Source organism: Sphingobacterium sp. UBA865, from assembly GCF_002295765.1.
Classification (GTDB): domain Bacteria; phylum Bacteroidota; class Bacteroidia; order Sphingobacteriales; family Sphingobacteriaceae; genus Sphingobacterium; species Sphingobacterium multivorum.
This window is the reverse complement of record NZ_DBGB01000041.1, coordinates 57,214-172,556: the sequence shown is the minus strand read 5'-3', so window position 1 is coordinate 172,556 and position 115,343 is coordinate 57,214. Positions and strand designations below refer to the sequence as shown.

The window sequence follows — 115,343 nt, the reverse complement described above, 5'->3', positions numbered from 1 at the left end:
GGTACTGGCATGAATGCCGATCCAGCGAGTCTTGATGTATCTTCGGTATCCCATTATATTTCAGAATCCAAAGAACCACATAGTTTTATGGATTTTATCATCGGGATCATTCCAGGTAATGTGATTGCTGCGGTAGCGTCTGACAATATGTTGCAGGTACTCGTTTTTGCAGTGCTATTTGGGATTGGTATGACAAAAATAGGGCAGAAAGCTTCCGAGCCTGTGCTCAATGTATTGCAATCTTTTCTGAAGGTTCTCTTCTCCATTATCAAAATGATCATGTACCTGGCTCCAATCGGGGCAATGGGAGCAATGGGTTTTACGATCGGTAAGTTTGGAATCCAGGCCTTATCTAAACTCGGTATGCTGATGTTGAGCTTCTACCTGACCTGTTTTATCTTCGTGATCATCGTGATTGGGGCCGTATTGTATTTTTATCTCAAGGTGAATGTTTTTAAGTTTTTAAAATATATCAAAGAAGAGATTTTAATCGTTTTGGGGACTTCCTCTTCTGAGTCGGCTTTGCCGGGGATTATGCAGAAGATGGAAGATGCGGGCTGTGCCAAGCCTGTTGTGGGCTTAGTTATCCCCACGGGTTATTCTTTCAATCTGGATGGGACAAGTATCTATCTGACTATGGCAGCGGTCTTTATTTCGCAGGCACTCAATATGCATCTCAGCCTGGAGCAGGAAATTACCTTATTGTTGGTATTGCTATTGACCTCCAAAGGTGCTGCAGGCGTAACAGGAAGCGGTTTCGTTACCCTTGCTGCGACTTTGCCTGTAGTAGGCCATGTACCGGTAGAATCTGTCGCTTTGATCTTTGGTGTGGATCGTTTTATGAGTGAAGCAAGGGCGATAACCAATTTGATCGGAAATTCAGCGGCAACGCTGGTGATTTCAAAATATGAAGATAGTTTGGACGAGGAGCTCCTACATGAAAAGTTAGGTTCTAAACGATGATTTCTGCAATCAAAAGCTATGATAAAAGAAGCTTGGCTCCAACAAAGAATTGTTTGAAAAGTCAGCTCAAACCGTTTAAGAATAGCTGATAAGGTTTTGTGAGCGAAATAGAAGATTATATCTCCTATTACAATAATCAACGGATAAAACTAAATTTAAATGGAATGAGCCCGACAGAATATCGAGCTCATTATTACAAATCTAATTAACTAAATTTGTCCAATCTTTTGGGGGCAGTCCAAATTTTGAATAGCCCCTTTCTATTCAAAACCTTTCAGGTATCTGTTAATTCTCTTTTTTGGTATTTTCTATATCTTGAGCCAGATCGATGGCACCAGTTACTTTTTCTTCCAATAGCGCGAGTTTGATCACCTGCGACATTTCAGTCACATAGTGGAATTGCATGTCTTTGATATAATCTTCCTTGATTTCCAAGATGTCTTTTTCATTGGATTTACAAAGGATAATATCTTTGATGTTCGCACGTTTTGCGGCAAGGATTTTCTCCTTAATACCACCAACAGGCAATACTTTTCCACGTAATGTAATTTCACCTGTCATGGCTAATTTTTCCTTCACTTTACGTTGGGTAAATAGCGATGTCAGTGCTGTGAGCATGGTTATACCAGCTGAAGGGCCATCTTTTGGAATGGCACCCGCAGGAACGTGGATATGGATATCCCAATGGTCGAAAACGCGGTAGTTAATGCCGAAATCCGAAGCGTGGGCTTTCAGGTAGGCTAGTGCTATCGACGCAGATTCTTTCATGACATCACCCAAATTACCTGTCAGGCTCAAACGTCCTTTTCCTGGGCTCAGCGAAGATTCTATAAATAGGATATCGCCACCTACGGAAGTCCAGGCCAAACCCGTTACGACACCGGCAACATTGTTATTTTCATAAATGTCCTTATCAAATATTGGAGCACCTAGGATATCAAGCAGATCCTGTTCGTTAATACTCGGACTGTAATCCTTTTCCATGACAATGCGTGTTGCAATACCACGTACGACAGAGCCGATCTTTTTTTCTAATCCACGCACACCAGATTCACGTGTGTAATCCTCGATAATCTGTTCGATGATCTTAGCTTTTAACGAGACATCTTTGGCCGCCATTCCATGCATTTCGCGTTGTTTTGGCAAAAGGTGTTTTTTCGCGATTTCGATTTTCTCCTCGATGGTATAACCATTCACTTCGATAATTTCCATCCGATCCAATAACGCAGGTTGAATAGCGCTCAAGGAATTGGCCGTCGCAATAAACATCACTTTGGAAAGGTCAAACTCCATTTCGACATAGTGATCATAGAAATGTGTGTTTTGTTCCGGATCTAATACCTCCAATAAGGCCGACGAAGGATCTCCTTTGAAGTCCGCACTCATTTTATCGATTTCGTCCAAAATAAAAACCGGATTTGCTGCTCCTGCTTTTTTCAGGGACTGGATGATACGGCCCGGCATTGCGCCGATATAGGTTTTGCGGTGTCCTCTGATTTCTGCTTCATCGCGTACACCACCCAAGGCCATACGGGTATATTTACGCCCCAATGCTTTGGCAATAGATCTTCCCAAAGAGGTTTTACCGACTCCAGGAGGGCCTACTAAACAAAGAATAGGTGCTTTCATATCATTTTTTAATTTCAATACCGCAAGGTATTCAATGATACGTTTTTTTACTTTCTCAAGCCCATAATGATCTTTATCGAGCACTTTTTGTGCTTTGTTTAAATCAAAATTGTCTTTTGTTGTTTCATTCCAGGGTAGATCAAGTAGTAGCTCAAGGTAATTGAGCTGTACCGAATAATCTGCAGCCGCAGGATTGATACGCGATAGCTTTTCGAGTTCTTTTGTGAAATGTTTTTCTACATCAACATTCCATTTCTTTTTCTTACCCCGTTTTTTAAGCTCTTCCAGCTCAAGATCGGGCGTGTTTCCACCCAGCTCTTCCTGGATTGTTTTGAGCTGTTGGTTCAAGAAATAATCACGTTGTTGCTTGTCAAGGTCGACGCGTACTTTATTCTGGATCTGGTGTTTTAGTTCCAGCATCTGGATTTCTGTCGTCAGCAGTTCCAATAAAAGTTTGGCACGGTTCTCCACTTTGGGTATCTGAAGCAGTTCCTGTTTTCTGATCATTTCGACATTGATATTCGACGAAATGAAGTTGATCAGAAACGAGGGACTTTCAATATTTTTGATGGCTATACCAGCTTCACTAGGTAAGTTTGGCGAAAGTTGGATGATCTGCAGCGCCATTTCTTTTAAAGTAGAAATTGTCGCTTTAAAGTGCTTGGTCATCTTCGGTTTCGCTTCGTTGAATTTCTCCACACGCGCCTTTAAATAAGGTTCGGTTTCGACAATTTCCAACAAGTTGAACCGTTGTTTTCCCTGGATAATGACGGTGGTATTACCATCAGGCATTTGGAGTACTTTAATGATATGAGCTACAGTGCCCACTTTATTTAGTTCTTCAAATCCTGGGTCCTCTACAGTCATATCCTTCTGAGAAACAACACCAATAGTTTTGCTGCCTTTATAAGCTTCTTTGACTAATTTGATGGATTTATCTCGACCTACGGTAATCGGAATGACAACACCGGGAAATAATACGGTATTACGTAAAGGCAAAATAGACAATGCTTCTGGAATTTCAGCATTCGCCATATTATCTTCATCCTCTTGTGTAAGTAAAGGGAAGAATTCGGTATCCTCTGCAACGATTGGAATTGCTTGACTGAAATCAAAAGTTTCGAATTTGCTCATAGTATTTATTTTGTGTATTTGGCAGTCGCTGACATGTTGACGGCTGACTTTCAAATTTTAAGCTTCTATTATTGTTTCCCCTATATTGCAAGGGAAGTGCCAATTGCTAAAAGTGAGCAAAATTACAAATCTATTTTCTAGAATAGGAAAAAAAGGCAGGTTAAATAAAATTTATCTGCCATTTGTTGGAGAAATAGGCATAATAATTGTAATATTGGAATGTGAAAGGGCACCGATGGCAGTTCTTGCGTTTAAAGAAATCAACCGGCGGTTTTTTCAAAAATGTAGAAACGATCACACGTGATCATTAAAGAGTGAATATAAAAACGTAACTATTTAGATATGAATTTAAAATCATTTAAATTGGGTTTGTTTACTGGGGTTTTTGCCTTAGTTGCTTTTAGCGCGAATGCGCAACAACCAAAACAGGCTGAGCATAGCAACGCTAATGTGAGAATGGGGCAGAAAGCTCTTTTGGATGGTGATTTCAAGAATGCCGAGTCATACTTGACTAAAGCCCTCCCTCAAGAAGGGAAAGATCCGGACGTATTATATATGTTGGGATATTCTCAATTTCAAAATGGTGACTATAAAAAATCAGCTGAAACTTTTGGAAAAGTAGTTGCATTGAACGGTAAAAATGCAAATGCTTTATACTTCAAAGCGAAAGCAACAAACAATCTTGCTACTCAATCCACAAATAAGACATCTGTTGCTAACAAAGAGCAGTTGTTGAAAGTTGCTATTGAGGATTATTCAAAAGCAATTGCTATTACACCGACTGATTCGAAATTCTATCAAAATAGAGCGATAGCAAATCGTGATTTAGGTATCTTGATCGGAACGGAGGGTACGCCTAACTACAATAAGGCAATGGCAACTGACGCTTATAACAATGCAATCAAGGATTACGAAAAAGTGTTGAGCTTTGATGCATCGAAGAAAGATATTCAAACTGAAATCAAAAAAGCGAAAGTATATAGAGATAACTTGAAATAGTATCGCTATAAAAGTATACAAAAGGGAATGCCAACAGGCGTTCCCTTTTTTTTGTGCCTGTTGGAATCGCTGTGTTAGCAATGAGCTGCTTTTCATTTAAACGGGCTGATTTTAGCCGTTTTTGTTTTGATAAATTTCAAACGAAATCAGCGCTGAGACTGTTCTTTTCCTAAATCAAAATGAATATTATGGAAACGAATCGATTGTCAAAGGAAATGCAGCAAATTTTAATCAGTCAGATGACTAAAGAAGCTGAGGCTGCACAGATTTATTTGGCGTTGGGCATATGGGCAGATGATCAGGGTTATGGCGGGATCGCCAATTTCCTTTATAGACATGCGCAGGAAGAGCGTAATCACATGACTAAGATTATGGGGTATATACTTGAACGGGGTGGTCGTCCTAGGATACAAGCTATCGCAGAGCCGCCAGCTGACCCACAATCATTGACCGAATGCTTTAATCGCGTTTTTAAACACGAAGTAGATAATACTGAAGCGATCTATAACATCGTCAATTTGGCGATGGCGGAAAAGGACTGGGCAACATGGAACTTTGCGCAGTGGTTTGTTAAGGAGCAGATCGAGGAAGAGAAGTTAGCATTGGAATTAATTGATAAATTGAAAATCGCCGGTGGTGACCGGGCATCAGATGAATCCTTGTTTGCGTTGGATTCCTCCTTGGAAGCCATGCCCGACGAAGTGGCCTTGGCAAGGGAAGCAACAGCAGATGACCCCAAATAAGTATAAAATAGAAAAGCGGGATCTTCAAGATCCCGCTTTTCTATTTTTATTATGGACTAATTCTTACTCCGTTTCACGATCATTTATTATCACGATTAATTTACTTTATACGCAATGGCAGATATACACCGAAGGTGATGTTTCTACCCATATTGTAGACACCAAAGCTCGTGTCTTCCTGTGAAAGACGTCCTGGGCGCAATCGGCTCAACGCATCGTAATAACGTTTGTTGGTCAAGTTTGAAGCTGCTGCAAATACTTTCAGTTGCTGCGATCCGAGATGTAATGTCGTACCGATTCCTGCGTTTAATAAAGTATACGAGTTTGCTGGCGTTTCGAAGGTTTCATCAATGCGGCTCTGTTTGAAATAATTGTCCAGACCCACAGAAACGTAGAAAGCATTCAAACCGCTAATCTTGGGCTCAAGACGCAATGTATTGTGTACAACACCAGCTGGAATCAATGCCAAGGGTCTGTTAAAGGTATTGTTCTGTGCATGGGTATAGCTAAATGTATTATCCAGGTGTATCCAGTTTAACAAATGAAAATTCAGGCTTCCTTCGACACCGTAAAGATTGGCGTTTACCTGGCCATAGCGATATACGTCGTAGGTATGAGAATCGCCATCTTCACCCACAACGGTTTTCGTGTCGCCTTTTGTTGTTGAGGCATAGATAAAATTGTGGATATAGTTTTCATAGATTCCGATACTTCCTGTAACGATGCTATGGCCAAATTCGAGGGTTGCATCCGCTTGGTAGCTTCGTTCAGGTTTTAGGTTTTCATTTCCCACTTCATAGCGGTACGTTCCTTCGTGTACCCCGTTGGAACCTAATTCTGCCGGATTAGGCGCTCTAAAAGCCGAACCGGCATTCGCTTTGAAATTGAGGTCTTCGCTGAAAATATGGGTATATCCAAGCGCTCCGCTAACATTGCTGAAACTATTTTTAAAACCAGCGAACTGCTCTTCGTCTTCAATAAAGAGCTGCTTGCCTTTGTTATTGACGTAGTCATAGCGTAATCCAACGTTAAAGGTATTTTCGCCCCAGGTTTTCTTTGCATAGCCAAAAGCGCCCAATTCCAACTGATCATAGGCCGGAATTAAGAATTCAACGCCTTTATTTAAACTGTGTTCCTGTCTAGCACTAATGCCAAATACATGTTGCCAGCCATTTTTTTCACTTAAAGAATATTTTGCGTCAAGTGAATACGTATTCAGGTCAAAGAATAAGGAAGGTGTTGCTTCTTCAAGCTCCCGACGTTGATTTTTTTGATAGCCCAGATCAAGTTTTAAACTACCAGAACCGATGATAAAGTTATTGTTGAGAGCCAGTTTGTAATGGCGGATGTCCTGCTTGGGGAAGTCTAAGGTACGGCTTTTTGAGTTGATGTAAAGCGGGTCACCAGGTTCGGCATCGTAAAAGCCGATATTATTTTTTAGGTACGAAAAATTCAGATGAGAATAGCCCCATTGCTTGTTCAGCCCGAGCATACCACTGAAATTACTGTTGTTAAAACCACTATTGCCATATCGGCCTGCTGGCGTATTGTACGAATAGGCATTTTGATAAGAACCACGACCACGCCATACAAAGCCATTTTCATTGCCGGTAAGCATAACCGAACTATTGGTTAATCCGTTGTTGGTGGAGTAGCTGCTCAGTACTTCACCTTTAATTTGCCCTGCTGTAGGAACATTTGGTTCAAGCACATTGATTACACCGCCGATAGCATCAGATCCGTACATCAAAGAGGCTGCACCACGTAGGACCTCCACACGATCCGGTTGATTTTGGTCGATCTCTATACCATGTTCGTCACCCCATTGCTGTCCCATCTGTTTAACACCATCACTCACGGTGACGACTCGATTATAACCGAGTCCCCGTATAACAGGTTTTGAAATACCTTGTCCTGTTGTGATCTGGCTTAGCCCGGGAACTTGTCGTGCTAGTGCATCAATCAGGTTCGTTGCATTTCCCTGCAGTTCATCTTTGGAAATGACAGCTAATGAAGTACTATTGCGACGGCTCTGTGAGGTGACCAATGTACCCGTTACGACGACTTCATTGGTTTCAATAATACTTTCTGTTAGGGCGAAATCAAGGGAAAGATTTTCCGAAGTAAGATCAACGGCCTTGACAACGGACTGATATCCCAAGAAACGGACTTCAACCAAATAGCGTCCACTTGAAGGAAGTGATTTGAAGCTGTAGTGACCTTGCTGGTCTGATGCGGTGCTCGAACGAAGCTGCTGCAGCGCTATTGTAGCGCCAGCAATGGGAAGATTCGTTTTCGCATCCGTTATTTTACCGCTGATTGTTGCGGCGAGAGCTGGAAATATGGAGAAATAAGTGGCAAGCATAAAAATGCAGCCTATAATTTTAAGTTTCATCTGTACGAATAATTTTTACGTATATAACATCAAGCAAGACAGCAGCTCAATAACTCATCGTATGAATTCTTGAGACTGTCGAGTTCTAAAAACTTGTATGAAGTCGTTTGTCGCAATAATGAGAAGAGTATATGAATGACATTATTGGACTTATGTAAAAATTAAGCGATGGGGGGACCACGATTGCCAGAAAGCAGTGATCGAATAACTTGATCTCCGGTGATAAACAGTCCATATTCAATCTGCTGGGTCGGAAGTATTAATTCATGCAGCGTAAAATGGAAAAGAATTTGTGGGTGTGAGTTTTGATCACAAATGGAGCACTTGGGATGATCCGTGTGGTGTTTTTTTGCAGGACTGTCTACGATACTGAGTGTAGTTTGCGTATGCGCATGGGTATACACAATGAACTGACCAATTAAGAAGGTCAATAAGAGCATTAATGCTGCGAATTTGTTCAATGAGATACCTTTCACGCTAAAACCACTACGTTTAAACCCACGTTTTCTCTTGAGTTATTTTGTTAATCAGATCAAAGGTAAGGAAAATATAATACAAAGCAATTGTGTTGCATTTATTATTTTGAACCGATTATCGAAAAGATGTGATAGGGGATACCCGTCGGAACAAAAAAAAAAGTGTCTATCCAAAGATTAGATAGACACTTTGCATATGATCGATAAGGTTGTTTATTTTTTGGAAGGAATAAACTTGCCTTCAATTTCATATTGATTGGCATCCAAGCCTTGGACATCTTGAAATTTGACAATGCGATAAAGCGAGTCCGTATAATAGTCTAATTTTTCTTGACTATCGTATAAGGTATTTGTTATCTTTTTATCGATATGGATGTGTTTTACCTTTTCGTTGTTATCAAACTCGATGCGTAACTTTTGTATTTGTAGTTCTTTCTTTTTAGCTGTAAATTCTGTTACACAGTCTACAGCTTTAACTTCATACAGTGATGGATCGAAGTTTTTGCTGATGTCGGCAGCTTGAAAGGCGGAAAGTTCATTTTTCCAGTTGCTAATTTTCAGTTCCTTTTGTTCTTTTTCTCCATCTTTGTTGACAGATTTTAGAACCGAGGGGTTGAGTTGCTGCAGGCGATTGACCTCGGCAGTAAAGAATGAATCAACAGAAAATATGTCTGAAGATTTTTGAGGACCTTTTGTCGCGGATGGAGATCCACAGCTCCAAAAAAGCAGCGCACTGCCCATAACAAGGGAAAGTGCTCTGCCACTATTTATAAGTAAATTATTATTCTGATACCAATACATTTCCTGTCATTTCAACGGGGATATTGACGCCTAAAAGCTGTAAGACGGTTGGGGCAATATCACCTAATTTACCATCTGCTATTTTCTTATACTGATCGTCAATCAAGATACATGGAACCAAATTGGTTGTATGTGCCGTATTTGGCGATCCATCTTCATTGACCATAAACTCGGAGTTACCGTGGTCGGCCAAAATAATAAAGGAGTAACCATTTTTAAGGCCTGTCTCAACAACCGTTTTTGTACATTGATCAACAGTTTCCACTGCTTTTATAACAGCCTCAAAAACACCCGTGTGACCTACCATGTCAGGATTCGCAAAATTCAGGCAGATAAAATCAGGTTGAAGTGTTTCCATATCGTTGACGATAGCTTCAGTAATTCCTTGAGCAGACATCTCCGGTTGAAGATCGTAGGTCGCTACTTTTGGAGATGGAACCAACAGGCGGTTTTCACCTTCAAATTGCTGTTCACGACCTCCTGAAAAGAAAAATGTCACGTGCGGATATTTCTCTGTTTCGGCGATGCGCGTTTGCGTTTTATGATTTGCTTCCAACACTTCACCCAGGGTATTGGTCAAGTTATCTTTTTGGAAGACCACCCTGACATTTTGGAATGTTTCATCGTAAGATGTCATAGTCACATAATATAGATCCAAGGGTTGTAGATCATATTCTGGAAAAGCCTTTTGTGTTAAAGCGATGGTAATCTCGCGGCCACGATCTGTTCTGAAGTTATAACAGAAGACCACATCACCTTCTTGGATTGTTGCTACCGGAGTACCGTTGGCGTCAACCAATGCGATTGGTTTCACAAACTCATCGGTTACACCTTCGTCGTATGATTTTTGGATCGATGCAACAAGGTCATTGGATTTTTCACCTTCCGCTTTTACTAAAAGATCGTATGCTAATTTCACACGTTCCCATCTGTTGTCGCGGTCCATGGCATAATATCGGCCTATTGCAGAGGCAAAAGTGCCCGTTGTCGTTTTTAAATAGTCTTGTAGATCCCTGACATAGCCAATACCAGAGTTTGGATCTGTATCACGGCCATCTAAAAATGCATGTACAAATACCTGGTCACTTGTCAAGCCAGCATGTTTTGCAGCATCACATAAGCCTTTTAAGTGCTTTGTATGTGCGTGTACACCACCATCGGAAAGTAATCCGATTAAATGTACCTTTTTGTTATTTTCCAATGCATATTTAAATGCGTCTTGAATAATAGGATCCGTATTGAATACGCCATCGTTGACAGCTTTGTGAATACGACCCAATTCTTGATAGACGATTCTTCCGGCGCCAAGATTCATGTGACCAACCTCCGAGTTACCCATCTGTCCTGCAGGCAGTCCAACAGCTTCACCAGAAGCCTCTAAGCTCGAGTTTGGATAAGCTTCTAATAAATGATCTAAAAATGGGGTGTTTGCAGCTTCAACTGCATTTGATTTATCATGTTTTCCATATCCTAGTCCGTCTAGGATCATGAGTGCAACTTTTTTCTTATTCATCGTATAACAAAGATAATCTTAATTTTAGAATCTATCAACGCATCTTAAAAAGTTCCCTTGTTAATCCCTAATAATTTTATAGGTTTGTGGCATAGTTTATGTTCGGTTAAAAAACGGAGCTACCTAATGATTGATATGGATGATAGAAGCTGTTCTATAATATGTTGAGCTATATGAAATTTTTAAGCTATTGCGTATTTATACTTATTAATAGTCTTTTTGTACACACTGCGGCCTTCGGGCATTATTTAAGAGAAGTAAATACAGTGGTAAAGGTAGCTTTGCCAGGTGATGATGATTCTTTAGGAAGTATTTCAGAGGAACTGAAATCGTATTTGAAAGAAGGTAATGCAAAAAATATGGCCAAGTATTTCGGCTCAAACTTAACCTTATCTATTTTGGGGGAGAATGGCGTATACACAAAGTATCAGTCAGAAATCATGTTGGCGGCATTTTTTAATCAGCATAAACCCAAGACTGTTAAATTGACGCAAGCCAGCAATGCGAACAATGGCTATCAATATTTTACATTTACATTAGCTACAGAACAAACAAACTATCGTGTCTTTATTAAGATCGGCATAGGAAATAATAACCATTCGATTGAAGAGCTAAGAATCGGCAAAAATTAAAGCTAGCGATGCTTTTTTTATAAATCTATTTTTCGATTAAAAAATTATTCCACATCTTAGCCCAATAAATAGTATTTATGGAGAAGGAAATCAAGGACTATCTGGCCCATTTTGTAAAACAGGCTGTCGCGGAGGATTTGGGCGATGGAGATCATACCTCACTTTCTACGATTGAAACTGGCGCACAAGGTGAAGCCAAATTGATTGTTAAGGATAACGGTATTTTAGCAGGGGTCGAAGTGGCGCAGGCGATTATTGCCTATATTGACGATACGTTGACCTGCGAGGTGTTTATCCACGATGGAAGTCAGGTTAAAGTAGGTGATATTGCTTTTTATGTGAGGGGAAATATCCAAAGTATTTTGCTGGCAGAGCGTTTGGTGCTGAATGTCATGCAGCGTATGAGTGGCATTGCGACAACTACCCGAAAATACGTAGACCTTCTCAAAGGTACAGGTACGAAAGTTTTGGATACCCGGAAAACCACACCCTTATTGCGTGTATTGGAGAAAGAAGCCGTCCGCATAGGAGGTGGGACCAATCATCGTTTTGGTCTTTTTGATATGATTTTAATTAAGGACAATCATGTGGACTATAGTGGCGGTATTGTACCGGCTCTAAAGCGCGCAAATGATTACAGAAAGAACCTAAATAAACCAATAGAAATAGAAATTGAAGTCCGAAATTTTGCGGAGCTTGATGAAGTTCTTAACTTTGGCGAAGTGGACCGAATCATGTTAGATAATTTTTCGCCGCAGGATGTAGCCAAAGCTGTTCAGCTAATTGACCATCGATTCAAGACAGAGGCCTCTGGGGGAATAACTTTCGACACGATCCGATCGTATGCGGAGGCTGGGGTAGATTATATTTCAGTAGGTGCTTTGACACACAGTGTAAGGAGCCTGGATCTTAGTCTGAAGGCCAAATTAATATAAGAACTGATTTAATTAATGATATCGATTTATTTAGTAACTGCAGTATTACTAGCTTATTTGTTTGGTTCCATACCTACAGCAGTTTGGTTGGGACAGGCATTTTATGGGGTAGATGTTCGTGAGTACGGTAGCGGTAATGCTGGGGCGACTAACACCTTTCGCGTCTTGGGCCCTAAAGCGGGATCGATCGTGATGTTTGTAGATATATTTAAAGGCTGGACAGCAACAAACCTGGCTTATTTAATAGAACTGGGGCAAAATACCAGCGATGTCCAATTTGTCAACTTTCAGTTGGCACTTGGCGTTATTGCGGTATTAGGACATTTGTTTCCTGTATTTGCAGGGTTTAGAGGTGGAAAAGGGGTGGCAACCCTGTGTGGTATGATCCTCGCTATACATACACCTGCCGCTTTGGTCTGTGTTTCAGTGTTTATCATCATCCTGCTGACAACTCATTATGTTTCGCTCGGTTCCATTTCTGCAGGTTTTGCATTTCCTTTTAGTTTGGCCTTTATTTTTAAAACAACGATACCTTCTGTGCTGCTTTACGGAATAGCCATCTGTATTCTGTTGTTAATTACCCACCAAAAGAATATAGAGCGTTTGTTAAAGGGGCATGAATCCAAGATTTACCTCTTTAAGAAAAAGCCGAAGGAAAAAGAATAGGCACAATAATTGCATTCGCTACGATGGATTAATAAATTATTGTAAAATATCCATGTTGGATGCGCTGAAAAGCGATTATCTTTCGCTTCGAAACTCCATATGGCCCTTGAAATAAAATTTAAACTATGAACGGAATGTTTAAGTATTCAGCTATGGTATTAGCATGTGTAACACTGGCATCGGGGTTGTCGGGTTGTGCAACTTCTGCTGTTACCGGGAAAAAATATTTGAAATTGGTCAGTGCTGATCAAGTGAACCAACAAGCTGCATTGGCTTATAAAGATTTTTTATCGAAAAATAGCGCGAAAGTAGTAACCGGAACTGCAGATGCGGCGATGGTAAAACGTGTTGGTAACAAGCTTGCAACGGCGGTAAATCAGTATTTGCAGAGTACAGGTCGCGCAAATCAATTTAACTTCAATTGGGAGTTTAATCTGGTGAAGAGTGATGACGTGAATGCATGGTGTATGCCTGGGGGTAAAGTTGCGGTATATACCGGAATATTACCAGTAACACGTACAGAAGCGGGATTGGCAACAGTAATGGGACACGAGATAGCACACGCTATTGAAGAACACTCTGTGGCTCAGGCTTCGAATCAGATCGCTTTACAGCTGGGTGGACAAATTTTAGGTTCAGCTGCAGGCGTATCTGGAAACAGTACGCTTGGTGTTTTTAACAATCTTTATGGATTAGGAGGCAACTTGGCGCAACTGAAATTTTCGAGAAGCGACGAATCGGATGCGGATGCAGCGGGTTTGATTATTATGGCTTTGGCGGGTTACAATCCCAATGAAGCTGTAGATTTCTGGAAGCGTATGGCATCGGGTAGTCAAAAAGGGCAGCCTGAGTTTTTGAGTACCCACCCGAGTGATGAGCGACGGATTGCGGATATTCAGAAATTGATTCCAAACGCAATGAAATATTATAAAAAATAAACGATTGATAGGATACGAAAAGAGGAATTTGCGTGAGCAGATCCCTCTTTTTTTTGCATTATATTTTGATCAAGTTACACCCCGGCTAGCGCATCGCTAACGCCGAGCACTACACCGATAACCAATCCCATAAAATTAAAGGCTATGGTAATGATGACCATGATGCCAATAAATTTGTAATGTTTTTTTAACGCATCCAAGCAGAGCTCCAGCTGAATGGTGTCGCGGTTTTCAATAGCTTTTTTCGCTTTGGATCCGAAATTATAAAGGAAATAAATTGGAAGGCAGAAAAAAGCAAGAAATAAAAGATAAAGTACACCGAATGTGGATAAGGCCCCTGCTGTGACATATTCGTCGGCCCCGAGTGATAATGCACTGGCTCCGAAGATTAGGCTGACCATGGTTATGGCAGAAATGCCGATGAAAATAAAACAGACAATGGCCAAAAAATTGGCCCATTTGGCCGCTGAAGCCAAGAAGGAGAGTCCTGCCGGAGACAATTTAATGTCTGCAGGTTCTTGAAAAGAAGAATTTTGAATACCGTCTTCCATGAAGCATAAATTATTAGGTGTGCGAATTTCTGAAAAGTTCTTGGCTTTTGAAACATTTTTTATATAAACCATCAGGCCTATAGAATCGTTTAGATTTTTTTGGTCAGAATAAGTTACAGTGGCTCAAATTCGACAAGAAACTGAGTTGTTTAATAAAAGTCTCGATTGACAGGAAATTAGTTAAAAATTTTCAAAAAGTTAAATTCCGATTGGAAGAATGTTGTTACAAAAAAAAAATCCAGAATTGATGTGGAAAACTATTTTTGATCCGATAATTAGAATGTAAATGCTGGTTTAAAACATCTTACAACGTTTTTTGTCGTGATAAATTATAGGTTGATGTCTGATTTTTGGTGTGAATTTCATGAAATGGGTGTGGTTTAGTGTGTTAAGTTTATATTAAGTCCTTTGTAATTTGAAATCTCTTAGTAATTTTGCTTAACATTTTTTAACAAATCACATTATATGAAAAGATCTTTACTCTTTTTCGCTCTTGTTATGGCTAGTTATGGTGCTGTACAAGCTCAGGTTACGACAAGTAGCGTTACAGGTATTGTAAAAGAGTCAAACGGACAGTTCACATCGGGAGCAACAATTAAAGCTACGCATGTCCCATCAGGAACAGTTTATTCAAGCTCGGCTAATGCTGCAGGCAGGTTTAACCTTGCCAATATGCGTGTTGGTGGACCTTACAGAATTGAAGTAACCTATGTAGGACAACAACCTATCGTGTATGAAGATGTTTATTTGCAATTAGGTGAACCATTCGTAGTAAATCCTGTTTTCGGCGATTCAGCGACTAATCTTGAAGAAGTAGTTGTTACAAGAGCTGGAGTTTTAAAAGGAGAGCGAAATGGAGCATCTACCATTGTTGGGCGTCGTCAGATCGAAAATTTGCCTACAATTACTAGAAGTGTAAATGATTTAACCCGTTTAACTCCCCAATCTAACGGTACTGCTATTGGTGGGGGAAATTACCGTGCCAATAATTTCACTGTTGACGGAGCGAATTTCAATAACCAATTTGGTATTGGCCAAAATATTCCAGCAAATGGATCTCCAATTTCTATTGACGCGATAGAGCAGATCTCAGTGAATGTAACTCCTTTTGATGTTCGCCAATCAGGTTTTACAGGAGCGTCTATTAATGCTGTAACACGTTCTGGTCGTAACGATTTCTTTGGCTCAGCTTTTTATAGTGGTCGTTCTGATAAACAACAAGGAACTCGTGTAAATGATGTGGTGTTTACACCTAATGATCTAAGTGTAAAACAGTATGGTGTAAGTTTAGGTGGTCCAATTATTAAAAACAAGTTATTCTTCTTTGTGAATGTTGAACAATTGAAGCAAACTGAACCAGGGCCGACCAAAGTTGCTTCTGTAAAAGAATCTGACTATGGAACTACAAGTTATTTTGCAAGACCTACAGTTGCTTTTATGGATGAAGTGAGCAATTATTTGAAAAATACTTACGGTTATGATCCTGGTGCTTACCAAGGATATTCTTCGAAAAGTAATAATGATAAGATTTTTGCTCGTATCGACTGGAACATTGCTGATAATCACAAAATCAATTTTAGATACAACCAAGTTAAAGGGAAATCTCCTTCTAATTTGAGTTCTTCATTTAGTGGTTCTAATATTGATACAAAAGTGTATCCAATGAGTAGAACTGGAAATAATGCTTTAAGTTTTCAAAACTCGAATTATTTTCAAGAAACAAACTTATATTCCGCGACAGCCGAATATAATGGAAAGATTGGTAATTTGAATCATTCTGCCCGTCTATCTTATGTAAATCAAGATGAGCCGCGAAGTGTCTCTGGAGATATATTTCCTTTAGTTGACATACGTGATGGTATTGCTGGTACAGGTGGTAACGTACTTACCTCTTTTGGAACAGATCCGTTTACGTACGGAAACCTTCGCTCGGTCAAAACTTGGACTGCAAATTATGACGCTAACTATACCTTGAACGATCATTATTTTACTGGAGGTCTTCAGTTTGAGACATCTCGGACAGTAAATGGGTTTCAACGTTTCGGAGCAGGGTATTATATGTATAATTCTTGGCAAGACTTTATTGGGGGTAAACCTGCTGTAAATTATGCGTTGACTTATCCATTAACTGCAGATGGTTCGCAAGCTATGCCAAGCTTCAAGTTTAACCAGTGGTCACTTTATCTGCAAGATCAGTTTACCGTAAATGAAAAACTGAAATTAACGGGGGGAGTGCGTTTAGAACTTCCAACGTATCCAGATGTTTCAGAAATGAAAACTCACCCACTGTTGCAGAGCTTAGAATTTGCTAACGGACTTCATCTAAATACAGGTGCGATGCCTAAAACAAGAGTAATGGTATCTCCGCGTTTTGGATTTAATTATGATGTTAATGGTGATCGTTCATTTATTGTTCGTGGAGGTACAGGAGTATTTACTGGTCGAATTCCTTTTGTTTGGATCGTTGCTCAATCAGGAGATTCCGGTATGCTTCAATATACAAAGACTTATGCTGCTGGCGATGCAAATATGCCATCATTTAGCCCAGATATTAAAGCAAACTACCCTGCCACGCCTGATGCAGCAGGAACTTCATTGCCCGGAAATATGTCAGCGATGGATGTTAACCTTAAATTTCCTTCAACTTGGAAATCAAGTGTAGCTGTTGATTACAAGTTACCTTGGGGAGTAGTGGGTACAGTAGAGGCTATCTATAATAAAGATATTAATGCTGTAGTTGCAAAAAATGTAAACTTGGTTGATCCGACGGCAATGAATATCGCTGGATATGGAGATACTAGATTTATTTTCCCGAATGCAAACGCAGATAAATACCTATATACAATTGACTCAAAAGGACAACCTGTTAAAGGATCTACAGGACAATTTATTCCAACGTACATGACCAATGCGAAAGGTGGACATTATTATTCGGTAACTGCTCAATTGCAAAAAGGCTTCGATAAAGGATTTTCCGGAATGGTTGCATACACTTATAGTGGAGCTAAAAATTACGGTGATGGAGCTGGAGATCAAATTCAAAACCTATGGTCTATTCCTCTTCAAGCAAACGGTAACTCCAATAATCCCGAACTGGGATATACTACCAATATTGTTCCTCATCGTTTAATGGGATCTGTGACTTACACCAACAATTGGATTGGTAAATTGAACACTTCGATGACATTATTCTATAGTGGAAGCTCAATGGGTAGATTCTCTTACTATTATGGTTCTGATTTTAATCGTGATGGTCAAAATAATGACTTAATCTACATCCCGAAAGATGCTTCAGAATTGAAATTTATTGATATAGCGGCTGGTAACAGTAACTATGGTAAGAAAGCCTACACTGCGCAGGAGCAATCCGACATATTTTGGAGCTTAGTGGATGGCGATAAGTACCTTAGCGAGCACAAAGGAAAGTATGTTGAACGTAATGGCGCTGTTGCACCATGGAGACACCAGTTTGACTTCCATTTGTCACAAGAAGTATTTAGAGGAATTGGCGGCGGAAATAATTCGTTAGAATTCTTTTGGGATGTGATGAATATTGGTAACTTGTTTAATTCTTCTTGGGGTACTTATAAAATTAATAACAATATTTTATTGACTCCAAAAAATATTGATAAAGTAGCAGCAAATGGCACTACAGTTCCAACATTTAACTTGGGCTATGCAAATGGCGATGTCATAAAAGAGTTGAATCGACCGAACGAATCGATCTCTTCAACTTATTATATGCAGTTTGGTGTTAAATTTAAATTTAACTAAGAATAATATATAGTAAATTAATCGACGACACCCCAAAAGCTTGATGATAGCTTTTGGGGTGTTTTTTTTCGATTGCAAAAAGTGCTCGAATTAGGGGGGTATTGCAAATTAAAACTTAAACAAATATTATCAGTCCATTAGAACTAAAAAGTTCTTTGACAATGTTTAGAAATTGCTTATACTATAATTTACAACGGAGGTTTTGATTTATATTATCAAGAGCAACTTTAACAAAGTTTTGTTTTGTCGCAAATAAAGTTCTTTTACGATCACTCTAATTTTCGATCTTTCCGATTATTTGATCAAATGTGTTATAGCAAGGTTCAGTTCGCTGATACTTTTAAAAGTCTCATTTCGAAGTGGCGCATATATCCGTTGATAAGTTATTTTAACAGCACCTTCCACTGATGCCTTATCCCGGGGTTTTGCAGGACGTGTGGCAAGGAGTGCGATGTTATTATGATTGGCCCATTGCTCCAGCATATCGGCGAACTTTGGTTCGTAACGATTACTGCGCACGACCCATTGTTTCATGTTGTCCGACTTTACCGATAAGGGTACGCCTCCAAAATACCCAAGTGCATTGTTAAGCGCCCGCAATACCTATGGCAAAGACGCATTAATGAGCGCCTCCACATAACTATAACCACTAAAAGGCAATACGGCGACAAGAACTGGACAGGCTATCAGCTCACCACTGTCGGTATCCAAATAATGCAGCATATCACCGGCAAAGTCCACCTGCAGCAGCCTCCCAGGCTCATGTCCAAAACGCATGGTGGCTCCCTGTTTGCGGATATGTTCCTGAAGAAGCTCACAGAATCTGGAATAACCAAACCCATCGGGGTATTCATTAATATATTCCTGCCATAACAGCTGACGCGTAACTCCCACACGACGGAGTTCAGAAAATAAATAGGAAAACTGTGATTCAAGATGTATCCGACGGGGGTCTTTTTCTATCTGTTCCGCTTTGCCCGCATTAAGATAAGCCTCCAGCTCGACATCGGAAAAAAAGAGCAGTTCCGCAATACTGAATCCGCTGTCGGCGAACCGCTGCAAATAACTTGCGATGGTACGTCTATTGATACCGGTCTCCCTTTCGATGGAACGCTGGGAAAAGCCACGTTCCAAAAACAGCAATATCTGTCTTATCTTCTGCATATTTAGAGGTCTGTTTGCCATATCGTTAGGTCAAATACAGGCCTAACTTAGCAATCTTTTTTTTCTTAAATATCTAGTGGTGTAGTTTGCCGCGGAANNGTAGTATGGTGCGGAATATGCACCCTAGCGAAGAATGTGGACTTACAGTATTATACATCTATGCCGAGGCACTAGCGTATTTTCTGATCGCAGTTAGGTTTTAAAACATGTAACTGTCCAATACATCCTGTCTGAAAGTTCTATTGAATCTTTCGATAAGACTATTTTTAGTCGTTTTCCCTGGTTGGATGAAGTGCCATTCAATGCCATTTTGAGAACACCAACCCTGTAATACCTCCGCTAGAAATTCAGGGCCGTTCTCCGATCGTATGCATTCCGGTTTTCCTCGCCATTCTACAAGTTTTTCTAGTGTTATAATTTTGCAATTTAAATATAGCAATGTCTCTATATCAAAGCACCGCCATTTTTAATCGTTTAGCACGCAAGTGATAGTCAATATAAATAAGTGGATGCATTCTATTTTATAAGTGTTCGATAGAAGTTGTGATTTGTAGTTTAACGATAGTATTTAATTTTTTAGATAAAAAGTTGTATAAAAACTTCATTCCAATTAACATAATTCCATTCAATTGATGACTTTACATTATTTATACACCATTTTTTTAATTCATCTAAATCTACTTCCCCCGGATCTCTTTTCCATTTACAAATTGTTGATTCTAAGAAATGAAGTTGATGCCCATTAACGATCAACCATTCTATTATTTTTTCTGTTTCATCTTTGTTAAGCTGTAGATCGATACTCTTTGCAAGATGTTTATAGTTAGAGAAGTCTGAGAAATTAAATTTTGTAGAGTAAAGTATTTCAGTAAGTGTTTTGATGTCGGATATGAAGATTTGCCCCGAAGTGTAATCGAAGTATTCTTTATTTAACCAAGGATGAAGTTCGAAAAATCTCTTACTACCATTGTTATACAGTTCTTTATCATCTATTATTATTTTATTCGGATTAAATACCCAATCCTTTTTTAGATCCAAAGAGAGGAACAGGGATTTAGTTGAACTTCGCCTTTTTGAAGTTAGTAAGATATCCTTCCATATTAGAACATCGCCATATTTGTTAGAAGTTTTATTATTATCCTCAAATCCTGGAGGGATAAGATTTCTAATTCGAAATTCGAAATCGGATATATTAGCCATTAATTCATCTAATTTTGTATCACTTTTACTTTTGTTAATGAGTCTTTCTATATACTTTTGTCTATCCTCAAGCTTGAAGTTACTTTTTTCTGTGAGGACTTTTATTTTTGATCCTAATGAGTTGATCTCATTCATCATTTGATCAATGAAATCTTTCTTGTTTACATAACCATTTTTCTTTGAAGTTTGATTATCAATTACCAATCTTGCTGTATCAACTAAGAATTTTAGGTTGTTTTCTAGTTCTTTTAAACGCTTTTTATAGGGAGAAAAAACTAACTCTGAATTTGTACTTATTAGGCTATTATATTCTTGGATCACCCAGATAGGAGTTACTAAAGAATTACAAGAGATTAAAGAATTGAACCATTTAGTCAATTCAAGGAACGAATCTTGATCTAGGCGAAGTGTCCAAATGAGAATATTTGTGTCAATGAAGACTAATTCATGACCAGTGTTGCGCTCAATAATTATATCAGCTAAATTACGAAAGTATTGATCTACGTCTGAAACTTGTGAAATCACTTTCATTCCAAGATATTGTTTGCGTATTGTTTCGATTTTAAATAGATGTCAACATTTTTAGGTAATGAACCTGATAGTTTTAAACCTATTTCTCCATAAGTAGCTTCTTCTACATCGAGGCCATCCAATTGTATTGAGATAATTTTATGTTGGTAGAATTTTTCATTCTTCAAGGTGACTATATAATCCCCTTTTTTAACTGTCGTATTATCTTGTAATTCGATTATACCAATTGTGTTTTCTTTATAGTATTCTTTAGGTTTATTAAGTTGGATCCAGGAATCTGGAATAAAGTCAATGTATCCTGTTTTTTCAAATTCAAGTCTTGCCTCTTCTTTGGAAATGATTCCATCTTCAATCGCAAAGTATAGATTGAAGAGTTGCCATGTTGTTATTAAACCTCTAGCGTCGTATTCTGCGTCGCTTATTTGATGCGAGGTAAAAGGTGGGTTTTGTCTTTTTCCAGCAGGAAGGTGCCTTTGATGATTAACAATGTAATGTGCCATAACATCAAATTTTTTTCTTTGTAATTGACGTCTTGCTTTTATTTTGCCAATTTGGGAGCATTCATCATCTTTAGACGTTCCACCTATGCCTTTAGTTTCTATTATAATTATCCCATTCTCATTTTCAATTAACACATCTTCTTCTTTTAGTTTGCGTCCTTCTATGGTATCTGCGTCCGTGACATTAGAGAAACCTAACCATTTTAAAAATACGACTAAAGCATGAACTAACTTATCATCAGTTCCAGTAATGAGGTCTTGTAAGAAGGTGTATTTCGACTGATTATTAAGGATCTCATGATCCTTGTCATCAAGAGCTTTTTCAAACTTTTCCTTTAGTAATTTCCTTTCTTTTAGTAGTCTTTCTTGATTAGGCAAAGAGTATCTACTTTCATTCAGCCAGTTGTTTTTTACAATTCCCGGAAATAAGTTAGGAAGATAGCTTGGGGCTATTTGTGTAATAAACTCTTCTAAAAAGGCCCCTTTATTCTCTATATCAGGAAAAATAAATACTCCAGAATCACCTTGAATATGATAATAACTTACTAATTCCCCCTTGGTAGTATGTACAAGAGGTACATAGGCGGGATCAAGTATATATTGGTCTTCAACATATATTTTTGGAGATTTAAATGTAGCATGATAGGTAATTGTGTCATTATATTTAGAAAGAAATCTATGCATAACTTTATCGGAAGTGGAGATTTGAACTCTTCTCCCTGTCTGGCTTTTAATCTCAGGGATATCATCTATAAAGCTGTATAGATCATGTTGTACTTTCGGCAGATTGTTAAAGTGATAAGTGATGTTTTTAGGCTCTCCACAGAAGCATATAATTAAAAAACCGTTATTTAAGTTGTTTTTAAGTTTAGTTGCTAGCATCATTAACGAAAATGCACGAGGATCAAAAATGTTTTGAGGATAATGACAAACTATATGAAGATCAGACGTGGAATCAATTACCTTTCTTTGATGGTCTGAAAAATTGTAAGCGACAGTCTCAGTGTTAATCAAATCTAATATTGCAATTTCATATTCATGGAAATTGCTTGGGTATTTTAAATTAGGAAGACATTGTACAGTATTGTTATACATGCCGTATTCTAAATTAGTAATTTGCCCAAGACTACCATTAAAAATATCTATATTTTTATTCTTCAGGAAATCTATGGTATCCTTATCTAAACTGAAACCACAAATTTGTGTTTCGCTTAATTGATCTAGGCTCATCTTTTTATAACTGTTTTAACGTTTGTTTACCTATGGGATGTTCTATTTACTACTCACAAACCGTAGCTCATCTGAAGATATCTCCAAATGTCGACCATGCTGCTGTGTCCGCATTGATGTTCGCTTTGGTATTGTTATAATAATCTTGAATATCCTCTGAGTATGTGGCTAAGGCTCCCCTTGGGTTCAGAGTGTGGAGTTGCCCCTTGCTATCTAAGGGCTAACCACTCATTTCCGAGAAAGCTTCGTTCTACATAAACTTAAAGAATTATAAGAAGAACGATTTTAAACCCTAGTACCACTACCCAAAGCCACCTTAAAAAGGGGCCTCTTTACTATTAACGCAAACTTTTATATAAGAACGTCGTCGCTGCGCCCGAATAAATAATGCCATTATAGATAGCAAAGGTTGATAGGCAATGCACGTTTGCAAACGCAAATGACTCCTAAATCGCCCGTCCATCCCCAAAGGACGATTTTCACCCTTATGTTTTCTGCTTTACCTATCTCCCAAAACAAAATATGCGTATTCGATTGTCTAATTGTATGGTTCAGTAAAGGCATTTTAATTCGGCGCACAGCAAAAATATCAAAATTATATACCTTACAGTTTTGCTCAAAAATTATTTCTATAAAGCTAATAAACTAGTTTATTAAAAACAATATGGTGAGACATTATTGAGAAATTATCTGTAAAATGGTTGTAAATGCTGAGACGAATTTCTTTTTTAGATTTCCTGCCGCTTTCTCCGCATTAATAAGTACTTGAAGTGAATGTAAATCCTAAATGCTTTGGATTGTGTTCGGATCTTCTCCGGGAGGTTAGCGCAACAGATCAACAATTACGCTGGTAATGACCAGGCCTTGACCAGATAATTCTTGATCGGAGTCTGGCAAAGGTCAGGTCAGCATCTGGCTCTTATCTGTTAGTAGTCCGAACATGGGGCGAATTTGGTACGAACATATCATCTTGTTTTATGGTTTAAAAATAATAAACGAGCATCAAGAATAAAAAAAATGCTTGAAAGACTTTGTTAAAAAAAGCAATGGCTTTTTCGGCATTCTGACAATTGCATCTTCTTAAGATTGTGGAAAGATTATGTGAGTAAAACTTTAAGTGTTTAAACATCTTCCTTATACAACAACCACTTCTCAGCTGTTTTGGGAAGCTTCCTATGTGGTAGTAATTTAGGCTTCTTGCGTTTATTGCATAGCTTCGTAATAGCGCGCGAGACCAAGATAGGTCGAAAAGAGTTAGGAAGTTGTATTTCTCCGGATCCTGCTTTGGCTAATAAATCTTGGTAAAGTTTATAACCAGTAACGCCCTCTTTAAAATACCCATCCTTTAGGTAATCTTCTAGTATGCTTAATACCAAAGCCTGATCCTCTGCAAAGACATCATAATCTGGATCTACTGGAATGGAATAGGGCTCGATCACGGTTGACTTTTTGTTAAAGCTACCCGTTCCTTTAAATTTAATGTTTTTCTTACCGGTATTCTTCTTTTCTATTTCTGTTTTCGTGGCATATATCTTAATGGTAGCCTCCTCAAATGAGTCCTTGAAAAACATTTCCTTAGGTACTTTTTCCAAAACCCTTGCATAGAAATTAGTGTGATTGATATCATAAGCAGAATCAGTCGTGAGATCCTCATTATCTTCTACCTCCTTGACGTCCTTGCCAATCAAAAATGCAAATTCCTCCTGTGTGTAGCCTTTGGCTTCACGATTCATTCGAACTGTGGTGTTGAGCTCGTACGAAAGTGTGGGTATGGTAATGGGCATATAACGAGTGATACAAATTCAAATTTAGGAAATAAAGGGTAAAAGACTTAATCTTCTTTCAATTCCATGTTGCGGACAAAGCGGATCAGTTTGCCTTTCTTGTCGTCAGAGCCATTCGATTGAATTTTTAGTATTTTTCCCTCTATGTATAAATTTTCTAAAGATGACGAAATATCTGAATCTGCTTTTTTGTCTTCTTCGGATAAAAAAGAGTTATAATAAGAGGTGATTTCAGCACGTAGACGCGGGGTATCAAAATAGCCATCCTGTATAAGTGAATTAAGTGCAGCTTTAATGCTCATCTTTTTCAGAATGGGCATTCTAGTTTTTTCTATTAGTTGGTCATCATCTAGCAATTCATCAGGTAAAATATCCTGCATAGTTAATCCGAAATGGTTTAAAGCTTTTTTCGTAAGCTCAGGAGAGTATTTCTCATTATTGTATTCACTTTCAATACCGCCAACTCTTGTAGAGTTTGTTTCGTCTGTAATAATCCGAGAAAACTCTCTTCCTGAAATTTCTTCTTCAAGGTAGAGAACTCTAAATGTGTCTATAATGTGTTGAGCAAACGCTGTAATTTTCCCTTTTGGTTTCATTACAGCTAATACCGTTAAAATTTATAAAATCAAATGTTATGTTAAATTTGCATTTTATTAAAAAAGTACTTATATTTGTTTAATTATTAGAAGATTGAAAATCTTCAATGGTGTTTAAATCAAAGAGTCTTGTGCCTGTATTTTCTGACGCCACACCGCAAGACAGCAGATTAAACACCCATGTCTATACTTTTATGTTATATTTGCATAACAGATAGATGTGGGTACTGCTGTAAAGCCGTGGTGTGTAAGGCGTCAGAAACTTTATTTCAGGTACGGTGTGCAGTCCCACATTTATCATTAGGTGACTAACCGACAAGACTCGTTACCAATAACGAGTTATGAACAAAAAACAAAGATCAAAAAACATCATCACTGCCCCCGAGTAGCTCGGCTGGTTTGGCCAAATTAGATTTGGCTTCTCTTGCCATGGACCGCGTATCGCCAATATTATACACCTGTGTGACCCCTCATTCAAACGCGATCTGGCTCCCAGAATGAAATAATTATTACTAATGTGAACTGAGTAACATCAGGCTCCCAATAAAAAGCTGATTTCGATCGGAGAGGGGATGCTATGTACTTTCGGTTACGAAGATTTTCTGAAAAATGAACGGGATTTTAGCGCTACAACTTGCTTTTGATTTGATAATTTTTGATGTCCATAAGGATGACTATGACCCTATTAAGGAGATTGAATCTTTTTGGAATCACTATGCGCTAGAGACTGTTTCTGCTAATATACTGCAACTATTGAGCACGTATCTTGATGGTGGCGTAGGAGAGAATAGGCTCCTGAAAGATGAGAAAATGCAGGAATTTGCAACTGCATTGTATCGCGTATTGATCGCCTACAATGTCGCCAATTATCGCCATATAGACCTGCGTAAAATGCAACTTTCAGCAGAAGCTGAAGAGCGCATCGGAAAAGAGCTAGAATTGAGCAAAAAGGTCGCGGAGTTTTTCAGTAGGTTATCAAAGTAACCACTAACAAAAAAATAATGAATATCCTGAAATTTTTAGCCTTTTTAAGGGGCTATATAACCTATATATTTCAAGTACCTGTGAAGCACTACTTAAGCACAGATATAGTACTAATTACGCAAAATTTGCGTAACAAAATTAGACAAGGAAAAACGTACTTTAAAGGTACCTCGATCCTGCTAAAAAAGCGCTGTAAGATTAGCGCTCAGAAACTTCTAGAAAAAGCAGATTCTTCGGGCAGCCTTCGGGTTTTGTTTGAGGATCGTTCGACACTGCGTCGTACCAGCGTCGACTCTTCTTCGGGAACGCTTCGACTGTTGTTCGACTGCGCTTCGGGTAGGAGTCGAAGCGTATTCGAAGTCCTGCCGAAGCCGAGCCGAAGAAGTGCCAAGCCTATCTCGAACATGTCCCGAAGAAGTCTTGAAGCCGAGCCGAAGGTCAGCCGAAGAGAGGAAAAGGTATCACCTTCTTCGGACTTTCGCCTGACCAACTTCGCCCCAACTTCTGCCTTTCATGCTATTGGTATTGAGTTTTCATCGGGATCTCATCGGGCCACACCGATCAAAACCCGATGCGGACTCGATGAAAATCCGATGAAATGTAAAAATTCGACAGGAATTGCTCAAAAGATGGTCGACTATAGCTTGGCACAAGGAACACACAGGCTTGACTATAGCGCGACCCTAGGTTCACCCTTGCTAAGCCCTTGTTATACACAAGGACAACTAAACGATTGCACAAGACCCACACAACAAAAGCAAGCTTTTCAGCAGGTGGGAAATGCTAGATTGACTTATGAAGTAGAATCTGAACGATCTGTTTTAAGGCTCTTTAAGTCGATCTGCAAGGCTTTGGTGTTGCGAGCCAATACTTTGCTTGGATCAATAGGTTTAGTTGTTCAGCAGGCTTTAAAATGCTTTTTATTTGTTGCAGATTATAAGCGTGCGCATCGCATGGTTTTGTCATGCTTGTTTTTATGTTTAGTTTCTATGTTTAGTTTATCGGCTCAGACGCCCCGCAAGGACAGCGGGGCCGATGGGCTCTCCAATCTTGTTGCGCTAAAGCCGGGCGATAAGGTTCCAGATGCGGTATGGAACCAGTCGCTTGAACTCCATTATTTTAATGGGAAAAAGAAAACAATCAAGTTCGCTGATCTGAAAGGGAAGCTGATCTTTTTAGACTTCTGGTCAACAGGTTGTCCGAGCTGCATTGAAGGTATTCCTAAAATGGAATGGATACAGCAGCGTTTTCCGGCTAACATACAGGTTATAATGGTCAATAGTAAGCGGAATAAAGATACAGCAAAACGGATAAAGACAAGATTTGAGAAATTTAAAGCTGATTTTAATTTTACGCCCTCTCTACCCACAGTATTAGATGATACCGTGTTTACCGCATTGTTTGCGCATAATACCCTGCCTGCATTGGCGGTAGTTGATACAAATGGTGTCTTTATTGCCATGACCAGCTCGCATTCGCTGACGGACAAAAATATTCAGGCTTTGGTGGATGGAAATGCCGTGTTAAAGAGCGAAGGCATTTATAAAAACCTCACTCGGAGTGCTGCTGAACCGCTACTGGATACTGTGGGGGTGCATTACATTTCTGCATTTGGGGGATATAGAGACAATTACCTACCTGTTTACCCGAATCTGAATCATAAGAAAGGGACAACCTTCCTTCAAATGGGCAATCAGAGTCTACAGTTTATGCTCTTTCAAGCCTATGGGCAGGTGCTCAAAGGGTTCCGACAAAATGATCTGGTCATAGATGCTCGTCTCGGTAGACAATTCAAAGAAAAGTTGTTGAACGGAAATAGCACCCAAAATAAGTATTGGTATCAGTTTTATACCGATGACTCGGTATCCCGCTCACAATTTGCGGATATTTTTTGTCGAGAATTTCAGAACTATTTTAAAATTGCTGTTGCGCGTAAAAGCGACAGCATTGAACTGTATAAAATACGATTCTCCGATAAGATCAAAACCATTCTTACCAGTGGAAAGGCTTCAATTGCACGCTTTCAAGGGATAGGCGAAGAGGCTTTCTATCAGAATATTCCTATCGGTCTATTTCTGCAGAATCTCTTTTATGCTTTTGATCTTCCGACTGAACTGCAAGAGAAGGAAAATTTTAATATCGATATCACCATACCTGCTGGCTTTGTCCGGTGGACAGAACAAGAAAAGTTAACTTTTCTGAACGAAAGAGGGATAATGTTTAGTGCTGTGAAAGAATACAGAACTTATCCTTTAGTTTATCCAATCTACTAGCCCGAAGTAATGAAAGTTGGATTATTAACGCTGCTATGCAGCGTAAACATCTTGCTGGGCAAGGCTCAGCAAGTGCAACGGATGGAGATTAAAGGACGCGTACTAAATAGTACGGATAGATCTCCTGTGCCGAATGCGAACATTCGCGTGATGAATAAACAGCTGGTAACGCGTACTGATGACAAGGGGCAGTTTGCTTTAATTGGTGTTGTCGATAGGGACTCGTTGACAGTCAGTTTGGTGGGATATCACGGCCGCACTGTGGCCGGAGGTTATTTTAGAGATAATGCAGTGATAATGCTTCAAAAGGAAGAAAACTATTTGCAGGAGGTACAGGTGAATACCGGCTATCAGACACTTCGGGCAAACGAAGTCACGGGGGCTATAAATGTAATTTCCCGAAAAATGTTGGATCAGCAGGTAGGGACCAATATCCTTCAGCGTCTTAACAATGTTGTACCCGCTATTCGCTTTGACAATCAGCCGATCAAAAATGCTATGCAGCAGAAGCTAAATGTTTCTGTTCGGGGACTAAGTACCATTAACGGTAATCTTGATCCTTTAATTGTGCTGGACGGGTTTATCTATGAAGGTGATATCACCAACATAGACCCTGCGATGATTGAATCGGCTACGGTTTTGAAAGATGCTGCGGCGAGTGCTATATGGGGCGCCCGGGCAGGAAATGGTGTAATTGTACTGACCACCAAGAAAGGTATGATAGGGACAAATACCCGCAATAAAATTACGTTTGGAAGTACGATGATCTTTAAAGATCGCCCAAATCTGTCGCAGCTGTATCAGGTTCCAAATGCTGATTTTATAGCTATTGAAAAGATGCTGTTCGATGGAGGACATTATGATGTTTTTCTACAATCATTTCCTTATGTAGCAATGACCCCCGTAATTGATATTTTGGACCGTACAAAAAATGGAAAGATTTCGTCATTGGACTCCGCAGAGGCAATCAATAACCTCTTGGCGCAGGACGGTTTGAAGAATTATTCAGACGCTTTTTATAGATCACCGATGTCGATGCAGTATAACTTGCATATCGCCGGTGGCAATGCAAAAAACAGTTATGGGCTAGGATTAGGCTACACGAAAACAACAACTGAATTAGATAGCCGAAATAGAAAATGGAATCTGCTATTTTCAAATAGTTATCGTCCGATTGCAAACTTGCAGGTAGATCTGAATGTGAACTATACCGATCATAGGGATCAATCGGGGAGACCTGATTATTCCAGCCTGAGCTATGGTAGCAAATCGGTTCCCTATATGCAGTTCTTTGATAATGACGGTAAGGAAATATCGTTTGACGGGGATTTTAGAAGGTCGTATCTCGACCAGAATTTTGGTGCTAATTATTTAGACTGGTCTTACTATCCGCTATCGGAATATAACTATTCGAAGACTACCAAAAACTTGACTGAGCTCTTTGCATCGGCCGGTATTTCTTATCAGATCTTGCCCTACCTCAAGTTAACCGCTTCAGGACAATATCAAAAGCAGGCTTCCAAGAGTGAGTTTTTAAGTGAAATGGAAAGTTATAGTGCTCGTCTGTTGATCAATAAATTTACACAGGTGGATCCGGTGACTGGAAAAGTAAGCTATCCGGTGCCGCGTGCGGGAATTAATAAAATTGGTGAAAGTGAGGGGCAGTCGTACACCGTGCGTAGTCAGCTCAATTTAGATCAACGATTGAGTGCGCACCACTTAATTGGCATCGTTGGTGCGGAGATGCGGCAGAATACGCAGCGTGGAGGAGCCTATACTGTGTATGGATACAACAGTATCCCCCTGACTTCGCAGGCTGTTGACTTTATAAACCTTTACCGCACGAGTCCCGACGCACTATTACAGACAATAGTGGGAAGTCCGGATTTCACAAAAACGGTCAATAGGTTTGTTTCAACATACATCAATTTTTCTGATATATGGAAGGAGAAATATGGCATTTCTTTCAGTTTTAGGCAGGATGGAGCCAATATATTTGGAGCCAATACAAATGATAAATGGTCACCACTATGGTCTGTGGGTGGTTTTTGGGATCTCGGCAAAGAGCAGTTTATGGAGCTGCCTTGGTTGGATAATCTCAAGCTCAGAGCCACATTTGGTTACAGTGGTAACGTTGATCTGACCAGGACGCCCGAACCCATTGCAAATATCGAGACAGCACGATATACGAATTACCCCATGTTGAGTATCCGAAACCTAAATGATCCTTCACTCCGATGGGAGAAGGTCGGAACTTTCAATCTAGGAGTGGATTATGCGTTACTTAAAAACCGGATCTCAGGCAGTGTTGACTATTATGTGAAAAATGGAAAAGACCTGTATGGTACCACAGATTATGATTATACAACATGGGGAGCACAGGCAACAGTGGTTAAAAATGTCGGCGCCATGCGTGGTCATGGACTCGATCTGGCTCTGAATAGTATCAATACAATAAATAGGCTCAAATGGAGTACGAGTCTGGTAGTAGGCCTGAATAAGAACAAAACGACCGCATATTATAGAAGTGTGAACCAAGGGCTCGGCAATTTTCTCGGTAATGGCAATGGTATCACGCCGATAGTAGGACGACCTTTAAATGCAATAGCGGCTTATCGATGGGCTGGACTGAATGAAAAGGGGCAGCCACAGGGATACCTGAACGGTGAAGTCAGCACAGAATATCTCAAGATCAGAAATGCGTCCCTACAAAACGCTTCGGATTCAGAAAGTATTGTCTTTATTGGTTCCTCCAAACCCCAGCTGTTTGGCAATCTCATCAATACTTTTGCGTGGAAAGCATTTTCGATGTCTTTTAACATGAGCTTTAAAGCTGATTATTATTTTCAAAAGCCGTCCACGTCTTACTACTCACTCTTCGAGCAGGGTGTGGCTTATCCCGATTTTGAAAATCGCTGGATGAAGCCTGGCGATGAAAAGCAGACCAGCATGCCTAAAATGGAGTATCCGATAAATGATAATCTCAGTGCTTTTTATACCCAATCAGAAATCCAGATACTTAAAGGAGACCATATCCGCTTGGAATATATTAATGCCGCCTGGGAACATAGGGTACCTGGCAAGAACGAAATGAAATTTAGGCTGTATGGAAATATTGCTAACCTAGGTGTAATCTGGAAAGCTAATAGGCAACATATTGATCCTGAATTTGCATATCGTCTAACCCCTCCAAAAACATTTTCATTGGGAATTCAAATAGATTATTAAGAGATGAAAACAATAATTATAAGTATAACCCTGGGCTTTGCTACACTAATTTTCGGGGCTTGTGATAAATATTTGGATGTACAATCCAATAATAAATTGGTTGTACCCAAAGAACTGGATGACTTACAGAAACTACTGGACAATGTACGTGTAATGAACAATAATTTTTGTTCACGTGGTGAAAAGGCCTGTGACGATTATTTTATTCCTGAGAGCAATTACAAAGCATTGAATGATGTGGAGAAGCTGGATTATATTTGGGAAGATTCCCAATATAATTTTTCCAACGATTGGTCGAGCATGTACAATGTTGTATATATAGCTAATCTCGTACTGGAGCGTCTTGATAAAATTGATAGAAATGAACAGAATGCTGCAAAATGGGACGGTATTAAAGGCGCTGCCCTATTTTTTCGTGCCAACAGTTATCTCAGTTTGTTATGGACCTATGCCAAGGCCTATCAAAAAAATGCCGCTGAGACGGATCTAGGTATTGTTCTTCGGGAAACATCGGATTTTAATGTGAAATCCGTACGGGCCTCCGTGGAAGATAGCTATAGAAAGGTGATCACAGATCTAGAAGCTTCGATTTCGCTTCTGCCATTGGAACCGGATTATGTGGTACAGCCAAGTAAGCCTGCTGTATATGGGGTTTTGGCAAGAGCTTATCTGTCGATGCGTCAATATGATCTGGCATTAAAATATGTTGAGCTGTATTTGCAACGGCGAAACGAGCTACTTGATTATAATAACAGCAATGAAGTGAAGTTGACGGCCTCTTTTCCCTTTAGTTTATTCAATAAAGAGACTACATTTTATATGGAACTGAAGGCAACAATACTGAGTAATGCGTATTCAAATATCGATTCTGTACTCTATCGCTCTTATGATCCCAATGACCTGCGGAAGCAAGCGTATTTTAAAGTGTTAAATAATGTAATCAATTTTAAAGGGCAGTACTCAGGAAGTACGCTTTTATTTGGCGGGGTGGCTACAGATGAAATATACCTGATCCGGGCGGAATGTCTGGCGCGAGCGGGCAAGTTGGTGGAAGCGCAAGCAGATCTTAATAAACTTTTGGCGACGCGATATAAATCAGGAACCTATAAACCTTATCTTTTGACGGAGGCGGGGGAGGTGCTGAAAGTGATATTAAGCGAAAGACGGAAAGAGCTGGTCTATCGAGGGCTGAGGTGGATGGATATCAAACGATTAAATCTGGAAGGGCAGGAGATCGTCTTAAAAAGAGTAGTCGATGGGAAAGAATACAGGCTTTTGCCCAACGAAAACCGGTATGCATTACCTCTGCCGGCAGATATTGTGAGGATAGCAGGAATTCCTCAAAATCCACGTTAATTTACGATAATAGTGGCCCTGTATAGGGCCACTATTAATTGATGCAAGTCGAATCTCTAATTTCGATTAATCGGATTAAACTGCATAGGGCTATACCCAGGTTCCAACGAAGGAATGTATCCAGAGCTGGTAGAAGTTGCTTCGATTGCTATTTTGCTCGAGTCGAAAGATGTTCCAGAACTGTTAAGGTCTGTTGGATCAACTTGAACTGCACAAGCGAGCTCATCTTGGTTATTACAACTTTTGCCATTAGGAGATGTATCCCATTTCGACAAATTCTCTACCTCATTGGGAATTGTTGGATTCCCATGAAAATACACTGTCACAGGATCTAAACTTTTTCCTGCATAAGCTTCAGCACCTTTAAATGCTGAGAATCCGATAATCATGGCTCCGCCTAATATCATGTAGCCATAATTGTTTAAAAATTTGGTTAGCATGTAGCTACCCTCCTTTCTGTATTGCAAACCGGTAATTGATTAGTAAAGCTGCCAGTTTGCAAACTTTTGGTAAATAATTGTCGGTACGGTCCTGTGTACCGATCGTATGTAGATACCAGCAGACCTTTTACATTGCTGCTGGCAGTATTGGGTTGTTGATAGTCGTAAATGCTATCTGGTGCGTACCAAATATCCTTTGACTTCGTATAGTGGATATTACAGTTACTGATGGCTCCCGTTGCCATAAAGCCTATCAGTAATAATGCGATATTTGTTCGGCCTGTTAGTGCACGCTCGCCGTAGTTGATCGTCTTACGGTGCAATCGCCATCCGGTTATCGATAGGCCAAGAATAATGAGATTAAAGATCAAATGTGCTGTCCAGGAAATATTGCTCAAAAAACTGGTACACATGCAAGGTTTCTTGTCATATACATTGAGGATGCCAAGACCGATATAGATACTAAAAGCTATAATAAGTATGGTCGAAACTTTCCATCCCCGGGAGCACAACCTCGCTGATGGTATCGCTAGCAATACGCCAACACCAATTTCCATAAGCGGAAGTAGCCAAAAGAGTATTGGAGCCAGAGAACTGATCACTGGCTGCTGCTCCAGGGCAATCTTGAATGCCCCAAGCTGCCAGAGTTTCTCCATCCCCACATATACCCAAAAAAGTATCATTGCTGCCCGGATGATCTTGTATATCATGTTGCTTTTTTTATTCCTGTCCATAACTTTAATTATTTAGATCATGGTATTTATTATTGCCTATCCCTGTTTTACTATTTTTCGTCGTTTCAAAAACAGGGCGCCGTACCTGCCCATACAATTGGATACAGCGGCCTGCCTGAGCGTCAGCTTCTACTTTCTCGTACGCTGTAAAACAAAGGTAGTATGGAAAATAGGCCGGAGCAGGTGTAGCGAAATGGTTAAGTTGGAAAGTGCACCTGCCTCTATTGGATTTAAATAACGACTGGGATGTAATGAAGATGTATTATGCGATAAAAAGATCCGCAGAGGATTCTTGGTAAAACCGTTGATTTTTGGCGTCTTAAGGCTTGTTTTGATAGATAGAACGAATATGATGAGGGGGGGTAGCGATGGCATACCCCCTGTTTTTTAAATTTTTATGTTTTATTTATTTAAGTCAGGAAACTGTCTATTCAGTTCGTCAAGCATCGTATTCAATACCTTGCGGATACGGAGCGCTGTATGAAACTCGGCGCTTTTGTCCATCCGGATCAGGCTATGCGCAGAAAGTAAGGTGCCTTCCCTCGTTTTGACGAGCCTGGAAAACACCTCGGCAACTTCTTTTTTCTCTGACGACCACATAATGTTGGCTTTTACAGATATATGCATCCAAAGTTTGAGCTCTTTGCCATTAAAATTGCTTTGAATAAATTGTTGGGGATAATCCTGCATTGTTGCTGATGGAGAGATTTTTTCATCCTCCATGTACCCGCGCATCAACTTGAGCAAGCTCCTACGGTTGCTATCATATGCAAAGTCCGGGATACAGGAGAAGTGTTTGGGGAAGCGTAACAAGGCATCCATAAAGGATGGGTCTGAATTGTAAAGTTCTTTCCAGCGATTGAAGAAGCCCATGTGGTTAAAATTGAAATTGACCATCAGAATCAAAAAGCGGTAATGCCAGTTTTTACTCTGGCGCTTGTCTTCAGCCAATTGGCAAAGTGATTCGATCATTTTGGTTAGGTAGTTCTGATGTCGGTATTGAATATAGGGAATCTTGCCATTTTCAAATAGGCTGTCCATACCCGAAAGGATCTCGGTGAGATAGGCTTTAGGTATGCTTTTCTGAGCCAACTTATCCAGAATATAGGGCATATGTTCGTATACATATTCATGCAGCTTCAGATGATAATGCTCCGGCAGCGGCGTATAGGGATCAATATCTTTTTTAAAGAGCTGTTCGATTCGCTCAAGTAATTCTTCTAGGGCAAATAGCGCTGCAGAACTCACAATTTTACGTACGTTACAGAAGCTATACAACAAAGAGTGTAGCCGCAACAATTGAGTATGGTAGATTTGGATAGCCTGACGTGCATTATTTACCTGAATAATCTCCCGATGGGCTTGTAGTGCCAATGCAAAATTAGTATTGCAGGCCTCGGCGATCTCACCCAAACGGTTTGGAATATCTTTGTTATCAAGATAAACCAAAGCTTCTATGAGCGTTGTCAGCTTCTGTAAACTTACGATCATCTGTACCTCCTTTTGATATCTTTATGGTACCACGGCCAGCCAAATCTCCCGGGATGCATCTGAAGTATGAGTGAATCTCCTTCGTTGGTCTGTTCATGTAGTTGGGGATTGACATTAATCGAAACTTTTTCTTCCTGACCTTCATAATTGAACGAAAACCATAGTTCGTATAAGTCACAGCAAGCAGGGCATTTCTGGATAACAATGGCGGGTATCCGTACAGCTTTTGCATTTGGGATATGCTGGCAATTAACCATGATCAGCAGCATACGGATATACCAGGCACATGCAATGATCATGATGGGAAATTGGATCCCATAAAGTTTGAAAATGTCTGTCTTTCTCCAGAAAAACAGATTTGCCATCGTGCAGATGATAAAGGCTGTCGGTATGCCCTTTTTTACAGCTGTCCAAAAGGGTTGTGAGCTGATCAGCAGCTGGTAGGGAAGGCGGTCAAATAGTGCTATGCTGCTGACCTGAATACAGACAAAAAAGATAACGAAAAGCTGCATGACGCGTTCTTGGCCACGCATTTCCAGAAATGGGATAAGAATGATCATTGCCCCGATGCTATAGACGCGTTCGCTATGTGTCCGGGCCCAGAAAATCCCATATAAGGTAATCAGTACAGCAATTGCAATAAATACATAATTGCGGCTAAATGGCAGTCTAAATTTCTTTATTGTCCTCATGATTTATGGTTTAATAATCAGTGAAGTTTTACGCTTTAAATTTACCCACTATAGCATGAAATTTCAGTGAATATCCCAATCATTTCAATGAAGGCCAATTTTTTACAATGAGTGCTGATTTCCTGACAGCGAAGGAGGATTTTCTGGCAACAAAGAATTAAATTTTTCATCCAGCAGGGGAATTATTTGAACCGTAAAACGATGCAAAAGCATTGATTTAAGTTAGTTGGACATCGTTTAATAAATAATTGGCTAAATTTATATAACAAAAATAAGTATGTAAATTTTAATAGCGTTATTAAAATGTCGTCTGTACATGAAAAGTTTTAGCAAAAATAGATATCAGGATAATAGAACATTGACGGTGCAGTATCCCGATGGGATCTGGCAGTTGATTGCATCTTTCATTTTTGGAGGATTCTGTTGGTATCTGGGCTATCGGGGCGCCTTGGCGGAATGGCTTTTAGACTGGCCGGTAACCTATAGCTATCTATTTTTTGTATTGATGGTAGCGATTATTTTCTTTTATATACGATTGGTTATCGTAATATTAGACAAAAAGCAGAACTGGCTGGTTAACCCCGAAAAACGCGCCGGTATGCAATTATTTTTTTGCTGCATACTTCCGACGCTTTTATTGTTCTGGATCATTGGCCCCGATCCACAGGCGAAGGATGAATGGCTGCTGTTTCCTTTAATGGTCATATTTAGCGGTATTCTGGTCCTGAACATGTCCTATACAGTTTATTTCTACGTCGCTGTTTACCACAGGCAAAAAATATTGATTTTAGAACAGAAAGAAACTATCCTGCAGCAGGAATCAAGAACTAGAGATCTCCAGGAGCAGATTGAGCTGCTTTCTCCGGGCATCGAAGAGCTGAAAGAGATCCTGGAAACAGCAGGGGAAGATAGAGATGTGGATTCAATGGATGAAATAGACTTAGCTCTGTTAAGATCCATGGATCTGGAACAGGAAGTATTCCTGCTCAATAATAAAATCTTGTCCCAAAAGATATCCTATAAGGATATCGGGATTTTTACTTATAAAAATGGTATAGTCAGCCTTTATTTAAGAACTGCGATGGACGAAAATCTGACTTGTGGCGAGCAGCGCAGCTTAAAGGAAGTTGTCAATAGCACGAAGGGATTTGTACAAAAGATAGACCGGGATAAGGCTATACCTTTGGATATGATCCAAGCTTGCCAGCAACTGAAACGGGGCCGATTGCGTATCGTGCTCAAAATACCTTTTGAGGGACGGTACTATTTTGAGGTGTCCGACAAGATTGCAAAGCATATCAGGGAATGGGTCATGCTGCAGGTGCCAATAGAAAAAGAGCAATAAAATATATTAAGTAAACTTTAATAGATAGATTATGGAAAAAGTAAGGGACAATACCTGGAAATGCCGAGCTACTGGTAAAGTTGGATTTCCTTCTTTAATTGAGGCGCAATGGGCAATGCTTCACTTTAAGTTCAGATCCCGGATGAGAAACAAACTGGATGGTAAACGTATCAAACACAGGATGGGTAAAGATGCCTGCAAAAGGGCTTATTATTGTAAGTTCTGTAAAGGTTACCATATTACCACTTGGGAAAAAGGTCACTTTAATAATTATAAGGCCAAAGCTGAATCCTGGGAGATACCGAAAGTATTAGGAAATTGGAATTTTTCGATAGAATAATCCCGTCGTCTATTTTCAATTATCCAATTTTTTACCTTTATAAAACTTGCTCCATGCATCTCCCGCATAGCCGTTATCCAAATATTCAAAGGTGGAAGCACTCGCCCCTTTCAACTCTTGGCCGCGATAGAAAACCGTCCAGGAGTCTTTTGCATACCCTCCTCCAAGTGCTTTAAAGGTGGATGCCGAAGCGCCGGTAACTTTTATTCCCTGATAGTAAACTGCCCAAGCGTCTTTGGCATAGCCATCACCCATGTATTCAAAGGTTGAAGCAGAAGCCCCTTCCACTTTCTTATTTTTATAAAACACAGACCAGCTGTCTTTGGCGTATTGACCGCCAAGAGGCTGTGTGGTAGGATCAGCAAATCTATCGTTCTTTTCGCCCCTATAATAGCTGTTCCAATTATCTTTCGCATACCCCCGACCGAGATTTTCAAAGCTCGAAGCGTTTGCCCCATTAATTTCCTTGCCTAAATAGTAGACTTTCCACGCGTCTTTGCTGTAACCACTTCCCAGTGTCTTGAAGGTAGAAATTGTTACGTTTGACAATGGCTTGCCATAAAAGTAAACTTTCCAGGCATCGCTAGCATAACCGTCTCCAAGAAATTGGAAAGTAGATGGGCTGCCATCAGTTAGTATTGACCCCCGAAAATATACCTTCCAGCTATCCTTGGCGTAACCCGAACCTAAAAATTGAAACGAACTAGCATTGGCGTTTGGAATTTCTTTGCCACGATAATAAATGCGTGATCCGATTTTGCTGTAACCATCACCCAGATGTTCCTGAAAGAAAAAAGTAGCAGGATTAGCATGCGCTAATTTAGCGCACATCGCAGGTGTGGCAGTAGCTAATATAAAAAGAACTAGGATGGTTTTAAACGTAAATTTTGACATTATATAGGGCATCGGGTTAAATTTGAAAACAAATAATCATGTTTTCTCTTTTTAATGAGACCCCGTAATCATAATAAAGTTTAGTCATCAATTAATTATTTATTTCTTGGAACTATTGCGGTTGAAAATAGAAGGGTCATTGTATCGCATGCTATTTCTTCAACTAAATTACAACTTTTTAAGCGCTCAGGCTGCAGTGGATAGAGATAACAGTTTTCATGAAATTGGCGACCGCGAGGAAAGGAGATTGTCCTGTCAGATCTTTGTCAATACGCACTGTAAAAGTCTAAAAATTTGGTCAAGTCGTATTTTTTTTGTATATTGCTGGTTATGAGTTTTAAAGAAAAATTAGAGAACTGGCGCACGTCAATCAATCGCGCCGGTAGTGGTGAGGAATTGTATATTTTGCTTTTGAACTACAAAAAGTTTATCAACAAAAATTGGATGGACGATTTTGGCGACCCGGGCAACTGGAAATCGGAATTAAATCAGGTCATCAGCAAAGTAAGAAAGAAAGTGAATGTGGCAGAAATTCAAAATTGCGGCGATCTCTCGTCCTACAAAGACGACGCTCGACAAACAGCCCATTCGCTCAATCATACATTAAGATATCACCACTCATTGACGAAAGAGTAGGCTAGGCCTACTCTTTTTGCGTTTATAGGGCTTTACTGTAAAGGAATCAGGACATTCTGTTCCAAGCGTACAGGAACATGCTTCACCGAGGTAAAACCGTCTTCCTTGGAAATGATGTTGGAAAGATCCAGTCCTCTTTTGGAGAACGTACTGATCAAAGCTGTTCTAAAGGTTGCCTTGGCTGAACCCCAGCCTTGTCCCAAAATGGTGTCATTGTTGAGCTGGATCAGTTCATCTGTTGAATAATAACTGAATTTTTCCAGTAAGTGTTGGTAAAGATTTGTTGTAGTAGCCATACAATTTAAAAATTTAAAGGATAAAACCATAAACTGTATCCAGATCTTGTTGGGGAAAATAATCGTTCAGCGACGTTTATTTTGGTCGAAACCCGTATTAATTTACCACCGCGGTGCCTGCACTCGGTTGGTATTGCATCATGCAATTCTGAATACTCTACAAATATAGTAGATTATTTTTTATAATAAAAAATATTTTTGTTTTTAAGGGTAAATGAACGTTAGCAACAGGAATAAGGCGATCAAAAGCGAGGCGCGTTGTTGGCTGTGATTTGGTTATGAAGCGGATAGCTGGAGAATTAAATTATCATGCTACTGTAATCTCATCGAAAACACTTTTAAAAACAGAGATAAGACAATACTTTTGCGCCATGAATAGAATTGCGGAAATTAACGAATACATTGCTGCCGAACGCGAGGTATTATTACAACACCCTTTGTATCGTAAGATCAAAACGATCAAGAATCTACGTTCTTTTACAGAAGGGCATGTGTACGCTGTATGGGATTTTATGTCTTTACTAAAAGCTTTACAGATTAAATTGACCTGTACGACTTTACCTTGGTTTGCGAGTGAGCATCCATCAACACGCTATCTAATCAACGAAATTGTCTTGGCTGAGGAGTCGGATGAATACATTGATGGCCGCCGTTTGAGCCACTTTGAGATGTATCTGGACGCCATGGATGCCATGGGTGCCGACCTTCATCTGGTCAACAAATTTATTGCTCAAGCCAAAAAATCGAGCAACATATTCGATGTCATTGCAACGACCACATTGGATAAGCGGATCAAAGACTTTTTGAATTTTACATTCGAAGTGATTGCTGAGGGCGAGGTGCATAAAATTGCCGCAGCATTTACATTTGGACGCGAAGATCTTATCCCGGGAATGTTTACCTCTATTTTGGAAGAAATTAAAACAAACTTTCCTACAGCCAATCTGGACAGCTTTATTTATTATTTTCAACGCCATATTGATCTTGACGGCGACGAGCATGGACCGTTGGCGATGCAGATGATCGCAGATCTCGCGAAGGACGATGAGGTTAAATGGACAGAAATGAAAGAGATCAGTAAAATAGCGCTACAAAAAAGAATCCAGTTGTGGAATGCAATAGAAGATTCCTTATACGGATAATTTATTATTATACCGTCGAGAAAGGCCTTTCAAATCACGATTTGAAAGGCCTTTTTTATGTGTTGTAAAAAAGGATATTGTAAGGGCTTCTTGGCAGATATTGGTCTTTTTGTTTGAATTGATGAAAAAATGTCTTTTTTCCATAACATATTGGCGTTTGTGAAGAAATCCAAGTTCCAATAAGTGTCTAAGTTTGCTACGCAAAAAAATAATAGAGCACACGTGAACTTTTTTCCTCCCTATTGGGCAAAAGGAATACTAACCATGGGATTGTTAGTATTCGCTATTTCGGACACCTTCGCCCTCGATTCTTTGCGCATGTCCCTGAAAGACATGATCGACAAAGCACTACAGAACAGTAAATACATCGAGCAGTCTTATTTGCAGCTCAAAGAAACTGAGGTGGCGGTACAGCAGCAACGCATGGAGTTGCTGCCCAAGATTTCCGCCCGAGCTTCTGCCAGTTATGCGAGTAATATGCCTGTTTATGATCAAGGCCTTTTAAATAAACCCTCCCAGCATGATATCATTCACTACTTGTACGATAGCGGTTTGGATTTTTATCTGAATCTCTACAATGGGCATCGGGACCTGATGAAAATTGAGTCCAAAAAATTGGAAAATGAGCTGGCTAGAATCGATTGGAAGAATGCCGCGGCGCAGACGAAATTGGAGGTTTGCAATCTTTTTTTGGATTTGGAACTGTCGTATAGTAACCGATCTTTAATCGAGCAGGATATTGCTGATCAACGGGCACAGCTCAAGGAGATTGAGCATCTGTATAAGGCGGGTGTTGTATTGCACAGTGACGTCTTGCGTATTTCGTTGGAGCTTTCGAAGCGGGAACTGTTGCTCGTGCAGATCGGTCATGATATTCAGGCTGCAAATCAGAAGCTGCAGCTAATTGGTGGTATTACTGCGGAGATTGTGCCCCTGCCCGAGCAGTTTCAGGTGGAAAACCCCAGCTATGAAGCGCTTGTTGCCGAAGCGCGAAGCCATGCTTTTTCCCTCCTAAAATCCGAACAGGAAGTGGTTTTGAAGAAGTTGTCGGTCAAACAGGCGCGATCAAATTATCTTCCTGAGTTGGGTTTGACCAGTACATTCACCTTTGCCAATCCACAGGTTTTCTTGTATCCCTATAACCCCAGCTGGTATAATCTGAGTATCACAGGGCTCAAATTAACCATACCGATCTCGGCAATTTATCTCAATAAAAACGTGGTGCGCGGAGCACAGATCGCCTTGGATCGACAAGAGGTAAAACACCATCATGAAGAGGAGATTCTGGAAAATCAGCTGTTACAGGCCCTGTTGGATTATCAATTGGCTATTAAGCAGCAGGACGTCTGTCAAAACAATAAGGCGTTGGCGCAGGAAAATGCACGGATTATAAAAAACAGGTATTTTAAATCATCGGCTTTGATTACAGATCTCTTGGATGCTGATATGCAATACCTAAAAACACTTTTTGATCTTGAAACCGCACATATTGCGCTACAGAAACATTATTATTTTATCGAATTTTTGAAGGGTACTATCTAATGAAACCTAAATCACGAAGAACAGTTGTGGAGGCACAACTCACTCGAATCACCAACTGGTTGGCTGCAATTGTCTTGTTGGCCTTGTTGTTATGGGGCGCTAACACCTTATGGATGCGCTTGCGGTATACCTATACAAATGATGCACAGGTAACACAGTACATCAATCCCATTGTTTCCCGCGTAGGAGGTTATGTGGTTTCTGTGCATTATCACGATCACCAATTGGTTAAACGAGGTGATACCCTATTGCTTATTGATAATAAGGAATATAAATATGAGGCGGATCAGGTAGCTGCATCCGTCAATAAGGAAGCAGCAGAGATCAATGTTCTTCATAGTCAAAAAGAAATCCTCCAGGCAGAGCATGAATCTTTGCGGACATCCATTGCTGCTGGCGAGGCACGTGTAACGAAACAACAATTGGAGTATGATCGATACAATTACCTGTTTCAAGAAAAGTCTGCAACAGCACAGCAGCTGGAGGATGTAAAAGCGACGTTGGATGTCTACAAGAGTGAACTGGCTTCGTTAAAACATAAATTGCAGGCTTCACAGGAAAGGGTGCACGATGTGGACATGAAAAAAGGTGTCGTTGATGCCGAGCGCGTTCGTTTGACTGCAGCTGTTGGCCGCAAGCGGCTTGATGTTGGGTATACCGTTATTCGCGCACCCTACGATGGGCAGATTGGCAAACGCACAATTGAAAAAGGTCAAATGATAAGTGCAGGCGAAGTTTTGGGCTTTATCGTCAATAGAGAAACCCCAACCTGGGTAACGGCTAATTTTAAGGAAACACAACTACGTTATTTGCATCTTGGTAATAGGGTTGAGGTGGTGGCGGATGCGTATCCGGATCAAAAATTCTATGGAAAAATTATTTCCATCTCCCCAGCTACAGGTTCTGCATTCTCCCTTTTACCGCCAGATAATGCAACGGGCAACTTTGTGAAGATTGTACAACGCGTACCTGTTCGCATTGAGCTGGATAAGCAAAGGGGATCCCAACAGCTTCTTTCGGGAATGAATGTAAATGTCTCGGTATCAAAAAAGCAGAACTAGTGAAGGGAATTTTTAAAGAATGGGTACCGGAGTGGTTGATCAAGCTTATCTTGTTTAGCAGTTTGATGCCCAGTATGGTCTTATTTTTCCTGCCGGGGGCCAATACAAATGTCACTGCTGGATTTTATGGGGCGCAACCCAGTGACATCCAGTTTCTGATTATTTTGTTTTATGCTGGTTTTGTCGGATTCTACGTGTTGGAACGACGCTTTTTTTTATACTTTCCCATTAAGCAGTACTATATTATCTTTCATCTGCTACAGCTATTGAATTGCTTTTTGATGTACAGTATCAGGGATATCAGCTGGGTATACGGGCTGCGTTTTTTTCAAGGGATGTTGTTTGCTTCTGCCGTAAACTTATCGATCTCCATGATATTTTCCAGGTTGAAAAGTGATCGGGCCAAGGAAGTAAGTTATGCTGTTTTTTTCGGCCTATTATTATGTAGCTCGCCTTTTAATACGTTTGTTACTGCTGAATTTATCGATTCATTCAATTTTGATCAGCTCTATCTATACGCTGCATTATCATTTGTACCGGGTTTATTGCTCATTATGCTGTCGATGCGCTCCATACGGCATATACGTCCTTACCCCCTGTTTTCATTAGACTGGGCAAGCTGTATTTTCTATAGTCTTGTGATCGTCAGTTTTGGCTATCTAATGGTCTATGGACAAGAAGTTTATTGGTTTAACGATCAGCAGCTACTTATTGTATTTGCGCTGGGGATGACGCTGCTTACTCTTTTTATTGTTCGGCAAATGGTTCTCAAACGTGTTTATGTGCATTTGGCGATTTTTAAAAACAGAAATTTTCTCTTGGGACTGTTGATTTTGTATATGATGTATATCGAGCGCTTCTCCCTGACCATCTCAAATCAATATCTCGAACAGGTAATTCAACTTGATCCCATTCATTTGTCCTATATCCAATGGTTTAATATTGCTGGTATTGTCGCCGGTGTACTGGGCTCATTGTATTGGATGCTTGGGCAACGTCCCGTAAAATGGATTTGGATTCTGGGCTTCTGTTGCTTGCTGCTGTTTCACCAATGGATGTTTTTCTCCTTTGAGGGGCAGGGTAATGATGCGCATTTTTGGATACCATTAGTTTTACATGGACTCGGAGTTGGGCTTATTATGGTACCGACCATCTTATTTTGCATTACGAGTGTTAGCCCTCAATTGGGCGCTTCAGCAGCAGCGATCTGTCTCGCTATCCGGTACTTGGGTTACACGAGTAGTATCGGTTTACAGAATTTTTTCAAGTTGTTTGAACATGCCCAGCACCAGCAGGTGTTTAGGGATCGAACGGAAGTGGGCAATCCCTTATTTCGGGAGTACCTGCAGCAGGAATCTGTCAGCATTTTGCAGCATGGACTGCAGTATAAGGAACATACGGCGGCTTTAAAGCTAGTTGCTGAGCGGATCAAGATCCAATCTTTTGTGCGGTATGCCATGGATTATTATGAGATCATGTCCATGATCAGTATCAGCATACTTTTGCTGATACTGATTTCGCCTTCCTTGAAAAGCATGTATAAGAAACTAGGAAAAAACAGAATTTCTCCTGCTTAGCTGACAGTGCTACATTTTTCCTTTACCACAATATGCTGGTTAAGGAGACTTAAAAAAAAATAGCATGCTATCAGGATAGGGAACGATGGGGGATATCAATGCTAAAAACACTTCCTACGCCTTTTGCCGAGCGGACGCTGATCTCGCCTTGATGGAGAAGCACGATTTTTCGGGTAAGCGATAAACCAATACCATTTCCCTCGCTATAATCTTTGTTGCTTCCACGATAGAATGGCGTGAATATATTGGGCAGATCGACCGGGTCAATGCCTATTCCGTCATCTTTAAATTCCAGCTGAATTCTATTTTCATCCGCTTTGATAGCGATTAGGCATTTTTGATTGGGTGAAAATTTACAGGCATTTTCAATGAGATTGACAAAGGCGACCTGCAATAGATACTCATTTGCATTGATGGATAGAAGTTTTTCATCTTCAATCGCCGGATCGACAAAAATGTCGAGTTTATAATTTGGACTTGACTGGAGAACCTGCTGGCATGCATCAATTAGTATTTCGTCTATACGTAAGGTTTTAAACGCGATTTCAGAACTGTCGTAACTTGCTTTGGCAAAATCAAGTAGGCTATTAAATAACTTCTTCAGTTTCTGTGCATCATTTAGCGTATTGTCGATGACAGTTTTATACTCCACTATGCTGCGGTCCTTATTGGCAGAAATCTCGAGTTCTGCAATCATGGCGGTCAAGGGTGTTCTTAGCTCATGCGAGATATTGGAGACAAAATGCTTTTGGGCATCAAAGGAGTTCTCGAGACGGTCGAGCATCGCATTGAATGTGCTGGCCAATTCGGAAAGCTCGTCTTTATTTCCGCTACTCGTAAGCCTAGCATCCAAACTTGTTGCAGAAATCGTCTTTACACGTTGTGTCATTTCCAGGATAGGTTGAAAGACCTTTTTGGAAAAGAATATTCCTGCTGCATAGATCAGAAATATAGACAAAATGAAAACCAAAAGAATAGTAGATAATAGACTATTGAGTTTATTGTAGCCGTATTGATCATAGGCTGCGGCTGTGATGATGTAAGTTTTGTCTTTATATGGAAAGGTTATGCCGATGACCTGCCATTTTTTCTGATAAAATCGTATCTCTTTATTTTTGAGAATATCCTGCAGCATGGCTGGTGTCTCTTTGACAAAATCGATATCTACTGCATCATGATACAAGAGGTCAAAACGGGTGTCGTAAATTGCAACCTCGACTTCGTTGAGGATTTTTCGGTTGTTGTGGTAGATATCTTCTAAGGTCTTTTTGTCAACATTTGCATTCAAAAAAAGGTTTGCTTTGGTGTAAGCTTCTTTTTTCAATAGGGCGTAAAATTCTCTTTCCCGATTCTCTACCGCTGAAAAATATACTGTACAGGCAAATACCAGCAATATGGTGGCTGTAATCAGCGTGAACAATATGGAGATTCGTGTCCTGATTCGCATTAGTCTTGTTTTAGAATAAAGCCCATTCCGGATTTAGTATGAATATATCTGGTCGCAAAATCTTTGTCGATTTTTTTACGTAGATAGTTGATGTAAACATCAATGAAGTTGGTTCCGGTGTCGAAATGCGTTTCCCACACTTTTTCAGCAATTTCCATTCTGGAAAGGACACGCTCGGGATTTTGCAATAAATAATGGAGTAACTTGAACTCTTTGGGGGTCAAATGGATTTCGGCAGTATTCCTTTTGACGCTTTTGGTATGGAGGTTCATTTCCAGGTCTCCATAACGCAAAATTGTTCCTGTGAAAGTATCTTGTTTTTGATATCTTTTGAGCAGGACTCTGATGCGGGCTAGGAGTTCGCGCATTTCAAAAGGTTTGACCAGATAGTCATCCGCTCCGGCGTCAAAACCCTCAATTTTATCGTCTGTAGTTCCTAATGCTGTTAACATGATAATGGGAACATCGGGTTTGATATGACGAATTTCTTTGCAGAGATCCAATCCATCCATCTTAGGGAGTACGATATCGGTTATGATAAGATCAAAGTCGTGTTGTAAGGCCATTTTCTTTCCAGATATGCCGTCGTAGGCAATAGCTGTTTGAAATTCATTTTCATCAAGTCCGCGTTTGATCAATCCTGCGACACGTACGTCATCTTCGACTAGGAGAATCTTCATATAAAGAAAAACGTTAAAAACTTCGATGAATCGAAATTTATCTATGATACCAAATCATGGGCTATCCATGCATCGTCCCAACAAATGTATCAAACTAAGCTAAATTTACACGGATATGCAAATAAAACTTTCTACACGGTCCTGCGATGACATCACTTACCTAATGTCTGTTATTGATCGTAGAATAGGACTACTTTTGGAATTTTAAAAATGAATGGAAAAAATATGTTGATTATTTTCAAATTGATAATCAACAGTCCAGCCTTGATACCGGGCGATTTCGGTAATAATTGCCAATCCTAAACCACTGCCTTGGCTGTTTTTCGAAAGTTTGGAAAACCGTTTGAATAACAGTATTTTATCTAAGGGCATTGAACCGGGATTATATACCGTTAAAGAAGTTTGATTGAGATGTACAGCAAGTGTATCGTTGGCATTGCTGTAACGTATGGCGTTCAGGAGTAGGTTGTTGATCAGGATTTCGGTCAGACTGCTGTTTCCTGTCAGCAGCACCGACGGTTGGATCTCTTGTTGCAGCTGTAGCTGTCTTAGCTCCAGATGTTCTTGCATGACTTCAATACTTTGTGTAACAAGCGAGTCCATACTGATTTTTTCGGAATGATCGAATTGACTATTGTCAATCTTGGCGAGCAGCAGCAGGTTGCGGTTGATTCGCGTGCTACGTGAAAGCGCTTTATGCATATCTTCAAAGAGCTGGTACTGCTCATCACTTAGATCAGGGTACTGCAATAAGATATCTAACTTATTTTTTAGGATTGCCAAGGGTGTTTGCAATTCATGAGAAGCATTTTCAGTGAATTCCTTTTGTGATCGGTATACGGCCAGGTTTTTTTCAAGAAGTTTGGATAAGGATTGATTAAGCTCATGGAACTCTATGGTGTCCGTTTGCTGAAAGTCAACCTGTTGTTGACTATTGAGATTAAATGCCTTCAATTTATCAACGGTATCTCGAAATGGTTTCCAGAGCCTAAGTGATATTTTTCTGGAGATAATAAGTAGACCAATGACCAAGATAACAAAGAAAAACAGCGTTGTTGCGGCGATGGCGGCGATGGTTTCTACAGATTCTTCAATATTTGTTTGTACGGTAAAACGATAAGGCGCACCATTGATCTGAATAACAGATGATAGGCATCTAAATCGGTCAATTGTCTTTGGCTCGACAAAACGCTGCGGTTTTTCGATGGTATACACGCTATCTTGCAATAAATCGCCCGGTTTTACTTGATGTATATTGGTTTCAGGTTGTATGGTATTCCATAAAGCGATGCTGGCTTGGAGGCTGTCTTCGGAGAGTTTTAAACTGTTCAGCTCGTAGGTCGTTTTTTTGACGATAATTTCGTTATGTTCGTCTAATTCACTTTTCCATATCCCGTCGATTACAAAATAATAAACAGGAATACTGACACCTAGTACGATCAATACATAGAGTAGAAATGGGGTTGTTATTTTGCTCAGTAGGGGTTTCATCTCACTATTTTAATTTTCCCATTTGTAGCCCGTACCGTATACCGTTTTGATATAAGATTGACTTCCGGCGTCCTGTAGTTTCTTTTTTAAATTTTTGACATGAGCATAGACAAAGTCATGGTTATCGAGCATATCAGCAATGTCGCCGGACAAGTGTTCTGCTAAGGTGCTTTTTGAAATCACTTTATTTTTGTTGCCGATAAAAAACATCAGCAGATCGAACTCTTTTTTGGTCAATACAACAGGAAGATCATTGACAATAACTGTTTTTGCAAGTAGATCAATCTGTATTTCATTTTGCACAACAATATTTGAGCTGTTGAATTGTTTGCGACGGATCAGGGAATAGATTCGTGCTGTGAGTTCAGATAAGTGGAAAGGTTTGGTCAGATAATCGTCGGCCCCCAGTTGTAGTCCATGGATTTTGTCGTCCAATGCATTTTTTGCAGAAATGATGATCACACCGTCCTGCTTTCGCTGCGTCTTCAACTCTTCGAGTAGTTTTAGACCATTTCCATCTGGTAGGCCGATGTCCAGTAAGATACAGTCGTACTGGTATAACTGAATTTTGTCCAGAGCATCCTGCAAAGTTGGCGCAAATTCGCATAAATAGTGTTGTTCGCTAAGGTACGTAGCGATGCTTTTGGCCAGCTCCAATTCGTCTTCTATGATCAAAATCTTCATGTGGTAAAGATAGAATTTCAATTTAGTAGAAATTTAGAATTTATTTCGCAATGATCTATCAATTTTGTTCATTTTTATTTCTTGTCCTACGACAAGTGTAATCGCTATTGAAACGTGTAATTTTAGTATAAATCAGTTATTTAGTATTTAAAGAAAATCAAAACGAAATGGATAAACCGAAATCATTAAAATTAGAAATTATCATTCCTGCTTATCGCATGCACAGTCAAATTTTTTTGAATGCGTTGGACGGCATTTCGGAAGAGGATGCATTAAAACGAATTGATAGCCAGACCAACCATATCGTATGGATGGCGGGTAATTTTGTGAATGTGCGCTATGCAATGGCACATGTGCTTGGCCTTCAGGAAAACGATCCATACCATGATCTGTTTTTTATGGGAAAGACACTCGATGAAAGTTATCACTATCCCAGTGTGCAGGAATTAAAAGAAAATTTTAAAGCGATATCACCAAAGGTCTATGCTGCCTTGCTTCAAGTGGATGATGCGAAGCTGGCTGAAATCTTTACGATCAATATGAATATTCCTTTTATTGAGGAGAATAAATTGAATTTTATTGGCATGTGTGTCGGGAGGGAAGATTATCTTGCCGGACAGATTGCCTTGATGCGAAGATTACTGCACTATCCGGGTATGAAATATGACGTTGACGAAAAAATCCAGTACTAAAAGAAAAAATCCAGTACTAAAAATAGAGACTCAAGATCGGCCGTTGCTTAAAACGTCCGATCTTGAGTTTTTTAAGTATGGACCTAACCGCATGATCTGTCTGCGCTGAAAAGTCAATACGTTGGTTATACCTAGAAATAAGGTTTACTCGCTACCTTTTATCGTCAATATAACACCTGAATATTTCTCGTGGTCTTTACCGATATAGAGCAGATCGACTTTTTTTGTCGCAGCATCCTCGAGCTGTTTTTTCAATAGATTTAAATCCATTTTTTCCGTTTTTTCCTGCCATTCATCGGTCGATTGGGGCCTGAACGAAGCAATGTTCTTCATGTCAAAAAGTGCCGAATTTGTGTCGAGCTGCTTTGAACGATGTATAAAAATAGTGTCGCCCAGTATTTTATCTATTTTTATCCAACCTGCAGGAAGTCCATTTATACTGTTACCGTCCTGATCGGTAAAAAAAGTAGCGCCATAAAGTTGACCTGCCTTTAGTTGCTTCAAATTATCAACCATCTGACCAACTTCTTTTTCCCGTTGTTGATTGCCCAATTTATTCTTTACCCCATAAATGACTGCCCAGATAAGGATTGCCGCAGTGACAATTAGAAATCCTTTCCATAACTGAAAATAGGGGATGCTATACTGACTTTTGAACGCTTTGATCTCTGCTTTTAATTCATCTGAATAATTCCGCGCGTGAATCAATTTTCCTTGTTCGTCGTAAAGTCTGGAAAGTTTAACAAATCCACCGCCAAAAGGTAGGCCTATAAACCGACGGGCTGGCGTAATAATCTGTAAGGTGAAATTTCGTGGCGCGTTTTCTTTTTTTAAGGTTGCTGTTACCGTTTTTTCTGCTAATACAAAGTCGTAGATACTGAAAATAAAAAACATAGTCTGTCGTGATTTTTAATGAAGAACTGGGGGAAGGATTCCGGATCAGTTCGACTTCATGAGAAATGAAGCATAAAAGCAAAATTAAAAGAAATAAATAAAAATCAATAAAAACACCCCGGCATTGCAAGAAAATTTCGATTTTTGAAGGGTACATTTTTGAAAAGCAATAAGATCAAATTGATTTAATACGCTGTGCCTTTCAGTAGGCTGACAATATAAACCGAAATGTGCGGTATAAAATATGATAAACCTAAAACTGAGTTTTATTTTGATCTGTGTAACAAGTGTTGTTATGGGACAAAAAATGGATAAATCAAAATTGGATAGTACGATTGCAGGCTATTACAAGGACTCGGCAGCTCCGGGGATTAGCTGTGCAGTTAGCCAAAATGGTCGTCTTATTTATCGTTATGCATTTGGGCTTGCAGATTTGAAGGAAAAACGTGCAATCACATCCAGCTCACATTTTCGCCTGGCATCGGTAAGCAAACAGGTGACTGCACAAGCGATATATACCTTAGTGATTCAAAAGCGTTTAAAACTAGACGACCCATTGTCCCTTTTTTTTGAAGATCTGCCAGTCGCACTGAAAGGTATTACTGTAGCACAGCTTCTGCAACATACATCCGGAATCTGGGACTATGAAGAACTTATTCCGAAAGAGAGGAAAGATCAGGTATCGGATAAGGATGTGCTGAAGTATATCCGGCAGACCGATCGTTTATATTTCCCTTCGGGGAGTCAATTTCGTTATAGCAATACGGGATATTGTCTCTTATCGCTGATTGTCGAGCAAGTTGCGAAAAAATCCTTTGCTTCCTTTGTCAAAAGTCAATTGTTTGAACCCATAGGCATTAGCAAGGGATTGGTATATGAACCAGGCACGACGGTTGATGAACGAGTCTACGGTTATCATCCGACAGAAGGCTCCTACCTGTTTGCCGATCAGAGTGTGACAAGTGCGACACAGGGGGATGGGGGTGTTTATCTATCTGCGGATGAATATCATACATGGGCCAATTTTTTGGTAAAAGATCGGTTAATACAGCCGGGACTGGAGCAATTGTTCGATCAAATAGTCTACCCGGTAAAGGATGGAATAGCGTATCATTTCGGATGGTTTATTCAAAAAAAAGCAGGCCATAAAATCCTGTTTCATTCAGGTGAATCTACCGGGTTTCATCATATCGTATATATCGATGTACAGAAAGACCTTGTGGTTTCACTTTTTAGCAATCGTGATGATTTTATGATCGGTGAAGCCTTTGATGCCATCCTTAAAACAATGGGTATCAGCAAACCGGTATTGAATGAACAGCATCGCTCAACTTTTGCATGGTTGAACGGAGTATATGCGAATGAGTGAAAGGGGGACGCGGATTGAAATAAGCATAAACAACAAATCGTCACAGCTCCACCTGCGACGATTTGTTGTTTATGAAGAGACCTACTTTAAAAAGTCGGGCGATTGATAGGCCGGATTGGGATAGGTATAGAATCCTTCCCCAGTAGCGACGCCCAATTTGTTTTTGTCTATAAAATGCTCTTTGAGATAGGCCACTGTTTTGATCTTTAAGGGATCATTTGTTGCATCGGCGCTCATTTTATTGATATTATAAGCTGTTGTGATGCCAACGATATCGAGTATGCCGAAGGGGCCTGTTGGCGCTCCAGTGGCAACCATCCAGGTTTTGTCGATCGTTTGGGCATCCGCTACTTCGTTGACCAAAAGATCCGTCGCTGCCGAAAGTAATGGGACAAGTAAGGAATTTACAATATAGCCAGGCTGCTCCTTATGCAGCGGTAGGGCAACCATGCCAATGGATTTTGCAAAGTTTACAACCTGCTCAAATACCGTTTTGTCTGTACCCGGATGGCCCATAATTTCTGCTGTATTGTGCTTCCAGATTTCATTGGCAAAATGTAGCGCCAGGAACTTCTCGGGACGGCCGGTTTCTTGGGCAAATTGACTTGGTAGCAAGGTTGAGGAGTTTGTGGCAAAAATGGTTTTCTCCGGAGCGACATTCGCTAACTCCTGATAGAAACCAATTTTAATAGCAGGGTTTTCGGGAACGGCTTCGATAAGAAGATCTGCGTTTGCTACCGCCGCCGCAAGATCTGAACTATAACTGAGCCTGTCAAAGGTTGAAGCCAGTTTTTCTTTACTCGCATGAAGATCTTTCTCGAATGCCTGCGCCAGAATATCAAATTTTGCTGCAGCTTTTTTAAGTACATCGTCGTTGATGTCGTATACAGTGACATGATAGCCATGAAATGCTGTTTGGAAAGCGATTTGATAGCCTAAAACCCCACTGCCAGCTATCGTTATATTTTTAAAGTCCATGATGTTATTGTTTTTTCAATTCGTAAAAATCTGCGCCACGGAATCATGGCGCAGGTTGTGATCCTTATCCTTTAATTCCTTTTAACCAATCTTTGAATTTGGTGATCTGCTCTGTCAGGAAAGATTCATGGTCTTCTTGTTCCTCAGAACCGATAGGTAGGATATGTTCAAAATAAGTGCCTTTTAGCATTTTACGTAGTAAGCCTTCGCCCACAAATGGTTTGTCATCATTTAATGTTTTGGCTGCTTTCAAAAGATGGCGGATGTCGTATTGTAGGGGATTGATATCCGGAACCTGCTTGTTTAAGTTCAGCAGTTCATATACCGCAATACGTGCGGTACGTACCGAGCTTTCCATGGTAAAGACAACGTCGTTGTTGGTTTCGACAAACTGACCGATCAAGCCCAGGTTTTTACATCCTTCAGGTACGACTCTCGGACGATCGCCTTTTGCTCTTGGCATAAACATCGAGGTGATGTAAGGCATGAATGTCGTACGCACAATCGTATTTTTGATGACATCGTCCAGTTGATCGATAATGCCCAAATGGTGACATAGTTCGGCTAGAATTTCATCTCCGGTACATTGTGGCATTGGCTTTTTGATGTAATTTCCTTCTTTATCCATAAATAAGGCATATACCCACAACACAAGAACATCATCCGGTTGGCCAGGGAAGTGTGGCTGTCTATTACAGGTGAAACTCATCAACCAATTGGAATCGGTAATGGTAATAATACCGCCAGTAACAGTTTTGCCGGAATAAGGGTCGTTGACGGAATATTCTTTTAATTTTTCGACTAAAGCCGAAGGTTTACATGTCAGGGTCGCAGACTCCCATGCTGATTTTTCGATGTTACTGCAGAACTTTTCGGGTTTACCAAAGATGGCGGATTTGGCAGCCAGATTTTTCCAGAGTTTCCAGCCTGCACTTTGACCGCTGCTGCTGTTGTCGATAGCGATGATCGGTGCATTTTTGTTGTCCCCGTAGAAGGTATCTTCTGTCATTGATCCGGTTGTCACAATGACGAAGTCGTCTTTTCCGATTGGAATTTTTACTTCTTTGCCATCTTGTTCGGTAATCAGGGCCTCCACAACTTTTCCATCGGTATTGCTTTGGATATCCAGGTCTTTAACCAATACATTGAATCGAATGTTTACACCTTTGCTTTGAAGTACTTTACGCAAAGGGGTTACAAAGGTGTCGTATTGATTGTATTTCGGGAATACAAGGGATGAAAGATCATTCAATCCGTCTATCGCATGTAAAAAGCGGTGCATGTACAATTTCAGCTCAAGTAAACTATGCCAGTTTTCGAAAGCGAACATGGTACGCCAGAAGGTCCAGAAATTGCTGGATAAAAATGACTCGCTGAAGTAGTCTTCGATGGTTAAGTCATCTAGATCTTCTTTATTTTTGAGGAGCAATCGAATGATGGCCAGCTGATCCAATTTACCCAAGCCAAACTTGCTGAAATCTTTTATCTCACCAAGTTTATGAATAAGCCTTGCTTTGGAGTAGTTGGAGTCGTTGTCATTGATCAAGCGGTACTCGTCCAGAACACTGTAGGGGGCAGGCATTTCCAATGCAGGAATGTCCTGAAACATATCCCAAAGATTTTCGTAGGTCATATCCATTTCCCTACCACCGCGGATGACATAGCCGTCGGTTGCATTACCGGCGCCATCTAACGAGCCGCCTTCCACATGGAGCTGTTCAAGGAATGTGATGTTTTCAGCAGGAACATGACCATCACGGATAAAATAGTAGGCGGCAGACATCCCTGCTATACCACTTCCGACGATGTAGATTTTACTGTCTTTATATGATTTTGGTGGAATACCTTTATTGCGTTGATAATTTCCGATCTGATCAGAAAAGGGCATCGATTTTTTCGGTGTGTTACGTTGTTGTTCTTTGCTTGAATCAGGTTCATGATTTACATTTCCATATTCAGCAGATGCATTTAATACTTTGTCGAATTTTGAGGTGATTTCTTTCATGATTCTTATGTTTTTTAATTCTTGAATAAAGTTACTAAGACCACCTTAATCATTTGTGCCCTCAAATTCGCTATTGTTCTACCGAATTTCCTCTATCTACATATTTTGTCGCTTTCTGTATTCAGAAGGCGATAAGGTGGCGTATTTTTTGAAAAAACGACCAAATGCGGAGATGGAATTAAATCCGATTTCATAAGAAATTTCTGAGATTGTCTTTTCGGGATTCCCGAGTAGCACATAGGCTTCTTTAAGTACATGCTCATCAATAATTTCATGTGGCGTTTTACCTGATGCTCTTTTAACAACTTGAATGAGGTATTTGTTTGAAATAAATAACTGGTCGGCGTAATATTGTACCTCTTTGTATTGGTTGCTATGTCGCTGAACCAGGTCTATAAACTTATAGAACAAGTTGTTGGTCTCCTGTACACTCTCCATTGTATCTTGGTCTTTAGATGCCAATTCGTCAGCGATTTCTAACAGGAGATTGAAAATAACCGTGCGGATGATATCTGCTGTAAAATGCGTTGTTCTTAAAGTAACTTCTTTGAGGTAGTCTATTAATTTTAAGAGCTTGTCAATTTGTTTGTCTTGGGAAATGACTATGGTAAAGGTTGAATTTTTAAAAAGCCCCAGTTGTTCGATAAAGAATGGATTGACAATATGTTTAAGCAGGAATGCTTTATCAAAAAAGAGCAGCTTCATTCTAAAGTCGGGGCTGACCTGCGAAAACCGGAAAATTGTTGTTGGGGCGGATACGAGGATGTGATTTGTCGAGATATGGTATTCCTGATTGTCTACCTGAATATTGATATCGCCCGCCGTACAGATACAGATGGCATAATAATCAATACGAAAAGCATTGCTTGGGTATTCAAAAATTGGATTTCCAGAAGAAATATAATAGGGGCGGTGGCAATTTACGCCAAAGAATGATAAGGTATCTTGAAGACTTTCGTGTGTGTGATAAGTTGTTTTTACCTTAAACTTCATTGACTTTTTGTTCGGTTTGGGCATATACAGTTCCTATTGTTTTCAATATTCGTATGGGCTTTGTTTATTCGGATGCTGTCCGTTTGAGCATGAGTTTTTCTGTGGCAATATCGTCTTCTATCCCGACGAAGAAACTTTTGAATCCGAATTTGCTCAGTAGTCGTCTCGATGCGGTGTTATCGGGATCAATAATACCAATCACATCTTTACCTGGATTTAATGTTGTGGCAAGGGCAAGCATCGACTCGCAAATCTGTGTTCCCAGCCCCTTTCCCCAATGTTCTTGGCGGAGCAAATAACCAATTTCGAATACTGTTGGATCTTTTTTATAGTTAACCAGTTTGCAGTCCCCCAAAAGTCTTTGTGTATCGGCTTCAATGACTTTAAAGTAGCCTAAATCTGGATCCTGGTTGATCGCGAGAATCGAATCGAATTTTCTGCGGGCCTGTTCTTCAGTTAATCCTTTGCCGGTAATATATTTCATGACGTCATCCGCTTTCACCAGGTCGTGGAAAGCATCAAAATCTTCCAATAGGTATTTTTCAAATCGTAACGTATTGTGCATGGCTAATGTGTTTATTTACAAGATAAGGTTGTTTTCTCTTAAATCAAATTATCGGAACTTAAATCATCATCTTTCTGTCTTATTTAACTTTTTCATGATTTTAGTTCTCCAATTTAACTTACATTGCCTTTCTGTAAAGCGGACGGGAAGTTTTTATAAGAATGCTTTTCTGCTGCGATACCGCGTAAGCATTTTTTTAGAGCGAGATAATAGTTATGGAAATAAGAGCGGCAAGCGAAACTGATTATGCAGCAATTCTGCACATTTGGGAAAATTCGGTTCGGGCGACACATGATTTTTTGAAGGAGGAGGATCTTCAGTTATATAAGAGGCTGATCCCAACCGAGTATTTACCACAATTAAAGGTATATGTCATAGATGACAACGGACAGCCTACAGCTTTTTTCGCTGTCTCCGACGATAATCTGGAAATGTTATTTGTAGATTCAGCATATAGGGGGAAAGGTGTCGGGACTGTGGCACTACAGCATGTACTGGATAAGCTTCAGGTATATAAAGTTGATGTCAATGAGCAAAACCAGCAGGCGGTTGATTTTTATCTGAAAAAAGGATATCAGCTCATCGGACGCTCACCTGTAGATGGTATGGGGAAATCCTATCCGATTTTGCATTTACATCACGAGAGCGCTATTAATGGATCGAAATAATTTTAATAAAATGAAATAACTCATGATACAAGGTTTATACGAAACGCATATTCAGGTGCGGGATTTAGCTAAGTCTATCGCATTTTATACGGAGGTACTGGGATTACGTGTGGCACATCGTGATCCGACACGTCCCATTGTTTTTCTATGGATTGGAACCGGAAAAGACTATATGTTGGGCCTGTGGCAGGAAGAAACAAACTTTCAACCCAGACATTTTGCTTTTAGCGCAAATAAAGCGGATATATTAAATTATGCCGTGGATTATCTGAAAAAACGTGATCTGACACCCTACAATTTTTTAAAAGATGGTATCGAAGCACCGATGGTCTTTGCATGGATGCCTGCATTGGCCATATACTTTAATGATCCGGATGGCAACCAATTGGAGTTTATCGCAGTTTTGGAAGGGGAGGGTAGGCCCGAATTGGGCGTGCTTTCTTATGCCGATTGGATCGATCGTACAGCAAAATAAGTCGCCCTTTCGCGACTTATTTTGCTGATTTCCACTCTTCGGCAAGGATAGCAAAGACCACATCATCTTCCCATTGACCGTTATGGAAATAGCTTTTTACAAAATGAGCTTCCTGACGAAATCCCAGACTTGTTAAGAGCTGAATGGATGCCTTGTTTTCCGGCGCTACCGAAGCAATGATCCGATGTTTATTATACTGACGGAACAGGACCTCTGCAACTGTTTTCAGTCCTTCTTTGGCATAACCTTGTTGCTGGGATTCTTTTTTTATGGTACAGCCCAATTCGACCTGTAGATGTTCAACACCAAAGAAATGTACACCAATATCACCGATTACAGTGTTTGCTATTTTGTCGATCATAATCAGCTGAAACCAGGACTCTGGAAGATTGAACGTGTTTGGATTTTTTGCTATAAATTCATCGACTTCTGCCAAAGAACTTGGAATCCAGCCTTGGTATTTATTGGTTTCTTTATCCGAGCGGTAACCGAATATTGCCCGACTGTCTTCCGGCATGATGGGCCGAATCGCTAATCTTTCTGAATCAATGCGCATGGTTTAACGTTTTGAAAATCTGGCTATCGCTTCTTCACGCGTACCTACAAAATTGATTTTTTTTGATTTATTGCTTTCGTAGATAAAATCGTTTAAACTTTTGCTGTTGTATTTGGAGAAATCGCCAACGATGGCAATGTCAAAGCCATACTGCGTATATTTTTGAAGAATTTCACCGGCAAGTTTTGTTTTAAGTTCGAAGAAGTCATCCGTGATGTTCTCTTGATAAATAATTGCTTTGTACGCTTCTTGCGCGCCACAGTCGACCATAATCTGTAGACCATCATCGAGATTATGGATAAAGACGCCTGAACCTTTAACTTCAGCAATGTTTTCGTCACCTAGCTGAATAATAGTGATTTCCATTTTTTTGTTGTGTCGTTTGAAAAATATATTTGTGGGACCAGATTCCATGATCCATTGCACTTCGTTGGGATATGCTGTTGAAAATGATCCGAGATAGCGGATAAATAGGTTTTAACCTGCAAATTCTTTCAGCATATTGATTGTTGGACAGAAGAACAGGGAGCCGGTATGCGCCGTACTAAAGTCTAGTATTCTATCGTAATTTCCTTCAGGTTCACCGATAAACATTCTTTTCAGCATTAATTGTACCGTACTGAATGTACTGGCGTAAGCGATAAAGTAGGTTCCCATTTCATTTGTTGCGATTTGCCCAAAAGGCATATTATCGCGCACAATCTTTAAATCGTCACCGACATTGGCCAGGGCCGAATGAGAATTAGCCGGTTTTTCATCGTCGCCCATCTCAATATCGTTTGCTTTGCTTCTGCCGATGACCTTTTCCTGATCGGCGACGGGTAAAGAACGCCAGGCATTCATGTCATGAATATATTTTTGCACAAATAAATAGCTTCCACCCTTATAGGCTGCATCCTCATCACCTACGATACCAAAGAAAGCACGATCCTCACCAAGGGGATTTTCCGTTCCGTCGACGAAGCCCAAGATACTTCGGCCATCCCAATATCTGAACCCATGAACTTCCTCCTTGCAATCCGCAACGGGACTTAATAAGGCTGCTATTTCGGTCGCCATGTCAATGCAATAGCTTTTTTCATAAGCGCGAATATGGAAATGTACATCGCCGGGGGTAGCCACGGCAACATGTTTTTGACCAATGATGGGTTCGAAAGGAACCAATTCCTTTGGCATAGGTTCGTTGAGTTCCAGCTTTTTCCACGCATGGTGGCTAATGCCCAATACCACGCTGGCCTTCACGAGATTTGAACGTACCTGCGCCGAATTGTTGAGATTGACAACCAATGCACATAAGCGTTGGAAGACATCCTTGACGATCCCATTTTCGTGGAAATTCCATACCATAAACACCGTATTGTTGCTCGGTGTATCGATGACATTTTGGGCCTGATGATCCATAAGATAAGTTGTTGTGTGTTGTACAGCCTTGCTAAGCTACAAATAAAATCGGTTTTAGCGATAGACTTTTTGATTACTCGAATGCGGTTTGTTGATATAGTTTGACGATTTCATCAATAACTAAATCCGGTTCATCGTAAAAGACATGATGCTCCGCATTTTCGGCTAAAATATAACGTCTATTGCTTTTTTGATCAGCAAATTTTTTAAGGGCAGCAATAAATAAACTGCGATCGGGTTCTTCAAAAGGTGATTTTCCTGAGCCAATGACAGTCATAGGGACATTGATTTTTTCAGCAACCTCATGTAAAACAGCCGTTGACGCTTCGTAGTTTAAAACGAGATGATAGAACCCTAGGCTTTCTTTTTTGATGTTATCAAGTTCACTGGCATATTCGCTCTTCAATGATTTGGATCGCTCCATGGTCATGAGATAAGGGGAGACAATATCGATCATTACTGTGCCAACAACCTGAGCGGGATTGGAACCATCATTTCCCGCTCCAGATTCAAAGACAATGGGGATACCTTTTCCTTCCATTAAAGTGAAATGAAGGCTATGGTTGCCTACATTGATCATGGTATCCCTGAGCTGTGCTTTTACGGCCAGCCCGGGAAGTGTCAGTAGGAGGAAAACGGATAAAAGGAGATTATACTTTAGCCTGTACATCGTTCATTTTAAGTGTCATGCTTGTCGCTTCTGTCTCGATCCATTGGCTGTATTCGGCGATAGCCTGTAAGCGAAGTTCGTCGGAGATATACCCTTCCGTAACCATTTGTCGCGATTGGGCGACTTTGTTCCAGATGGCCAGATTGGTATCAAAGTTAGCTTCTCCTTTTTTGTAGGTCTGATCGGCATTGATAACCTGAACAGAATGGAAACCTGCTTCCTGGAGCAGTGCAGCGACCTCATCAGCAACACGATTGTTCATACCTGCATCTGCTCTCCACTTCAGGAAAGTATGGTAAAATGTGCGCATGCTTTCCGGAGGGGCGGGGTTCCATTCAATGGCGGTGTGATTGTAGTCTAAAATAGAAATTTGTCCTCCGGGCTTTAACCAGGATTTGAATAAGCCCAATGCCCTGGGAATATCACTTAACCATTGCATGGTGCGCGCCGTTATAATCAGGTCGAAAGGATGTGGAGGCTGATAATCAAAAATATTGCTGCAGACCAGGTTCAGATTTTGGGTGCTACCATAGTGCTCATTGCCACTGTCGATAAATGACTGTGTATTATCGAGCCCGGTTATAGTTCCGTCGCCGATATAGCTTGCTACCTCATTCGTGAGCGTTCCGGTACCACAGCCCACGTCCAAGATTTCCATGCCAGGAGATAGTAAGGGAATAATCGTTCTATAATCGAAGGATAATGTTCTTCTTTCAAATATCTTATTGGCCTGTTGGTCTTTTCTGTCGATAAATTTCTCTTTCATTGGTTTAGTTGACTGTAAATATAGCTTTTGCTTTCCGGTTAAAAAAAAATCTATTCGTTTAACCGTTTTTGTTACGCTAATCAGACCAACAGTTGATGGTATTCCTTGATTTGTTTATGGTTACTATCAGTCGAATATCCTATTCTCCATTAAGAGGGATATAATAATCTTTTTACAAGGTATTAACAGGGGGTTAACTGGGGATTTACCCCTGCTAACCCCCTGTTAACCCCCTGCAATATCCCTGTTATTATGTAAACTGATGTAAAGCAATTTCAAAGCTGTATCGGACGATAAAAGAGGGCCATTTACTGCTTTATGACGATCATGTACTATTTTGATAGAAACAGTGATACTTTGCGATTAATACCCTAATTAGGAAATTATTTTATGTCGTTTCGTTGTTTTTTTAATAATAGTTTTTTATATTGTTGTACAACAGCACTCGTGCCGTTGCAATTACACTAAGATATCCTGATTTTATGCGAAAAGTATTCAAAGTTCTCACGCTAACGTATTGTGCTGTTTTTCTTTCAGCCTGTTCTTCCAACTATCTCATGACATTCAATGGGGAGAATGTAAAAAAAGATGAAGACAAGGGAACGTTTTCATTTAATAATGATACAGTACAAATTGATTATTCCTTTGCCGACAGAAATGGTCGAATTTACCTTCGAATAGAAAATAAAATCGATAAACCGATCTTATGGGATCTTAAAAATTCGGCCATGATTATTAATGGTAAAACGCAAGGTTATTCTGTTGAACAAGCTGCTTTTAATGGAAAGATGAATGCTTCGGTTTACGATATAAACGCTAGTAAATCCACTATATTCAATGATACTTGGGTAAACGGTTCTATCACAGGATTGGTAAGTTTGCCTAAAGATGTGGTGCTTATCCCACCACATGCCTATGTGGATGGGCATTATTTTGATTTTAAAAACGATGTTAAATCCATTGTACGATCATCCCAAAAAGAAAAAGTGTATATGTATGATATGAATGGCGAGAGTTTTGCGGTAAAACTTGCTCGATTTGAAGGCGCTGATTCACCTTACAGTTTACGTAGTTATTTAAGTTATTCGATTTTAGAAGATGGTAAAGCCATTGTTAAAACTACGGAGCAAAAATTTTATGCTGCCCAGCTTTGGCAGACCGGTTCAGTAGCGCTTAATAATATTCTAGAACTGTATAATAAGCGTGGAGACGTGCTGGCTGTTAAGGAAAAAAAGGGGCAGGAGGCTATGATCGTTGGCGGGGCCTTAGCACTAACTGCAGCAGCAGCAGCAATTGACCCGAAAGCAGCTGAATAGTGCTTGTCAAAAAGGCATTTCAAATAACCTGTTTAAGTCTGCCCAACCCTTTAAATTTATGGGCATTTAAATTAGAAAAACCGAATAAATTAGAAAGACCGAATCCGGTTATGGGTTCGGTCTTTCTTTTGTTTAGGAATTAGGAGATGTCCTATTTGACTGATGTACCGTCTATAATCTCTTCATCCGCTTTGCTGACCAATTTGGTGTCTTGTTTTAAGTCGCCAAATATTTCGATCTGACCATCGATGCTGCGTCCTTTCTGTACAGGAATACGTTGTGTTTTGTTCGAAACAACAGCAATCACAAAACTTCCTTCGCCCGAAGTAAATACGGCTGATTTCGGTACAACAAAAGTACTATCCTGAGATGTTAAAGGCAATTCGACCTCTGCAACCATGCCCGGCAATAACTTGTTGTCGGTATTGTTAATGTCAATTTCTACCCGTTCGGATCTTAACCGGCTGTCCAGGGCACCCGATTTACGAGCGATCTTACCCGAGAAGGTTTGCCCCGGCAATGATTTGACGGTAAATTGTAAGGGCTGGTTTTCGGTCAGGAAACCCGAATATTGTTCCGGAACAGCAACGGCTAACCTCAGTTTGCGTTGTTGTTGAATGGTCATGATGGGCATTTCCGAACCACGGCCAGCTGGACCAACATAGGCGCCTTGATTGACATTTCTTGTTGCGATGACACCGTCGAAGGGTGCTCTGATTTCCAAATAATTCAAGAGGTTTTGTACTTCTGCATAGGCTGATTTAGCGGCTTGGTACTGGGCAAAATCAGCATTCTTTTTTGACTCAGCAACCTCAAGATCGAGTCTAGCCACCGTTCCTTCCACCTTGCTGGTTTCGAAGAGTCTATCGTAAGTGCTCTTTGTAGCCATATAAACTGCTTCTTGCGATTTGAGCCGCGATTTTGCAGCAGATAGCTGTGAACTCAATTCGGGAGCTTCCAAGACAGCCAACAACTGGCCTGCATGCACTTTACTGCCGATGTCCACATTGAGGCTTTTGACATAGCTACTGACCTTGGCGTAAATTTCGACCTGCTGGAATCCCGTGATTTCCCCAGGGATCTGCATTTTATTGGTTAATTTCTGTTTGGAAGGTACAAATGTCTCCATTGCCGGAGCTGCAGCTTCGGGACTTTCTTTTTTGACATTTTCCTCGGCTGCCGAATGGCATCCTGCTAAGGATGCGATCAGGCCGGCGATAGATAATATTTTGAACAAATTATTTTTCATATTTTATAGATTATACTGCTTTTACGATAAAGGTTTTAATGCGGCAATATAGTGTTTACTTTCTTTGTCTTCAGGATCTAATGAGATCGATTGTGTACTGCTTTTTTCTTGCGCCCAAGCAAATATGAGCGGTAAGATGACGAGTACGGCAAATGTTGAAAATAGTAATCCGCCAATGACGGCTCTACCGAGTGGTGAAACTTGCTCACCACCTTCACCATGGCCAATGGCCATAGGGAGCATGCCTACAATCATGGCTAAACTGGTCATGATAATGGGTCTAAGCCGTAAGGATGCTGCCTCACGAGCGGCAGCCAGCGCATCTCCATGATGCCGACGGATATGTTCGGCATTGGTGATGAGGAGAACAGCGTTCGCAATGGATACACCCACCGACATGATAATCCCCATGTAGGATTGTAAGTTGAGGGTAGATCCGGTTAACAACAATAGAAGTAATGACCCCAGCACCACCGCAGGAACTGTGGTGAGTACAACCATAGAAACTTTGAACGATTGGAAATTGGCTGATAGCATCAGGAATATAACGATAATGGCAACAGCCAAACCAGATTCAAGGCTGCTCATGGTTTCTTCCAATACTTTTCCGAGGCCTATTTGCTCCATGGATAATCCACGCGGGAGTTCACCAAGGGCTTTGATACTACGTTTTACATCTTTGGAGGCTGTTTTCAAATCGGTATGATCAATATTTGCTGTAACTGATACATAGGGCATCGCGCCCAAATTGTCATTTTCTCCATAAGTGAAGGACGGTGTGATGGTTGCAACGTCGCTCAGTATTGGTCGCGCTGAATTTTTCAATAAGGGGATTTCACCGATTTCTTTCTCATCTTTCATTTTATCGATGGGAACCTGAACTTGGACGTTGTATGAAAGTCCAGCTTTTTCATCGATCCAGGTGTTTTTTTCGGTATAACGCGAAGAAGAGGTGGAAGCGATAAGCGATCGTGTCACTTCGCTGAGATCGATACCCAGTTGTGCAGCTCTGATGCGGTCTATCTTAATATCGTAAGAAGGGTATTTAATGGATTGTGCTAATTGCACATCTCTAAAATAAGGGATGGCTTTTAGTTCCTCAATCAATTTACCGGCGTACTTCTCGTTGTTCTTTTTGTTTTTTCCTGCTATCCGAACTTCAATGGGAGTGGGCGACCCCTGGCTTAATACTTTATCCGTAAGTTCGATCGGTTCAAAGGATACCTGTACATCGGGAACTGCTGCTTTCAGGCGTTTTCGGTATTCATCACGGAAACTGTCCATATCATGATGGTAGTCTTTCAGTGCTATTTGGAAAACAGCTTCATGTGGACCGGCCATGAAAAGATAGATCGGCGATACTGAAAACTGCCCGGGGTGCTGACCGATATAGACAGAAGATATGCTAATATGTTCTTTGCCAACCAGTTTTTCCAGTTCGGCCAGCGCCAGTTTTGCTTTTTCTTCGGTGCGTTCGATACGTGTACCTTCAGCGGCACGAAGGCGCATTTGAAACTGGCTGGAGTTGACTTTCGGAAATACATCCTGGCCTATCGTGGAAAGTAAAATGACAACAAGACTTAGCGCTCCAAGCAGATAGATCACCGTAATAGTTTTCTTTCTTTTGAACAAGCGATCGATCATTTTCATGAATCTGTTTCTGAACCGTTCAAAAATACTGATCTTTCCATCGTTGTTAAAGTCGTCACGTTCCACCAATAGTTTCTTCTGATTCAAGGTATCCTGTTCGGATTCTACGGTCAGTCCAGATGCTGCAAACTGGGCTTCATCTGCATTTAAACCCTCGGATTTGGTCGCATGTGGAGCCTTATGGGCATGATCTTTCATAAACCAGTTTGCCATGATGGGAACGAATGTCTGCGAAAGAAGAAAGGATACGATCATCGAAAATCCAATGGACAGGGCCAAGGGAAGAAATAGCGAGCCCGGAATTCCCGTCATGGTAAATGCAGGTGCAAATACGGCTAATATACAGAGCAGGATCAATAATTTTGGTAAGGCGATCTCCTTACAGGCATCCCAGATAGCCAAGGCTTTGGGTTTACCCATATCCAGATGCTGGTGTATATTTTCTATCGTTACCGTACTTTCGTCGACCAGGATACCAATAGCCAAGGCTAGTCCACTAAGGGACATGAGGTTGATGGTCTGCCCGAAGAGTTTCAGAAAGAGCACTCCGGAGATCACGGATATCGGAATGGTTAGGATAACGATCAGCGCAGCTCTTCGATCACCTAAAAATAGGAGGACCATTAGTCCGGTGAGGATAGCACCGATTGCACCTTCAGTAATCAAACTTTTTACGGAATTGATGACATAGACGGATTGATCAAATTCATAAGATAACTTGACGTCGTCGGGTAAATTCTCCTGAATTTTTGGTAAGGCTGCTTTTAAATTCTGGACAACCTCCCAGGTTGAGGCATCACCGGCTTTGGCGATACTGACGTACACGGAACGTTTGCCGTTGACCAAAGCATAGCCTGCGGTAACGTCGGCACCATCTTTTACGGTAGCAATATCGCCTAAGTAAAGATTCTGTACCCCACCTTTAAATAATGGGATTTTTTCAAAATCTTTTACATCCTTGATGGTGTTGTTCGTTGGTGTAATGTAGTTTTTGTCCTGAATACGTACGTTTCCTGCTGGAGCGGTTTGATTGTTTAGTCTTAGCGCTTCTACGACCTGATCGGGTGTCATATTGTGACTCCGCATTAAATCGGGATCAACGTTGACCTCAATTGTACGTGGACTTCCCCCAAAAGGAGGTGGCGACAATAGGCCGGGGATTGACGTAAACGATGCCCGGACATAGACGTTGGCTAGATCTTGTAGTTCGTTGTTAGAACGCTTGTTACTGCTCAATACCAGTTGGCCTACAGGGAGGGATGAGGCGTCAAAGCGAATGATGAACGGCGGTTGTGAGCCTGGAGGAAAGGAGGCTTGGATCCGATTTGCCAGGGCACTTAGCTCGGCTGCAGCCTGGGCCATGTTGGTGTCTTCGTAATACGATACTTTCATTAAGGTCAGACCTTGAATATTCTTGGTCTCAATAGACTTGACCCCATTGGCAAAAAGAAGGATATTGACGTAGTTTTTGGCAAAATAAGATTCCATTTGATCCGGCGAATAGCCACCAAATGGATGGGCAATATAAATAACCGGAAGGTTCATTTTTGGCAGGATGTCCACCTTGATCGATCGAACGGCACCTATGCCAAAGACAATAAGTCCCAATACGAGTACGAGGATAGATATTGGCTTGCGTAAGGCAAAACGTATTAAATTCATGTAATGTTATTTATAGTTCTTTGTTGAAAATATCAAAATCTCCCGCAGCGGCGGCTTTTAATAAAAGCGACTGCCAAAGATTGATGTGAACGATCTCACGATCGGTTTCGGCTCTATTTAGTGTATAAAGGGTCTGTGTCACATCGACAAGCGTCGCTAGACCGTTTTTATACATCGTCATTTTTTGATTGTAAGCTTGCTGGGCTGCCGACACTTGTCTCGGAGCTTCTAGATCACTTTTTCGGGCCAATTGGATTTTCACATCAGCGGCATCCAGCTGTGCTGTCAATTGGGCTTCGGCAGTTTGGTATTCTTCTCTTAGGGCATCATTCGTAAAGCGCTGTGCACTGATTTTTTTATTGATACGCGCAATCGAAGTCAGATTCCAGTTTATGCCCAATCCCAAGAGATAATTTTGCCTACTGGGACGAACCCCTTTCCAATAATTTGTGCTATATGCTTGTAAATCCGTAATGTAGTCGCTCTTAAAACCAGATCCCCTTGTCTGAAAGACCCCAAAGGCGCTTACAGTGGGAAGATACTCTTTGGTTGATAGTTTCAATTGTTGTTCGCCAAGTTCAATTTTACTTTTATAAAATTGCAGAATAGGATTACTTTCAATCAAGTTGCCTGAAAGGGGCGTTAGCTCGACGGGTGTTTTCTGAACGAGCAAGGTGTCTATTTGCAGGTCTTTTGCTGGTATTCCCATCAATACTGTCAATTTGTTGTTTTGCTCCTTAACATTTTCACGGGCCTGATTGAGGCTGATTTTAGCGCGCGATACTTCCGCTGAAGCAAGTGTAGAATCTACTCCGGGCAATATTCCATTTTTTACTTTGGTGGCAGCAATATTTAAAAATACCAGTGCACGATCCAGATTCATCTGTTGATTTTTTTCCAATCGTTGACTAGCCAATAAATTGAGGTAAGCCGCAGCAATCTTGATTTTATGCTGGAACTGTTCCTGACCGAGATCGGCCTGTAGTCGTTTGGTATCGGATTTGGCCAATTCGATACGTTCTTTTTTTCGTCCAAAGGTGTAAATGTCCCAATTGACATTGGCTAAGTAAAGCGCACCAAATGCGGCATTCCAATTTTGTTCTGGAAGAGCGGCTCCCGAAGAAGCTACACCCAGCCCACCAAATCCATACAGCGGACCATTTTGTCCGTTGACTGTTCCAAAGTCCTGTTGGGCTACGATGTTCAGATTGGGCCAAAAGTCGCGTTTGACTTGTTCATTGGTCTGCAGGGAGGACTGGAGATAATATTCCTTTGCCTTGATATTTCCATAATTTGCAATACCCTGTTCTACGGCATCGCGAAGCGTAAGCTTCTGAGCGAAGGAAGAGGAGGTCGCAAGTGATACAGCCAATGACAGCACTAAATTCAATTTCAGCATAGGTTATCTATCATTTTATGGACACGAAGATAGCGATGAGATGAATTGCGATGTCCCTTTAAAATGATCTATAGCGTTTAAAAGTGACCAATTTAATTCGTCATTTATTTTTCTACTGTTATAAACTTAAAACTTTTACTTTGTAACAGATTTTTAACAAAAATAGGATTATGAGAAAGGTTTTGGAGAACAAGGTGATACAGGAGATCGTGCTATTGATCTTTTCGTTTATCCTCTTTACTTTGAACGATTGGATTTTGATCCTGAGCTGGAAGGGATTTTTGATGGGGGTGTTCTATTTCTTGATCCTTTATGCGCATGCGCAATTGAATCGCTTTTTCCTGTTGCCATTGCTACTGAAGAAGAATAAACCGCTGTTGTATATTTTGGCTTCGGTGGCAACACTACTGGTTTTTGCACTCATATTAAAAGAGCTAACGGATAACGTGATCTACAAGAATTGTTTTCTTTACAAGAATCTTGTTCAGAAAACGTTCCATTATCAATTTGGTGTATTATTGGGTTCGTTGATCTGTATATTGGGTAGTATCCAATTTATAGAGTTTTATCGCTTCCAACGGGTGAAGACCCGACGTGAACTGCTTTCCAATCAGACGCAATTATCGCATTTAAAAAAACAGCTCAATCCACATTTTTTATTCAATACATTGAATACCATTTATGGTATTAATTTAAAGTATCCGGAACGTACCTCCGAATTGATCATCAAAGTTTCCCAGCTTCTCCGTTATCAGATGGAATGCAGCGATCGGGAATTTGTCGGTATGGATGATGAGATCGATTTTATCTCAAGTTATATCGAGCTGGAGCGCGAACGGTTAGGCTATCGCACGAAAATTGAATTTGATTATCAAAAAGAAGAAGATATCAATTATCAGATAGCGCCGATGCTTTTGATTACTTTCGTAGAAAATGCTTTTAAACACGGAACCTGCAGTATTGAAGATTGTTTTGTACATATTTCGATCAAGATTGAAAAAGGGAACTTATATTTGCATGTACGGAATTCTGTTCCCGTTAAGAAAAGGAATGTTTTTTCGGCGAAAATAGGTCTGGAAAATACAATAGCGCGGTTAAAGCTTTTGTATCCTAATCGGTATACATTAACGACAAATTCCCAAAAAGAGGAGTATGAGGTGTCATTGGTTATCAATCTTTAAACAATGAATAAAAATAGCTGTATCGTGGTTGATGACGAACCTGCGGCGCATTATGTACTGGTAAATTATATTGAAAGAAGTACTGATCTGCAGTTGGTCGCTCAGTGTTATAATGCTTTTGAGGCATTGGAGTTTATTCGGGAGAACAAAGTAGATTTAATCTTCCTGGATATTGAAATGCCCGAAATTAATGGGATGGAGTTTCTGAAGATGCTGGATAACCCACCCAAAACGATTTTGACAACAGCATATTCTGAATACGCATTGGAGAGTTATGATTATGGCGTTGTTGATTATCTGTTAAAACCTATTTCATTTCCTCGTTTTTTTAAGGCTGTTCAACGTTTTTTATCCTATAACACGACTGTTTCGCCCCAGGAAGAAGAACCTAAATCAATTAGTATACGCATGGATGGCCGTATTATTGACGTTAAATTATCGCAGATCGATTTTATCCAGAGCTTTGGCAATTACGTGAAAATTGTCACTCCTAGTCAGACATTTTTGACCGCAAGCACCACCCAGCAAATTCTCACACAGGTGCCGGCATCAAAGTTTATCCGTATCCACAAATCTTACATTGCTTCGATCAATAAGGTGATCAAATATGAGCATGGTATGGTACAGATCAATAATACGTCCCTACCGGTCGGGATTACTTTCCGTCGCGAGTTACAGGAGCGGCTAGCCAATAAATAGCGCTAAGCTATGAAGTAGTTCGATCATGTATCGCCGTTCTTGTCAATTCACAGCATATCATGTCGCAGCATATCATGTGAAGAAGAAAGTTCATTCATTTAGCTGGATGTGCTGATGCTGACGTTGGGTTTATGCAAGACCGGAAAGTTTACTGAATTGGCAATAAAACAATATTCACTTGCTTTTTGGTGTAATTCAATGGCTTGTGCAATCATCGTTGAATCTTTTACCCGGACCGAAGGATTTAGCGTAACTTCTTTAAAACGGCCTTTTCCACTTTCTTCTTCAAGCATGATCGCTGTTGCATGGTCTACATATTCTGCTACAATAATTTTATTGACCGAGCAGAAATGCAGGTACCATAACATATGGCAGGAGGACAGGGAGGCAAGCAATAGCTCTTCGGGATTGTATTTGTTGGGGTCTCCCAGGAACGCTGGATCCGAAGAACCTTCAATCTCAGCTTTGCCGTCAATGCTAATGCGATGGCTTCTTTCGTAGTTTTTATAATGATCGGTTCCGCTGCCGCGATTTCCTGTCCACGTAATTGTGGCGATGTAATTATGCTGTTTCATTTGAAAATAATCGTTTGACGCTGTTGGTGCTAATCTGAAAGCAAGTTAAAAAATATCCCTTTATCCTAAACATAAGCACAATCTCTTCTGCGTAGAATTGACTTTCATATTATTATTTTTGATCTATTTTTTTTATTAATAATATACTGATTGGTATTTTATTTGTAGGTTTGTACTGATTTTAATGAAATCCAATATTTATGTATAGTACGGTGTTTTCTGTTTTTTTTAAATATACCTTTTGGTATTTTATTTTGTGTTATGATTGGCGTATGTATTGAAATTTTTATCGTAGCCTTTTGGATGGTGGCAACTATACGGGGCATACTTCTAAGACCTGTTTTGGTCGTGAATAATTCTGTTAACTAAAAATAGTTCGTATATGGAACAATATGATTTGGTTGTCATTGGGTCTGGCCCAGGCGGCTATGTTGCGGCGATTCGCAGTGCCCAATTGGGGTATAAAACCGCACTTGTAGAGAAATATGATACATTGGGTGGTACCTGTACCAATGTGGGCTGTATTCCCACAAAGGCAATTTTGGATAGTACGCATCACTATGATGAAGCACAGCATCATTTTGCTGCACACGGGATTCAGGTAGCGGGACTATCGGTGGACTTTGATCGACTGTATGCGCGTAAAGATAAAGTGGTGTTGCAAAATACGCAGGGGCTGAATTTCCTGATGAAAAAGAATAAGGTTACGGTGATCCATGGAACGGCTTCTTTTCTCAATAATTCAACGGTGGAGATTGCTACATCAGCGGGGGAGCGGCTGTCGCTTGGAGCAAAGAAATTTATCATCGCTACGGGTTCCAAACCAGCGACTGTTCCGGGAGTAACCATAGATAAAAAACGTATAATCAGCTCAACAGAGGCGTTGTCTTTGCAAGAGAAGCCAGATAAAATCGTTATTATCGGCGGCGGTGTAATTGGGGTTGAGATGGCATCCATATTCAATAGATTGGGTTGTGAGGTCACTATTATCGAATATGCCGATCGTCTCCTTGCCAATATGGATCATGAATTGGGGGATGCCTTGAAAAAGATACTGCTGCATGATGGCATTAAAATTCTGCTTGAACAGGCTGTTTACAAAACCGAAAATATAGGCGCTGCGGCAAACGTTTTCTTTAAAGATCGAGCTGGTAACGAGCAGCAGTTACAGGCGGATTATATTTTGGTCGCTGTCGGGCGGAAAGCATTTACAGCGGGGCTTGGTTTGGAGAATACAGCTGTTCAACTAGACACCAGAGGTATGATCGTTACTAACGAGCAGTTACAGACGGCCGTTCCCCACATTTATGCTATTGGCGATGTGATCGGTGGGGCAATGCTGGCTCATAAAGCTGAAGAGGAAGCAATCTTTGTTGTCGAACATATGGACGGCCAAAAACCAAAGATACATTACGATCGGATCCCAAGTGTGGTTTATACCTGGCCCGAAGTGGCTTCCGTTGGCGCAACAGAAGAGGAGCTCAAAGCAAAGGGTATAACGTATACGATTGGGAAATTCCCGTTTTCCGCAAATGCCCGTGCCCGCGCGGGGATGGATACGCAAGGTTTTGTAAAGGTGTTGGCCGATCCAAAATATGGCGAACTATTGGGAGTTCATATCATTGGAGCACGTGCCGCCGATCTGATCGCTCAAGGTGTTTTGGGCTTGGAATATGAAATCACCGCCGATAGTATGTCAAGAGTGTCTTATGCACATCCTACTTATTCGGAGGTCTTGAAGGAAGCGCATACCATTGCTTCGGGACGGCCATCCGTAAATATATAAGTATCCTATGCGTCTTTTCGGCGAAGAACAAAACGTATTTCTTTTAGAAGAGCTAAGCGTATTCCCTTCGTAGAAAAGGCGCTGCTTGTCTATTTTTTTGGATACAAACATCAATTTATCTATGTTTGTTCTGTATCATCCTTTAATTTATGGACAAACAGCTATTGTTGGACAGTATTCAGAAAGAGATCGACCTCACGGAAGATGAAATCGTACGCCTATTGGCTGTTGTGAAATCCAAAAAAGTGAAGAAGAAACAATATTTGCTGTTGGAGGGCGATCTGAGCAGGTATGCTATTTTTGTCGCTTCGGGTTGTCTAAGAAGTTATTGCGTGGATGAAGACGGCTTTCAATATATTCAACAGTTTGCTCCCGAGGGTTGGTGGATCGGCGATATGTATAGTTTGGTGACGGGAAAACCCGGAAGTTTATACATCGATGCGGTATTTGAATCTGAAGTATGGATGATTTCCAAAGTCGATCTGCATCGACTCTATCAGGAGATTCCGAAACTGAATGTCTATTTTCGGATACTTGCCGAAAATGCATTGGTTTATTATCAAAGTCGATCGATGGAGAATCTCCGTCTAGCTGCCAAAGAACGTTACGAAAAGTTCTGTACACGTTATCCTACATTGATCGACTGTCTTCCGCAGAAACAAGTTGCTGCATATATTGGCGTTACGCCCGAGTTTTTAAGTAAAATGGTCCACCAGTAAGGTAAATCGGGCCATCGGCAAGAAATAGCCCGGTGAACTACCATTTCTCTTTTAACAGCGTTTCCAACTGCCCAATTTCTTCCTGATACATGGTTTTCTTTCTAGTTCCGAAGTAAAGGATATTTTCGACAGGCGATGTCCCTTCCCAGATTAGTTTTATTTTCCCGGATGCAATTGCTTCAGCACATAGGAAGTCAGGAACAATCGAAAAGCCTGTATTGTTGCTCAAACAGCGTATGATGGAGCTAATATTGGGAACAATATAATTGGGGCTAAAGTCTGGATGTTCGCCAAAGTGTGTTGACCAGTAGTTTTTTAAATGATCCATATCGGCAGCCGTGCTATACCATAATTGTTTTTTAAGGAGTTGAGCTGCTTCTTTAATTTTATTGGCACTCAGCAGTGCTTCCAGTGTGGATGTATCCGTCTGACACCCTGCAATCAAGACAATACGTTCTTTTGAAAAAGCTTCATACTGTAGATTCTGTTGGTTTCCTTTTTGAGGCGTAATAATAAGATCCAATAAACCATTATCAAGATCCTGTTGCATCTGCGGATATTCTCCAAATTTGATAATTAAATTGAAGGGGAGCTGGGCAATATGTTCTTCGAGGGTGTACTGAAAGGTCTCAAAACACATTCCGATACTGATCGTTATACGTTCGTCCAATGCCCGTTTGTGAAAATGCTGTTCACCGGTTTCTAGTTTTTTAAGCGGATCAATAACATAGTTATACAAGATTTTCCCCTTTTCGGTCGGCACCATTCTTCGCGCAGAGCGATCAAAAAGCTTGTGCCCCGTAAATGCTTCCAGGGAATTCAGATGTAAGCTTACCCCCGGCTGAGAAATAAATAATTCCTGTGCAGCTGCAGATAATGTTCCGGTTTCATAGATTGCCTTAAATGTACGAAGCCATTCTAAGTTCCATTTCATAGTTATTATTTTTATGATACAAATATACAATTTAAATTATTTGTATGATTTAAAAATATGATAGAAATTTGTATTATCAATAATAAAAATTATAGAGATGAAAATATTTATTATCAATGGCGGACAGAAATTCGCACACTCGGGAGGTTCTTTTAATACTACAATAACAAATTGGACCGTTGAAACATTGGCTGAAAATGGATTTGAAACAAGGGTTACCAATATCAATGATGATTTTGATCCAATGGTTGAAGTTGAAAATTTTAAATGGGCAGACATTATCGTTTACCATTTTCCTGTATGGTGGTTCCAGGTTCCGAATCGTCTGAAACTTTATATCGATGAAGTCTTTACGGCCGGCCACAACAACGGTATCTATAAGAGTGATGGTCGATCGCGTAAGAATCCGGCAATTAATTACGGCACCGGGGGGTTGATGCAAGGTAAAAAATACATGGTGACTTCGAGCTGGAATGCCCCTGAGACAGCATTTACAATGGAAAATGAGTTTTTTGATCAGCATTCAGTTGATGGCGGTGTTTTATTCGGTTTTCATAAGATGAATCAGTTTGCAGGATTGGAACACCTGGGAAGTTTCCATTTTCATGATATGGAAAAGGGGGCATCTCAAGAACGTGTCGACAATTACGAAAAGGAATATAAACAATATTTGGAAGAGGTCTTCCATTTGGAAACTACGTTGAACTAAAAATTTATTGATCGATAAATCGCTTTATCCATGGCGTTATTGCGATGAAAAGAGTAAATTACCAAAATAAAATCAATAACATGAAGGTATATTTAACCGCAATTTTAAAAGCAGTTCCTGCACATCGGGAAGAAGTATTGGCATTATTGTTAGAAATGGTCGAGGCAAGTAGGAAAGAAGAAGCGTGTATACAGTATGATCTGCACCAGGTAAACAGTGATGAAAATCAATTTATATTTTATGAAATCTGGGAAGATCAAGCGGGCTTGGATGCGCATAATCAACAACCTTATATTGTGGCATTTGGAAAAGTGGCTGGTGAAAAATTACAGGAAACGCCTCAAATTATAGCAATGAATAAGATTGCTTAATTTACCATGTGGTCTGTCCGGACCTTATTGAGAAGATAGCAAACAACATGTGTAGTGGATGATTTGTGTGGGCCTAGGATATGAACTATAATTGAAGTATTGGTGGTGCCAAAATCATTTGTGTTGCCTAGATAGAGCGTGCTCTATTCTGATTTGGTGACGCGAATGATTTTGTTGGTACCTTGCTGAACAGCGACGTCGACTTTATTTCGTTGCGTGTAGCTCTGTTGCAGGAGATTCAATTTTTTGGTCAGCTGACCATCTTGATTATCTAGCCAGAAGGTAGCAGCCATGATACCAATTTGCACTCTGTAACTGGAATCAGTTTCCGGAACAAGCTGCTCGATAATCTGATGTTGATACCAGGTCAGTTTTTTGTTTTCTTTTTGGGAAACACAGCTGTACAGGAGAAATGCCAGAAGGGCGACATAGCCCATTTTTTGAAGTTTACTGCGTCTTAGGTCCATCAATAGTTCTTTGTGTTAATATCAAATCTACGATTTTTTATCCAACTAATGAATTACCTGTATGAATTTTTATGGCCTCATTTAAACAGTTATGCTCATTTATTGACCAGACTTCTCCTGTATGCACATTCAAGTAAATCTAAAAATGTATGAAGTTTATTGTTCATTTCGTTGTAATCATAAGCCTGAATTACGTCGGGTAATTGCACAAATTGGTGCAATTGGCTTTGGAGAAGGAGATCTTCTTCTGAAGCTATCAATAGCCGGACGACTTCAGCCGTGAGTTCCATATGGCATTGAAATCCGTAAACGAGATTTGTATAACGCACAATTTGCCTAGGGCAGCCGGCGCTACTTGCTAAGATTTCACTTTCAGGGGTAAGTCCAGGCATATCGTTGTGCCAATGTCCAACCGATAACGGGCTGCCGAAATGCGCTATTTTGGAGTCGTTTATTCCTGCCGCTGTAAGCGTGATGGGGAAAACCCCAATTTCTTTTTGTGGACTATGTTCATACTTTGCCAATAGCGCTTCGCCAATCAGTTGTGCGCCCAGGCATATACCAACAACTGCCTTGCCTGCATCAATACATCGGCGGATAAAGGCGATTTCGGCCTTAGCGTCAAAATAAGGGTATTCGGAAGGGGATGAATCTGGGCTTTGCGGTCCGCCCATAATGATCAATACATCGACGGAATCAATTTCGTCTGGCAGAAGGTCCTGTCGGTAGACCTGGGAAAAGGTGACCTCATGCTGTTGTTTTTCTGCCCAGGCTAAATAGGCTCCAGGTGCTTCAAAAACTTCGTGTTGTATAAAATGTATCCGCATTGGTTTTTATGTTATCGGTTTTCGTTCCAGTAATAACTATCTGGAGTAGGACGCTGTCCAAAAATTGCCGTTCCTACCCTGACAATCGTCGCACCTTCCGCTATCGCTATTTCTAAATCCCCGCTCATGCCCATCGACAGTTCTTTCATCGATACATCAGGAATAGCTAGGGCTATAATTTGTTGTTGAATATGTCTAAGCAATTTGAAACAGGCTCGCACCTGTTCGGCCTCGGCACTCAATAGACCTATCGTCATCAATCCTTTAATCTTTAGTGTGTTTAACGTTGCTATTTGCTGAACCAGATCGATCACTTCCTCTGGAGCAGCGCCGTACTTGCTCTCTTCAAAGGAAGTATTCACCTGAATGAGCACTTCCATGGTTTTATCTTCTTTTAAAAGTCGTTGATGCAATTTTTCGGCAAGATCTATACGATCGATTGAATGGATGCAGGATACGTTGTATTTAAGCAGATCCTTGATTTTATTGGTTTGCAGGTGGCCAATAAAATGATTAACATGCGGAATAGTATTTAAATACTCAAATTTGTCTTTTAATTCCTGTACTTTATTTTCGGCAATTAAGGTTTGACCAGTTTGCAGTGCGATTTCGATACGTTCGGCAGGTACGGTTTTAGTCGCTAGCAATAATTTTACTTCGCGTGGGTCGCGCTGGTTTGCTTTGCACGCTTTGTCGATACGCTGTTGTATAATGCGTATATTCTCTGTAATAAACTCATCCATGTTGCAGTTGTATTGTTTTTTTCATCATAATATCGATTTGCTTATCGTCGCCCAGTTGAAATATATGCTTGTCGAATGCCACAAACCCATTTTTCCGATAGAAATTGATCGCGCGGGAATTTTTTTCCCAAACACCAAGCCAGATAAATGAAACTGCTTTTTTTTGAGCTAAGGCTAGTGCTTTCTCGAACAATAGCTGCCCCACTTTTCTACCGTGAAATTCCTGTAGAACATAGATGCGTTCAATTTCCAATGCCTGTAGGCTTTGGTTTTCGGTCTGCGCTTGTCCGGTATTTATTTTTAAGTAACCGATAACATTATTTTCTAAAACGGCGAAGTAAAATTCAGACTCATCATGGCAGAGCTCGGCCAATAATTTTTCTCTTGCAAAACCTTCCGTTAGATAAGTCTTCATGTTCTCTTCGGTGTTTGTGTCTGAAAAGGTCTGGATAAATGTTTCTTTTCCAATCTGCTGCAGCAGGTCAATATCTGTTAGTTTTACCCGTGAGATTTCTATATCAGTGTGTGTGTTCATTTTTTTTCTTTATTTATTGATCCATTTTTCATTGCTGCGGCAATATTTCTTTCGAGCTCATTATAGCTATTTTCCAGAAAATCGCGGATACGTTGTCTTTCTATTTCACTTTTATTTTGACTTAATTTTTTTTTGCCCTGTAAATCTGTAACGACAAGTTCGAAGGCAACGATACCCTGCATCATACCACTTTTAAAACGATCGGAGAGGCTGTTCCATTGCTTTAGATAGTCTTCATCATAACTGAGGATCATTTGTTCTAAGGCCTTGTTTTTTGCTTTTTCGTCTGTAAGGATGGATGCAAGGCCGTAGGCATGTACAGCGATGTAATCCCAGGTTGGCACGCTTTCCCTCTTTTCGTAGTGTTGTGGCGAGATATAGGCATGTGGTTCGGAGAAAATAACTAATGACGGTGTATTTTCGATATAATTGGCTTGTTCGTTTGCGCGAGCGAAGTGTGATGTTAAAAGCAGCTGATCTTTATCTGTACGGATGTGGAAGGGGAGCTGGGTTGCTATTGGAATCCCCTCTTTAACCGATACGATGGTGGCAAAACTATATTGTTGCATAAATTCAACCTTTTCTGCGTAATCTTCGAACTGGAAATGTTTGGGTACATACATGCAAATAGCTATTTCTTGATTTAATTCAAAATTACGGCCAATGGGTGCAAATGAGCTAGTCCAAATTGAATAATGTAGCTGGTCCAGTGTTCATTTATTGCGCTTGCTTAAGTATATTTACGTTAAAAGATAAGCAAAAAAAGACGCCAAAATTGGAGAAATATGAGCTAAGACGTTTAGAAATAGGAGAATGGCAGCAATACAAAAAGATAAGACTGGAGGCCTTATCTTCTGCTCCTGAGGTGTTCGGTAGCAATTATCAAAAGGAAGCGGCTTATAGTGATGCCGAGTGGATGGCCTTACTGGGCAATCCCAAGTGTGCGATATTCGGTTTTTATAACCAAGATTTATTGATTGGGCTGACCGGTGTCGTGTTGGATCGGGCGGATGAATCAAATGCGATTTTGATCGCGTCTTTCATTCAGGAAGGCCATAGAGGCCGGGGTTTATCCCGCTTGTTTTATGAAGCGCGTATAACATGGGCACGTGAACAAGGCTGCCTCCGGATTACGGTATCTCATCGGGTTGGTAACGAAGCCTCGCGAGCTGCAAATCAATCGTTTAACTTTGCGTATACACATTCAAGGGATGTCGTTTGGCCTGATGGGGTCAAAGCAGAAGAGCTGATCTATGTTTTGAATCTTTAGTTAACCTGCTTCCTGCTGTTGATCAATTACTGCGTTCAGTCCGGTCTGAACGCAGCAATTGATCTATAAAATACAACGCATGGAAACAAGCTTTAAAGTTCGTTTTCGTGCGAATTGTTGGGTGCTTTTGGATTATATTGCTGGACATGATCAACCTTGGCAAATAGGTGTGGACCATTCATTTCAATTCCTGCCGCTAAAAAATCATCGAGTATCAACTGAAAAATTTCAGATTTTGCCAGTTCAATTTCCGCGGATCTAGCGATGTAGACATTCAGTTCATATAAAACATAAAAGTCGTCTAATTTTTTTTGCAAGACGAATGGGGCAGGATTAAGGTTGACTCTTTTTATTCGCGGCGGTATGTTCAGTAGTAATTCGTGTATACGTTGCCAAGGTTCTTCATAACCGACTGTCAATTCCACCTGAAAACAGATTCCTTCCTCAGAGAATGTCGAATAATTGACGGTATTTCCCGAAAGTACCGAGGAATTGGGAATGGTAATTTCTTCATTTTTTATCGTTCGGAGCCTGGTTACCAGGGGGGATTTTTCGATAACAACGCCCGTTTTGTCGGCGATAGTGATACGGTCTCCGATACGGAAAGGACGCATATAGGTGATCACAAGCCCCGCTATGATATTGGAAATCGCAGAAGATGACCCTAAAGAGAACAAAACACCAATAAATACGGATATTCCTTTAAAGATATCTGAATTTGCGCCGGGTAAGTAAGGGAATATGAGCACCAGCGTGAAGGCTTGGAGCAGAAAACGAACAATAGTAAAGGTTGGCATGGCAAAATCGCGATGAAAACCATTGACCTCTAATTTGCCTTTGTCAATTTCGCTAAAAATATACTTTATGAATCGAACGGCATACCGCATGACAACGAGTATGACAAATACAGTAATCAGATTGGGAATATAATCCCAAATGGCCAAAACTGCAGTCTTCAGGGGCTTTGTAAAAAGTCCAATGAGATTGGATGCCCAGCTCTGTGTAAATGGAAAGACACTAAAGACAATCGGCAGCATGATAAAGGCAATGAGTACGATCAAGCCCCAACGTAAGATATTTATGGCATTAATAAACATCCGTGTTTTTTGTACGGAGGTGACAAGGACGTAATTTTTGATCTTAATGTCTTTGATCCGCTGTGTTCTTTCTGTCAATATACGTCGCGTACCATATTTTTTCAATTTGTTTATCAATAGAATCAATATCGAAAAAACGACTAGAATGAGAAATACAAGCCCAATACGCGTAAGAAGTTTTGTAATGCTGTTATCAGCACGTTCCGTTTTGATTGAATCCTGAATTCTTTTTAGGTAGTTTGCCGCAATCTCTTCTTTGCTTTTTCCTTCAAGAAGGGCATCGAGTTCTGTGACGGAAGTTATGACGAGATCTTTATAAACGATGTCGGCACTTATTTCGCTGTTTTCGATTTTAAAGGAATCTACTTTCACAAAATCGTCTTCATATAGATTATGGATTCTGCTGACCACATTGTAGGCGCGGTCTTTGGCTAATGATGATCCAAGTTTATTATAGATATAGAATAGCGTATCCTGAAATGGCGCGACCGCATATCTTTTTGTGTTTTTTTTGATGGAGTCTACTTTAACTTTCAGCTGCTGCTTCCGAAGGTTATTTTCTTCGTCAAACTCATTCAGCTGCTGTTTTAAATTTTCTTTTTTGGGGCTATTTTGACTTTTAAGATCGGCAATTTCATGCTGAAGCTTTACCCGTTCAAGAGAATCATTAATTTGCTGTTGTCTAATTCCGTTCAGTAGGGAACTTAGATCCAATTCTTTTTTATTGACCGAATCTGTTTCTTGTGCATAAAGCGGTGCGCTCGTTGAAAATAGACAAGATATAGTCATTAAGAAATAAACGTAAATACTTCTCATCGTGTTATTGGTAAAATTGAATGCCGATGTTTACTAGGTTATTTTGCGCATAACGATCGGACAGGTTCTCAAAGATAATAATTATCTCGATTAGACGGCAGATCGTCAAATATGATATAAATTGAAGGTAAAATGATACGATGCGACAGCTGAATTTAACTTATTCCGACTTTCTTTGTTAAAACGATTGAGCATATGCTCAATACGAAAAACTGTATAGCTAATTTTATCTAAAAAATATGATTAAACCTTTTCAAAAATCTATTTATGCAATGAACAAACTTGGGAAGATAGGTCTCTGTGTTATTGTAGCCTGTGTTTCCACTGTTTTAGATGGACAAGCCCAAGAACGCAAAGCTCCGGCTTATCCATTGATTACACACAACCCCAATTTTAGTATATGGTCAATGACAGATCAGCTTCATGCATCGACAACAAAGCACTGGACAGACGCTGATCATTCGCTGTTGGGCTTAATTGATGTTGATGGTCATATTTATCGTTTTCTTGGCAAAGAGGAACCGAGTTATGCGGTTATTCTACCGACTGCCGAAGATAAATCTTATACGGTACAGTATACAGAATCAAAACCTCAAGGTGGCTGGGAATCTTACGCTTATAATACGGATACGTGGAAATCGGGACTTGCACCCATAGGTGATGACGAGAAGCAGGTAAAAACCCTTTGGAAATCGGACGATATCTGGGTGAGACGCGAGTTTTCCGTAGCGGATCCGAAGGGTATTAATGAGTTGTTTTTAAAACTCAATCATGATGATAATATAGACGTATTTTTGAATGGGAAGAAGGTTTACGAAAAAGTAGGTTGGACCAACAACTTTCAGTATATACCGATTGACAAGACGAATTTGAAGGCTGGGCAAAATAATATTGCCATCCATTTGAAGAATAGTGCTGGCGGTCGTTATCTCGATTTTGGTTTGGTTGACAGGCTTAAAGAGCGTGGGGCACGGATTGAAGAAGCCGTGCAAAACGATGTAGAAATAACAGCGACGCGTACGGTTTATAACTTTCAGGCAGGTAAGGTTGATCTAAAATTAACTTTTACGTCGCCTTTGCTTATGGATGATCTGAATTTATTGGCTCGACCGGTAAGCTATATCACGTATAACGTCAAAGCAAACGATGGCAAGCAGCATGCGGTTAAAGTTTTTCTAAGTGCATCCACAAATATTGCGGTGTATAAACCTTCACAGGAGGTGATCGCCGAAAAATATGAGACGGCAAAATTGTCTGTACTAAAGACGGGAACGGTCGAACAGCCTATTCTGCAGAAAGGGGCCGATGATATGCGGATAGACTGGGGGTATTTTTATGTTGCTGCGCCGAAGCGGGATAAAACGCAACAGTTTATTAGTCCGAGAGGCGGAGCCGTAGACGCCTTTAGAAAGGGAACAACGACATCGGTAAAAACTGTTAAGGGGACATCACTTGCGCTGAACACGGTCATTCCATTTGGCAATGTGGGGGCGAAAGTGGAGGAACGTTTTGTAGAGGTTGGGTACGATGAAATTTATGCGATTCAGTATTTCAAAAATAATTTGAGACCATGGTGGAACAACTCCGGTAAAGAAACGATGGAAAATCAGCTGACTTTGGCTGCAGATGAGTATCGTAAGGTACTCGATAAGTGCGTGGCATTCGACAAAACAGTGTATGCAGATGCGCTAAAATCGGGTGGAAAAGAGTATGCACACCTTAGCGTTCTCGCTTATCGTCAAAGTATTGCAGCACATACCTTGGTGAAAAGTCCACAAAACGAACTACTATGGCTTTCCAAAGAAAATAATAGTGGCGGATTCATCAATACGGTCGATGTCACTTATCCTTCAGCGCCATTGTATCTGATCTATAATCCGGAGTTGTTGAAAGGGATGTTAAGTGGAATATTTTATTTTAGTGAGAGCGGTAAATATCCCTATCCTTGGGCAGCGCACGATTTGGGTACGTATCCATTGGCCAATGGTCAAACCTATGGTGAACCTATGCCTGTGGAGGAATCGGGCAATATGATTATTTTAACTGCTGCAATCGCAAAAGTGCAAGGGAATGCTGACTATGCCAGGAAGCATTGGAAAACATTGACAACATGGGTAGATTATCTCGTTAAAGATGGTTTTGACCCTAAAACGCAGCTATGTACAGATGATTTTGCCGGTCACCTTGCACGAAATGCCAATTTATCTGTTAAGGCTATCGTTGGTATTGCTTGTTATGCGCAGCTAGCGGAGGCCATTGGTGAAACCGCAATAGCAAAAAAATACCGTGCAATTGCCGAGGAAATGGTTCCGAAATGGATGGAAATGGCATATGCTGGTGATCATTATGCACTGACATTTGATGATAAAAATACCTGGAGTCAAAAATATAATTTGATCTGGGACAAAGTGTTGGGATTGAATCTATTTCCACAGAAAGTGTATGATACAGAAATTAAGTATTATCTGACCAAGCAAAATAGATTCGGCATACCATTGGATAGCCGTAAAGCGTACACAAAAAATGACTGGATTCTTTGGACGGCATCATTTGCTCCATCAAGAGAAGCATTTGAAGCTTTGATAAAACCAGTCTATAATCATGCGATTCAAACGGAATCCCGTGTCCCATTAAATGATTTTTATGATTCGACTACGGGGATCCGCGAAAACTTCAAGGCGCGTAGTGTTGTTGGAGGTTTTTACATGAAACTTTTAGCGGATATCATGAAACAGAAATAAATGAGGAAAATGAGTAGGAGACGGGAGTCCACAATGAAATATTTAGTTTGTGTTTAGTTAATAAGACGGCGGGCAATTAAAGAATTGCTCGCCGTTTGTTTATAGGGTTATGCGTTTCAATATCCCGTATTTTACGGTATCGAAATTTGGCTCAACATGGTTCTTTTTTCTGATTTCTGTTGAAATACGTGTTGTCTTGCAAGTTCTGTATTGTTTTCCTGAAATTTTCACTGCAGTAGAACCTAGAAAGGACGTTAAATATTCCTTTGTTTGCCATTAATATGTCACTGGTATATGAAGGATGACTGTGGTACCAGCAGTTGGGTTTTTGGTGATCTGTACACTTGCTTTCTTGCCCAACAGCTGCATGCGTTCACGACTGATGGTCCCAGAGAGTGAACGATGGGTAATTACAGGAATGTCTGGATTTACTTTACCACTATCTTTAATCGTCACCTGTAGGATATCTTCAGATAACGTAAACTGGATGTCGATACTGCCATCGCCCGTTTCGAGGTTTATGCCATGCAGAATTGCATTTTCAACATAGGGTTGTATGAGCATTGGTGGTAGCATGACCGCACTTAAATCTTGATCTTCAGGTTGTGTGATATGGTAATGAAAGGCATCTTCAAAACGCATTTGCTGCAAGATCAAATAGTTTTCTAAGGTTTCCAGTTCCTCATTTAATGGAACAAGGTTTTCACGGCTTAATTCGAGATTGCTGCGTAGTAGTCGACTGAAACGATTTAAATATTTGATGGCATTTTCCTTCTTATCCAGGCGCATGAAGCTCTGTACAGCGGAAAGGGTATTGAAAATAAAGTGCGGTTCCATCTGTGTGCGCAACAACTGCTGCTGCAACAAGACCTTTTCTTTCTCTTGTATGGAACGGCGCTGGCGAAAACTGTAATATAGGAAGAAAAGTATGATGATCAATAAAATAACCGCGAGCGAGGATATGATCAGCCCTAAACGATTTTGTTGTAGCTGGAGTTTATTGATCTTGATATTTTCGTTCAGTATTCGAATAGATTGATCCTTCGCCTGGAGTTGATATAGGGCATTCATTTCTGCGATCGCTTGTGTATTCTCCGATTGGTAAATACCCCTTTGTAATTGCACAAGATGATTCAATACGTCTATTGCGGCTTTATTTTTTCCTTGCAAGCGATAGACGGCTGCTAGACTGTTTTGAAATGTAATTTCGTTGTTTGGAAAGATTAATTTTGGAAACTGCGCTTTAAGTTTGCTGGCTTTTTGGATGAATTTTTCTCCCAAGGCCGGCTTATTTAATGAAACATAGATTGCGGCAACATTACTGTAGTCTACGAATAAATTGTTCATCAATATAGAGGACGCTGTTTGTTGGTGCAAACGTTCATCTATCGCTATTTTTAGCAACTCATAATGTAAAATGGAGTCCGGTTTTTTAGCCGTTTCATAGTATTGGATCTTCGAATCATATAGAAAACTAATGTTGTATTTGTCTGGATTTTTGGCATGTAATTCTTCGAGTTGATGAAGGAAGGGGGCAATATCTTTTGCTGGCCGCTGTAAAGTATTCAGCGTCTGGATCATTTGTACCAATACGCGTTGTCGGTTAATGTGTCCTTCAGGCAGCGAATCAATTAGGGGGAGTACCGAACGATTCATTTTTTCTGCAAGGTTATACTGAAAGGAGCTCAAGTTGTTTTGGGCAGCGGACAGTAATATCGCTGATTTCGCTTCGGTTGACAATCCTGATGCGGTATCCGACAAAACAATCGTGGCGGCTTTGTTGTAATAATAGCCCGCTTCGCGTTGTTTTGCTTCTATGCTGCGGATATTTCCTATGCCATTGTAAATAAGAGCTTTGTATTTAGCGTTTCCGGTGGTGGGTTCAATGAGTTCGAGCGCCTGTTGAACAAAAAAAAGAGCCGAATCTTGGCCACTCATAGCATAGAGTCGTGCTAGATAATATTTTACACGGGCAGCGAGTACCGTGTCTTTTTTTACGGTGGCATGCTGGTCTAACTTTAACCAGGCAAGTTTGATGGAATCCCCATTTGCTGCATTTAATCTTTGGTCCTCCAGCGTTTTAATCTCTGCGGCAATAGCATCATGATCGGGCGACAGTGCGTCATTCTTTCGAGCGCAAGCGATCGAAAACAAAGACAGTAGCAGCCAAGGGAAAATGCGGTTCAATAGGCTCATTTTTCAGGGAACAGCTGATTTAAGATCGAGTTTTTTCTGCGTGATGAAATCGGAATTTCCTCTTTGTTCTTTAAGACAATATACTCGGAACGATTGACACCAGAAATATGTGACCTATTAACAAGATACGATTGATGGGTGCGTAAGAAATAGGGCGGTGGCAATAATTCTTCATAATATTTGAGGGGTTTAGAAATTAACTCCTTTGTACCATCATTTAAAAAGAAAAAAGTATAGGGACCGTCTCCTTTGCAGTACACGATGTTGTGAACGGGGACGATACGTACATGGTGTATGGAAGACAAGGCGATGCTTTCGGGAAGTTCGCTGGCGTGTAAAGCTTCCTGCGCCATTGATAAACGCTGCATCCATTGGGGATTGTTTTCGCTTTTACGCCGGTAACGTTCTAATGCCTCGTTTAATTCTGTTTGATCGACCGGTTTCAAAAGATAATCCAAAGCACCATATTTGATGGCTTTGATTGCAAAATGATTGTAGGCCGTAATGAAAATAATATTCTGAGGAATAGCGATTAGCTTTTTTAGGATGTCAAATGCTGTACCATCACGGAGTTGAATATCCATGAGTATAACGTCTGGTTGTTTCTCTTCAATCAATTTTACAGCATTTGTCACCGTATCACTCCAGCCAACAAGTTCAACATCAGTTTCCTGTTGGATTAAATAGCTGATTTCTTTGCGTACCGCGGGTTCATCCTCGATAATGGCTACTCTGATCATTTATCAATACTTTATACCCTATAAAAATAATAATTGTAAGTAAGGAAACTGAATCCATTTACAATTCGTTGCAATTATTTACAATCTGGATTTAAGATTCGAGTAGGGGTGAATTGGATTTGATCATTTAAAATTCCAAATAGCAGTTGAAATTTTTATCTTTAGTATGGTAAAAGCCGATAGGACTATGGAGAATCAAAAATCATTAAAATCAGTTTTTGCTGGTAGGCTTGGTATGATTACCTTGTTTGCAATTGTTGGACAGTTTATCTTAAGTGCTCATACCTCCAAGCTTGACAGGGTCGACTATATTATTCAGTTTTTTAGTTATTTTACGATTCTGAGTAATGTAATGGTTATGTTATGCTGTTTTTTTACTATTTGCTGGTCAAAAAGTCGAATGGGCCTATTTTTTACTAGTATAAACGCAAAAACGAAATGTCAATTTTTTGAAAACGAAACGTTCATAAAATTGACATTTTCTGCGCTAAATTTATATTTATGCTCCCTAAGGGAGCTGTGATATTATATAGAAATTACATTCATTATCGAAGTCATAACGTCTTGAGTACTTTTTTGACCATAGTTCATGCTTGATAAAGTAACCCCTGTTGTGCCTGTGGTGAAAGAAATAAATTGAAGATTCATTGAACGAGGTGCAATCGACATATAATTTCCAAAAAAAGCTACATCCTGTTTAGGAATAGAATACTTTAAATTCACAGGATCTACCTGCATTATAATCGTGTTCACACGTGGTATACCTCCAAAACTATTTGCGCTAAATGCCAAATGCAGTTCGGTAGTACCACGTTTGAAAAAATGTGGCCTTGAAGCGTTGGCCGGAATAATCTGCTCGTCGAGAACAGCTCCATCTGGCCCCATTTTCAGGAATATCAGATAATCACTGTTCAATTGACGTAGGGCTAAAAAAAGATTCCCATTTATTGAGCCCATAGCACCCTCAAATTGTGCTTTTGAACTCATTTGAATTGATGGCTCCGCAACAAATTCCCAATTTTTGAAATCCTGCGTTCTGATTATTATCCCTTTTTTGAATGCCGTCTGTGCACATACACACGCATAATAATATCCATTCAATTCAGCAATTGATGCATTAATACTGATCATCTGATTATCGCTTTGCCCAATATATCCCGCGATATTAGAACACGACATATCGCTTTGTCCAATCTTGCACTTTGTTGCTGGCGACAAGATTGAGGTAATACAATTATATTCAGCATGGAATTCGTACCAGATGTTATCTGTTCCCTGAGCGGAAAATATCAAATGAAGAGTATCTCCAACTAAATATGAATTTGGAACCCCACACCCACTTTTGATGGTTATTCCATCAATTACATCACCGTGTTTGGCAACAACAACCTTTCTATAAGATTCAGAGTTAAAAACACCTGTGGAATTTGCAGATATTGAAATTAGAACCACATATGCATTGATGTATGTAGCACTATCACCGGTGTCGACATCGTTTGCTAATGAAAAACAGAATACCTTGCCGTTACTACTATCTATCGAATAATATTGGAGACTTGCATCATGCATAAACAGAATTGATCCCCCATTTGCATTATCGAGAGTTTTAAGGTTAACCTTATTCTGATCGATCATTTTATTTGCTTTTGCTGTCAGTATTTGGCGTGATAGCATATAGTCGGCTCTATGCACAGAGTTGGAATAAAACCAGTCGAATCCCGACCCTACGTTAAACGTATTGTAAACAACATCTTTTGATGCATTGTTAGCAACCTGTAATGCATTGTTAGCCGTATTGATGGCACTCTGTACTTTATTATCAATTCCTATTACAGCAGAATCGGTGCTGTATTTTACAACATCTAAAAATGATTTCGAAATTTTTACAATGTTGAAATATGAGTCTATACGAACGTTGACATAAAGAAAAGAAGAGCTTGCCGGAGCCTTAATAACTGCTGGTACTGTTGAAAAATTTGCGTTGCTGACAGATTTATACTGAGGTTCCTGCTGGAACAATGAACCATTGACAGCTCCGAAACAATATAGACGGCCGGTATGGCCACCTATGCCCCAAACCGCGAATATATCACCTTCTGAACAGTCAATTTTCAATGAGGCTAAACTTTCATCATAAATCCGATCTGTGGACTCATCGATTGTTAGTTGATTTGTATTATATAATGAATTGTATTTAGCCAGTTCAACGTAACATTTGCCGATTGTGTTAATTACCGGCAAATGTTTATTTAGCTTATTTGAAACCTCGTTTTTATAATCAGATAGTTTTACAACCCTAAAACCAAGCGTAACACGTGTATCTAGGTATCCTGATGAATTAATTAGGTTGACATCCATCTTTGTTGCTCCTGCTGGAGCAATAGCCCATATCGGGGAATCGATGTTATCTCCATATGAAGTCGCATAGGAAAGTACATTATCTGAATTATCAGTAAAATAAAAAGCCCTCCGAGTATTAGAACTTACTGTGAAAATCTGAAATAAATCGCCTTCTGTTACTGGTAGTGACAATCCTCGACTGTTGAATACGGCATTTCCAGTAATATCCTGCTCTACAATAGCATTATTGCTTGCATAGAATTGCTTAGGCACGGTGTTATTAAAATCATACTGTTTTGTGATCTCTTTTTTATCATTATCATTTGATTTTTTTTGCAATGTATAAGCTAAAGAATTAATCCCTTTTACCTTGAGGACAAACCTGTTTTTTTGCGTTTTAATATTATTTACCACCAGTTTAATGGCAAAAGGAGGGGCTGTGATCAAGTCGTTAACTTCCCCTTGAGCCGATATCGAAATTACTTTATCATCGGTAGACAGAAAGGCCCAGCCCCTGTTCGATGACCCTCCAAGGGATTTAATTGAAAAAACGTCACCCTGCGTGACTGGATAACTCAAAAATTCAACCGTTGCAGACTCAGATTGAACGGCATTGGTCCCGACTGGAGAAACGGTTACTGAACCGTCGGAAAAAATTGCTGAAATATCTTCGTAAGAATTTAAATCTCTGGTTTCTGAAACTAGGTTTTGACTTGCTGCAGTCGTTTTACTATTTCCGCTCTCATTTGCTATAGGAGCTTTAGGTAACAATACCTGATCCTGTATTTTCCATTTCTGTGTAGCTGCTGTCCAAAATAATGTACCTTGGTTATCTGGATCGATAGGAAAGTCTTCCTCTCCATAAGTAAAGGTTTTGCCAGCTGGCCCTCCATAGACAGTTACGTACTTATTTTTATCGCCGCCATTTGGCAATTCAGTTCCCTCAATTGGAAGTGCCGAATCGTCAGTCCATCCTTCCACATTGGCAGCAGGGATCTTACTGTCTTTATGCCAATAACTGTCGATCCAGTCCCCAAACTGGTTCGCTGTTGGCATCTTGAATGCGCCAAACCATTCTTTAAGTTTTGATATAGGTTGTTTCATGTTAGTTCGTGATGATGTTGATTGAAAAACGTAAATTATACATGCCTTTAGCAAACATGGAATTGAAGCGAAGAAAATGCTGATCATGAACATAGGTTACATAACGGATATCCACGTCAAGATTGCTTGGTGCTACATTACAGAAACCATATTGATCTGTAGGAGCAGCGAAGACCGGTAAATTTTTTATTGATATCGAAGCAAGGGTTTGTCCTTCATTTGGATAGTCAAATACAATATTCCCGAATAAGTTCATAAATCGTCCCATCTTGAAATATCTGCAATCACTGCTGACAATGCTGCCGGACTGTATTCCTTCAAATGTTGGCGACCATTGTGCTATCTCCTGTTTGAAGATCATATCTTTCATATCTGTCAACGAGGTGACTTTAGATAGACTGTCAAATGCCAATGTTCCGGCTGCTGCCATCTTTGCAATTCGGGTTGTAAATATAGGTTTGGAAAGACCATCTTTGAAAGTGTCGTTACCAATTGTTTCTTCGATAACTACATATTGCAATTTTGGCCCTCCTATAAATGGCAGCACTTCACCATCTATAACGATTGTACCATCCGTGACATTCCCTCCAGCGACAGTACAACCATTCAGTATGTAATTTGCTCCTCCAAGACCTGCCAGGCTAGATAATTGACCAAAGGCCGTCTGTAAAAAATTTAGGGTATTTGTTTTTATCGGAAAACCACCTGGTTGTTGAAAATTTACCTTATTCATATCTTATAATGTATTTGGTACCTGCTAATTTGTATTTATTAATCATTGCTTTTAAGCGAGCTGTTTCAGCTGTGTTGTTAAGAGATTCAGGAACGATAACCACAAATCCAGTCGCTTCACTTACTTCATTTCCAGTATATATGAAAATCTCATCGTCCAGATAAACAGGCTGATTTTCACCTTCAGTAAAAATATATGTTCGGTCACTGAGCTCTGCATCTTCGATCCGGATTGATCTATTAACAGAATCGAAATAATCATTCAGTAATTTTCTGAGACTAAAAACTTGCGGAGTTACTTCCATCTCCTTGTCGGTGTCATACCATAGGGCCAGCAATTTGAAGTGCACTGTTCGGATGCCTAGGATCAGGCACCAAATGAAAGCGATCAATTTCTCAGTTCTCATAAAAGTGGGCAATATCAGAACCACCAACTTTTTTAAATCCACATTATATACCTTTTTCATACGCCTGATATTTTATCTGTGAAAAATCGTTGACCTTGAAATATCCCGATTCCGGAATTTTATAGACGTCAATAGTGACGGGATCGCCATATCCGCCTATAGAAGGATTGATCCAGCAACTGGATGCCTTGACAATATGAGGAATTTCAACACCTTCAATCATCCGTAATGCCTCAGCCAATAAGTTCAGCTGCAATACGCCATTGAAAGGCAATTGCCTTAAAAATTGGTCTATTGCAATTTCCACCGGTTTGGTGCCCCCAAGCAGCGTCTCACCTGATCCGTTAAATATTAATGGATCATAAAATATGATCATGTCCAGGAATAATATGTCCGGAAGATAATTTGTGACCGTTATTGTCAGACCGGCATCTTTAACTTCATTCATGTAAGATTTAAAAGCAATCAGCTCTGTTGGCCCTATTGGCTCCAGATCACCAGTACTGCTTGCTGTGGCAATCTTAACAATCAGCCTGCTTTCGTCCACTGCTTCATTTACGGCACAGTATTTAATTATTTTTGCATCCTCAACCTGTTGATCCGTCAAGTTGCTGTTATCATATACATCAGTGTCGGTAATAAGTGAATAACCATACTGAAATAACTTAGCTTTCTCCCTGTACCAGCGTTGCGTATGAGGTTTCAGAAGCGAAAGGGTGTTTTCTACTTCAGATTTATGAAGGTCAAAAAGTGATTCAACTGTAAGAACAATAACGGCGATCGCGTAGGTCATTGCCAGCCAAACAGCTGATTTGCTCGTAGAGGTCAAGTCAGCTAATTCAGACCGTGCCTGAATCGCTGTCTTTATTTCATCCTGTATCTGTGAGATATTTCTAGCCATTTTCTTTTACTATAAAACTTTGTTCAATAACCATTCTTCCAATAACGAATTCAGGTTCCACTGTAAATTCTACACCTCCTGCAGGCACATAGTCATTTCGGTCATAATAATCTGTGATATCAGTATCTGTATCGATTTCGTCGGGAATAAAATAGGTCTGGCCAATGACAAGATCATCTGTAATTGAAATACCATTTGCAACCGCAAATGCCACAGCACCGGATATACTCCCGGTATGCTGCAGCACAAAGTCTAAAACAGACTGATTATGTAATGCTGGATAAAAAGCCATTATAACACCTTTCCATTTAATTGCTTGTATTTTTTGAGTTCATTTGTCAATCCCTCAACCCGTTCCTCCAGATCCTTTACAGTAAGTTTAGTGGCCCTGAGTTCCGTTATTGCTTCAGTAAGGCGACCACCCAGATCATCCACCATGCTTCTATAATATTGCAATGCCTTTTCTGCATTCTCAATTTCACTGGCACGTAGATCAGCATTCTGCTTTTTGCGCTGAAAAAACCAGCCGATAAACGCGCCGGCAGTTGCAGTCATCAGTTCTGGAGCAATCGATTTTAATAACTCTTCCATATTATGTTATCGTGGCGTTAATAATGCCTGTTACTGGCACATTTGAGGCTGTTAGACCTCCGGTATAATTAATCTTCAGTTCTTTGATCTCAGCGATTAAGCAACTGGCCAATTTATCTGCTATCCGATCCAATGCCGCTTCATGATCCTGCTCTTCCTTCTGCTCATCCCGGAAAGCTTCAATAATTTTGTTTTTTAGTCTTGTTTTACTGAGTGCCATTTAATCTGCCTTTAAAAATGATTTAAACCTATTTTCAATCGCAATAAATTCCGGTTTGTTGATCAGTGCGATGGTCGGTCCCATATTGGTCGTAAATTTCATTGCCTTGATGGCAGATAAAAGATCGAGCATCAATGACCGAAGTGTTTCATTCTCTTTTTTCAGGAGAAATCCATTTTTGTCCATATCAAAAACAACCTGTTCAATACAGACATAGAATTCCGACACCTCGCTGACGGCACTTACAAACTGTAATGTATAATCCTCTTCAATGGGTGTGACCAGGACAGTCGATCCGACAGCAGGAATGACATACATTTTTTGTTTTTTATCATCAATGATCGCAGATAGCCTTACATCCGTATGCTCAAGCTCGCCATCATTGCAGACACATGTGCCGTTATTGTGATCGACCGATACCACGGTCATGATCGTGGTATCGGTATCCTGGCGTGTAGCGTTTTTCAATGCTTCCCTTAAACTCATAATTTATTGCTGATACTTACTTTTCTGCGAGCACCACCTGTTCCAAAAGTGGTCACTACCTTTTTTATAAAATATTTCCCCTGACGGTTGACATGCTTTTTGTCGATTATCTCAGCAGCCATGCCCCGGGTTGCATATGGGATTAAAAAGCTCGTAACATCACCGTCATAACCATCGTATTTCGCACGCTCCAGATGTGTTTTGGCCATTCGTTCCAGTGTGGCCTGATCAGTGATAGTCTTGGTTTTGACTTCGATCTTTTCACCGCCATCATCACCCAGTTCCACCTTCAGTTTTTTGTTGTCCTTTGTAGTCGATTCATAGACCACCTTGATTTTTTTATCATCCGCAGTGCGGAATTCCAAATTGTTTTCAACCAGATTATAGTTGAGGTCATACTTAACAGTCTGGCCGATATTGTTAAGCTGCTGCAACCCGCAATACAATTCACCGGCATCATTCAAATAAATGCTCATTGACGTTTCCTCTTTTATCTGGTAAAGAGCTTGCAGACCGTTCTTATTTTTTAAAAGATATTTCTCAAGAGGAAGGCCAGGAATATTAGCAGCCAACTTCAAATCCGTACCTTCAACGATATGCTGAAGAACTTCCTTCAGTGAAGTTTTTGATTTGCTGAACTTACATTCCTTTCTACGCAATAACCAGGTCGCATCAACGCAATGAATTTCCATCGGCACCCCGGCTTTGATCCGGTCAACATACCCTTCGAATTCTACCTTTTCAAATTTTCCTTTGTAGGCTAAAGTGATTTTCACCGGATCACCCTTTTTAATGACTTCTTCAGTATACTTCAGTCCGCCATTCTGTTTGACCAAAAACTTTGAAGGCATTTTGATCACTGCAGTGTCGGAAATATCATCAACCGACTTGGTAATCTCAATTTCATTGATCGCTGAAAACTTAAACGATCCGATTTCAAAAGTTCCTCCAAGTACAAACATGCCGCTAACCTTTTAAAAAATTATTTCTTTCATTGAGTTCCGCGAAGAAGTCCTGATCACTGACCGCGGTGATGGTATATTTCTGCAATTCCTGCTGTCCCATCATGTCATCAAATTTTATGCTTGTAAGCACGATACGCTGAATGTTGAATAGGTCAAAAAATAGATTTCCTACCACATCAAGTGCTTCATTTTTATTATAGAGTTCGTTCAGGGACTTTACTTCTTCAGCAGGATACGTGCCTGATCCCATAATGATTCCTTTAATGTCAATCTGATAATCTTCGGTACTTATAAATTCCTTGACCGTACCTTTACGTTCTTCACCGACAGTAGGAGTTTCGACAATTGTTTTTTGCGAATAGATCGTAACTAACGGTTCATTTGGGAATTCCGTGATTTCTTTTCCGGCCTGAACCGTCAAAGTCATAAAATAGGGTTTGCCCAAAGACTGTGATTCGTTTACGTTAAAGATGTTGAAGCGTGCGAACGCTGCGGCCTGTTTGCTTACCGATCCTCCAAATTCCGGAAAGGACGCGCCGATATATCCCAGGTGTGCTTTCGCAGTCAGTTCACGTATTGAAAATGTATTTGTCGCTCTATTTATCATGTGGTCTGCATTGCTGAAACTGATCCTATCAATCTATTTAACTCCTCTTCGATAATACTTCTCATTTTGTTTGCGCCTTCTCCAGTGTTTACGGTATTGATCACGATCTGATCCTGCATTTTGGCGACATTAATTGTAATATTTGTCAATCTGGAACCTCCACCGACAATCCCGTCGCTTCCTTTTTTTGACTTTCCCGATCCATCTTTATCAGCCCCGTCTTTTCCGGGAGCGAGCTTGCTGCCATTTTTAATAAAGTCCTCATAAGCTAATGAACCGGTATCCTTTGCCTTGCCAACCTTCAGACTGTCATTTAACTTTGCAAAATCCCTTGAAAGCCCGTTTTTGTCAATCGTAATACCAAAGTCTTTCTTTGCCTGGTCAAAACCCTTTTTGCGCTGTTCTGTCTGCGAGAGATACAACTTTTCATTTTTGGCAGCCTCACTGTTAAGCCTTTCGATTTCTCCTGCAGCATCAGTTTTTACCTTTTCACCGATTTTTTTGAATGCTCCGGAGAAATCACCTTTCAGGGCCATATCAATTGCATCCCCAACTTTGCTAAATGTCCCTACGATCTGTTGGGCTACATCTTTAGCGGACAAGTACATGAGCTGAAAACCAAGCTTGAAATTGTTGACACCATGCATAAAGTCAGCCTTGATCTGCTCCCAGGAAAGCTGAAACATCAACTTTAAGGCTTCCCATGATTTTGCCCATCCGTCGGTATATTTTGTGACCAGACCGATCGCACTGATCAGGGCCACAATTCCGATCACGACCCATCCGATCGGTGACAGCGCAAAGACGGCATTAAGAACACCCCATGCAACTGCTACAGCTGCGATCTCTTTGCCAAATGGACTGAGCCAATTGATGACCGTGATCAGTCCAGTGGTAAACACATCGATAAAGAGCAGCACCCCGCGCATGATCTTCCCAAAACTATCGAGCGCGTCACCGGCAGATTTAAAACCGAATATATTCCGGATCAATGTTTCCAGTGCTGAACCGACCGGCTGAATGTATGTCCATAAAATATTGAACCACCTTGAAATAACGGGAAGATTTTCCTGAAGAAAACCAAGTCCTGAAGTAAGCAGGTCGAGAACGGATCCGAACACCTCATTTGATTCGCCACCGACAGCGACAAGGAAACCCCACCACTGATCTTCTAAATTTGAAAGACGTCCACCCAAAGTTTTTGAAATAACGTCCATCGATCCGGCAACCCCGGCCATATTGCCATATTCCAAGATTGCATTTTTTATGGCCTGTTCATTGTTCTTTACAGTTTTGGTTACGCCTTTGAAAGACAAGGATACCTGGTCACCGGCTTTACTGGCCTTGATACCGAATTCCTTCAGACGCTCAAATTCTCCTGTCTGGGCATCCAGTATCGCTTCCACGAGCTGGTCGAATCCTTTTCCCTGAGAACTGGCCAAATCCCCTAATTCGGTCAGTTCCGTTTTTGTTGGATAAATACCCCGATTGATCAGCTTGATAAATCCCCCTGTCAGTTCATTGAGCTGATAGGGGGTATCCGCGGCAAACTTTGTGAGCAGCGCCATTGCCGCATTACCGACATCCTGGGACTGAAAGCTATTTGCCATTACAGCCTGAAACTTTTCGTATTCGGCACGGGCTTCCATCACCTTGTTTGCAAAACCCATGATGGCAGCTGTTGTAAAGGCAGCCAAAAGAAATCCCTTGAGTTTCCCCAAAGTTCCGCCCAGAGCCCTGCTGTCATCGTCGACACGACGGATGCCCCGACTCATACCCCAGAGCCTGTTCATAGCTACGCCTGCCGCCCTTGCAATACTGGTGATGCCTGTTGTAGCGTGGTCTCGTAACCTGATTATAAAATCGTATCCGTTCATCCGTTAACTCTGTGATGCTCTTTTTTCAGACTGACGGATGAAATGCAGATCGAGCAAACGATCTGCCCATTCTTCATCTGATAGCCTTTCGGGGTTTTGAATATGTAGGTAGTATCTAAGGTAAGCGTCCGCGATGCGATAATCCAGATTGCCATATTCATAGGCTTCCGGATCATCGGTGTCGATCACCGCGTCGATTAGAGCTTTTTTATGCTCGCGATCTTTTGCTTCTGCAGATCTTCAATTGCTTTGTACAAAGGAAAACGGAGCTCCGCATTATTACGATCGGCAAAAGCTTCATCCTTTTCGATCACAACCATATCAAACAGATTTTCCTGTGTCACAAATGGCTTTCCTGACGGGTTTTTACGCTCTGCAATTTTAAGGTCGTCCCGGGTGATGATCCTGATCTTGCAGCTGGCTTCACCGATAGTGATGACGTAATTAGCACCTTCCTTGATCACAATGGCATCATCATAGTTGAAAAATGTTGGCATTTCTTTTACAAGCGGGACAAAATAACGATCATCAGTTTTTACCTCCGCATCCCCGTCCAGCCATAACGCGCCCACCATTTCCTCAGTGAAGCCGATTTCACCATTCTTTTGCATGGCTGTGAATGCTCTTTTCCAGTCTGTGATATTGGGTTCACGTAGGTATATCACCTTGTCATCTACCGGAATCATATAAACTCCGCCATGTTTGGATTTCCATTCCTGGATCTGTTTGTCTGTTGCTCTCATTTTTCGTTTTTTGTTATTGTTGCAGTTTTACTTCTGTAAAGATGATAGGGAGTTCAACGATCATGTTTTTGTCCCCCTGACGCATTGATTTTTTGAATTCAGTGAATTCCACATTTTTAAGGATGTCTGTCACTGTTGGCGTTTCCGAAGCAGGAACATAGGATACCACCAGGTCAAAGGATAATGAAAGTACATCCTTATTTGGCGCGGACTGGATCATTGCTTCCAGTTCACTTTGCCAGATGGAGATCTTTCCCTCATAACTATTGTTTCCCGATCCAATGGAATGCGGATTTGAACCACGGCCATAAATGGCTTCCTTTTCTCTCTTTTTCGTGTATTCCACTTCGGTAATCCCTTCGAGGATCCTACCGCCCAGAGCGATGCTGATATCGCTCCATGAATATTGCTTGCTTGAAAACTCCATACTATTGATTGTTTAAGGTTGTCGTAAAACCGATGTTGACTTCCACCTGTTTGGCATATCCAACCGGCTGTATCCGAATGGTAACCTGCATGACACCTGTGCTCAGGATACTTTGATTTTCATCGATGAAACATTCCTGCCCGGAAATATTGCCGGCAGCTGTCATCGCGGAAAGTGCATTCTCCATCTGTCCCTGCCATGATTTTATGATGGCCGGATGAATTTTACCAAGGGGTGTTACGTTGATTTCATCCAACAGATTTTCAACTAGTGTTGCATAGGCAATAATGATCGCTTTATCCATGACCAGTCCCCGTGCCAGGGAGTTGAAATCATCTGTATCCTTGGTCAGGGTAACATCATCCGTGAAGAAATAGCCGCTTTTACCAACAAACGAACGCAAGAATACATAGCCCTTATTGTGGATGGCATCCCAGGAAGTTTGAAGAGTTTCAACCTTTGCACCATTGGTAAAATAAGCTGTAAGGCTTTCAATTGGTCCATCGGCAACGCGCCCGATATTGCGCTGTACAGGAGTTCTGGCCAACCGTCCGAGTGCCAGACCTACGGAAGCCTCTTTGCTGCCATCGTTATTTGCGATCAGGATCACGACACGGTTGTTTTCCGTTGTCTTGTAGCTTTTCAGATCGGCCACGACAGCAGAAAAATTATTACCGGAGATGATCACACGGATAGGCATAAAGCGTTCGGTATAGGTATCTGCCAGAGCCTGTGCTTTTATTACTGCAGTATGCACATCTCCGTCTAATCCATCTGTAATAACAGGTTCCGCCGCAGCCTTTTTGAGCGCACCCAGCACACGGATCGCACCGCCGGCAGCATCGAGTAATTTGGGAGCATACTGCCCGGTGATGTCGAGCATATTGGTATATGTCGTTGCGTCGCTGACAAGCATAAACCATATTTCAGCCCCTTGCCCGGCTTCATTGTAGAACTGCGAGAAAAAATTGTATGCGAAGGCATTTGTGCCTGCAACAGTGATTCCCAGATTTTCAATCTCAACAAGACTAAAAGCCTGATAAGCGGTATTGATCTGCACGTTATCCACTACAGAAACGCCCGTCAATACGACACCAATAATTTTATCACTGGTGACCAGCTGCTGGAGCAGCCCGCCATTCTGAATGTTAAATTTAATATTGGGTAAATTCATCTTAAATGCTTTTATCTTTTATGGACTGAATAATCTTGACAGCATCGGCCCAGTCCAATTTGCCGTCTGCAGTGATCTCGATAGCGAGAGCCGTTGCGAGCTTCAGCCGCTCACCGTTTCGGTCTGCCCAGTCCATTGACTGAAGTATCTCCGAAACTTTGAGTACGATCTCATGCGGATCGGTCAGATCGGCCACTTCCGCGAACAGCTTGAACTGTTTTAGAAAATCCGGAAGTCTATTCCTTAACCACGCTACTGCAGCATCATCCACTTTGTTGCTGGTCAGGGATACCAGAAAATCCGTTGCCGGGTTATCCACGGCCTGATAAATCACATCGATCACTGTAACAGCGATGGACAAAGCTCTTTTATAACCGGGTGAAAGGGTTGAAAAGATCGCTTTGATCTTTTCAACCAATTTTTTAATAAATTTTATCATCTGTTTTTTTTATTGATGTTACCATCTGGCCTTCGTTCCCCGGATATCATAATGCACGAATCCCGGATAGATTCCCAGACCGCCCTGAACCATTTTGCCTTCCTTGATCAACTTTTCAATTACAGCAGCCAATTGGCTCGGCGTGTAACCTTTTGCATTGATATCGCTGGCTTCAGCTGTCAGGTGTTTGGAATTCGGAACGCCGCCCACCGCTTTATTGTGGGAAGGAGTGCGATAGCCCGAACCGGTGACCGTAACAGGAACTCCGAGATAATCCCGTAGGACCTGAAGGTTTTTGGCCAGCTTGGTCACATTGCCATAATATTGCTTTGGCACCGGTGTCCCATCTTTACAGTCGAACTCTTCGAGCTTAAAATTTTTAGTTAGCTGCATCTGGTTCCTTGTTTTCTTCTTCTGGTATTTCAGCTGAAGTATTCTCACCACTTGTTTGCTCCTGATCAGAATTTTCTGACTGACCATTTAAGTCCAGTTTATCAATTGATTCGTCTGAAGTATCCGCGTTGAGCTTTTGTCCAGCATCATCGGCAACTACAGTATCAGTGACTAACTGATCCTTTTCTTTAGCCGCTGGAGTTTTAGTATTTTTTTCAGATGCTTTCTTCCCAGCAGCTGCTGTTGCCTTTTGGGTGTCAGCTTTTTTATCCGTTTTGGATCCGCCCGTAGCATCCGCTGTTTTTTCTTCAGCAGCTGCTGTGGAAATAGAAGATTCGTTAAAAGTTTCCACTTCTTTTTCTTCCAGTGTCGAAGCGTGAGCAGTTGCGTGCTGTTTTTGAAGAAATAAGGTTCCATCGCTAGTTCCGAACAGTTCGGCCGTGCCGGGATTACTTTTAAAGTAATCACCGGCTCTTTCTTTAATTGATTTCATAATGCCGAATATTTTTAATAAATAGCTGCCAAATATTTAGGTGCCGATGCTCTGATGTTCCCAACCAGTGCACGCTGTGCAAAGGATATCGTGTCCGCCTGACTGCCGCTCGCTCCAAGGGTAGCATACATTTCTGTGTCACCAAAACAACGGAACACCTCATCTGTACACCAAGCGAAGGAAGCACGTTTGTCTGTTGCGTCCATAACAGCCCCGAAAGGTTTTTTTACCCCGGCATCTGTGTAGATCGGATTTTGTGTGTAGCTATAAATTTTGAAACCATAAGGAGTCTGACCTTTTTCAGCCAGGATCTCTTTGTAAAGTTTCACATTCTCTTTACGGATTTTTGCCATGTGGATCGGATCAAGACAAAAATTCAGGCCATCTGTTTTATCCAGCTGTGCATAAAATAACTGAATATCGATCAGGGCATCGATCACACTGTCATTCGCACCCAATTTCAATATTTTATTGAAAGCATTATTGGCTGTGGGCGACCATGCAAAGGCCGCACGTTTACCAATATTTTTACCAAGGCTGATTTTATGCCGGTTGATGATACTTTCTTTTCTATTGTACTGCAGTTCAACTTCCTGTAAACGGCGGTGACGTGTCTGTTCAGTACTGTACGTTTTCAGTACTACTTCACCCGGAATATCTTCAATGGTTGCAAAAGGTAAGTCATCGTCGTTTCCTTCAAAATAATCCTCATGAACCCCCGGTTCCACGCCTGCTTCAGCCAAATGGAGTTTGTTGTTTTCAACGAATTCCGAGAGGTCAGTACTGGCCGCCACAAAACTCGTGTCGGGCACTGGATTTTCCTTGATACCAGGAACCCAGATTTCGGTCTGAAGCCCGATAAATGCACCGCTGATTCCAAACGGTTTTACAAACTGCAGCCCGGTACCCACACCGAAAACTACAGCAGTGGATGCTACAGCATTAAAGCCTGCGAACGATAATGCTGTACCGATCAACATGGCCAATAAAAGATTGGCAAAAACTGCCTTTAAGGATAATTTGTTTTTCATTTCTGTTTGTTGGATTAGATTATAATTTGGGTTCCACATTGTACTCGGCCTTATATAAGGCCTTGAATTCTTCCGGCTCTTCGTTGCGCAAACGCATCAGCTCATCAGGGTTTTCCTTGGATAACTTGACAAAGTCTCCTTTTTGATAGCCCTCCTTTGCTTGTAGCTGTACTGTTTTTCCACCGGCCACGAAATCTTTGACAAGTTTTACTTTGCTGGAAACACCGTTTTCACCTTCCTTTTCCGCAATCAGTCGGGAAAGGGTTACTTTCTGACCATTGAAATCAGATTTGAAAGCGGAAAGCTGTGCATCTTTCAACGCCTCAGGGATCAGGTTTAGCTGGATCGCTTTTTCAACCAGCAGCGTTGCGTCTTGCGTCTGGCTTGTTTCTACTTCTTTTTTTAGCGCATCAAGCTGTGTTTCCGCTGTTGTTTTACTGAGCTTCACCTTGCTGATCTCAGAAAGGATCGCACTTTCATCCGCATCCGGGATCAGGCCCAGTGCGATTGCAATTGTTTTAAAGGACATAGTTTTTGGATTTTGAATTTCTAGTTTTGAAAGCTGGACAGTAGATCCATTGCGGCTTAATTTTAGCGCCCCGTCATTACCTCCGATATCGACGATCGAGATCTCGATCAATTTACACTTGGTGACCGTTTCATAAGATTGGCCGGGCAATAAGTCTGACGGTTCAGTGCTGGTCGAAATAATGTCTGCGTAGATGCTGGCCATACGGATGTAACCGCGTTCGACTTTCTCCGCAATCTTTTTCGCGAAATCGTCTTGCATATCGAATTCGATTTCAGCAATCAATTTGTCACCTTCTTTGGACAGAGATAGGCACCTGCCGATTACTTCACTGCCTCTCTCATCTTTCAGAAAACGGTCATGTCCGAAATAGACTACCGCATTTTTCATATACTGGACATAATCGATCCCTTCAGTCAGAACCCGGTATCCGTATGCATTAACATCGTTGGTATTTACAATGAATTTATGTGTCATCTTCCTTTGTTGATGAAGCAAAATTGACACGATTTTGGGCGTTAAAAAAATTGGCGATCAATGATTGTAAGCAACTTAACAATCATTGTAAGCGTAGTATACAATCCTTGATCCTGCTTTTTATCACCTCCTTAAATTGGTGGAGATTTGTGCTAAACAATAGATAAAAATGCAGGATTTTTTGATTGACGACGATATCCTGATCCAGGGTGGGGACCTTGTGATCGGCAATTCCGACAGGCAGCACCAGAAGCACATCCTTATCGCACAGAAAGGTGAATACCGGCAGTTCCCGGAACTGGGAGTCGGTATCAACAATATACTCAGCGGAGAGGATGCAACCAAGATGCTGATCGAAGCGAAACGGAACTTTGAGTACGACCGGATGAAGGTCAAAGAGTTGCGCTTTACCGAAGAAAACACATTGATTATTAACGCACCATATACCGAATAATGGCAAAAGAGCAGATTGAAGAGCCTTTGGAACAAAAGAAAGGCCGCATGAACAACACGCAGCGCGATCGCAAGATGGCCGATGCCAGAGGAATGTACCTCAGGGGATATTCGCTGCAGTCGATTTCCGAAATGGAGACCATTCAGGTCGGTGTAAAGACATTGGCCAAATGGGCAAAGGATGAATGCTGGGAGGAAGAAAAGCAGCTGCAGAATATCTCACCAAATGAGATCAAGGCGATGATCCTAAAAAATGTCGCCGCAATTAAATCCGGCAAAGCCATGCCATTTAAGCCTGATGATATCTCCAAGCTGGCAGCAGCCTGGGAAAAAATGGATGACGCAAAAAAAAGGGCTGTCTTTACGATGGAAGCTTTTGATGGATTCATTGATTTTATGCTGGACAGAACAGCGAAGTCAAAAGCAAAAAAAAGGGAAAGGTCACTGGAAATCCTAAAGGAGATCCGCGAACTGCAGGATGAATATCTGAACACATTGTTATGACCCAGAGCGAATACAAAGCAGCCCTTGAAAAATATAGGGCCAAATCAAAATTTATCCGGGAACTGACTTATCAGACCCTTGTCAAAGAGACGGCAGAGGAGCAGGAAGAACGCATCAAGCATCTGCTGATGCCCGAACATTATGGTGAATTCTTCGACTACTATTTTGGTATCGGCTGTAGCACCGCGCTTGCCGATGCCAGGACACCACGTTTTCACATCGACGATTATAACCGGCTCTATCATGACCCCTACATCAGGCAGATCAGAAAGAAGTTCCGAGGTGCCGGCAAAAGTATCCAGTCAAACGTTGGGAACCTTTTGCACCTCAAACAGAATGACGAAAGTTTCTTTGCGCTGATCATAGGCATGAACGAAAAGCTCGCTAAGATCTTATTAAGCGATTTGCAGATGCAGCTGGAAAGCAATGAACGGTTTATCAAGGATTTCGGTATGCAGATCAGTTATGGAGACTGGGCGGACGGTGAATTTGAAACAATAGACAGAAGGCACTATCAGGGACTCGGACTTAACCAGCCATTTCGCGGGTTAAGATTTGGTGCAAATCGTCCTGATATAGCCATCTTGGATGACTGTGAAGACATTGACCGTGCAAACAGGCCCGATCAGGTAAAGAAATATGGCAAAAAGATCACCGGTGACCTGGTCAAGGCCTTCCACCGGAAAAGGGGGCGGCTGATCGTAAACAACAATTACATTGTGAAGGAAGGTATACTGGATTACATGGAAGAAAAATGGAAAGATAACCCACATTACCATGATTCCACAACCAATCTGGCGACCGTGAATATCACGCTGGAGAATTACAAAAGTGTTGACTGGGAGCCTAGTTTTCCGGAACGTGATACCAGGGAAGATGTTATCCGTGTTCTCGAAAGTGATGATTATTTCACCTCCCAGCGCGAGGATTTCAATAATCCGATAGACGAAGGTAAGCTGATTAAGGCAACGGATATCATCAAAGTACGCATTGCTAAAAATCAGGTGTGGGACGGTATCCTTGATCACTGGGATTTGAGTTATACCGGACTGGGTGATTACAAGGCCGGGGTATTGCTGGGTATAAAGGGGATCAAACTCTATGTCCTTGAAGTGTTCTGTCAGAAATGCGAGATCAACTCCGCAATGGAGGTACGTGCCCAGTGGGTTAAGAAATATCTCATGAATGGATATAATGCCCTTGGATTCTTTGATGCAACAGCTGCACAGCAGGCCGTTTATACACCTATTATCGTTCAGTCTGCAGAAGATAACGATTGCCCCAATATTCCGATCCCGATGCATCAGGATGGTGATAAACACAACCGGATCGCAGCTGGCTTATTGAATATCTTCTTTCGTAAACTTCTGTTCTGGGATGAGACATTGGAGGAAAGGTGCCCCGATTTTAAGTTGTTCATGAAACTTATCCTGGCTTTCGAAAAAGGCATCCCTACAGGAGATGACCCTGCCGATACCCTGGAACGCGCTGTCACGCTTGCACAGCAGTTCTTTGGCTTTTCAAAAGAAGAAACCAACAACAATGCTAAACCTAAAATGGGTAAAAAGAAAAAAAGAAGACTATGACACCAAAGAAAGAACTCTACCTGTCGGTCCGTGACCGGATCGGTACCGTTACAGGTATTGAATATATTGACATCAACCGGAACCAGTTCGGACCGGGAAAGGAAAATTATCCCCAATACTACACGGCCAGCCTGATCAGGATTACCGGGATCACATGGGAAACTATGGTCGAGCAGCTGCAGGAAGGGCTGGCAACAGTAGAAGTTATCCTCTACACACTGGATGGATTCGCAGACCAGCTGTTCGGCACAATGGATCAGGATGACGGCTTGACTGAAATCGACCTGATCGATGATATCACGGATAAGCTCCAGTTTTTGGAAGGCAGTTCCTTCAGGCCGCTACAGCAGATCGATGAAGGATCCATCGATACCGATATTGAAGGCATGATGGCTTACAGGATGACTTTCAATTGTCAGGTCTACCGTAAGACAGCATCACGTTACACCAAGGTCCAGAACCCTTTTAAACAATAATTAAAAAGCATTTAAATGAGTTTTATAACCAAAGAAGAATTAAAGACCGTTTCTACACTGGAAATAGTCAATCTGATCACAGGCACCGAGGACAGTATCGTTGAGGATATCATCGATGAAAGTGTCGAGCTGATGGAAAATTATCTTTTTCAATACTATGACACCGATACGATTTTTTCTGCTACTGGAGCAGGCCGCAAAAAGATCGTGATCCGCCTATTGAAGAAGATCGTGATCCATGAGATTTTCGTCAGGCGCAGCCGGGTGATGAACCAGACCGTCAAAGATGGCTACGAAGAAGCAATAACATTACTGGAAAAAGCAGGTGAGGGCGAAATAAAGCTTGATCTACCATCAAAGATCGTTGACAGTGACGGCGATGGCGTTCCGGACCAAGAAGTGTCATTTTTGAAGTTGGGCAGCAATAAAAATTATCCTAACCACTGGTAATATGAATCTATTTGTCAAACTACGGGGATTTATGCAGCGTGATCTCCCGGCTATCATTGAGACCGAAGGGCTCAATTTTATCAAGAAAAATTTTAGGGATCAGGGGTATACCGACCGGAGCTTCAAAAAATGGAAAGACCGGAAAACGGTTGATTCCAAAGGCAAAGATCTGACCAGATACAGGACCAATAAGGTTGGTACGATCGGGACACTTACCAAGTTCGGACAAAAACAGAACGGACGTGCTATCTTGACCGGGCACCGGACAGGCGGAAACAAACTTAAAAATTCATTCCGGGCACGAGCTACAGCTTCTGAAGTGAAGTTTTCGACTTCCAAAGAATATGCTGAACAGCATAACGAAGGAAAGGGTAATATGCCCAAAAGACAGTTTATCGGCAATTCAGCATATCTCAACAACAAAATCAAGAGCAAAATCACTAGAACCCTAAACAATATTTTTAGAAATGGCTAAATCAACAAAATTGACAGGTAAAAACGTTTCAAGTGCTGTCAAAGCAGATATACAGAAAGCGACCAATCTGATGGTCGATATCATCAAGCGTACACGCTCCATATGGAGAAAGGAGATCACGGACTGGCAGCGCGCACGCACCTGTTTTTATTCCGTGGACAACCCTCAGACCTATCTGATGCAGTCGACCTATGATGACGCATTGCTGGATGGCCACCTGACCGGGATCACGGAGGACAGGACACTCCGGAACATCAATAAAGACTATGGTTTCTTTGATCCTGATGGCAAACATGATGTCGAGCGAAGCAAATTTATAGACAAAAAATCCTGGTTCCGAAAATGTGTTAAGTATGCCCATGAAAGTACTTTTCGTGGTACAACGGTCATATTGGTAAATGCGGAGACAAAGGGCACTATTGACGACGTCGAACTAATTGAGCGTGGTCTGGTGGTTCCACAGCGTGGATTGATCGTCAGTGACTATCTCTCTCAGCGAGGGATCGCTTATGGAGACTTTAGGGAGGTTTTACTGGAGGCGGAATTTTACAACCAGATCGGCCTATTGGAAAAAGCTGTACCCTATACGATCCTAAAACGGCATAGCTGGGGATCATGGGACGAGTTCGAGGAACTCTTTGGCATCCCGATCCGTATTGCTAAAATAGCGAGCCGTAGCGAACAGGTAAAAAATGAAGTTGCCGGATGGTTGGAAGAAATGGGGAGTTCGTCTTATGGAGTGTTTCCCCTGGGCACCGAAGTTGAAATCAAGGAGAATTCAAAATCGGATGCTTTCAATGTATTCTATATGAAAATTAAAGCCCTTGACGCGGAGCTGTCAAAATTGGTGTTGCATCAGACGATGACTACCGATAGCGGAAGCAGCAGGTCTCAGGGGGAAGTGCACGAAGAAACATTAAAACAGGTGACAATGTCCGATGACCAGCTTATGCTTTCTTTTTTGAACGATATGCTCGTGCCCTCGATGCGTGCCAATGGTTATGATATTCCTGATGGATACAGTATTGATATCGTGCCTACCTTGGACGTAGACCGACAGATCAAGATTGATAGTGAACTGATGAAAAATGGATTTATTCCGACCAAAGAATATGTGGAACGTGTATATGGAATGGAAATTGAATCAGTCCCGGCCGATCGTCCCGTTGGCGGCCAGCCGACAGCCGAAAAGGAGACCGAGCAGGGAAAGCAATAAACCTGCTCAAGCTTCTTTACCGGACCCAGTGCTGCACCGTTAACCCAAATGTTGTCAGGCTGACCAAAGGAAAGGAAAGAAGTTTGGGCAGGTTGATCGAAAAATATATAGATCAGATCTTTGATGAACGAAATGTCGATCTACAGACCCGTCAAAAACTATGGGCTTTTTATAAGGGTATATTCTCTGCGGGTATTACAAAAGCGTTTAGGAATAAAGGCAATATTACTATCGAGTCAGGAGATCTAGCTGAATTACTGAAGGGAGATATCGCAAAATTTTCAGCTTTTAAGGAGGATCATTTTCATGAGGCCCTGATCGACTTGATAAATAAAAAGGCTGGTGCCGTACCGACGCGTAAGGAATTCAAGACGGAGGCGATCAAACTCAATGAACTTTATAACCGTACATGGCTGGATACGGAATTTGACATGACCGTTGCCAAAGCACAAAGCGCCCTGGAATGGAAAGATTACGAAGGTAGATTGCACCTTTACCCAAACGTTAGATACATTGCAGTTGGAGACGCCAGAACAAGGCCCCTGCATATGGCCTATGACGGATTGGTCCTGCCTTTCCATCATTCTTTTTGGACCAAACATTTGCCGCCATGGGAATATGGCTGTCGTTGTGGTACCGAGCAGACCGATGATGATGTGTTGGTTCCTGAAGGAATTGATCTGGATATCAAAAATAAACCCGGCACCGGCGGTAATCCGGCCATTACCGGTAAGATATTTGAGAATGATCATCCATATTATCAGATCGGCAATGGTAGTACGAAAGATGTTGAAAAGAGACTGGAGAAATTTATTGACCAGGAAGACTATGAAATGCTCCGGAGCAACAGCGGATGGGAAAAAGCATTTGATGATATCAAGAGGGTAAAACTGGAGGATAAATTCCCTCATGTTGGAGCAGAGGAATTAGCTACATTACATGATTACACCGGCTCTGGGTATAGTCGATTAAACCAAACACTTTTCGCAGGTAAAACGACTGATTACTTTGGAGCATACGAAAGAATCCTGAACAAGACACTTGAAAAGCTTCCGGTCAGTGAACAGAAAATACTATTTCGGGGTGTTAGATACAACGAGACTATTTTTAAACAGTATGCTGATAATATTGGAAAAGAAGTCATGCATGGAGGGTTTACCAGTAGCTCCACAGAATATGCTATAGCAAATAGTTTCTCAGGAGGTGATAAAATGATTTTTCATATCGCACACAAAAGTGGGCGTACTGTAGGTGAAATTTCCGCATTTTCGGAAACTTTCGGCAGCTCCAGTGAATACGAAGTACTGTTTAAATCAAAAACGAAATTTATTGTCAGGGGGGTAGAAAAGATAGAAGACAGATATGATATCTATTTGGAAGAAATTTGAGAACCTTCCGGGATTTCACATTTACGCGAAAAATGGCGGCTTGTTTCTTCAAGTCGCTTTTTTTCTTCTGGAGTCATCTCTTCAGTTCGTTTTCGAGATTCTTCCTGAAGCTTTGCACTCATTTTTTTCATTTCTTCAAGTCTAGCCATATCACAAAGTTACGTAATAAAATTTTATAAAATACAACAGTCTAGAAACAATTTAATTAACAGCGTAGCAGCCTTCCTCTTTCAGGATTGCTCTAACTGTACGCGAAGCAATAAAAAAGCGCTTTGCAGCTTCATCTTCCAGCGCATCAAGACGCCATTGGGGATGTTTCTTGCAAAGTTCAGCGAAATAGTTTTTAACAGCTTGATTGCGTTCTTTCAGTCGTTGTTTGGCCATTGACACAAAGATACAAAATACCATATTACAAAAAAAGCCTGAGTGTATTTGACTCAGGCTTCTTTTTTAATTTGTTTCAATTGGTTCCACCGGGCTATCATCAGATGGTGTATCATATGTTAGATAATTATATTCATCCTGACGTGAATACCATTTAAAATGCAGCTCTTTAAATCTTAGTCTATTAACCATTTCTCTCATACTTTCCGAGATTGTTTTAATATTCTTATTGGTAGCAAATGCAGCTCCTACCAACATAAGCTTTGAGCTGTTATTACCCATAATGCTAACTTCAATATCATGCTCCCACATCAATTTATTTGAAATTTTAGCATACGCTCTCCTTAATATTGGAAATTCCTTACTTTGATAAACAGGCAATCTCTTTTTTATTTTTTTAACCAGAGTGACTATTGAATCAGCCTTTTCAGATTCCGCTTTCTCAAGATCTTTGTAAACACTTGCCAATAACGCGTATCTAAGATTAATTTCCGTTGCGTCTTTGGCATCTTTAGATATTGGGGTTGGATCCATACTGATTAAATTAAAAGAACCTTTTAACCGTTGACCGATATTAAGTTCTTTATTGGCAGCTGTAGTATCGGTACTTGTCGAATCCGAGGAACTTACATTGGAGTCACTTCCAGAACACATTTTTGTGATTCCGCCCATAAATGCTAATCCAAAAAATATAGCAGCCATTAATAAACATCCTTTTGCTTTATTAGGCTTTTGTCCACTATTGCCAGTAGACGATTGATTGTTACTTCGATTCATTTTGCTTTTCGATTAATAATTGCTTAAATATATAAAATATTACATATTGAATTTACGGTTTACCTTATTTAATTCTTTACCCAGTCTATGGTATTTCCGACCCTGTCTTTTTTCGGCTGCAGTCCCAAACTGCGTAAATGCTTCCAGTATTGAGAAAGATCTGCGGGGCTCAATTTATCGGCATAATCTTTTGACCAGGTATTTGGAAATCCTACCGTTCCTTTCTTGGATATCTCCAACAGCAGCTCATTATAGTACCGGACGAGGTTGGATATCGAATGTTTGCCCTTGAAAAGGAAATTCTCACTTTCAAAATAGTGCTTCAAAATTTCTTCAGTAATTTTTATACTGGAGATCTTTCCGCCATCCTGTCGCGACGCCTTATATTTAATACGGTTGTATTTCTCGTACATAATGCAAAACATGGCGACTTTTTTATTCGTCGCCATTTCAACTACTTTCTCACAGGACAGTCCTATCTGTTGGCTTTTGGCGACAACTTCTTCCTCGACATAAGCAACACTGGTCATTAAACCTCTAAACTGGCCTTCGTTTAAAGGGCTTTTAACAGCTATTTCAATAGCCTTTAAAAAGCCCTGGTCAAAGGTCACATACAGACAGCCATCTATCTTTTGCGACGTTAATTTATAAACCTGTTTCATATTCTGCATTCAATGGCTCCTTCAGCCTTTTTAAATAATCAAGCTTTTCCAAACAATATTCATAGGTAGCCATATCATAACGCCCTTTCACAACTTGAAAAAAATATTTCCCAGTGGCAACATCGTTATAGATCTTTACCCCGTGATGTTCACCTACTAAATGTATTTTTCCATATTCTATTTTGATTTCCTTCATCGTTTCAATGCTTTAAGATGATCCGGTTTAACTTTGGTCTCGAATATCGTCAGAACCTGTCCGAGCTCTATCATATCCAACCTATTCAAAGGTTTCTTTTTTTGCTTTATGCAAAAATCGTCAATGATTGTTTTTAGTTCAGCAGTTGATTTATGGAAGTACATTTCCCGGGCTATGCTGAACATCTTTTTCCGCATCGCATCTCCAGGAGCAGGCTCCCAGTCATCAGGGATTTTTTGAACTGATGACTGCATACTTACCATCATTTCGAAAAGTTGGTCAAACTCCTGATCAGACATTTCCCGACAGCTTTTTGTCCTCCCCTCTGTAAATTCAAAGACGGCCTCTTCTTTTGTCTTACCCAGTGCCTTGCACATGGCATAAAAACGACGATAGTCCCTGGACATAACTAACTTTCATTTTCAAAATAAACCTTGTAGTAATTCATTCCCTTTTTCTCGTCGAAACCTTTCTCAATAAAATCCCGTTTTCCAGTTAAGTGGATCTGTGCATTTTTATCAAGCTTGATCACATTTTTAAAACCAGCCTTATTTTTCTTGATGGCGGTATCAGAAAGTGGAAAATCATTTGGAATCTTCACCTCCAGTATCTCTTCAGCATTCGCTTTGGATATTCTAAATAGCTCGATAGCTTGTTCTGATCCAATGACCGACTCTTCAAAGTCTTCCTGCGAGAAATTGTCATTTTCCTTAAAATATGCCTGTGCTTTATTGAGCAGATCGATCTTGTCTATCTTTTCAACTTCAAAAACTTCATCCAATCCATCAACAAAGTTTTTGAAAACCTTGATCGTTGCTGTTGTCTGAAAATTTGAATCATTCCGTAATTTTAACTGAAGGAATTCGTCCTGCCAGTATATTTTCTCAAAATCTTTGGTGCCACCGGCAATGATCACTGTGTAACCTTGTTCCTTTTCTCTGTTAAGGATAATAGCTGCTTTATCCAAATTATATAAGCCTATTGCCCTAGCGATATTGAGACGATAGTTCCCCTGTTCAGGGCTTGCTTCTATATACAATTCCTTCTTATCGGCCTTGTATACAGCTAATGCCTCACACTGTTCTCCCTCAAATTGGACACCTTCAAAATGCACCGTATAGAATTCACCGCTATTTATCTTAAGATGATTGGATACATCATAGAGATGCTTTGCCAAAAGCTCCGATGTTTGCTGAAATTTGAGGCGACTGGTAAAAAAATCATTTGCATAATGGTAAACTTCATTTAGGTCCAAACTTCCATTGGGGTGGTAAAGCCTATGCACAGCGCTGTCTGGCGGGAATGGCGAACAGAAAAAATTCATTAATAACAACCGGGTATCGTTATCCTGTGCGTCTATATTCAGGGGACTGTCAGATAGCTGATAGAATTCATCCCTGATCTTGTTGCCGACTTTATGGACGGAAACAGCTTTAATTTTTGAATCTTGAAAAAATAACATGATATTTTATTTGACGGTTAAACGATTGAGAGATAATTTGTAATTATATATTTCCAGAAACATCTCTAAGTACTGTTTTCTGTTTATACACTTTACAAGTGAGCGGGGCTGTCCCTGAATTTTACTCTTGAACAGTTCCTGGTCAAACCCTTCAGCATTGAACATTCTTCTGATCACTGAAGCAACGGATCCGCTATAAGCCGAATCGTACATCGGGTGCAACCAAACAAGGAACTCCGCGATTTCTTCAGCCTGATCAGCATTGTTTACATCGACAGATCCTTCGCGTATAGCTGCTGTATCGTGCCGCCCTCCTGTACTGAGCAAACTAAGCGCAGAGCTTACTGGGAGCATGGGATACAGGGACATGAAATTATGTAGTGCTTTGAAACCGGGCTTGCCTTCTTCAGTATGAAAATTTATATAGTCGATCAGCGACCAGTTCTTTTTGTTTGAATTAAGGGTAGCGATATCAGTTTTGTTGACGCCTGTATCTTTAATAAAATACACTGGTACTTTCAACAATTTAGCAGCTTCCAAACGGTGCTGCCCATCAACCACACGGTTATAACCATCAACGATCAGCGGATTTAGGTGCAATAAGTTGTTTTTGCTGATCAGGTTCACTAAGGTTTTAACATGTCTTTTGTCTATCTTCCTGTTGGAATTGATATGACCAAATATGTCATAATCTGTCGTACTCTGCATCAGTTGCTGCTCACCCAGTTGCATTTTGGCCAATTCTGTAGCCAGCTGGCTCTTTAAAAATGACACTGGACCTTTGTCAGTATTGATGGTCATCATGAGACCATCAACACTGTAATTGCTAATTTTGAACGTAGCATTGTCATAGAGAATAGTCTTTCCGACTATTTCTTCAATATTTTTAACCTGTTTCATCGGTTTAAATGTTTATGAATTGATTTTTAATTTTGATAATGTGGAGACCAGATATTTAACCTGATATATACAGTCATCGATGGCATGATGGGCATTGCCATTTCGGGACATATTATTACGTACATCAGGCTTCAGACCCGAAATTGTACGGACGTCCCGCTCTTGCCAGTATTGCCATATAGGTTCGATGTCCACACGCTCGCAAGCATTCCGGATGAGGGAAAGATCGAAAGACGGCGAATTTGACCATAAAGTAGCCTTATCCGTTCCAATGAACATCATAAGATCACATAAGACTAGGAACAGGCTGTTTTTGCCCTCCAAGATTGATTCACGTACATCATCTGGTTGATTTGCCCACCACATTACTGTATCAAAATCGAACACCAGTCCAGCTTTCTTCGATGACTTTACATCTATTACCCTATAAAAATGTTCACCGATATCACCGGTATTAATGTCAAATTTTACAGCACCGATAGATAAGATTACCGAATATGGTTTTGTACCCATCGTTTCAATGTCAATCATTATATCTTTCATATCTAAAGCTATTTTAAGGTGTTTTTAGTGTCATAGAGATCGACCCAGTCCTCCTTTTTATCCAGATCGACCAGCCTGCGTTTCAGTTCAGCCTTGGACTTGAATCCCTTTTCGTAGATCGTCCAATTATGGTTTTTCTTGGTCTTAACTTTGATAACCAACCCACGGGCGCCATCGTTGCCACCGTAGTAAATTGTAAAGCCAGCGGCCAATAATCTTGCTTGATGACTTGCATGCATTATATTTCCTCCTTTTCAACTTTTAAAACGAAATAAGACTCCCTTTCTATCGCATCGGTATAAAGACCATAAACTGTCATCTGTTTTCCTGTTTCTAACAGATGGGGATTGATAACGACGCGCTCGCTCCAGTGAGCAGGATCCTTGTCGGCTTTCTTGATCAGGCCATCGAGTCCTACCCAAATGGTGATATATTCGCCTGTACTCTTTTCAAATTCTATCTTGAACATTTTCTGTTTTGGTTGTTTTTTTTGCACATAATAAATGGTCCCTATGCAAACTAGACAAAAAACGATGACCAGAATGCAGTTTGAAATATCTTCTCTCATTGGAAAAAACTCCTTCCTTCCAAATAAGCATCGTAGATGTATCGCATCGCGATCTCATCATCGCCACCGTCTGGTTGTGGGGCGAAACGATGATAACGGAATACGGTCTCATACGCTTCGATTGATTTGTTTACCATAACTTCATTGTGAAGCTCTTTTGCTTCAT

120 protein-coding genes and 1 riboswitch (2 of these 121 only partly in view) are annotated in these 115,343 nt (G+C 40.7%); of the genes, 41 read left to right on the top strand and 79 right to left on the bottom strand.

Annotated features, from left to right (window positions below):
• Positions 1–963, top strand: the 3' portion of a protein-coding gene (gene dctA / locus B2O97_RS22825; protein WP_145329722.1) for a C4-dicarboxylate transporter DctA. It extends 300 nt beyond the left edge of the window; 963 of the gene's 1,263 nt are visible here — the last part of the coding sequence; its start codon lies off the left edge, out of view; its stop codon occupies positions 961–963.
• Positions 964–1,061: 98 nt separating this feature from the next.
• Entirely contained in the window at positions 1,062–1,172 is a 111-nt protein-coding gene (locus B2O97_RS25290) for an IS3 family transposase (protein ID WP_083295844.1), read from the top strand.
• Positions 1,173–1,248: 76 nt separating this feature from the next.
• Here B2O97_RS25290 and lon read toward each other — a convergent pair whose 3' ends face one another.
• Positions 1,249–3,726 (bottom strand): endopeptidase La, encoded by a 2,478-nt coding sequence (gene lon / locus B2O97_RS22820; RefSeq protein WP_286768246.1) that lies wholly within the window; start codon positions 3,724–3,726, stop codon positions 1,249–1,251.
• A gap of 342 nt (positions 3,727–4,068) precedes the next feature.
• Here lon and B2O97_RS22815 point away from each other — a divergent pair, with 342 nt between their 5' ends.
• Together B2O97_RS22815 and B2O97_RS22810 are read left to right on the top strand one after the other, a co-directional pair.
• Positions 4,069–4,725, top strand: coding sequence for a tetratricopeptide repeat protein (locus B2O97_RS22815; protein ID WP_075993900.1), 657 nt, complete (start codon positions 4,069–4,071; stop codon positions 4,723–4,725).
• 188 nt (positions 4,726–4,913) lie between these two features.
• Entirely contained in the window at positions 4,914–5,468 is a 555-nt protein-coding gene (locus B2O97_RS22810) for a ferritin (RefSeq protein WP_286768245.1), read from the top strand.
• Positions 5,469–5,568: 100 nt separating this feature from the next.
• On the opposite strand, the gene B2O97_RS22805 is transcribed toward B2O97_RS22810, so the two are convergent.
• From B2O97_RS22805 to gpmI, 4 genes are all read right to left on the bottom strand, one after another.
• Positions 5,569–7,863, bottom strand: coding sequence for a TonB-dependent receptor (locus B2O97_RS22805; RefSeq protein WP_286768244.1), 2,295 nt, complete (start codon positions 7,861–7,863; stop codon positions 5,569–5,571).
• Positions 7,864–8,024: 161 nt separating this feature from the next.
• A complete protein-coding gene (locus tag B2O97_RS22800; protein WP_146753134.1) occupies positions 8,025–8,324 on the bottom strand; it encodes a hypothetical protein in 300 nt (99 codons plus the stop codon).
• Positions 8,325–8,552: 228 nt separating this feature from the next.
• Positions 8,553–9,140 carry a hypothetical protein gene (locus B2O97_RS22795; RefSeq protein WP_115047437.1) on the bottom strand — a complete coding sequence of 196 codons (588 nt, stop codon included), beginning with the start codon at positions 9,138–9,140 and terminating at the stop codon, positions 8,553–8,555.
• The gene (gpmI, locus tag B2O97_RS22790; protein WP_112375774.1) at positions 9,121–10,653 is read right to left on the bottom strand and encodes a 2,3-bisphosphoglycerate-independent phosphoglycerate mutase; all 1,533 of its coding nucleotides are present in this window, start codon (positions 10,651–10,653) and stop codon (positions 9,121–9,123) included. Before gpmI ends, B2O97_RS22795 begins: the two co-directional genes overlap by 20 nt.
• 173 nt (positions 10,654–10,826) lie before the next feature.
• On the opposite strand from gpmI, the gene B2O97_RS22785 reads away from it, so the two are divergent.
• From B2O97_RS22785 to B2O97_RS22770, 4 genes are all read left to right on the top strand, one after another.
• A complete protein-coding gene (locus B2O97_RS22785; protein ID WP_286768243.1) occupies positions 10,827–11,285 on the top strand; it encodes a DUF4783 domain-containing protein in 459 nt (152 codons plus the stop codon).
• A 77-nt stretch (positions 11,286–11,362) separates the two neighbouring features.
• A complete protein-coding gene (nadC, locus tag B2O97_RS22780; RefSeq protein ID WP_112375776.1) occupies positions 11,363–12,220 on the top strand; it encodes a carboxylating nicotinate-nucleotide diphosphorylase in 858 nt (285 codons plus the stop codon).
• A 15-nt stretch (positions 12,221–12,235) separates the two neighbouring features.
• Positions 12,236–12,886, top strand: a complete 651-nt coding sequence (plsY, locus tag B2O97_RS22775; RefSeq protein WP_075993893.1) for a glycerol-3-phosphate 1-O-acyltransferase PlsY — start codon at positions 12,236–12,238, stop codon at positions 12,884–12,886.
• Positions 12,887–13,020: 134 nt separating this feature from the next.
• On the top strand, positions 13,021–13,824 hold the full coding sequence (locus B2O97_RS22770) for a M48 family metallopeptidase (protein WP_313240352.1): 804 nt from the start codon (positions 13,021–13,023) through the stop codon (positions 13,822–13,824).
• 74 nt (positions 13,825–13,898) lie between these two features.
• Here B2O97_RS22770 and B2O97_RS22765 read toward each other — a convergent pair whose 3' ends face one another.
• Positions 13,899–14,375, bottom strand: a complete 477-nt coding sequence (locus B2O97_RS22765) for a hypothetical protein (RefSeq protein ID WP_070563649.1) — start codon at positions 14,373–14,375, stop codon at positions 13,899–13,901.
• Positions 14,376–14,840: 465 nt separating this feature from the next.
• Here B2O97_RS22765 and B2O97_RS22760 point away from each other — a divergent pair, with 465 nt between their 5' ends.
• Complete coding sequence (locus B2O97_RS22760) at positions 14,841–18,149, top strand: TonB-dependent receptor (RefSeq protein ID WP_286768242.1); 3,309 nt, start codon at positions 14,841–14,843, stop codon at positions 18,147–18,149.
• Positions 18,150–18,443: 294 nt separating this feature from the next.
• Here B2O97_RS22760 and B2O97_RS22755 read toward each other — a convergent pair whose 3' ends face one another.
• The 8 genes from B2O97_RS22755 to B2O97_RS22730 form a co-directional block, all read right to left on the bottom strand.
• Complete coding sequence (locus B2O97_RS22755; protein ID WP_286768241.1) at positions 18,444–18,683, bottom strand: hypothetical protein; 240 nt, start codon at positions 18,681–18,683, stop codon at positions 18,444–18,446.
• Between the two features lie 69 nt (positions 18,684–18,752).
• Positions 18,753–19,313: a hypothetical protein gene (locus B2O97_RS22750; protein ID WP_286768240.1), complete on the bottom strand. Its 561-nt coding sequence runs from the start codon at positions 19,311–19,313 to the stop codon at positions 18,753–18,755.
• Between the two features lie 199 nt (positions 19,314–19,512).
• Complete coding sequence (locus B2O97_RS25285; protein ID WP_369012013.1) at positions 19,513–19,752, bottom strand: integrase core domain-containing protein; 240 nt, start codon at positions 19,750–19,752, stop codon at positions 19,513–19,515.
• 137 nt (positions 19,753–19,889) lie between these two features.
• The gene (locus B2O97_RS22745; protein WP_286768239.1) at positions 19,890–21,044 is read right to left on the bottom strand and encodes a PIN-like domain-containing protein; all 1,155 of its coding nucleotides are present in this window, start codon (positions 21,042–21,044) and stop codon (positions 19,890–19,892) included.
• Positions 21,041–22,774 (bottom strand): hypothetical protein, encoded by a 1,734-nt coding sequence (locus B2O97_RS22740; RefSeq protein ID WP_286768238.1) that lies wholly within the window; start codon positions 22,772–22,774, stop codon positions 21,041–21,043. Before B2O97_RS22740 ends, B2O97_RS22745 begins: the two co-directional genes overlap by 4 nt.
• Before the next feature lie 67 nt (positions 22,775–22,841).
• On the bottom strand, positions 22,842–22,964 hold the full coding sequence (locus tag B2O97_RS25305; RefSeq protein ID WP_422663591.1) for a DUF7660 family protein: 123 nt from the start codon (positions 22,962–22,964) through the stop codon (positions 22,842–22,844).
• 931 nt (positions 22,965–23,895) lie between these two features.
• Positions 23,896–24,558, bottom strand: a complete 663-nt coding sequence (locus B2O97_RS22735) for a hypothetical protein (RefSeq protein ID WP_286768237.1) — start codon at positions 24,556–24,558, stop codon at positions 23,896–23,898.
• A 47-nt stretch (positions 24,559–24,605) separates the two neighbouring features.
• Complete coding sequence (locus B2O97_RS22730) at positions 24,606–25,154, bottom strand: hypothetical protein (RefSeq protein WP_286768236.1); 549 nt, start codon at positions 25,152–25,154, stop codon at positions 24,606–24,608.
• Between the two features lie 609 nt (positions 25,155–25,763).
• Here B2O97_RS22730 and B2O97_RS22725 point away from each other — a divergent pair.
• The 4 genes from B2O97_RS22725 (at position 25,764) to B2O97_RS22710 (ending at position 32,995) form a co-directional block, all read left to right on the top strand.
• Positions 25,764–26,138, top strand: a complete 375-nt coding sequence (locus tag B2O97_RS22725; protein ID WP_286768235.1) for a hypothetical protein — start codon at positions 25,764–25,766, stop codon at positions 26,136–26,138.
• 125 nt (positions 26,139–26,263) lie between these two features.
• A complete protein-coding gene (locus B2O97_RS22720) occupies positions 26,264–28,411 on the top strand; it encodes a TlpA family protein disulfide reductase (RefSeq protein WP_286768234.1) in 2,148 nt (715 codons plus the stop codon).
• A 9-nt stretch (positions 28,412–28,420) separates the two neighbouring features.
• Positions 28,421–31,639: a SusC/RagA family TonB-linked outer membrane protein gene (locus tag B2O97_RS22715; RefSeq protein ID WP_286768233.1), complete on the top strand. Its 3,219-nt coding sequence runs from the start codon at positions 28,421–28,423 to the stop codon at positions 31,637–31,639.
• A gap of 3 nt (positions 31,640–31,642) precedes the next feature.
• Positions 31,643–32,995: a RagB/SusD family nutrient uptake outer membrane protein gene (locus B2O97_RS22710; RefSeq protein WP_286768232.1), complete on the top strand. Its 1,353-nt coding sequence runs from the start codon at positions 31,643–31,645 to the stop codon at positions 32,993–32,995.
• 56 nt (positions 32,996–33,051) lie between these two features.
• On the opposite strand, the gene B2O97_RS22705 is transcribed toward B2O97_RS22710, so the two are convergent.
• The 4 genes from B2O97_RS22705 to B2O97_RS22690 all read right to left on the bottom strand — a co-directional run bounded on the left by B2O97_RS22705 (position 33,052) and on the right by B2O97_RS22690 (position 36,352).
• Positions 33,052–33,402 carry a hypothetical protein gene (locus B2O97_RS22705; protein WP_286768231.1) on the bottom strand — a complete coding sequence of 117 codons (351 nt, stop codon included), beginning with the start codon at positions 33,400–33,402 and terminating at the stop codon, positions 33,052–33,054.
• Positions 33,403–33,428: 26 nt separating this feature from the next.
• Positions 33,429–34,145: a MauE/DoxX family redox-associated membrane protein gene (locus tag B2O97_RS22700; protein WP_286768230.1), complete on the bottom strand. Its 717-nt coding sequence runs from the start codon at positions 34,143–34,145 to the stop codon at positions 33,429–33,431.
• A 426-nt stretch (positions 34,146–34,571) separates the two neighbouring features.
• A complete protein-coding gene (locus tag B2O97_RS22695; protein ID WP_201638785.1) occupies positions 34,572–35,660 on the bottom strand; it encodes a hypothetical protein in 1,089 nt (362 codons plus the stop codon).
• Positions 35,657–36,352: a hypothetical protein gene (locus tag B2O97_RS22690; RefSeq protein ID WP_201638787.1), complete on the bottom strand. Its 696-nt coding sequence runs from the start codon at positions 36,350–36,352 to the stop codon at positions 35,657–35,659. The genes B2O97_RS22695 and B2O97_RS22690 overlap by 4 nt, the downstream gene beginning before the upstream one ends.
• A gap of 316 nt (positions 36,353–36,668) precedes the next feature.
• On the opposite strand from B2O97_RS22690, the gene B2O97_RS22685 reads away from it, so the two are divergent.
• The gene (locus tag B2O97_RS22685) at positions 36,669–37,697 is read left to right on the top strand and encodes a hypothetical protein (RefSeq protein ID WP_201638789.1); all 1,029 of its coding nucleotides are present in this window, start codon (positions 36,669–36,671) and stop codon (positions 37,695–37,697) included.
• A gap of 31 nt (positions 37,698–37,728) precedes the next feature.
• Entirely contained in the window at positions 37,729–38,037 is a 309-nt protein-coding gene (locus tag B2O97_RS22680) for a hypothetical protein (RefSeq protein ID WP_201638791.1), read from the top strand.
• A gap of 15 nt (positions 38,038–38,052) precedes the next feature.
• Here B2O97_RS22680 and B2O97_RS22675 read toward each other — a convergent pair whose 3' ends face one another.
• Positions 38,053–38,931, bottom strand: a complete 879-nt coding sequence (locus B2O97_RS22675; protein ID WP_201638793.1) for a DKNYY domain-containing protein — start codon at positions 38,929–38,931, stop codon at positions 38,053–38,055.
• A 330-nt stretch (positions 38,932–39,261) separates the two neighbouring features.
• On the opposite strand from B2O97_RS22675, the gene B2O97_RS22670 reads away from it, so the two are divergent.
• Entirely contained in the window at positions 39,262–39,567 is a 306-nt protein-coding gene (locus B2O97_RS22670) for a hypothetical protein (RefSeq protein WP_201638795.1), read from the top strand.
• A 32-nt stretch (positions 39,568–39,599) separates the two neighbouring features.
• On the opposite strand, the gene B2O97_RS22665 is transcribed toward B2O97_RS22670, so the two are convergent.
• A complete protein-coding gene (locus B2O97_RS22665; protein ID WP_070567048.1) occupies positions 39,600–39,863 on the bottom strand; it encodes a 5-oxoprolinase in 264 nt (87 codons plus the stop codon).
• 67 nt (positions 39,864–39,930) lie between these two features.
• A riboswitch (SAM-I-IV-variant riboswitch) is annotated at positions 39,931–40,024 on the bottom strand.
• A gap of 210 nt (positions 40,025–40,234) precedes the next feature.
• On the opposite strand from B2O97_RS22665, the gene B2O97_RS22660 reads away from it, so the two are divergent.
• From B2O97_RS22660 to B2O97_RS22645, 4 genes are all read left to right on the top strand, one after another.
• Entirely contained in the window at positions 40,235–41,005 is a 771-nt protein-coding gene (locus B2O97_RS22660) for a DUF3050 domain-containing protein (RefSeq protein WP_201638799.1), read from the top strand.
• A 222-nt stretch (positions 41,006–41,227) separates the two neighbouring features.
• Entirely contained in the window at positions 41,228–42,547 is a 1,320-nt protein-coding gene (locus B2O97_RS22655; protein ID WP_286710395.1) for a TolC family protein, read from the top strand.
• Complete coding sequence (locus B2O97_RS22650) at positions 42,547–43,608, top strand: HlyD family secretion protein (protein WP_286768229.1); 1,062 nt, start codon at positions 42,547–42,549, stop codon at positions 43,606–43,608. Before B2O97_RS22655 ends, B2O97_RS22650 begins: the two co-directional genes overlap by 1 nt.
• Positions 43,608–45,185: a hypothetical protein gene (locus B2O97_RS22645; protein ID WP_286768228.1), complete on the top strand. Its 1,578-nt coding sequence runs from the start codon at positions 43,608–43,610 to the stop codon at positions 45,183–45,185. The genes B2O97_RS22650 and B2O97_RS22645 overlap by 1 nt, the downstream gene beginning before the upstream one ends.
• 70 nt (positions 45,186–45,255) lie before the next feature.
• On the opposite strand, the gene B2O97_RS22640 is transcribed toward B2O97_RS22645, so the two are convergent.
• The 4 genes from B2O97_RS22640 to B2O97_RS22625 form a co-directional block, all read right to left on the bottom strand.
• Positions 45,256–46,632, bottom strand: a complete 1,377-nt coding sequence (locus B2O97_RS22640; RefSeq protein WP_286768227.1) for a HAMP domain-containing sensor histidine kinase — start codon at positions 46,630–46,632, stop codon at positions 45,256–45,258.
• Positions 46,632–47,312 carry a response regulator transcription factor gene (locus B2O97_RS22635; RefSeq protein ID WP_286768226.1) on the bottom strand — a complete coding sequence of 227 codons (681 nt, stop codon included), beginning with the start codon at positions 47,310–47,312 and terminating at the stop codon, positions 46,632–46,634. The genes B2O97_RS22640 and B2O97_RS22635 overlap by 1 nt, the downstream gene beginning before the upstream one ends.
• A gap of 204 nt (positions 47,313–47,516) precedes the next feature.
• The gene (locus B2O97_RS22630) at positions 47,517–48,803 is read right to left on the bottom strand and encodes a sensor histidine kinase (protein ID WP_286768225.1); all 1,287 of its coding nucleotides are present in this window, start codon (positions 48,801–48,803) and stop codon (positions 47,517–47,519) included.
• Positions 48,804–48,812: 9 nt separating this feature from the next.
• Positions 48,813–49,487 (bottom strand): response regulator transcription factor, encoded by a 675-nt coding sequence (locus tag B2O97_RS22625; RefSeq protein ID WP_201638815.1) that lies wholly within the window; start codon positions 49,485–49,487, stop codon positions 48,813–48,815.
• Positions 49,488–49,654: 167 nt separating this feature from the next.
• On the opposite strand from B2O97_RS22625, the gene B2O97_RS22620 reads away from it, so the two are divergent.
• The gene (locus B2O97_RS22620) at positions 49,655–50,179 is read left to right on the top strand and encodes a DinB family protein (protein ID WP_286768224.1); all 525 of its coding nucleotides are present in this window, start codon (positions 49,655–49,657) and stop codon (positions 50,177–50,179) included.
• Between the two features lie 144 nt (positions 50,180–50,323).
• Here B2O97_RS22620 and B2O97_RS22615 read toward each other — a convergent pair whose 3' ends face one another.
• Positions 50,324–51,073: a hypothetical protein gene (locus tag B2O97_RS22615; protein WP_201638819.1), complete on the bottom strand. Its 750-nt coding sequence runs from the start codon at positions 51,071–51,073 to the stop codon at positions 50,324–50,326.
• 244 nt (positions 51,074–51,317) lie between these two features.
• Between B2O97_RS22615 and B2O97_RS22610 the strand changes: the two genes are divergently transcribed.
• Positions 51,318–52,442 (top strand): serine hydrolase domain-containing protein, encoded by a 1,125-nt coding sequence (locus B2O97_RS22610; protein WP_201638821.1) that lies wholly within the window; start codon positions 51,318–51,320, stop codon positions 52,440–52,442.
• Positions 52,443–52,523: 81 nt separating this feature from the next.
• Here B2O97_RS22610 and B2O97_RS22605 read toward each other — a convergent pair whose 3' ends face one another.
• The 4 genes from B2O97_RS22605 to B2O97_RS22590 form a co-directional block, all read right to left on the bottom strand.
• Positions 52,524–53,420: a 3-hydroxyacyl-CoA dehydrogenase gene (locus B2O97_RS22605; RefSeq protein ID WP_286768223.1), complete on the bottom strand. Its 897-nt coding sequence runs from the start codon at positions 53,418–53,420 to the stop codon at positions 52,524–52,526.
• 64 nt (positions 53,421–53,484) lie between these two features.
• Positions 53,485–55,425, bottom strand: a complete 1,941-nt coding sequence (locus tag B2O97_RS22600) for an oleate hydratase (RefSeq protein WP_070567013.1) — start codon at positions 55,423–55,425, stop codon at positions 53,485–53,487.
• A 96-nt stretch (positions 55,426–55,521) separates the two neighbouring features.
• Positions 55,522–56,418 carry a helix-turn-helix domain-containing protein gene (locus tag B2O97_RS22595; protein ID WP_070567170.1) on the bottom strand — a complete coding sequence of 299 codons (897 nt, stop codon included), beginning with the start codon at positions 56,416–56,418 and terminating at the stop codon, positions 55,522–55,524.
• Between the two features lie 64 nt (positions 56,419–56,482).
• Positions 56,483–56,983 carry a GNAT family N-acetyltransferase gene (locus B2O97_RS22590; protein WP_286768222.1) on the bottom strand — a complete coding sequence of 167 codons (501 nt, stop codon included), beginning with the start codon at positions 56,981–56,983 and terminating at the stop codon, positions 56,483–56,485.
• Positions 56,984–57,198: 215 nt separating this feature from the next.
• Here B2O97_RS22590 and B2O97_RS22585 point away from each other — a divergent pair, with 215 nt between their 5' ends.
• Entirely contained in the window at positions 57,199–57,651 is a 453-nt protein-coding gene (locus tag B2O97_RS22585) for a GNAT family N-acetyltransferase (RefSeq protein WP_286768221.1), read from the top strand.
• A 22-nt stretch (positions 57,652–57,673) separates the two neighbouring features.
• On the top strand, positions 57,674–58,126 hold the full coding sequence (locus B2O97_RS22580) for a VOC family protein (RefSeq protein WP_286768220.1): 453 nt from the start codon (positions 57,674–57,676) through the stop codon (positions 58,124–58,126).
• A 16-nt stretch (positions 58,127–58,142) separates the two neighbouring features.
• Here B2O97_RS22580 and B2O97_RS22575 read toward each other — a convergent pair whose 3' ends face one another.
• The 5 genes from B2O97_RS22575 to B2O97_RS22555 form a co-directional block, all read right to left on the bottom strand.
• Positions 58,143–58,682 carry a GNAT family N-acetyltransferase gene (locus B2O97_RS22575; protein ID WP_286768219.1) on the bottom strand — a complete coding sequence of 180 codons (540 nt, stop codon included), beginning with the start codon at positions 58,680–58,682 and terminating at the stop codon, positions 58,143–58,145.
• Between the two features lie 3 nt (positions 58,683–58,685).
• Positions 58,686–59,048 (bottom strand): DUF4180 domain-containing protein, encoded by a 363-nt coding sequence (locus tag B2O97_RS22570; RefSeq protein ID WP_046675035.1) that lies wholly within the window; start codon positions 59,046–59,048, stop codon positions 58,686–58,688.
• A gap of 111 nt (positions 59,049–59,159) precedes the next feature.
• Positions 59,160–60,083, bottom strand: a complete 924-nt coding sequence (locus B2O97_RS22565) for a Dyp-type peroxidase (protein WP_286768218.1) — start codon at positions 60,081–60,083, stop codon at positions 59,160–59,162.
• 73 nt (positions 60,084–60,156) lie between these two features.
• Positions 60,157–60,753 carry a hypothetical protein gene (locus tag B2O97_RS22560; RefSeq protein ID WP_286768217.1) on the bottom strand — a complete coding sequence of 199 codons (597 nt, stop codon included), beginning with the start codon at positions 60,751–60,753 and terminating at the stop codon, positions 60,157–60,159.
• Positions 60,734–61,519: a methyltransferase domain-containing protein gene (locus B2O97_RS22555; RefSeq protein ID WP_286768216.1), complete on the bottom strand. Its 786-nt coding sequence runs from the start codon at positions 61,517–61,519 to the stop codon at positions 60,734–60,736. Before B2O97_RS22555 ends, B2O97_RS22560 begins: the two co-directional genes overlap by 20 nt.
• 482 nt (positions 61,520–62,001) lie before the next feature.
• On the opposite strand from B2O97_RS22555, the gene B2O97_RS22550 reads away from it, so the two are divergent.
• Positions 62,002–62,835, top strand: a complete 834-nt coding sequence (locus B2O97_RS22550) for a hypothetical protein (RefSeq protein WP_286768215.1) — start codon at positions 62,002–62,004, stop codon at positions 62,833–62,835.
• 151 nt (positions 62,836–62,986) lie between these two features.
• On the opposite strand, the gene B2O97_RS22545 is transcribed toward B2O97_RS22550, so the two are convergent.
• From B2O97_RS22545 to B2O97_RS22535, 3 genes are read right to left on the bottom strand one after another with little or no spacing between them, the layout of a single operon-like run.
• The gene (locus B2O97_RS22545) at positions 62,987–64,084 is read right to left on the bottom strand and encodes an efflux RND transporter periplasmic adaptor subunit (protein ID WP_070566989.1); all 1,098 of its coding nucleotides are present in this window, start codon (positions 64,082–64,084) and stop codon (positions 62,987–62,989) included.
• A gap of 21 nt (positions 64,085–64,105) precedes the next feature.
• Entirely contained in the window at positions 64,106–67,396 is a 3,291-nt protein-coding gene (locus B2O97_RS22540) for an efflux RND transporter permease subunit (protein ID WP_286768214.1), read from the bottom strand.
• 10 nt (positions 67,397–67,406) lie between these two features.
• A complete protein-coding gene (locus B2O97_RS22535; protein ID WP_286768213.1) occupies positions 67,407–68,795 on the bottom strand; it encodes a TolC family protein in 1,389 nt (462 codons plus the stop codon).
• Between the two features lie 170 nt (positions 68,796–68,965).
• Here B2O97_RS22535 and B2O97_RS22530 point away from each other — a divergent pair, with 170 nt between their 5' ends.
• A complete protein-coding gene (locus B2O97_RS22530) occupies positions 68,966–69,976 on the top strand; it encodes a sensor histidine kinase (RefSeq protein ID WP_201638835.1) in 1,011 nt (336 codons plus the stop codon).
• 3 nt (positions 69,977–69,979) lie between these two features.
• Positions 69,980–70,675: a LytR/AlgR family response regulator transcription factor gene (locus B2O97_RS22525; protein WP_286768212.1), complete on the top strand. Its 696-nt coding sequence runs from the start codon at positions 69,980–69,982 to the stop codon at positions 70,673–70,675.
• A gap of 98 nt (positions 70,676–70,773) precedes the next feature.
• Here the strand turns inward: B2O97_RS22525 and B2O97_RS22520 are convergent, their stop codons facing one another.
• On the bottom strand, positions 70,774–71,250 hold the full coding sequence (locus tag B2O97_RS22520; RefSeq protein ID WP_286768211.1) for an OsmC family protein: 477 nt from the start codon (positions 71,248–71,250) through the stop codon (positions 70,774–70,776).
• 382 nt (positions 71,251–71,632) lie between these two features.
• Here B2O97_RS22520 and lpdA point away from each other — a divergent pair, with 382 nt between their 5' ends.
• Both lpdA and B2O97_RS22510 read left to right on the top strand, forming a co-directional pair.
• Positions 71,633–73,036, top strand: coding sequence for a dihydrolipoyl dehydrogenase (lpdA, locus tag B2O97_RS22515; RefSeq protein ID WP_286768210.1), 1,404 nt, complete (start codon positions 71,633–71,635; stop codon positions 73,034–73,036).
• Between the two features lie 149 nt (positions 73,037–73,185).
• Positions 73,186–73,755 (top strand): Crp/Fnr family transcriptional regulator, encoded by a 570-nt coding sequence (locus tag B2O97_RS22510; protein WP_286768209.1) that lies wholly within the window; start codon positions 73,186–73,188, stop codon positions 73,753–73,755.
• A 37-nt stretch (positions 73,756–73,792) separates the two neighbouring features.
• Here the strand turns inward: B2O97_RS22510 and B2O97_RS22505 are convergent, their stop codons facing one another.
• Positions 73,793–74,689: a LysR family transcriptional regulator gene (locus B2O97_RS22505; protein ID WP_046675049.1), complete on the bottom strand. Its 897-nt coding sequence runs from the start codon at positions 74,687–74,689 to the stop codon at positions 73,793–73,795.
• A gap of 97 nt (positions 74,690–74,786) precedes the next feature.
• On the opposite strand from B2O97_RS22505, the gene B2O97_RS22500 reads away from it, so the two are divergent.
• Both B2O97_RS22500 and B2O97_RS22495 read left to right on the top strand, forming a co-directional pair.
• Entirely contained in the window at positions 74,787–75,398 is a 612-nt protein-coding gene (locus tag B2O97_RS22500) for an NAD(P)H-dependent oxidoreductase (protein WP_286768208.1), read from the top strand.
• Positions 75,399–75,478: 80 nt separating this feature from the next.
• Positions 75,479–75,769 carry a putative quinol monooxygenase gene (locus tag B2O97_RS22495; RefSeq protein ID WP_070567167.1) on the top strand — a complete coding sequence of 97 codons (291 nt, stop codon included), beginning with the start codon at positions 75,479–75,481 and terminating at the stop codon, positions 75,767–75,769.
• Between the two features lie 143 nt (positions 75,770–75,912).
• Here the strand turns inward: B2O97_RS22495 and B2O97_RS22490 are convergent, their stop codons facing one another.
• The 5 genes from B2O97_RS22490 to B2O97_RS22470 all read right to left on the bottom strand — a co-directional run bounded on the left by B2O97_RS22490 (position 75,913) and on the right by B2O97_RS22470 (position 78,964).
• Positions 75,913–76,236 (bottom strand): hypothetical protein, encoded by a 324-nt coding sequence (locus tag B2O97_RS22490; RefSeq protein WP_112375828.1) that lies wholly within the window; start codon positions 76,234–76,236, stop codon positions 75,913–75,915.
• Positions 76,237–76,331: 95 nt separating this feature from the next.
• Positions 76,332–77,063, bottom strand: a complete 732-nt coding sequence (locus tag B2O97_RS22485) for a type 1 glutamine amidotransferase (protein ID WP_286768207.1) — start codon at positions 77,061–77,063, stop codon at positions 76,332–76,334.
• 11 nt (positions 77,064–77,074) lie between these two features.
• The gene (locus tag B2O97_RS22480) at positions 77,075–77,806 is read right to left on the bottom strand and encodes a YggS family pyridoxal phosphate-dependent enzyme (RefSeq protein WP_286753341.1); all 732 of its coding nucleotides are present in this window, start codon (positions 77,804–77,806) and stop codon (positions 77,075–77,077) included.
• Positions 77,799–78,341 (bottom strand): GNAT family N-acetyltransferase, encoded by a 543-nt coding sequence (locus B2O97_RS22475; RefSeq protein WP_286768206.1) that lies wholly within the window; start codon positions 78,339–78,341, stop codon positions 77,799–77,801. The genes B2O97_RS22480 and B2O97_RS22475 overlap by 8 nt, the downstream gene beginning before the upstream one ends.
• The gene (locus B2O97_RS22470; RefSeq protein ID WP_286768205.1) at positions 78,338–78,964 is read right to left on the bottom strand and encodes an FMN-binding negative transcriptional regulator; all 627 of its coding nucleotides are present in this window, start codon (positions 78,962–78,964) and stop codon (positions 78,338–78,340) included. The genes B2O97_RS22475 and B2O97_RS22470 overlap by 4 nt, the downstream gene beginning before the upstream one ends.
• Positions 78,965–79,116: 152 nt before the next feature.
• Between B2O97_RS22470 and B2O97_RS22465 the strand changes: the two genes are divergently transcribed.
• Complete coding sequence (locus tag B2O97_RS22465) at positions 79,117–79,611, top strand: GNAT family N-acetyltransferase (protein WP_286768204.1); 495 nt, start codon at positions 79,117–79,119, stop codon at positions 79,609–79,611.
• A 92-nt stretch (positions 79,612–79,703) separates the two neighbouring features.
• Here the strand turns inward: B2O97_RS22465 and B2O97_RS22460 are convergent, their stop codons facing one another.
• Positions 79,704–81,524, bottom strand: coding sequence for a mechanosensitive ion channel family protein (locus B2O97_RS22460; RefSeq protein ID WP_112375832.1), 1,821 nt, complete (start codon positions 81,522–81,524; stop codon positions 79,704–79,706).
• Between the two features lie 272 nt (positions 81,525–81,796).
• Between B2O97_RS22460 and B2O97_RS22455 the strand changes: the two genes are divergently transcribed.
• A complete protein-coding gene (locus tag B2O97_RS22455; RefSeq protein WP_414711305.1) occupies positions 81,797–84,265 on the top strand; it encodes a glutaminase family protein in 2,469 nt (822 codons plus the stop codon).
• A 276-nt stretch (positions 84,266–84,541) separates the two neighbouring features.
• Here the strand turns inward: B2O97_RS22455 and B2O97_RS22450 are convergent, their stop codons facing one another.
• From B2O97_RS22450 to B2O97_RS22345, 22 genes are all read right to left on the bottom strand, one after another.
• Positions 84,542–86,461 carry a sensor histidine kinase gene (locus B2O97_RS22450; RefSeq protein WP_286768202.1) on the bottom strand — a complete coding sequence of 640 codons (1,920 nt, stop codon included), beginning with the start codon at positions 86,459–86,461 and terminating at the stop codon, positions 84,542–84,544.
• Positions 86,458–87,201: a LytR/AlgR family response regulator transcription factor gene (locus tag B2O97_RS22445; protein WP_201638849.1), complete on the bottom strand. Its 744-nt coding sequence runs from the start codon at positions 87,199–87,201 to the stop codon at positions 86,458–86,460. The genes B2O97_RS22450 and B2O97_RS22445 overlap by 4 nt, the downstream gene beginning before the upstream one ends.
• Positions 87,202–87,726: 525 nt before the next feature.
• Positions 87,727–90,645, bottom strand: coding sequence for a hypothetical protein (locus B2O97_RS22440; RefSeq protein WP_286768201.1), 2,919 nt, complete (start codon positions 90,643–90,645; stop codon positions 87,727–87,729).
• Between the two features lies 1 nt (position 90,646).
• Positions 90,647–91,378, bottom strand: coding sequence for a hypothetical protein (locus B2O97_RS22435; protein WP_286768200.1), 732 nt, complete (start codon positions 91,376–91,378; stop codon positions 90,647–90,649).
• A complete protein-coding gene (locus tag B2O97_RS22430) occupies positions 91,371–91,844 on the bottom strand; it encodes a hypothetical protein (RefSeq protein ID WP_286768199.1) in 474 nt (157 codons plus the stop codon). The genes B2O97_RS22435 and B2O97_RS22430 overlap by 8 nt, the downstream gene beginning before the upstream one ends.
• Entirely contained in the window at positions 91,828–92,685 is an 858-nt protein-coding gene (locus B2O97_RS22425) for a hypothetical protein (protein WP_286768198.1), read from the bottom strand. Before B2O97_RS22425 ends, B2O97_RS22430 begins: the two co-directional genes overlap by 17 nt.
• Positions 92,678–92,977: a hypothetical protein gene (locus B2O97_RS22420; protein ID WP_286768197.1), complete on the bottom strand. Its 300-nt coding sequence runs from the start codon at positions 92,975–92,977 to the stop codon at positions 92,678–92,680. The genes B2O97_RS22425 and B2O97_RS22420 overlap by 8 nt, the downstream gene beginning before the upstream one ends.
• Complete coding sequence (locus B2O97_RS22415) at positions 92,977–93,276, bottom strand: hypothetical protein (protein WP_286768196.1); 300 nt, start codon at positions 93,274–93,276, stop codon at positions 92,977–92,979. Before B2O97_RS22415 ends, B2O97_RS22420 begins: the two co-directional genes overlap by 1 nt.
• A gap of 1 nt (position 93,277) precedes the next feature.
• On the bottom strand, positions 93,278–93,496 hold the full coding sequence (locus B2O97_RS22410; protein WP_286768195.1) for a hypothetical protein: 219 nt from the start codon (positions 93,494–93,496) through the stop codon (positions 93,278–93,280).
• A complete protein-coding gene (locus tag B2O97_RS22405) occupies positions 93,497–93,982 on the bottom strand; it encodes a hypothetical protein (protein WP_286768194.1) in 486 nt (161 codons plus the stop codon).
• Positions 93,979–94,944 (bottom strand): hypothetical protein, encoded by a 966-nt coding sequence (locus B2O97_RS22400; RefSeq protein WP_286768193.1) that lies wholly within the window; start codon positions 94,942–94,944, stop codon positions 93,979–93,981. The genes B2O97_RS22405 and B2O97_RS22400 overlap by 4 nt, the downstream gene beginning before the upstream one ends.
• 4 nt (positions 94,945–94,948) lie before the next feature.
• Positions 94,949–95,554, bottom strand: a complete 606-nt coding sequence (locus B2O97_RS22395; protein WP_286768192.1) for a DUF6046 domain-containing protein — start codon at positions 95,552–95,554, stop codon at positions 94,949–94,951.
• A complete protein-coding gene (locus tag B2O97_RS22390; protein WP_286768191.1) occupies positions 95,551–97,431 on the bottom strand; it encodes a hypothetical protein in 1,881 nt (626 codons plus the stop codon). The genes B2O97_RS22395 and B2O97_RS22390 overlap by 4 nt, the downstream gene beginning before the upstream one ends.
• Before the next feature lie 3 nt (positions 97,432–97,434).
• The gene (locus B2O97_RS22385) at positions 97,435–97,620 is read right to left on the bottom strand and encodes a hypothetical protein (RefSeq protein WP_286768190.1); all 186 of its coding nucleotides are present in this window, start codon (positions 97,618–97,620) and stop codon (positions 97,435–97,437) included.
• Between the two features lie 8 nt (positions 97,621–97,628).
• On the bottom strand, positions 97,629–98,174 hold the full coding sequence (locus B2O97_RS22380; RefSeq protein WP_286768189.1) for a hypothetical protein: 546 nt from the start codon (positions 98,172–98,174) through the stop codon (positions 97,629–97,631).
• Between the two features lie 13 nt (positions 98,175–98,187).
• Positions 98,188–98,601 (bottom strand): hypothetical protein, encoded by a 414-nt coding sequence (locus B2O97_RS22375; RefSeq protein WP_286768188.1) that lies wholly within the window; start codon positions 98,599–98,601, stop codon positions 98,188–98,190.
• A gap of 1 nt (position 98,602) precedes the next feature.
• Entirely contained in the window at positions 98,603–99,775 is a 1,173-nt protein-coding gene (locus B2O97_RS22370; RefSeq protein ID WP_286768187.1) for a DUF2586 family protein, read from the bottom strand.
• A gap of 1 nt (position 99,776) precedes the next feature.
• On the bottom strand, positions 99,777–100,214 hold the full coding sequence (locus B2O97_RS22365) for a hypothetical protein (RefSeq protein WP_286768186.1): 438 nt from the start codon (positions 100,212–100,214) through the stop codon (positions 99,777–99,779).
• Between the two features lie 18 nt (positions 100,215–100,232).
• Positions 100,233–100,607 (bottom strand): YcbK family protein, encoded by a 375-nt coding sequence (locus B2O97_RS22360; protein WP_286768185.1) that lies wholly within the window; start codon positions 100,605–100,607, stop codon positions 100,233–100,235.
• The gene (locus tag B2O97_RS22355; protein ID WP_286768184.1) at positions 100,594–101,100 is read right to left on the bottom strand and encodes a hypothetical protein; all 507 of its coding nucleotides are present in this window, start codon (positions 101,098–101,100) and stop codon (positions 100,594–100,596) included. The genes B2O97_RS22360 and B2O97_RS22355 overlap by 14 nt, the downstream gene beginning before the upstream one ends.
• Before the next feature lie 14 nt (positions 101,101–101,114).
• Positions 101,115–102,131, bottom strand: coding sequence for a hypothetical protein (locus B2O97_RS22350; RefSeq protein ID WP_286768183.1), 1,017 nt, complete (start codon positions 102,129–102,131; stop codon positions 101,115–101,117).
• Between the two features lie 19 nt (positions 102,132–102,150).
• The gene (locus tag B2O97_RS22345) at positions 102,151–103,137 is read right to left on the bottom strand and encodes an HK97 family phage prohead protease (protein ID WP_286768182.1); all 987 of its coding nucleotides are present in this window, start codon (positions 103,135–103,137) and stop codon (positions 102,151–102,153) included.
• A 169-nt stretch (positions 103,138–103,306) separates the two neighbouring features.
• Here B2O97_RS22345 and B2O97_RS22340 point away from each other — a divergent pair, with 169 nt between their 5' ends.
• The 8 genes from B2O97_RS22340 to B2O97_RS22305 all read left to right on the top strand — a co-directional run bounded on the left by B2O97_RS22340 (position 103,307) and on the right by B2O97_RS22305 (position 109,685).
• Positions 103,307–103,591: a hypothetical protein gene (locus B2O97_RS22340; RefSeq protein WP_286768181.1), complete on the top strand. Its 285-nt coding sequence runs from the start codon at positions 103,307–103,309 to the stop codon at positions 103,589–103,591.
• Positions 103,591–104,094 carry a terminase gpP N-terminus-related DNA-binding protein gene (locus B2O97_RS22335; RefSeq protein ID WP_286768180.1) on the top strand — a complete coding sequence of 168 codons (504 nt, stop codon included), beginning with the start codon at positions 103,591–103,593 and terminating at the stop codon, positions 104,092–104,094. The genes B2O97_RS22340 and B2O97_RS22335 overlap by 1 nt, the downstream gene beginning before the upstream one ends.
• Positions 104,091–105,680 (top strand): hypothetical protein, encoded by a 1,590-nt coding sequence (locus B2O97_RS22330; RefSeq protein ID WP_286768179.1) that lies wholly within the window; start codon positions 104,091–104,093, stop codon positions 105,678–105,680. Before B2O97_RS22335 ends, B2O97_RS22330 begins: the two co-directional genes overlap by 4 nt.
• Positions 105,677–106,156 (top strand): hypothetical protein, encoded by a 480-nt coding sequence (locus tag B2O97_RS22325; RefSeq protein WP_286768178.1) that lies wholly within the window; start codon positions 105,677–105,679, stop codon positions 106,154–106,156. The genes B2O97_RS22330 and B2O97_RS22325 overlap by 4 nt, the downstream gene beginning before the upstream one ends.
• 15 nt (positions 106,157–106,171) lie before the next feature.
• Positions 106,172–106,606 (top strand): phage protein Gp36 family protein, encoded by a 435-nt coding sequence (locus B2O97_RS22320; protein WP_286768177.1) that lies wholly within the window; start codon positions 106,172–106,174, stop codon positions 106,604–106,606.
• Position 106,607: 1 nt separating this feature from the next.
• Positions 106,608–107,081 (top strand): hypothetical protein, encoded by a 474-nt coding sequence (locus B2O97_RS22315; RefSeq protein WP_286768176.1) that lies wholly within the window; start codon positions 106,608–106,610, stop codon positions 107,079–107,081.
• Entirely contained in the window at positions 107,074–108,297 is a 1,224-nt protein-coding gene (locus tag B2O97_RS22310; protein WP_286768175.1) for a phage portal protein family protein, read from the top strand. Before B2O97_RS22315 ends, B2O97_RS22310 begins: the two co-directional genes overlap by 8 nt.
• Before the next feature lie 92 nt (positions 108,298–108,389).
• Positions 108,390–109,685, top strand: coding sequence for an ADP-ribosyltransferase domain-containing protein (locus B2O97_RS22305; RefSeq protein ID WP_286768174.1), 1,296 nt, complete (start codon positions 108,390–108,392; stop codon positions 109,683–109,685).
• Here B2O97_RS22305 and B2O97_RS22300 read toward each other — a convergent pair.
• The 12 genes from B2O97_RS22300 to B2O97_RS22245 form a co-directional block, all read right to left on the bottom strand.
• Positions 109,667–109,834 (bottom strand): hypothetical protein, encoded by a 168-nt coding sequence (locus tag B2O97_RS22300; protein WP_286768173.1) that lies wholly within the window; start codon positions 109,832–109,834, stop codon positions 109,667–109,669. The two genes, B2O97_RS22305 and B2O97_RS22300, sit on opposite strands and share 19 nt — an antisense overlap.
• 52 nt (positions 109,835–109,886) lie before the next feature.
• Positions 109,887–110,069, bottom strand: coding sequence for a hypothetical protein (locus B2O97_RS22295; protein ID WP_286768172.1), 183 nt, complete (start codon positions 110,067–110,069; stop codon positions 109,887–109,889).
• 66 nt (positions 110,070–110,135) lie between these two features.
• Complete coding sequence (locus B2O97_RS22290) at positions 110,136–110,846, bottom strand: hypothetical protein (RefSeq protein WP_286768171.1); 711 nt, start codon at positions 110,844–110,846, stop codon at positions 110,136–110,138.
• 68 nt (positions 110,847–110,914) lie between these two features.
• Positions 110,915–111,508 (bottom strand): hypothetical protein, encoded by a 594-nt coding sequence (locus B2O97_RS22285; protein WP_286768170.1) that lies wholly within the window; start codon positions 111,506–111,508, stop codon positions 110,915–110,917.
• On the bottom strand, positions 111,492–111,704 hold the full coding sequence (locus B2O97_RS22280; RefSeq protein ID WP_286768169.1) for a hypothetical protein: 213 nt from the start codon (positions 111,702–111,704) through the stop codon (positions 111,492–111,494). The genes B2O97_RS22285 and B2O97_RS22280 overlap by 17 nt, the downstream gene beginning before the upstream one ends.
• Positions 111,701–112,111, bottom strand: coding sequence for a hypothetical protein (locus B2O97_RS22275; RefSeq protein ID WP_286768168.1), 411 nt, complete (start codon positions 112,109–112,111; stop codon positions 111,701–111,703). The genes B2O97_RS22280 and B2O97_RS22275 overlap by 4 nt, the downstream gene beginning before the upstream one ends.
• Before the next feature lie 2 nt (positions 112,112–112,113).
• Positions 112,114–113,166, bottom strand: coding sequence for a nucleoid-associated protein (locus tag B2O97_RS22270; protein ID WP_286768167.1), 1,053 nt, complete (start codon positions 113,164–113,166; stop codon positions 112,114–112,116).
• Between the two features lie 6 nt (positions 113,167–113,172).
• Positions 113,173–114,066, bottom strand: coding sequence for a ParB/RepB/Spo0J family partition protein (locus tag B2O97_RS22265; RefSeq protein ID WP_286768166.1), 894 nt, complete (start codon positions 114,064–114,066; stop codon positions 113,173–113,175).
• A gap of 12 nt (positions 114,067–114,078) precedes the next feature.
• Positions 114,079–114,609, bottom strand: a complete 531-nt coding sequence (locus B2O97_RS22260; protein ID WP_286768165.1) for a 3'-5' exonuclease — start codon at positions 114,607–114,609, stop codon at positions 114,079–114,081.
• Positions 114,610–114,617: 8 nt separating this feature from the next.
• On the bottom strand, positions 114,618–114,848 hold the full coding sequence (locus tag B2O97_RS22255; protein WP_286768163.1) for a hypothetical protein: 231 nt from the start codon (positions 114,846–114,848) through the stop codon (positions 114,618–114,620).
• Positions 114,848–115,078, bottom strand: coding sequence for a hypothetical protein (locus B2O97_RS22250; RefSeq protein WP_286768162.1), 231 nt, complete (start codon positions 115,076–115,078; stop codon positions 114,848–114,850). The genes B2O97_RS22255 and B2O97_RS22250 overlap by 1 nt, the downstream gene beginning before the upstream one ends.
• A 95-nt stretch (positions 115,079–115,173) precedes the next feature.
• Positions 115,174–115,343, bottom strand: the 3' portion of a protein-coding gene (locus tag B2O97_RS22245) for a hypothetical protein (RefSeq protein WP_286768161.1). 73 nt of this gene lie beyond the right edge of the window; only the last 170 of its 243 coding nucleotides appear in the window; the start codon falls outside the window, past its right edge — the gene reads right to left on this strand; the stop codon is at positions 115,174–115,176.

What these genes read in the sequence shown, in the direction of transcription:
- lon (WP_286768246.1), bottom strand. Translation starts at nt 3,726, where the DNA reads ATGAGCAAATTCGAAACTTTTGATTTCAGTCAAGCAATTCCAATCGTT.
- B2O97_RS22815 (WP_075993900.1), top strand. Translation starts at nt 4,069, where the DNA reads ATGAATTTAAAATCATTTAAATTGGGTTTGTTTACTGGGGTTTTTGCC.
- B2O97_RS22810 (WP_286768245.1), top strand. Translation starts at nt 4,914, where the DNA reads ATGGAAACGAATCGATTGTCAAAGGAAATGCAGCAAATTTTAATCAGT.
- B2O97_RS22805 (WP_286768244.1), bottom strand. Translation starts at nt 7,863, where the DNA reads ATGAAACTTAAAATTATAGGCTGCATTTTTATGCTTGCCACTTATTTC.
- B2O97_RS22795 (WP_115047437.1), bottom strand. Translation starts at nt 9,140, where the DNA reads ATGTATTGGTATCAGAATAATAATTTACTTATAAATAGTGGCAGAGCA.
- gpmI (WP_112375774.1), bottom strand. Translation starts at nt 10,653, where the DNA reads ATGAATAAGAAAAAAGTTGCACTCATGATCCTAGACGGACTAGGATAT.
- B2O97_RS22785 (WP_286768243.1), top strand. Translation starts at nt 10,827, where the DNA reads ATGAAATTTTTAAGCTATTGCGTATTTATACTTATTAATAGTCTTTTT.
- nadC (WP_112375776.1), top strand. Translation starts at nt 11,363, where the DNA reads ATGGAGAAGGAAATCAAGGACTATCTGGCCCATTTTGTAAAACAGGCT.
- plsY (WP_075993893.1), top strand. Translation starts at nt 12,236, where the DNA reads ATGATATCGATTTATTTAGTAACTGCAGTATTACTAGCTTATTTGTTT.
- B2O97_RS22770 (WP_313240352.1), top strand. Translation starts at nt 13,021, where the DNA reads ATGTTTAAGTATTCAGCTATGGTATTAGCATGTGTAACACTGGCATCG.
- B2O97_RS22765 (WP_070563649.1), bottom strand. Translation starts at nt 14,375, where the DNA reads ATGGAAGACGGTATTCAAAATTCTTCTTTTCAAGAACCTGCAGACATT.
- B2O97_RS22760 (WP_286768242.1), top strand. Translation starts at nt 14,841, where the DNA reads ATGAAAAGATCTTTACTCTTTTTCGCTCTTGTTATGGCTAGTTATGGT.
- B2O97_RS22755 (WP_286768241.1), bottom strand. Translation starts at nt 18,683, where the DNA reads ATGAAACAATGGGTCGTGCGCAGTAATCGTTACGAACCAAAGTTCGCC.
- B2O97_RS22750 (WP_286768240.1), bottom strand. Translation starts at nt 19,313, where the DNA reads ATGCAGAAGATAAGACAGATATTGCTGTTTTTGGAACGTGGCTTTTCC.
- B2O97_RS22745 (WP_286768239.1), bottom strand. Translation starts at nt 21,044, where the DNA reads ATGAAAGTGATTTCACAAGTTTCAGACGTAGATCAATACTTTCGTAAT.
- B2O97_RS22740 (WP_286768238.1), bottom strand. Translation starts at nt 22,774, where the DNA reads ATGAGCCTAGATCAATTAAGCGAAACACAAATTTGTGGTTTCAGTTTA.
- B2O97_RS22735 (WP_286768237.1), bottom strand. Translation starts at nt 24,558, where the DNA reads ATGCCCATTACCATACCCACACTTTCGTACGAGCTCAACACCACAGTT.
- B2O97_RS22730 (WP_286768236.1), bottom strand. Translation starts at nt 25,154, where the DNA reads ATGAAACCAAAAGGGAAAATTACAGCGTTTGCTCAACACATTATAGAC.
- B2O97_RS22725 (WP_286768235.1), top strand. Translation starts at nt 25,764, where the DNA reads ATGAACGGGATTTTAGCGCTACAACTTGCTTTTGATTTGATAATTTTT.
- B2O97_RS22715 (WP_286768233.1), top strand. Translation starts at nt 28,421, where the DNA reads ATGAAAGTTGGATTATTAACGCTGCTATGCAGCGTAAACATCTTGCTG.
- B2O97_RS22710 (WP_286768232.1), top strand. Translation starts at nt 31,643, where the DNA reads ATGAAAACAATAATTATAAGTATAACCCTGGGCTTTGCTACACTAATT.
- B2O97_RS22705 (WP_286768231.1), bottom strand. Translation starts at nt 33,402, where the DNA reads ATGATATTAGGCGGAGCCATGATTATCGGATTCTCAGCATTTAAAGGT.
- B2O97_RS22700 (WP_286768230.1), bottom strand. Translation starts at nt 34,145, where the DNA reads ATGATATACAAGATCATCCGGGCAGCAATGATACTTTTTTGGGTATAT.
- B2O97_RS22695 (WP_201638785.1), bottom strand. Translation starts at nt 35,660, where the DNA reads ATGATCGTAAGTTTACAGAAGCTGACAACGCTCATAGAAGCTTTGGTT.
- B2O97_RS22690 (WP_201638787.1), bottom strand. Translation starts at nt 36,352, where the DNA reads ATGAGGACAATAAAGAAATTTAGACTGCCATTTAGCCGCAATTATGTA.
- B2O97_RS22685 (WP_201638789.1), top strand. Translation starts at nt 36,669, where the DNA reads ATGAAAAGTTTTAGCAAAAATAGATATCAGGATAATAGAACATTGACG.
- B2O97_RS22680 (WP_201638791.1), top strand. Translation starts at nt 37,729, where the DNA reads ATGGAAAAAGTAAGGGACAATACCTGGAAATGCCGAGCTACTGGTAAA.
- B2O97_RS22675 (WP_201638793.1), bottom strand. Translation starts at nt 38,931, where the DNA reads ATGTCAAAATTTACGTTTAAAACCATCCTAGTTCTTTTTATATTAGCT.
- B2O97_RS22670 (WP_201638795.1), top strand. Translation starts at nt 39,262, where the DNA reads ATGAGTTTTAAAGAAAAATTAGAGAACTGGCGCACGTCAATCAATCGC.
- B2O97_RS22665 (WP_070567048.1), bottom strand. Translation starts at nt 39,863, where the DNA reads ATGGCTACTACAACAAATCTTTACCAACACTTACTGGAAAAATTCAGT.
- B2O97_RS22660 (WP_201638799.1), top strand. Translation starts at nt 40,235, where the DNA reads ATGAATAGAATTGCGGAAATTAACGAATACATTGCTGCCGAACGCGAG.
- B2O97_RS22650 (WP_286768229.1), top strand. Translation starts at nt 42,547, where the DNA reads ATGAAACCTAAATCACGAAGAACAGTTGTGGAGGCACAACTCACTCGA.
- B2O97_RS22640 (WP_286768227.1), bottom strand. Translation starts at nt 46,632, where the DNA reads ATGCGAATCAGGACACGAATCTCCATATTGTTCACGCTGATTACAGCC.
- B2O97_RS22635 (WP_286768226.1), bottom strand. Translation starts at nt 47,312, where the DNA reads ATGAAGATTCTCCTAGTCGAAGATGACGTACGTGTCGCAGGATTGATC.
- B2O97_RS22630 (WP_286768225.1), bottom strand. Translation starts at nt 48,803, where the DNA reads ATGAAACCCCTACTGAGCAAAATAACAACCCCATTTCTACTCTATGTA.
- B2O97_RS22625 (WP_201638815.1), bottom strand. Translation starts at nt 49,487, where the DNA reads ATGAAGATTTTGATCATAGAAGACGAATTGGAGCTGGCCAAAAGCATC.
- B2O97_RS22620 (WP_286768224.1), top strand. Translation starts at nt 49,655, where the DNA reads ATGGATAAACCGAAATCATTAAAATTAGAAATTATCATTCCTGCTTAT.
- B2O97_RS22615 (WP_201638819.1), bottom strand. Translation starts at nt 51,073, where the DNA reads ATGTTTTTTATTTTCAGTATCTACGACTTTGTATTAGCAGAAAAAACG.
- B2O97_RS22610 (WP_201638821.1), top strand. Translation starts at nt 51,318, where the DNA reads ATGATAAACCTAAAACTGAGTTTTATTTTGATCTGTGTAACAAGTGTT.
- B2O97_RS22605 (WP_286768223.1), bottom strand. Translation starts at nt 53,420, where the DNA reads ATGGACTTTAAAAATATAACGATAGCTGGCAGTGGGGTTTTAGGCTAT.
- B2O97_RS22600 (WP_070567013.1), bottom strand. Translation starts at nt 55,425, where the DNA reads ATGAAAGAAATCACCTCAAAATTCGACAAAGTATTAAATGCATCTGCT.
- B2O97_RS22595 (WP_070567170.1), bottom strand. Translation starts at nt 56,418, where the DNA reads ATGAAGTTTAAGGTAAAAACAACTTATCACACACACGAAAGTCTTCAA.
- B2O97_RS22590 (WP_286768222.1), bottom strand. Translation starts at nt 56,983, where the DNA reads ATGCACAATACGTTACGATTTGAAAAATACCTATTGGAAGATTTTGAT.
- B2O97_RS22585 (WP_286768221.1), top strand. Translation starts at nt 57,199, where the DNA reads ATGGAAATAAGAGCGGCAAGCGAAACTGATTATGCAGCAATTCTGCAC.
- B2O97_RS22580 (WP_286768220.1), top strand. Translation starts at nt 57,674, where the DNA reads ATGATACAAGGTTTATACGAAACGCATATTCAGGTGCGGGATTTAGCT.
- B2O97_RS22575 (WP_286768219.1), bottom strand. Translation starts at nt 58,682, where the DNA reads ATGCGCATTGATTCAGAAAGATTAGCGATTCGGCCCATCATGCCGGAA.
- B2O97_RS22570 (WP_046675035.1), bottom strand. Translation starts at nt 59,048, where the DNA reads ATGGAAATCACTATTATTCAGCTAGGTGACGAAAACATTGCTGAAGTT.
- B2O97_RS22565 (WP_286768218.1), bottom strand. Translation starts at nt 60,083, where the DNA reads ATGGATCATCAGGCCCAAAATGTCATCGATACACCGAGCAACAATACG.
- B2O97_RS22560 (WP_286768217.1), bottom strand. Translation starts at nt 60,753, where the DNA reads ATGTACAGGCTAAAGTATAATCTCCTTTTATCCGTTTTCCTCCTACTG.
- B2O97_RS22555 (WP_286768216.1), bottom strand. Translation starts at nt 61,519, where the DNA reads ATGAAAGAGAAATTTATCGACAGAAAAGACCAACAGGCCAATAAGATA.
- B2O97_RS22550 (WP_286768215.1), top strand. Translation starts at nt 62,002, where the DNA reads ATGCGAAAAGTATTCAAAGTTCTCACGCTAACGTATTGTGCTGTTTTT.
- B2O97_RS22545 (WP_070566989.1), bottom strand. Translation starts at nt 64,084, where the DNA reads ATGAAAAATAATTTGTTCAAAATATTATCTATCGCCGGCCTGATCGCA.
- B2O97_RS22540 (WP_286768214.1), bottom strand. Translation starts at nt 67,396, where the DNA reads ATGAATTTAATACGTTTTGCCTTACGCAAGCCAATATCTATCCTCGTA.
- B2O97_RS22535 (WP_286768213.1), bottom strand. Translation starts at nt 68,795, where the DNA reads ATGCTGAAATTGAATTTAGTGCTGTCATTGGCTGTATCACTTGCGACC.
- B2O97_RS22530 (WP_201638835.1), top strand. Translation starts at nt 68,966, where the DNA reads ATGAGAAAGGTTTTGGAGAACAAGGTGATACAGGAGATCGTGCTATTG.
- B2O97_RS22525 (WP_286768212.1), top strand. Translation starts at nt 69,980, where the DNA reads ATGAATAAAAATAGCTGTATCGTGGTTGATGACGAACCTGCGGCGCAT.
- B2O97_RS22520 (WP_286768211.1), bottom strand. Translation starts at nt 71,250, where the DNA reads ATGAAACAGCATAATTACATCGCCACAATTACGTGGACAGGAAATCGC.
- lpdA (WP_286768210.1), top strand. Translation starts at nt 71,633, where the DNA reads ATGGAACAATATGATTTGGTTGTCATTGGGTCTGGCCCAGGCGGCTAT.
- B2O97_RS22510 (WP_286768209.1), top strand. Translation starts at nt 73,186, where the DNA reads ATGGACAAACAGCTATTGTTGGACAGTATTCAGAAAGAGATCGACCTC.
- B2O97_RS22505 (WP_046675049.1), bottom strand. Translation starts at nt 74,689, where the DNA reads ATGAAATGGAACTTAGAATGGCTTCGTACATTTAAGGCAATCTATGAA.
- B2O97_RS22500 (WP_286768208.1), top strand. Translation starts at nt 74,787, where the DNA reads ATGAAAATATTTATTATCAATGGCGGACAGAAATTCGCACACTCGGGA.
- B2O97_RS22495 (WP_070567167.1), top strand. Translation starts at nt 75,479, where the DNA reads ATGAAGGTATATTTAACCGCAATTTTAAAAGCAGTTCCTGCACATCGG.
- B2O97_RS22490 (WP_112375828.1), bottom strand. Translation starts at nt 76,236, where the DNA reads ATGGACCTAAGACGCAGTAAACTTCAAAAAATGGGCTATGTCGCCCTT.
- B2O97_RS22485 (WP_286768207.1), bottom strand. Translation starts at nt 77,063, where the DNA reads ATGCGGATACATTTTATACAACACGAAGTTTTTGAAGCACCTGGAGCC.
- B2O97_RS22480 (WP_286753341.1), bottom strand. Translation starts at nt 77,806, where the DNA reads ATGGATGAGTTTATTACAGAGAATATACGCATTATACAACAGCGTATC.
- B2O97_RS22475 (WP_286768206.1), bottom strand. Translation starts at nt 78,341, where the DNA reads ATGAACACACACACTGATATAGAAATCTCACGGGTAAAACTAACAGAT.
- B2O97_RS22470 (WP_286768205.1), bottom strand. Translation starts at nt 78,964, where the DNA reads ATGTATGTACCCAAACATTTCCAGTTCGAAGATTACGCAGAAAAGGTT.
- B2O97_RS22460 (WP_112375832.1), bottom strand. Translation starts at nt 81,524, where the DNA reads ATGAGAAGTATTTACGTTTATTTCTTAATGACTATATCTTGTCTATTT.
- B2O97_RS22455 (WP_414711305.1), top strand. Translation starts at nt 81,797, where the DNA reads ATGAACAAACTTGGGAAGATAGGTCTCTGTGTTATTGTAGCCTGTGTT.
- B2O97_RS22450 (WP_286768202.1), bottom strand. Translation starts at nt 86,461, where the DNA reads ATGAGCCTATTGAACCGCATTTTCCCTTGGCTGCTACTGTCTTTGTTT.
- B2O97_RS22445 (WP_201638849.1), bottom strand. Translation starts at nt 87,201, where the DNA reads ATGATCAGAGTAGCCATTATCGAGGATGAACCCGCGGTACGCAAAGAA.
- B2O97_RS22440 (WP_286768201.1), bottom strand. Translation starts at nt 90,645, where the DNA reads ATGAAACAACCTATATCAAAACTTAAAGAATGGTTTGGCGCATTCAAG.
- B2O97_RS22435 (WP_286768200.1), bottom strand. Translation starts at nt 91,378, where the DNA reads ATGAATAAGGTAAATTTTCAACAACCAGGTGGTTTTCCGATAAAAACA.
- B2O97_RS22430 (WP_286768199.1), bottom strand. Translation starts at nt 91,844, where the DNA reads ATGAAAAAGGTATATAATGTGGATTTAAAAAAGTTGGTGGTTCTGATA.
- B2O97_RS22425 (WP_286768198.1), bottom strand. Translation starts at nt 92,685, where the DNA reads ATGGCTAGAAATATCTCACAGATACAGGATGAAATAAAGACAGCGATT.
- B2O97_RS22420 (WP_286768197.1), bottom strand. Translation starts at nt 92,977, where the DNA reads ATGGCTTTTTATCCAGCATTACATAATCAGTCTGTTTTAGACTTTGTG.
- B2O97_RS22415 (WP_286768196.1), bottom strand. Translation starts at nt 93,276, where the DNA reads ATGGAAGAGTTATTAAAATCGATTGCTCCAGAACTGATGACTGCAACT.
- B2O97_RS22410 (WP_286768195.1), bottom strand. Translation starts at nt 93,496, where the DNA reads ATGGCACTCAGTAAAACAAGACTAAAAAACAAAATTATTGAAGCTTTC.
- B2O97_RS22405 (WP_286768194.1), bottom strand. Translation starts at nt 93,982, where the DNA reads ATGAGTTTAAGGGAAGCATTGAAAAACGCTACACGCCAGGATACCGAT.
- B2O97_RS22400 (WP_286768193.1), bottom strand. Translation starts at nt 94,944, where the DNA reads ATGTTTGTACTTGGAGGAACTTTTGAAATCGGATCGTTTAAGTTTTCA.
- B2O97_RS22395 (WP_286768192.1), bottom strand. Translation starts at nt 95,554, where the DNA reads ATGATAAATAGAGCGACAAATACATTTTCAATACGTGAACTGACTGCG.
- B2O97_RS22390 (WP_286768191.1), bottom strand. Translation starts at nt 97,431, where the DNA reads ATGAACGGATACGATTTTATAATCAGGTTACGAGACCACGCTACAACA.
- B2O97_RS22380 (WP_286768189.1), bottom strand. Translation starts at nt 98,174, where the DNA reads ATGAGAGCAACAGACAAACAGATCCAGGAATGGAAATCCAAACATGGC.
- B2O97_RS22375 (WP_286768188.1), bottom strand. Translation starts at nt 98,601, where the DNA reads ATGGAGTTTTCAAGCAAGCAATATTCATGGAGCGATATCAGCATCGCT.
- B2O97_RS22370 (WP_286768187.1), bottom strand. Translation starts at nt 99,775, where the DNA reads ATGAATTTACCCAATATTAAATTTAACATTCAGAATGGCGGGCTGCTC.
- B2O97_RS22365 (WP_286768186.1), bottom strand. Translation starts at nt 100,214, where the DNA reads ATGATAAAATTTATTAAAAAATTGGTTGAAAAGATCAAAGCGATCTTT.
- B2O97_RS22360 (WP_286768185.1), bottom strand. Translation starts at nt 100,607, where the DNA reads ATGCAGCTAACTAAAAATTTTAAGCTCGAAGAGTTCGACTGTAAAGAT.
- B2O97_RS22355 (WP_286768184.1), bottom strand. Translation starts at nt 101,100, where the DNA reads ATGAAATCAATTAAAGAAAGAGCCGGTGATTACTTTAAAAGTAATCCC.
- B2O97_RS22350 (WP_286768183.1), bottom strand. Translation starts at nt 102,131, where the DNA reads ATGAAAAACAAATTATCCTTAAAGGCAGTTTTTGCCAATCTTTTATTG.
- B2O97_RS22345 (WP_286768182.1), bottom strand. Translation starts at nt 103,137, where the DNA reads ATGACACATAAATTCATTGTAAATACCAACGATGTTAATGCATACGGA.
- B2O97_RS22340 (WP_286768181.1), top strand. Translation starts at nt 103,307, where the DNA reads ATGCAGGATTTTTTGATTGACGACGATATCCTGATCCAGGGTGGGGAC.
- B2O97_RS22335 (WP_286768180.1), top strand. Translation starts at nt 103,591, where the DNA reads ATGGCAAAAGAGCAGATTGAAGAGCCTTTGGAACAAAAGAAAGGCCGC.
- B2O97_RS22330 (WP_286768179.1), top strand. Translation starts at nt 104,091, where the DNA reads ATGACCCAGAGCGAATACAAAGCAGCCCTTGAAAAATATAGGGCCAAA.
- B2O97_RS22325 (WP_286768178.1), top strand. Translation starts at nt 105,677, where the DNA reads ATGACACCAAAGAAAGAACTCTACCTGTCGGTCCGTGACCGGATCGGT.
- B2O97_RS22320 (WP_286768177.1), top strand. Translation starts at nt 106,172, where the DNA reads ATGAGTTTTATAACCAAAGAAGAATTAAAGACCGTTTCTACACTGGAA.
- B2O97_RS22315 (WP_286768176.1), top strand. Translation starts at nt 106,608, where the DNA reads ATGAATCTATTTGTCAAACTACGGGGATTTATGCAGCGTGATCTCCCG.
- B2O97_RS22310 (WP_286768175.1), top strand. Translation starts at nt 107,074, where the DNA reads ATGGCTAAATCAACAAAATTGACAGGTAAAAACGTTTCAAGTGCTGTC.
- B2O97_RS22300 (WP_286768173.1), bottom strand. Translation starts at nt 109,834, where the DNA reads ATGGCTAGACTTGAAGAAATGAAAAAAATGAGTGCAAAGCTTCAGGAA.
- B2O97_RS22295 (WP_286768172.1), bottom strand. Translation starts at nt 110,069, where the DNA reads ATGGCCAAACAACGACTGAAAGAACGCAATCAAGCTGTTAAAAACTAT.
- B2O97_RS22290 (WP_286768171.1), bottom strand. Translation starts at nt 110,846, where the DNA reads ATGAATCGAAGTAACAATCAATCGTCTACTGGCAATAGTGGACAAAAG.
- B2O97_RS22285 (WP_286768170.1), bottom strand. Translation starts at nt 111,508, where the DNA reads ATGAAACAGGTTTATAAATTAACGTCGCAAAAGATAGATGGCTGTCTG.
- B2O97_RS22280 (WP_286768169.1), bottom strand. Translation starts at nt 111,704, where the DNA reads ATGAAGGAAATCAAAATAGAATATGGAAAAATACATTTAGTAGGTGAA.
- B2O97_RS22275 (WP_286768168.1), bottom strand. Translation starts at nt 112,111, where the DNA reads ATGTCCAGGGACTATCGTCGTTTTTATGCCATGTGCAAGGCACTGGGT.
- B2O97_RS22270 (WP_286768167.1), bottom strand. Translation starts at nt 113,166, where the DNA reads ATGTTATTTTTTCAAGATTCAAAAATTAAAGCTGTTTCCGTCCATAAA.
- B2O97_RS22265 (WP_286768166.1), bottom strand. Translation starts at nt 114,066, where the DNA reads ATGAAACAGGTTAAAAATATTGAAGAAATAGTCGGAAAGACTATTCTC.
- B2O97_RS22260 (WP_286768165.1), bottom strand. Translation starts at nt 114,609, where the DNA reads ATGAAAGATATAATGATTGACATTGAAACGATGGGTACAAAACCATAT.
- B2O97_RS22255 (WP_286768163.1), bottom strand. Translation starts at nt 114,848, where the DNA reads ATGCATGCAAGTCATCAAGCAAGATTATTGGCCGCTGGCTTTACAATT.
- B2O97_RS22250 (WP_286768162.1), bottom strand. Translation starts at nt 115,078, where the DNA reads ATGTTCAAGATAGAATTTGAAAAGAGTACAGGCGAATATATCACCATT.